The sequence below is a fragment of the Pseudomonas sp. D4-21 genome, from assembly GCF_051132125.1.
In the GTDB taxonomy this organism is placed as follows: domain Bacteria; phylum Pseudomonadota; class Gammaproteobacteria; order Pseudomonadales; family Pseudomonadaceae; genus Aquipseudomonas.
The window spans coordinates 170,042-285,384 of sequence record NZ_CP071664.1; the positions used below are offsets into that span (position 1 = coordinate 170,042).

The 115,343-nt window shown below is 58.8% G+C and carries 84 protein-coding genes, 3 tRNA genes, 4 rRNA genes and 2 pseudogenes (1 of these 93 cut by a window edge); 61 read left to right on the plus strand and 32 right to left on the minus strand.

Annotated elements, in window-relative coordinates:
• Nucleotides 1–153 precede the first annotated feature (153 nt).
• From J3Q04_RS00820 to pgaD, 14 genes are all read left to right on the plus strand, one after another.
• Nucleotides 154–1,335 carry an acyl-CoA dehydrogenase gene (locus J3Q04_RS00820; RefSeq protein ID WP_039593369.1) on the plus strand — a complete coding sequence of 394 codons (1,182 nt, stop codon included), beginning with the start codon at nt 154–156 and terminating at the stop codon, nt 1,333–1,335.
• A gap of 13 nt (nt 1,336–1,348) precedes the next feature.
• A complete protein-coding gene (locus tag J3Q04_RS00825; RefSeq protein ID WP_434608523.1) occupies nt 1,349–2,569 on the plus strand; it encodes a CaiB/BaiF CoA transferase family protein in 1,221 nt (406 codons plus the stop codon).
• 615 nt (nt 2,570–3,184) lie between these two features.
• Nucleotides 3,185–4,723: ribosomal RNA gene (locus J3Q04_RS00830) — 16S ribosomal RNA — on the plus strand.
• 123 nt (nt 4,724–4,846) lie between these two features.
• A tRNA-Ile gene (locus J3Q04_RS00835) sits at nt 4,847–4,923 on the plus strand.
• Between the two features lie 10 nt (nt 4,924–4,933).
• A tRNA-Ala gene (locus J3Q04_RS00840) sits at nt 4,934–5,009 on the plus strand.
• A 241-nt stretch (nt 5,010–5,250) separates the two neighbouring features.
• A 23S ribosomal RNA gene (locus J3Q04_RS00845) occupies nt 5,251–8,142 on the plus strand.
• 154 nt (nt 8,143–8,296) lie between these two features.
• A 5S ribosomal RNA gene (gene rrf / locus J3Q04_RS00850) occupies nt 8,297–8,412 on the plus strand.
• Between the two features lie 107 nt (nt 8,413–8,519).
• Nucleotides 8,520–8,635, plus strand: a 5S ribosomal RNA gene (gene rrf / locus J3Q04_RS00855).
• Together the 16S, 23S and 5S rRNA genes with 2 tRNA genes alongside form the textbook arrangement of a ribosomal RNA operon.
• Nucleotides 8,636–8,816: 181 nt before the next feature.
• Complete coding sequence (locus tag J3Q04_RS00860; protein ID WP_420767737.1) at nt 8,817–9,452, plus strand: NADH:ubiquinone oxidoreductase subunit N; 636 nt, start codon at nt 8,817–8,819, stop codon at nt 9,450–9,452.
• A 159-nt stretch (nt 9,453–9,611) separates the two neighbouring features.
• The gene (locus J3Q04_RS00865) at nt 9,612–11,117 is read left to right on the plus strand and encodes a YdgA family protein (protein WP_434611688.1); all 1,506 of its coding nucleotides are present in this window, start codon (nt 9,612–9,614) and stop codon (nt 11,115–11,117) included.
• Between the two features lie 248 nt (nt 11,118–11,365).
• Nucleotides 11,366–13,849, plus strand: coding sequence for a poly-beta-1,6 N-acetyl-D-glucosamine export porin PgaA (gene pgaA / locus J3Q04_RS00870; protein ID WP_434608521.1), 2,484 nt, complete (start codon nt 11,366–11,368; stop codon nt 13,847–13,849).
• A 12-nt stretch (nt 13,850–13,861) separates the two neighbouring features.
• Nucleotides 13,862–15,859 carry a poly-beta-1,6-N-acetyl-D-glucosamine N-deacetylase PgaB gene (gene pgaB / locus J3Q04_RS00875; RefSeq protein ID WP_434561350.1) on the plus strand — a complete coding sequence of 666 codons (1,998 nt, stop codon included), beginning with the start codon at nt 13,862–13,864 and terminating at the stop codon, nt 15,857–15,859.
• A gap of 1 nt (nt 15,860) precedes the next feature.
• Nucleotides 15,861–17,216 carry a poly-beta-1,6-N-acetyl-D-glucosamine synthase gene (gene pgaC / locus J3Q04_RS00880; protein ID WP_420767740.1) on the plus strand — a complete coding sequence of 452 codons (1,356 nt, stop codon included), beginning with the start codon at nt 15,861–15,863 and terminating at the stop codon, nt 17,214–17,216.
• Nucleotides 17,213–17,716 carry a poly-beta-1,6-N-acetyl-D-glucosamine biosynthesis protein PgaD gene (gene pgaD, locus J3Q04_RS00885; RefSeq protein ID WP_420767741.1) on the plus strand — a complete coding sequence of 168 codons (504 nt, stop codon included), beginning with the start codon at nt 17,213–17,215 and terminating at the stop codon, nt 17,714–17,716. The genes pgaC and pgaD overlap by 4 nt, the downstream gene beginning before the upstream one ends.
• Nucleotides 17,717–17,786: 70 nt before the next feature.
• Here the strand turns inward: pgaD and J3Q04_RS00890 are convergent, their stop codons facing one another.
• Nucleotides 17,787–19,319, minus strand: a complete 1,533-nt coding sequence (locus J3Q04_RS00890) for an FAD-dependent oxidoreductase (protein ID WP_434608518.1) — start codon at nt 19,317–19,319, stop codon at nt 17,787–17,789.
• A gap of 140 nt (nt 19,320–19,459) precedes the next feature.
• On the opposite strand from J3Q04_RS00890, the gene J3Q04_RS00895 reads away from it, so the two are divergent.
• The 6 genes from J3Q04_RS00895 to J3Q04_RS00920 all read left to right on the plus strand — a co-directional run bounded on the left by J3Q04_RS00895 (nt 19,460) and on the right by J3Q04_RS00920 (nt 24,902).
• Nucleotides 19,460–20,017 carry a YbhB/YbcL family Raf kinase inhibitor-like protein gene (locus J3Q04_RS00895; protein WP_420767743.1) on the plus strand — a complete coding sequence of 186 codons (558 nt, stop codon included), beginning with the start codon at nt 19,460–19,462 and terminating at the stop codon, nt 20,015–20,017.
• Nucleotides 20,018–20,150: 133 nt separating this feature from the next.
• Entirely contained in the window at nt 20,151–20,324 is a 174-nt protein-coding gene (locus J3Q04_RS00900) for a hypothetical protein (protein ID WP_420767744.1), read from the plus strand.
• 37 nt (nt 20,325–20,361) lie between these two features.
• Entirely contained in the window at nt 20,362–21,675 is a 1,314-nt protein-coding gene (locus tag J3Q04_RS00905) for an MFS transporter (protein ID WP_434561346.1), read from the plus strand.
• 251 nt (nt 21,676–21,926) lie between these two features.
• Nucleotides 21,927–23,603: a vWA domain-containing protein gene (locus tag J3Q04_RS00910; protein ID WP_434608514.1), complete on the plus strand. Its 1,677-nt coding sequence runs from the start codon at nt 21,927–21,929 to the stop codon at nt 23,601–23,603.
• Between the two features lie 112 nt (nt 23,604–23,715).
• On the plus strand, nt 23,716–24,288 hold the full coding sequence (locus J3Q04_RS00915) for an RNA polymerase sigma factor (RefSeq protein ID WP_434611686.1): 573 nt from the start codon (nt 23,716–23,718) through the stop codon (nt 24,286–24,288).
• Complete coding sequence (locus J3Q04_RS00920) at nt 24,285–24,902, plus strand: hypothetical protein (RefSeq protein ID WP_434608512.1); 618 nt, start codon at nt 24,285–24,287, stop codon at nt 24,900–24,902. The genes J3Q04_RS00915 and J3Q04_RS00920 overlap by 4 nt, the downstream gene beginning before the upstream one ends.
• A gap of 543 nt (nt 24,903–25,445) precedes the next feature.
• Here J3Q04_RS00920 and J3Q04_RS00925 read toward each other — a convergent pair.
• The 7 genes from J3Q04_RS00925 to J3Q04_RS00955 form a co-directional block, all read right to left on the minus strand.
• Complete coding sequence (locus J3Q04_RS00925) at nt 25,446–26,501, minus strand: HNH endonuclease (RefSeq protein WP_434608510.1); 1,056 nt, start codon at nt 26,499–26,501, stop codon at nt 25,446–25,448.
• 41 nt (nt 26,502–26,542) lie between these two features.
• Nucleotides 26,543–28,321, minus strand: coding sequence for a restriction system-associated AAA family ATPase (locus tag J3Q04_RS00930; protein WP_434608508.1), 1,779 nt, complete (start codon nt 28,319–28,321; stop codon nt 26,543–26,545).
• Complete coding sequence (locus J3Q04_RS00935) at nt 28,318–29,883, minus strand: restriction endonuclease subunit S (protein WP_434608506.1); 1,566 nt, start codon at nt 29,881–29,883, stop codon at nt 28,318–28,320. Before J3Q04_RS00935 ends, J3Q04_RS00930 begins: the two co-directional genes overlap by 4 nt.
• Complete coding sequence (locus J3Q04_RS00940) at nt 29,880–31,544, minus strand: type I restriction-modification system subunit M (protein ID WP_434608503.1); 1,665 nt, start codon at nt 31,542–31,544, stop codon at nt 29,880–29,882. Before J3Q04_RS00940 ends, J3Q04_RS00935 begins: the two co-directional genes overlap by 4 nt.
• A 15-nt stretch (nt 31,545–31,559) precedes the next feature.
• Nucleotides 31,560–34,358 carry a DEAD/DEAH box helicase family protein gene (locus tag J3Q04_RS00945; protein ID WP_434608501.1) on the minus strand — a complete coding sequence of 933 codons (2,799 nt, stop codon included), beginning with the start codon at nt 34,356–34,358 and terminating at the stop codon, nt 31,560–31,562.
• Between the two features lie 211 nt (nt 34,359–34,569).
• Nucleotides 34,570–34,887: a MarR family transcriptional regulator gene (locus J3Q04_RS00950; RefSeq protein ID WP_434608499.1), complete on the minus strand. Its 318-nt coding sequence runs from the start codon at nt 34,885–34,887 to the stop codon at nt 34,570–34,572.
• Between the two features lie 102 nt (nt 34,888–34,989).
• The gene (locus J3Q04_RS00955; RefSeq protein WP_434608498.1) at nt 34,990–35,238 is read right to left on the minus strand and encodes a helix-turn-helix domain-containing protein; all 249 of its coding nucleotides are present in this window, start codon (nt 35,236–35,238) and stop codon (nt 34,990–34,992) included.
• A 96-nt stretch (nt 35,239–35,334) separates the two neighbouring features.
• Between J3Q04_RS00955 and J3Q04_RS00960 the strand changes: the two genes are divergently transcribed.
• Genes J3Q04_RS00960 through J3Q04_RS00970 form a run of 3 tightly spaced genes read left to right on the plus strand, consistent with a single transcriptional unit; the run spans nt 35,335 to nt 36,479 of the window.
• Entirely contained in the window at nt 35,335–35,877 is a 543-nt protein-coding gene (locus tag J3Q04_RS00960; RefSeq protein ID WP_434608496.1) for a hypothetical protein, read from the plus strand.
• A 55-nt stretch (nt 35,878–35,932) separates the two neighbouring features.
• A complete protein-coding gene (locus J3Q04_RS00965) occupies nt 35,933–36,181 on the plus strand; it encodes a hypothetical protein (protein WP_434608494.1) in 249 nt (82 codons plus the stop codon).
• A complete protein-coding gene (locus J3Q04_RS00970) occupies nt 36,171–36,479 on the plus strand; it encodes a hypothetical protein (protein ID WP_434608492.1) in 309 nt (102 codons plus the stop codon). The genes J3Q04_RS00965 and J3Q04_RS00970 overlap by 11 nt, the downstream gene beginning before the upstream one ends.
• A gap of 24 nt (nt 36,480–36,503) precedes the next feature.
• Here J3Q04_RS00970 and mobA read toward each other — a convergent pair whose 3' ends face one another.
• Nucleotides 36,504–36,806 (minus strand): plasmid mobilization protein MobA, encoded by a 303-nt coding sequence (gene mobA / locus J3Q04_RS00975; protein ID WP_434608490.1) that lies wholly within the window; start codon nt 36,804–36,806, stop codon nt 36,504–36,506.
• A 557-nt stretch (nt 36,807–37,363) separates the two neighbouring features.
• Between mobA and J3Q04_RS00980 the strand changes: the two genes are divergently transcribed.
• Together J3Q04_RS00980 and J3Q04_RS00985 are read left to right on the plus strand one after the other, a co-directional pair.
• Complete coding sequence (locus J3Q04_RS00980; protein WP_434608488.1) at nt 37,364–37,576, plus strand: hypothetical protein; 213 nt, start codon at nt 37,364–37,366, stop codon at nt 37,574–37,576.
• A 282-nt stretch (nt 37,577–37,858) separates the two neighbouring features.
• The gene (locus tag J3Q04_RS00985; RefSeq protein ID WP_434608486.1) at nt 37,859–38,779 is read left to right on the plus strand and encodes a restriction endonuclease; all 921 of its coding nucleotides are present in this window, start codon (nt 37,859–37,861) and stop codon (nt 38,777–38,779) included.
• A 90-nt stretch (nt 38,780–38,869) separates the two neighbouring features.
• On the opposite strand, the gene J3Q04_RS00990 is transcribed toward J3Q04_RS00985, so the two are convergent.
• The 3 genes from J3Q04_RS00990 to J3Q04_RS01000 form a co-directional block, all read right to left on the minus strand.
• The gene (locus J3Q04_RS00990) at nt 38,870–39,244 is read right to left on the minus strand and encodes a hypothetical protein (RefSeq protein WP_434608484.1); all 375 of its coding nucleotides are present in this window, start codon (nt 39,242–39,244) and stop codon (nt 38,870–38,872) included.
• Nucleotides 39,245–39,529: 285 nt separating this feature from the next.
• Complete coding sequence (gene trfA / locus J3Q04_RS00995; RefSeq protein ID WP_434608482.1) at nt 39,530–40,489, minus strand: plasmid replication initiator TrfA; 960 nt, start codon at nt 40,487–40,489, stop codon at nt 39,530–39,532.
• A gap of 65 nt (nt 40,490–40,554) precedes the next feature.
• Nucleotides 40,555–40,860 (minus strand): helix-turn-helix transcriptional regulator, encoded by a 306-nt coding sequence (locus J3Q04_RS01000; protein ID WP_434608479.1) that lies wholly within the window; start codon nt 40,858–40,860, stop codon nt 40,555–40,557.
• 109 nt (nt 40,861–40,969) lie between these two features.
• Between J3Q04_RS01000 and J3Q04_RS01005 the strand changes: the two genes are divergently transcribed.
• A complete protein-coding gene (locus tag J3Q04_RS01005; protein WP_434608477.1) occupies nt 40,970–41,554 on the plus strand; it encodes a hypothetical protein in 585 nt (194 codons plus the stop codon).
• Nucleotides 41,555–41,557: 3 nt separating this feature from the next.
• Here J3Q04_RS01005 and J3Q04_RS01010 read toward each other — a convergent pair whose 3' ends face one another.
• Both J3Q04_RS01010 and J3Q04_RS01015 read right to left on the minus strand, forming a co-directional pair.
• Complete coding sequence (locus J3Q04_RS01010) at nt 41,558–42,640, minus strand: site-specific integrase (RefSeq protein ID WP_434608475.1); 1,083 nt, start codon at nt 42,638–42,640, stop codon at nt 41,558–41,560.
• Nucleotides 42,641–42,745: 105 nt separating this feature from the next.
• Nucleotides 42,746–42,822 (minus strand) — tRNA-Arg (locus tag J3Q04_RS01015).
• Nucleotides 42,823–43,172: 350 nt separating this feature from the next.
• Here J3Q04_RS01015 and gabD point away from each other — a divergent pair.
• From gabD to J3Q04_RS01030, 3 genes are all read left to right on the plus strand, one after another.
• On the plus strand, nt 43,173–44,615 hold the full coding sequence (gene gabD, locus J3Q04_RS01020; protein WP_420767748.1) for an NADP-dependent succinate-semialdehyde dehydrogenase: 1,443 nt from the start codon (nt 43,173–43,175) through the stop codon (nt 44,613–44,615).
• Nucleotides 44,616–44,785: 170 nt separating this feature from the next.
• Nucleotides 44,786–46,063, plus strand: coding sequence for a 4-aminobutyrate--2-oxoglutarate transaminase (gene gabT / locus J3Q04_RS01025; protein WP_434608473.1), 1,278 nt, complete (start codon nt 44,786–44,788; stop codon nt 46,061–46,063).
• A 149-nt stretch (nt 46,064–46,212) separates the two neighbouring features.
• Entirely contained in the window at nt 46,213–47,427 is a 1,215-nt protein-coding gene (locus tag J3Q04_RS01030) for an HDOD domain-containing protein (protein WP_434608471.1), read from the plus strand.
• A gap of 41 nt (nt 47,428–47,468) precedes the next feature.
• On the opposite strand, the gene J3Q04_RS01035 is transcribed toward J3Q04_RS01030, so the two are convergent.
• Nucleotides 47,469–48,458: a GGDEF domain-containing protein gene (locus tag J3Q04_RS01035; protein ID WP_420767751.1), complete on the minus strand. Its 990-nt coding sequence runs from the start codon at nt 48,456–48,458 to the stop codon at nt 47,469–47,471.
• A gap of 309 nt (nt 48,459–48,767) precedes the next feature.
• A complete protein-coding gene (gene desA, locus J3Q04_RS01040) occupies nt 48,768–49,952 on the minus strand; it encodes a delta-9 fatty acid desaturase DesA (RefSeq protein WP_434608469.1) in 1,185 nt (394 codons plus the stop codon).
• A 145-nt stretch (nt 49,953–50,097) separates the two neighbouring features.
• Here desA and dibA point away from each other — a divergent pair, with 145 nt between their 5' ends.
• The 9 genes from dibA to J3Q04_RS01085 all read left to right on the plus strand — a co-directional run bounded on the left by dibA (nt 50,098) and on the right by J3Q04_RS01085 (nt 60,903).
• Complete coding sequence (gene dibA / locus J3Q04_RS01045) at nt 50,098–52,005, plus strand: phosphodiesterase DibA (RefSeq protein WP_434608467.1); 1,908 nt, start codon at nt 50,098–50,100, stop codon at nt 52,003–52,005.
• A gap of 405 nt (nt 52,006–52,410) precedes the next feature.
• Nucleotides 52,411–52,593, plus strand: a complete 183-nt coding sequence (gene oscA / locus J3Q04_RS01050; RefSeq protein ID WP_030138496.1) for a sulfur starvation response protein OscA — start codon at nt 52,411–52,413, stop codon at nt 52,591–52,593.
• 127 nt (nt 52,594–52,720) lie between these two features.
• On the plus strand, nt 52,721–53,734 hold the full coding sequence (locus tag J3Q04_RS01055; RefSeq protein WP_434608465.1) for a sulfate ABC transporter substrate-binding protein: 1,014 nt from the start codon (nt 52,721–52,723) through the stop codon (nt 53,732–53,734).
• A gap of 147 nt (nt 53,735–53,881) precedes the next feature.
• Nucleotides 53,882–54,700 (plus strand): sulfate ABC transporter permease subunit CysT, encoded by an 819-nt coding sequence (cysT, locus tag J3Q04_RS01060; RefSeq protein WP_434608463.1) that lies wholly within the window; start codon nt 53,882–53,884, stop codon nt 54,698–54,700.
• Between the two features lie 13 nt (nt 54,701–54,713).
• Nucleotides 54,714–55,583 carry a sulfate ABC transporter permease subunit CysW gene (gene cysW / locus J3Q04_RS01065; RefSeq protein ID WP_420767760.1) on the plus strand — a complete coding sequence of 290 codons (870 nt, stop codon included), beginning with the start codon at nt 54,714–54,716 and terminating at the stop codon, nt 55,581–55,583.
• Between the two features lie 3 nt (nt 55,584–55,586).
• Nucleotides 55,587–56,576, plus strand: a complete 990-nt coding sequence (locus J3Q04_RS01070) for a sulfate/molybdate ABC transporter ATP-binding protein (RefSeq protein ID WP_181290574.1) — start codon at nt 55,587–55,589, stop codon at nt 56,574–56,576.
• A 258-nt stretch (nt 56,577–56,834) separates the two neighbouring features.
• A complete protein-coding gene (locus J3Q04_RS01075) occupies nt 56,835–58,196 on the plus strand; it encodes a cytochrome C (RefSeq protein ID WP_434561326.1) in 1,362 nt (453 codons plus the stop codon).
• Nucleotides 58,193–58,705 carry a sorbitol dehydrogenase gene (locus J3Q04_RS01080; RefSeq protein WP_434608459.1) on the plus strand — a complete coding sequence of 171 codons (513 nt, stop codon included), beginning with the start codon at nt 58,193–58,195 and terminating at the stop codon, nt 58,703–58,705. The genes J3Q04_RS01075 and J3Q04_RS01080 overlap by 4 nt, the downstream gene beginning before the upstream one ends.
• On the plus strand, nt 58,702–60,903 hold the full coding sequence (locus tag J3Q04_RS01085; RefSeq protein WP_434608457.1) for a GMC family oxidoreductase: 2,202 nt from the start codon (nt 58,702–58,704) through the stop codon (nt 60,901–60,903). Before J3Q04_RS01080 ends, J3Q04_RS01085 begins: the two co-directional genes overlap by 4 nt.
• 146 nt (nt 60,904–61,049) lie before the next feature.
• Here J3Q04_RS01085 and J3Q04_RS01090 read toward each other — a convergent pair whose 3' ends face one another.
• Nucleotides 61,050–61,574 (minus strand): DUF962 domain-containing protein, encoded by a 525-nt coding sequence (locus J3Q04_RS01090; RefSeq protein WP_434608455.1) that lies wholly within the window; start codon nt 61,572–61,574, stop codon nt 61,050–61,052.
• An 87-nt stretch (nt 61,575–61,661) separates the two neighbouring features.
• On the opposite strand from J3Q04_RS01090, the gene J3Q04_RS01095 reads away from it, so the two are divergent.
• Nucleotides 61,662–62,348, plus strand: a complete 687-nt coding sequence (locus J3Q04_RS01095; protein ID WP_434561318.1) for a Crp/Fnr family transcriptional regulator — start codon at nt 61,662–61,664, stop codon at nt 62,346–62,348.
• Nucleotides 62,349–62,547: 199 nt separating this feature from the next.
• Here J3Q04_RS01095 and J3Q04_RS01100 read toward each other — a convergent pair whose 3' ends face one another.
• Entirely contained in the window at nt 62,548–63,552 is a 1,005-nt protein-coding gene (locus J3Q04_RS01100; protein WP_434608453.1) for an AraC family transcriptional regulator, read from the minus strand.
• A gap of 100 nt (nt 63,553–63,652) precedes the next feature.
• On the opposite strand from J3Q04_RS01100, the gene J3Q04_RS01105 reads away from it, so the two are divergent.
• The gene (locus tag J3Q04_RS01105) at nt 63,653–64,726 is read left to right on the plus strand and encodes a fatty acid desaturase (protein ID WP_420767766.1); all 1,074 of its coding nucleotides are present in this window, start codon (nt 63,653–63,655) and stop codon (nt 64,724–64,726) included.
• Nucleotides 64,727–64,820: 94 nt separating this feature from the next.
• Here J3Q04_RS01105 and J3Q04_RS01110 read toward each other — a convergent pair whose 3' ends face one another.
• The 3 genes from J3Q04_RS01110 to J3Q04_RS01120 all read right to left on the minus strand — a co-directional run bounded on the left by J3Q04_RS01110 (nt 64,821) and on the right by J3Q04_RS01120 (nt 68,900).
• Nucleotides 64,821–67,325, minus strand: coding sequence for a TonB-dependent siderophore receptor (locus J3Q04_RS01110; RefSeq protein WP_434608451.1), 2,505 nt, complete (start codon nt 67,323–67,325; stop codon nt 64,821–64,823).
• A gap of 86 nt (nt 67,326–67,411) precedes the next feature.
• Nucleotides 67,412–68,410, minus strand: coding sequence for a FecR domain-containing protein (locus tag J3Q04_RS01115; protein ID WP_434608449.1), 999 nt, complete (start codon nt 68,408–68,410; stop codon nt 67,412–67,414).
• Nucleotides 68,400–68,900: a sigma-70 family RNA polymerase sigma factor gene (locus J3Q04_RS01120; protein ID WP_420767769.1), complete on the minus strand. Its 501-nt coding sequence runs from the start codon at nt 68,898–68,900 to the stop codon at nt 68,400–68,402. Before J3Q04_RS01120 ends, J3Q04_RS01115 begins: the two co-directional genes overlap by 11 nt.
• Before the next feature lie 265 nt (nt 68,901–69,165).
• Here J3Q04_RS01120 and J3Q04_RS01125 point away from each other — a divergent pair, with 265 nt between their 5' ends.
• Complete coding sequence (locus J3Q04_RS01125; RefSeq protein WP_434608447.1) at nt 69,166–71,046, plus strand: methyl-accepting chemotaxis protein; 1,881 nt, start codon at nt 69,166–69,168, stop codon at nt 71,044–71,046.
• Between the two features lie 196 nt (nt 71,047–71,242).
• Here the strand turns inward: J3Q04_RS01125 and J3Q04_RS01130 are convergent, their stop codons facing one another.
• The 5 genes from J3Q04_RS01130 to J3Q04_RS01150 form a co-directional block, all read right to left on the minus strand.
• Nucleotides 71,243–71,707 carry an SRPBCC family protein gene (locus J3Q04_RS01130; RefSeq protein ID WP_434608445.1) on the minus strand — a complete coding sequence of 155 codons (465 nt, stop codon included), beginning with the start codon at nt 71,705–71,707 and terminating at the stop codon, nt 71,243–71,245.
• A 31-nt stretch (nt 71,708–71,738) separates the two neighbouring features.
• The gene (locus J3Q04_RS01135; RefSeq protein ID WP_434608443.1) at nt 71,739–75,164 is read right to left on the minus strand and encodes an amino acid adenylation domain-containing protein; all 3,426 of its coding nucleotides are present in this window, start codon (nt 75,162–75,164) and stop codon (nt 71,739–71,741) included.
• A gap of 10 nt (nt 75,165–75,174) precedes the next feature.
• Nucleotides 75,175–76,107: a diiron oxygenase gene (locus tag J3Q04_RS01140; protein ID WP_434608441.1), complete on the minus strand. Its 933-nt coding sequence runs from the start codon at nt 76,105–76,107 to the stop codon at nt 75,175–75,177.
• A complete protein-coding gene (locus J3Q04_RS01145; RefSeq protein ID WP_434608439.1) occupies nt 76,104–76,880 on the minus strand; it encodes a DUF3050 domain-containing protein in 777 nt (258 codons plus the stop codon). The genes J3Q04_RS01140 and J3Q04_RS01145 overlap by 4 nt, the downstream gene beginning before the upstream one ends.
• 691 nt (nt 76,881–77,571) lie before the next feature.
• Nucleotides 77,572–78,252, minus strand: coding sequence for a GntR family transcriptional regulator (locus tag J3Q04_RS01150; RefSeq protein ID WP_434561302.1), 681 nt, complete (start codon nt 78,250–78,252; stop codon nt 77,572–77,574).
• Between the two features lie 271 nt (nt 78,253–78,523).
• On the opposite strand from J3Q04_RS01150, the gene lapG reads away from it, so the two are divergent.
• Together lapG and lapD are read left to right on the plus strand one after the other, a co-directional pair.
• Complete coding sequence (gene lapG / locus J3Q04_RS01155) at nt 78,524–79,144, plus strand: cysteine protease LapG (protein WP_434611685.1); 621 nt, start codon at nt 78,524–78,526, stop codon at nt 79,142–79,144.
• 14 nt (nt 79,145–79,158) lie between these two features.
• On the plus strand, nt 79,159–81,105 hold the full coding sequence (gene lapD, locus J3Q04_RS01160; protein ID WP_420767776.1) for a cyclic di-GMP receptor LapD: 1,947 nt from the start codon (nt 79,159–79,161) through the stop codon (nt 81,103–81,105).
• A 687-nt stretch (nt 81,106–81,792) separates the two neighbouring features.
• Here the strand turns inward: lapD and J3Q04_RS01165 are convergent.
• The 5 genes and pseudogenes from J3Q04_RS01165 to J3Q04_RS01185 all read right to left on the minus strand — a co-directional run.
• Nucleotides 81,793–81,891 (minus strand): annotated as a pseudogene (locus J3Q04_RS01165) (nucleoid-structuring protein H-NS); the annotation flags it as partial.
• Between the two features lie 538 nt (nt 81,892–82,429).
• Nucleotides 82,430–83,266: an IS3 family transposase gene (locus tag J3Q04_RS01170; protein ID WP_434611567.1), complete on the minus strand. Its 837-nt coding sequence runs from the start codon at nt 83,264–83,266 to the stop codon at nt 82,430–82,432.
• Nucleotides 83,263–83,565, minus strand: a complete 303-nt coding sequence (locus J3Q04_RS01175; protein WP_014717988.1) for a transposase — start codon at nt 83,563–83,565, stop codon at nt 83,263–83,265. The genes J3Q04_RS01170 and J3Q04_RS01175 overlap by 4 nt, the downstream gene beginning before the upstream one ends.
• 276 nt (nt 83,566–83,841) lie before the next feature.
• The gene (locus J3Q04_RS01180; RefSeq protein ID WP_014335964.1) at nt 83,842–84,180 is read right to left on the minus strand and encodes a hypothetical protein; all 339 of its coding nucleotides are present in this window, start codon (nt 84,178–84,180) and stop codon (nt 83,842–83,844) included.
• Nucleotides 84,181–84,300: 120 nt separating this feature from the next.
• Complete coding sequence (locus tag J3Q04_RS01185; protein WP_434608437.1) at nt 84,301–95,172, minus strand: retention module-containing protein; 10,872 nt, start codon at nt 95,170–95,172, stop codon at nt 84,301–84,303.
• 362 nt (nt 95,173–95,534) lie between these two features.
• Between J3Q04_RS01185 and J3Q04_RS01190 the strand changes: the two genes are divergently transcribed.
• The 16 genes and pseudogenes from J3Q04_RS01190 to J3Q04_RS01265 all read left to right on the plus strand — a co-directional run bounded on the left by J3Q04_RS01190 (nt 95,535) and on the right by J3Q04_RS01265 (nt 112,237).
• On the plus strand, nt 95,535–96,884 hold the full coding sequence (locus tag J3Q04_RS01190; protein ID WP_420766500.1) for a TolC family outer membrane protein: 1,350 nt from the start codon (nt 95,535–95,537) through the stop codon (nt 96,882–96,884).
• A gap of 37 nt (nt 96,885–96,921) precedes the next feature.
• Nucleotides 96,922–99,078 carry a type I secretion system permease/ATPase gene (locus tag J3Q04_RS01195; RefSeq protein WP_434608434.1) on the plus strand — a complete coding sequence of 719 codons (2,157 nt, stop codon included), beginning with the start codon at nt 96,922–96,924 and terminating at the stop codon, nt 99,076–99,078.
• Entirely contained in the window at nt 99,068–100,435 is a 1,368-nt protein-coding gene (locus J3Q04_RS01200; RefSeq protein ID WP_434561294.1) for an HlyD family type I secretion periplasmic adaptor subunit, read from the plus strand. The genes J3Q04_RS01195 and J3Q04_RS01200 overlap by 11 nt, the downstream gene beginning before the upstream one ends.
• Before the next feature lie 322 nt (nt 100,436–100,757).
• A pseudogene (locus J3Q04_RS01205) lies at nt 100,758–101,662 on the plus strand (TauD/TfdA dioxygenase family protein).
• Nucleotides 101,663–101,699: 37 nt separating this feature from the next.
• A complete protein-coding gene (locus tag J3Q04_RS01210) occupies nt 101,700–102,725 on the plus strand; it encodes an ABC transporter substrate-binding protein (RefSeq protein WP_434608432.1) in 1,026 nt (341 codons plus the stop codon).
• A 5-nt stretch (nt 102,726–102,730) separates the two neighbouring features.
• Nucleotides 102,731–103,591: an ABC transporter ATP-binding protein gene (locus tag J3Q04_RS01215; protein ID WP_434608430.1), complete on the plus strand. Its 861-nt coding sequence runs from the start codon at nt 102,731–102,733 to the stop codon at nt 103,589–103,591.
• 12 nt (nt 103,592–103,603) lie between these two features.
• Nucleotides 103,604–104,470, plus strand: coding sequence for an ABC transporter permease (locus J3Q04_RS01220; protein WP_434608428.1), 867 nt, complete (start codon nt 103,604–103,606; stop codon nt 104,468–104,470).
• 222 nt (nt 104,471–104,692) lie between these two features.
• The gene (locus J3Q04_RS01225; RefSeq protein ID WP_434608426.1) at nt 104,693–105,586 is read left to right on the plus strand and encodes a sulfotransferase family protein; all 894 of its coding nucleotides are present in this window, start codon (nt 104,693–104,695) and stop codon (nt 105,584–105,586) included.
• A gap of 116 nt (nt 105,587–105,702) precedes the next feature.
• Nucleotides 105,703–105,948 carry a DUF2789 domain-containing protein gene (locus J3Q04_RS01230; protein ID WP_420766483.1) on the plus strand — a complete coding sequence of 82 codons (246 nt, stop codon included), beginning with the start codon at nt 105,703–105,705 and terminating at the stop codon, nt 105,946–105,948.
• Nucleotides 105,949–106,143: 195 nt separating this feature from the next.
• Nucleotides 106,144–106,725, plus strand: a complete 582-nt coding sequence (locus tag J3Q04_RS01235) for an alpha/beta hydrolase (RefSeq protein WP_434608424.1) — start codon at nt 106,144–106,146, stop codon at nt 106,723–106,725.
• A 46-nt stretch (nt 106,726–106,771) separates the two neighbouring features.
• Nucleotides 106,772–107,707, plus strand: a complete 936-nt coding sequence (locus J3Q04_RS01240; protein WP_434608422.1) for a sigma 54-interacting transcriptional regulator — start codon at nt 106,772–106,774, stop codon at nt 107,705–107,707.
• A 217-nt stretch (nt 107,708–107,924) separates the two neighbouring features.
• Nucleotides 107,925–108,707, plus strand: a complete 783-nt coding sequence (locus tag J3Q04_RS01245; protein ID WP_434608420.1) for a MetQ/NlpA family ABC transporter substrate-binding protein — start codon at nt 107,925–107,927, stop codon at nt 108,705–108,707.
• Nucleotides 108,708–109,274: 567 nt separating this feature from the next.
• The gene (locus tag J3Q04_RS01250) at nt 109,275–109,940 is read left to right on the plus strand and encodes an amino acid ABC transporter permease (protein ID WP_434608418.1); all 666 of its coding nucleotides are present in this window, start codon (nt 109,275–109,277) and stop codon (nt 109,938–109,940) included.
• Nucleotides 109,921–110,580, plus strand: coding sequence for an amino acid ABC transporter permease (locus J3Q04_RS01255; RefSeq protein WP_434608416.1), 660 nt, complete (start codon nt 109,921–109,923; stop codon nt 110,578–110,580). The genes J3Q04_RS01250 and J3Q04_RS01255 overlap by 20 nt, the downstream gene beginning before the upstream one ends.
• Nucleotides 110,577–111,359, plus strand: coding sequence for an amino acid ABC transporter ATP-binding protein (locus tag J3Q04_RS01260; RefSeq protein WP_420766477.1), 783 nt, complete (start codon nt 110,577–110,579; stop codon nt 111,357–111,359). Before J3Q04_RS01255 ends, J3Q04_RS01260 begins: the two co-directional genes overlap by 4 nt.
• Complete coding sequence (locus J3Q04_RS01265) at nt 111,356–112,237, plus strand: transporter substrate-binding domain-containing protein (protein ID WP_420766476.1); 882 nt, start codon at nt 111,356–111,358, stop codon at nt 112,235–112,237. Before J3Q04_RS01260 ends, J3Q04_RS01265 begins: the two co-directional genes overlap by 4 nt.
• Nucleotides 112,238–112,383: 146 nt before the next feature.
• Here the strand turns inward: J3Q04_RS01265 and J3Q04_RS01270 are convergent, their stop codons facing one another.
• Nucleotides 112,384–113,544, minus strand: a complete 1,161-nt coding sequence (locus tag J3Q04_RS01270; RefSeq protein WP_434608413.1) for an AAA family ATPase — start codon at nt 113,542–113,544, stop codon at nt 112,384–112,386.
• 120 nt (nt 113,545–113,664) lie between these two features.
• Here J3Q04_RS01270 and J3Q04_RS01275 point away from each other — a divergent pair, with 120 nt between their 5' ends.
• Nucleotides 113,665–114,768 carry an efflux RND transporter periplasmic adaptor subunit gene (locus J3Q04_RS01275; RefSeq protein ID WP_434608411.1) on the plus strand — a complete coding sequence of 368 codons (1,104 nt, stop codon included), beginning with the start codon at nt 113,665–113,667 and terminating at the stop codon, nt 114,766–114,768.
• Nucleotides 114,765–115,343, plus strand: partial view of an efflux RND transporter periplasmic adaptor subunit gene (locus J3Q04_RS01280; protein WP_434608409.1) — the 5' portion only. The gene runs 486 nt beyond the window's last position; the window shows 579 of its 1,065 coding nt (coding positions 1–579); the start codon lies at nt 114,765–114,767; the stop codon falls past the right edge of the window. The genes J3Q04_RS01275 and J3Q04_RS01280 overlap by 4 nt, the downstream gene beginning before the upstream one ends.

The following is a 115,343-nucleotide window of genomic DNA, read 5'->3' on the forward strand; positions in this document are numbered from 1 at the left end:
ACGGAGATCTCACTCGTGAAGGGCGTAAACGGCCTTTTCGCCTTTTACGGAGTGAGAAATTAGCACAACAGCATGCGGAATCCTCGTTTGCTCTCGTAGGAAACCGCGCCTAGGATCAATCCACAAATTTTCATCTCATTGGCGAGGTTTCTCATGGCCGGTAAAGCGAGCTTCAACTGGATCGACCCACTGTTGTTGGATCAGCAGCTCACAGAAGAAGAGCGAATGATTCGTGACACCGCCGAACAATTTGCCCAGCAGAAGCTCGCGCCTCGAGTGCTGGAAGCGTTCCGTCATGAAAAGACCGACCCGGCGATTTTTCGTGAAATGGGCGAAGTGGGCCTGCTGGGGGCGACCATTCCCGAGCAATACGGTGGCAGCGGATTGAACTATGTCAGCTATGGCCTTATTGCCAGGGAAGTGGAGCGCGTCGATTCCGGCTATCGCTCGATGATGAGCGTGCAATCCTCGCTGGTCATGGTGCCCATCAATGAATTCGGGACCGAGGCGCAAAAACAGAAATATTTACCGAAGCTAGCTTCGGGCGAATGGATCGGCTGTTTCGGCCTGACTGAGCCAAACCACGGTTCCGACCCGGGCGCGATGATTACTCGCGCGCGGAAAGTGGAAGGCGGCTACAGCTTGACGGGTAGCAAGATGTGGATCACCAACAGCCCGATCGCTGACGTGTTTGTCGTCTGGGGCAAAGACGACGCTGGCGATATCCGCGGCTTCGTCCTGGAAAAAGGCTGGAAAGGCCTGAGTGCGCCGGCTATTCACGGCAAGGTCGGGCTGCGCGCGTCGATTACTGGCGAAATCGTCATGGACAATGTATTCGTTCCGGAGGAGAACATCTTTCCAGACGTCCGAGGCCTGAAGGGGCCGTTTACTTGCCTGAACTCGGCACGCTATGGCATCTCCTGGGGGGCGTTGGGGGCCGCTGAGTTTTGCTGGCACACCGCCCGCCAGTACACGCTTGATCGGCAACAGTTCGGACGCCCGTTGGCGGCAAATCAGTTGATCCAGAAGAAGCTGGCCGACATGCAGACGGAAATCACCCTCGCGCTGCAAGGCTGCTTGCGTTTGGGGCGCATGAAAGACGAGGGCTCGGCTGCGGTGGAGATTACCTCGATCATGAAGCGTAATTCTTGCGGTAAATCTCTGGATATCGCGCGCATGGCCCGTGACATGTTGGGCGGCAACGGTATATCCGACGAATTCGGCATTGCTCGTCACCTAGTGAACCTGGAAGTGGTGAATACCTACGAAGGCACCCATGATGTCCATGCGCTGATCCTGGGGCGCGCGCAAACCGGTATTCAGGCGTTCTATTAATAGGAGACCGGCGATGGGCGCGCTTTCGCATCTGAGGGTATTGGATTTATCAAGGGTCCTGGCCGGGCCTTGGGCTGGGCAGATCCTGGCGGACCTGGGCGCGGATGTCATCAAGGTCGAGCGCCCTGGCAATGGCGATGATACGCGTGCGTGGGGCCCGCCCTTCCTTAAGGACGCTTACGGCGAGAACACGACCGAGGCGGCTTATTACCTAGCGGCCAATCGCAACAAGCAATCGGTCACGATCGATTTTACTCGCCCCGAGGGCCAGAAGCTGATCCTAGAGCTAGCGGCGAAGTCCGACATTCTGATCGAAAACTTCAAGGTGGGTGGACTCGCTGCCTATGGCCTGGATTACGACTCGATAAAGGCTATCAATCCGCAGTTGATCTATTGTTCGATCACCGGTTTTGGCCAGACGGGGCCATATGCCAAGCGCGCCGGGTATGACTTCATGATCCAAGGGCTGGGAGGCTTGATGAGCCTTACCGGTCGACCGGAAGGGGAAGAGGGAGCTGGGCCGGTGAAAGTCGGTGTTGCATTGACGGATATTCTGACCGGCTTGTATTCGACCGCTGCCATCCTGGCGGCGTTGGCTCATCGCGACCATGCCGGCGGTGGGCAGCATATCGATATGGCTTTGCTGGATGTTCAGGTGGCATGCCTGGCCAACCAGGCAATGAATTACCTGACCACAGGCAGTGCGCCGAAGCGGTTGGGAAATGCGCATCCCAATATCGTGCCTTACCAAGATTTTCCCACAGCTGATGGTGACTTCATCCTTACGGTGGGTAACGACGGTCAATTTCGAAAATTCGCCGAGGTCGCCGGCCAACCGCAGTGGGCCGATGATCCCCGGTTCGCGACGAACAAGATGCGAGTGGCGAACCGGGCGGCACTGATCCCGTTGATTCGCCAGGCGACGGTATTCAAGACGACTTCCGAGTGGGTGGTTCAGTTGGAGCAAGCCGGAGTGCCGTGTGGCCCTATCAACGATTTGGCCCAGGTGTTTGCCGATCCTCAGGTGCAGGCTCGCGGGTTGGCGATCGAGTTGCCCCACCTGTTGGCCGGTACAGTGCCGCAAGTAGCCAGTCCTATTCGCTTGTCCGATACGCCGATTGAATATAGAAACGCGCCTCCCTTATTAGGCGAACATACGATGGAGGTGTTGCAGCGGGTACTGGGGCTGGATATTGCAGCGATAGCGACCTTGCGGGACTCCGGCGTCCTGTAGCCTCCCTTCTATATAGAAGGGCGCTTGCGGTCATTTGGGTATCTGATTGATAGAAAACAAAATAAAGGGTTGACGGCAAATTCTGGATGTCTATAATTCGCCCCACTTCCGGCGCAGTCGAAACGGAAAACTCCTTGAGTTTCAATGAGTTAACCAAGTTTCGGTAAGTGCTTCGCTTCAGTTCATCGAAGCACGGAAGGAGTGGGTAGGCCGGTTTGTTGGGCGCTATCGACGGTTCGATCTTCTCGGTCGAAAGCGGTAAAAAAGAGGTGTTGACAGCAGCGAGTAACGCTGTAGAATTCGCCTCCCGCTAACGAGAGATCGAAAGCGCAAGTGGTTGAAGTTGTTAAGGATTTCCAAGCGAAACTTTGAAAACTTCTTAAAATAACCGCTTGACAGATACACGGGGCGCTGTAGAATGCGCGCCTCGGTTGAGACGAAAGGCTCAACCCACCGCTCTTTAACAACTGAATCAAGCAATTCGTGTGGGTGCTTGTGGAGTCAGACTGCTAGTCAACAGATTATCAGCATCACAAGTTACTCCGCGAGAAATCAAAGATGTAACCAACGATTGCTGAGCCAAGTTTAGGGTTTTCTCAAAACCCAAAGATGTTTGAACTGAAGAGTTTGATCATGGCTCAGATTGAACGCTGGCGGCAGGCCTAACACATGCAAGTCGAGCGGCAGCACGGGTACTTGTACCTGGTGGCGAGCGGCGGACGGGTGAGTAATGCCTAGGAATCTGCCTGGTAGTGGGGGATAACGCTCGGAAACGGACGCTAATACCGCATACGTCCTACGGGAGAAAGCAGGGGACCTTCGGGCCTTGCGCTATCAGATGAGCCTAGGTCGGATTAGCTAGTTGGTGAGGTAATGGCTCACCAAGGCGACGATCCGTAACTGGTCTGAGAGGATGATCAGTCACACTGGAACTGAGACACGGTCCAGACTCCTACGGGAGGCAGCAGTGGGGAATATTGGACAATGGGCGAAAGCCTGATCCAGCCATGCCGCGTGTGTGAAGAAGGTCTTCGGATTGTAAAGCACTTTAAGTTGGGAGGAAGGGCATTAACCTAATACGTTAGTGTTTTGACGTTACCGACAGAATAAGCACCGGCTAACTCTGTGCCAGCAGCCGCGGTAATACAGAGGGTGCAAGCGTTAATCGGAATTACTGGGCGTAAAGCGCGCGTAGGTGGTTCGTTAAGTTGGATGTGAAATCCCCGGGCTCAACCTGGGAACTGCATTCAAAACTGTCGAGCTAGAGTATGGTAGAGGGTGGTGGAATTTCCTGTGTAGCGGTGAAATGCGTAGATATAGGAAGGAACACCAGTGGCGAAGGCGACCACCTGGACTGATACTGACACTGAGGTGCGAAAGCGTGGGGAGCAAACAGGATTAGATACCCTGGTAGTCCACGCCGTAAACGATGTCAACTAGCCGTTGGGAGCCTTGAGCTCTTAGTGGCGCAGCTAACGCATTAAGTTGACCGCCTGGGGAGTACGGCCGCAAGGTTAAAACTCAAATGAATTGACGGGGGCCCGCACAAGCGGTGGAGCATGTGGTTTAATTCGAAGCAACGCGAAGAACCTTACCAGGCCTTGACATCCAATGAACTTTCCAGAGATGGATTGGTGCCTTCGGGAGCATTGAGACAGGTGCTGCATGGCTGTCGTCAGCTCGTGTCGTGAGATGTTGGGTTAAGTCCCGTAACGAGCGCAACCCTTGTCCTTAGTTACCAGCACGTTATGGTGGGCACTCTAAGGAGACTGCCGGTGACAAACCGGAGGAAGGTGGGGATGACGTCAAGTCATCATGGCCCTTACGGCCTGGGCTACACACGTGCTACAATGGTCGGTACAGAGGGTTGCCAAGCCGCGAGGTGGAGCTAATCCCACAAAACCGATCGTAGTCCGGATCGCAGTCTGCAACTCGACTGCGTGAAGTCGGAATCGCTAGTAATCGCGAATCAGAATGTCGCGGTGAATACGTTCCCGGGCCTTGTACACACCGCCCGTCACACCATGGGAGTGGGTTGCACCAGAAGTAGCTAGTCTAACCTTCGGGGGGACGGTTACCACGGTGTGATTCATGACTGGGGTGAAGTCGTAACAAGGTAGCCGTAGGGGAACCTGCGGCTGGATCACCTCCTTAATCGACGACAGCAGCGGCTCCATGAGCTCCCACACGAATTGCTTGATTCATTGAAGAAGACGATAGAAGCAGCTTTAAGCTCCAAGCTGATAGCTCACAGCTAACAGTTACAAGCTCGAAATTGGGTCTGTAGCTCAGTTGGTTAGAGCGCACCCCTGATAAGGGTGAGGTCGGCAGTTCGAATCTGCCCAGACCCACCAATTTTGTTATGGGGCCATAGCTCAGCTGGGAGAGCGCCTGCCTTGCACGCAGGAGGTCAGCGGTTCGATCCCGCTTGGCTCCACCATAAACTGCTTCTGAAAGCTTAGAAATGAGCATTCCATCCGCGGGATGATGAATGTTGATTTCTAGTCTTTTGATTAGATCGTTCTTTAAAAATTTGGGTATGTGATAGAAAGATAGACTGAACGTTACTTTCACTGGTAACGGATCAGGCTAAGGTAAAATTTGTGAGTGGCTCTTAGAGCCAGATCGAATTTTCGGCGAATGTCGTCTTCACAGTATAACCAGATTGCTTGGGGTTATATGGTCAAGTGAAGAAGCGCATACGGTGGATGCCTTGGCAGTCAGAGGCGATGAAAGACGTGGTAGCCTGCGAAAAGCTTCGGGGAGTCGGCAAACAGACTGTGATCCGGAGATGTCTGAATGGGGGAACCCAGCCATCATAAGATGGTTATCTTGTACTGAATACATAGGTGCAAGAAGCGAACCAGGGGAACTGAAACATCTAAGTACCCTGAGGAAAAGAAATCAACCGAGATTCCCTTAGTAGTGGCGAGCGAACGGGGACTAGCCCTTAAGCTTCTTTGATTTTAGCGGAACGCTCTGGAAAGTGCGGCCATAGTGGGTGATAGCCCTGTACGCGAAAGGATCTTAGAAGTGAAATCGAGTAGGACGGAGCACGAGAAACTTTGTCTGAATATGGGGGGACCATCCTCCAAGGCTAAATACTACTGACTGACCGATAGTGAACTAGTACCGTGAGGGAAAGGCGAAAAGAACCCCGGAGAGGGGAGTGAAATAGATCCTGAAACCGTATGCGTACAAGCAGTGGGAGCCCACTTTGTTGGGTGACTGCGTACCTTTTGTATAATGGGTCAGCGACTTATTTTCAGTGGCGAGCTTAACCGAATAGGGGAGGCGTAGCGAAAGCGAGTCTTAATAGGGCGTCTAGTCGCTGGGAATAGACCCGAAACCGGGCGATCTATCCATGGGCAGGTTGAAGGTTAGGTAACACTGACTGGAGGACCGAACCGACTACCGTTGAAAAGTTAGCGGATGACCTGTGGATCGGAGTGAAAGGCTAATCAAGCTCGGAGATAGCTGGTTCTCCTCGAAAGCTATTTAGGTAGCGCCTCATGTATCACTGTAGGGGGTAGAGCACTGTTTCGGCTAGGGGGTCATCCCGACTTACCAAACCGATGCAAACTCCGAATACCTACAAGTGCCGAGCATGGGAGACACACGGCGGGTGCTAACGTCCGTCGTGAAAAGGGAAACAACCCAGACCGTCAGCTAAGGTCCCAAAGTTATGGTTAAGTGGGAAACGATGTGGGAAGGCTTAGACAGCTAGGAGGTTGGCTTAGAAGCAGCCACCCTTTAAAGAAAGCGTAATAGCTCACTAGTCGAGTCGGCCTGCGCGGAAGATGTAACGGGGCTCAAACCATACACCGAAGCTACGGGTATCACGTAAGTGATGCGGTAGAGGAGCGTTCTGTAAGCCTGTGAAGGTGAGTTGAGAAGCTTGCTGGAGGTATCAGAAGTGCGAATGCTGACATGAGTAACGACAATGGGTGTGAAAAACACCCACGCCGAAAGACCAAGGTTTCCTGCGCAACGTTAATCGACGCAGGGTTAGTCGGTCCCTAAGGCGAGGCTGAAAAGCGTAGTCGATGGAAAACAGGTTAATATTCCTGTACTTCTGGTTATTGCGATGGAGGGACGGAGAAGGCTAGGCCAGCTTGGCGTTGGTTGTCCAAGTTTAAGGTGGTAGGCTGAGATCTTAGGTAAATCCGGGATCTCAAGGCCGAGAGCTGATGACGAGTTACCCTTTGGGTGACGAAGTGGTTGATGCCATGCTTCCAAGAAAAGCTTCTAAGCTTCAGGTAACCAGGAACCGTACCCCAAACCGACACAGGTGGTTGGGTAGAGAATACCAAGGCGCTTGAGAGAACTCGGGTGAAGGAACTAGGCAAAATGGCACCGTAACTTCGGGAGAAGGTGCGCCGGTGAGGGTGAAGCACTTGCTGCGTAAGCCCACGCCGGTCGAAGATACCAGGCCGCTGCGACTGTTTATTAAAAACACAGCACTCTGCAAACACGAAAGTGGACGTATAGGGTGTGACGCCTGCCCGGTGCCGGAAGGTTAATTGATGGGGTTAGCTAACGCGAAGCTCTTGATCGAAGCCCCGGTAAACGGCGGCCGTAACTATAACGGTCCTAAGGTAGCGAAATTCCTTGTCGGGTAAGTTCCGACCTGCACGAATGGCGTAACGATGGCGGCGCTGTCTCCACCCGAGACTCAGTGAAATTGAAATCGCTGTGAAGATGCAGTGTATCCGCGGCTAGACGGAAAGACCCCGTGAACCTTTACTATAGCTTTGCACTGGACTTTGAATTTGCTTGTGTAGGATAGGTGGGAGGCTTTGAAGCGTGGACGCCAGTCTGCGTGGAGCCATCCTTGAAATACCACCCTGGCAACTTTGAGGTTCTAACTCAGGTCCGTTATCCGGATCGAGGACAGTGTATGGTGGGTAGTTTGACTGGGGCGGTCTCCTCCTAAAGAGTAACGGAGGAGTACGAAGGTGCGCTCAGACCGGTCGGAAATCGGTCGTAGAGTATAAAGGCAAAAGCGCGCTTGACTGCGAGACAGACACGTCGAGCAGGTACGAAAGTAGGTCTTAGTGATCCGGTGGTTCTGTATGGAAGGGCCATCGCTCAACGGATAAAAGGTACTCCGGGGATAACAGGCTGATACCGCCCAAGAGTTCATATCGACGGCGGTGTTTGGCACCTCGATGTCGGCTCATCACATCCTGGGGCTGAAGCCGGTCCCAAGGGTATGGCTGTTCGCCATTTAAAGTGGTACGCGAGCTGGGTTTAGAACGTCGTGAGACAGTTCGGTCCCTATCTGCCGTGGACGTTTGAGATTTGAGAGGGGCTGCTCCTAGTACGAGAGGACCGGAGTGGACGAACCTCTGGTGTTCCGGTTGTCACGCCAGTGGCATTGCCGGGTAGCTATGTTCGGAAAAGATAACCGCTGAAAGCATCTAAGCGGGAAACTTGCCTCAAGATGAGATCTCACTGGAGCCTTGAGCTCCCTGAAGGGCCGTCGAAGACTACGACGTTGATAGGCAGGGTGTGTAAGCGCTGTGAGGCGTTGAGCTAACCTGTACTAATTGCCCGTGAGGCTTGACCATATAACACCCAAGCAATTTGTAGACTCGAAAGAGGCCAGATTGCGGTGTTGTGAAGACGAAACGAACCGAAAGTTCGAGATACTCACAAGCAACACGCTATCACATACCCATTTGCTGGAACGTGACCGTAAGGCACGCGCTGGCTACCGAATTTCTTGACGACCATAGAGCATTGGAACCACCTGATCCCATCCCGAACTCAGAAGTGAAACGATGCATCGCCGATGGTAGTGTGGGGTTTCCCCATGTGAGAGTAGGTCATCGTCAAGATTAAATTCCGAAACCCCTATCTGCTGATGCAGGTAGGGGTTTTGTTTTAGTAGAAGTCTTCGATTTTAACCGACACGTTGTTCCTGAACGGGTTGGTCACAGAATTTCTTGACGACCATAGAGCATTGGAACCACCTGATCCCATCCCGAACTCAGCAGTGAAACGATGCATCGCCGATGGTAGTGTGGGGTTTCCCCATGTGAGAGTAGGTCATCGTCAAGATTGAATTCCCAAAACCCCTGTCTGCACCGCAGACGGGGGTTTTGTCGTTTCAGAGCCGGTAATCGGATCATCTCCCTAATTGCTGTCGCGCCCCGGCAAACCCCCAGTCCATTGCTATGCTTGGGTTGTTGGGCGTTTGCAACGAGAGCCCGCGATGTGACTGGTCATGGGGATTCGAATAATGAAAAACCCTTATGCTCCCGGCTTCTGGTGCGCTATTGCGGCGTTGGTACTGCTTTCGGCCACCTATTTCTATGGCGTCATGCTGACTCATCAGCTCGATAAAGCGCTGATTTTCCTTGATAGCGCGTCCGCGCTGATCGGTGTCATATCCATCGCAGTTGTCGCCTGGGCCTCGATGCAAGGCCAGCGCATCAAGAAAAAACAGCTCGAGCAAGGCAAGACCCTGGTGTTGATATGGGACACCAAGGTCGCGCTGCGTCGGGTCGAGACGGTGTTTGATCGCTATTTCTGGGGCAGCTATTGGCAGCCAGGTCGCACGTTCCAAGAGGTCATGGGAGAGCTCACGGGTACACCGTTGGAAAAAAGTCTCGAAGCCTTGAAAATCCAATGCGCGGCCTTGGACGAGCAGGTCGCGCAAGATGATTGGCACTGGCTCAACAACGCTCGTGAACTGTGCGATGTCGCCAATGCCATGGCTAGGGAACGTTACCAGTTGGATTTCTGTGATGGGCGTGCCGACTCGTCGAGTACGGCGGTGATCAATCGTGATTTCGAGGTACTGGTATACACCTGGACGGCACGGCTCAAGACATTTGATCACCAACTGGACGAGATCGAAGTCCAATATTCGTAGACCATTTCTCAAGAACACGCTTTTTCCCCTTTAAACATTGGGCTTGCTGGCGTGCCTGGTGCTAATCTCCTCCACCACTTTTGCCGCGTCGAGCCACAGCCCTTTGCGGGTCAAGGAAGACGGCGACTTTTTCAACCATGGAATACGATCGGGTCTCTCATGAATAAATCAGCAAGCGTACTTCTCGGAATCGTTGTGGTTATCGGCGCTATCAGTGCGGGCGGCGCCTGGTATACCGGGACGAAGCTTGAAGGAGTTTTGAATACAGCCATTGCCGACAGCAACAAGCAATTGCAAACGGCTTTGGCCGGGTCCAACGGTACCGCTTCGATCGAGCTGGTTTCCTTGGATCGTGGAACATTCAGCAGCACTGCGCATTACCGCCTCAAAGGTGAAGGCGAAATGTTTGGTGGCGAATCCGTTGAATTGCTGTTCGTTGATAACATCGAACACGGCCCGCTACCGGTTTCCCGGCTGATGACGCTCAAATGGTTGCCGGTCATGGCTACCAGCCACACCGAACTTGAGCGGACTCCGCTGACCGAAAAATGGTTTGTTGCCGCCAAGGATAAATCGCCGCTCAAAGGCGTTTTCAACCTCGGCTACGATCAGTCCACAAACGGTACATTCGAACTGCTCCCGCTGGATACCAAGCTGGACGAACAATCCCAGCTCATCTTTTCCGGCCTGAAAATCGACGTGGCAGCCAGCGCCCAAGCAGAGAAGATCAAGGCCGACGGTTATATGGACAGTTTCAAACTGAGCACCGTCGCCGAAGATCAAACACCGGTGCAAATCGAGCTTAGCGGTCTGACATTGGCCAGCAACCTGACCAAGAGCACCTACGGCTACTACATGGGTGATAACACCCTGCTGCTGAGTAACAGCAAGACCAGTTTCGGCGAACAGAAATCAGTGCTGGGCCTGAAGAATTTCGAAATGAAGAACAACAGCTCCGAAAAGGGTACCAGCGCTTCGGGGCGTGCCGACTACAAGATCGGTGAGTTGTCTTTCAACGATAAGGTCATTGGTTCGGCGCAGATGGCGGTAAGCCTGAAGAACCTGGATATTCCCGCAACCATGTCGCTGATGCAGGTCTACCAAGCCAAACTGCAGCCATACGAAAAAGCTGCTGCCGAGGCCGCTGAAGCGGGCGAGCCAGCGCCAGAGCTGAATTTGACCGAGGCCGAAGAGGCGCAGGTCAAGGCCGATCTGGAGAAACTCCTGGCGGGCGCCCCACAAGTGGCCCTGGAGAACCTCTCGTTTAATACGGCTAACGGTGAAAGCCGCGCGAGCCTGGTCGTAGACCTGGCCAAGCCACAATCGATGGATCTGCCGCCGGATGAACTAGGCCGTCAATTGCTCGCCCTGCTGGATTTCAAAGTGAAGGTGTCCAAGCCGATGCTTGTGGACCTGCTGACCGTGCAGGCGCAGATGGAAGGCCAGACAGACGCCAAACTGATCGCCGACCAGGCCACTGCCACCAGCGATATGTTCAGCGCCATGGCTGTGGGTACGGAGCTGGCGAAGCTGGAAGGCAACGACGTGGTCACCAACTTGCACTACGCCAACAATCAAGTGGATTTCAACGGACAGAAAATGACCGTTGAACAATTCTCGGCATTTGTGATGAGTAAGTTGGGCGGCGGCGTCGCCGTTCAGTAATACCCCTAAAAGCTCCCCTCCAAAAAACCGGCCCGTGCCCTGCGCACGAGCCGGTTTTTTTTTCTCTTTGAAAACTTCGGCGCTGAAATCTGCATGGATTCTGAAGAATTATGGCGTTCCGAAAAATCACCCTTCGCGCGATGCCAGACTTAGCCCGTTAGAGCTTGGCTGGGTTCCTTTGACCCGGCCTCCTGTTTGATGGGCAAGGGGGCACTGCGACCCGGCTGGCCATGTAAGGATGCTGACGAATGCCGCGTACTGTGGGTCCCTTTATTCGATTCGGTTTGCGCCCGTTGTTTCGCGTCGCGCTGTGCAGCCAGTTGTGCTTGCCGCTGGCGGCGTTTGCCGATGCCGCCTATGACCAAATGGTGCTTGATGCCCGTTCGGGCGATTACACGCCCGCACTGGCCGTGTTGCGCCAAGTTCCGGCGGGGCAGGCCAGTACCGCGCAAATCAGCGATCACTTGCAGATCGCCAGCTGGGCTGGTCTCGATGCCGAGGTGGTGAAGGTCTACGAAACCCAAGGCCGTTACCGCGAGTTACCGGTCCAGGCGCTGACCGCAGCGGCCCGCTCCTATCGCAACCTCCAGCGTTGGGATCCGGCGATTGAGCTGTATCGTCGAGCCCTGGCCATCGAACCACGAAATGCGGACCTGCAACTGGGCCTGGCCCTGACCCAGGCCGACGCCGGCAAACCCGACGAAGCCGTCAGCCGTGCCAAGGTCCTGGTTGCCGCCAAGCCCGAAGATCCGATGCGCCGGTTGGCGTTGGGCTATGCACTGACGCGCGCTGACAATCCCCACGAAGCCCTGTTCCAATACGATCAAGCCTTCATCCGTGCCGGTAGCAACAAGCCTGAAGTCGCGCGCGAATACATTCATGCGCTGCAGCGTGCCAGGTTGCCTGAACCGGCGTTGCGCCTGGCCCGTCTTCAGCCTGGGCTGATCGACCGCGGCGTGCAGCGCCGGCTTGAAGGCGATGTGGCGGCTGAACGGGTGCGTCTGGCGGATATGGCCAGCCGCAGCGAAAAGGAGCGCTTTGTCATCGCTGACCGCGCGTTGGCCGATTACGACAAACTGCTCGCCACCTGGACGCCAGTGGCCGAGGCCCATGAGGACGTGCTGCGGTGGCGAATCGACCGCATGGGAGCCCTCAACGCCCGCGCTCGCCGGGCAGAGGTGATCGCCGAATACCAGAAGCTGGTCGCTGAAGGTATCAGCATTCCGACTTATGCCTTGCGCTGGGTGGCCTCTTCTTATCTTGAGCAACGTGAGCCGGAAATAGCCGTCGAGCTGTACCGCCGTGTACTGACCGCGCCGGATGCCGACCCTGCGGACCGTTTCGAAGACAGCACCGCGCTCTACTACGCCTTGCTGGAAAGCGAAAAGTCCGAAGAGGCCCGCGCGCTGGCCGAAGATCTGGCTAAATCACAGCCGTCTCGGGTGGAGCTCAAGGGATTGCCAATCGGTAACCCCAACGACGAGTGGATGGATGCGCAGATGCTTGCCGCTCAAGCAGGCACTTATGGCGCTGACCTGCCCTCCGCCGAAACGCGTCTGGAAAGTCTCATCTACCAAGCCCCTGGCCACATCGGCCTGCGCCTGGCCCAGGCCGACCTGTATCAAGCCCGTGACTGGCCGCGGCGTTCAGAAAGCCTGCTCAAGGAAATCGAGACCACGACACCGCGCAATCGCGACCTGGAAGTCGCCCAGGCTCGCGCGGCGATGGACCTGCAGGAATGGCGGCAGATGGACGCGCTTACCGACGACGTGGTCGCCCGTTATCCGGAGAATGCCCACGTCAAACGCCTGCAACGTCAGCGTGAAGTTCATGACATGGCTGAATTGCGCATCGAAGCCTACACCGGCAAAAGCTACGGCGGTGGCAACGGCGATGCCGGCGCGGTGACCGGTAGCCGGGACTTTGGTATCGAAACGTTGCTCTACAGCCCGCCCATTGACGAAGACTGGCGGCTATTCGGCGGTGCCGGCTACGCCACTGGCGACTTTGAGGAAGGCACCGGCCATCATCGCTGGCAGCGCTTGGGCGTGGAGCGGCGTACCCGCGACATGACTCTGGAAGCGGAAGTCTCCAACCACTCGTACGGCTCCGGCGACAAGCAAGGCGCGCGCGTGGCCGTGGCCCGGGACATCAACGATCACTGGCAGTACGGCGGCAGCCTGGATTACCTCTCGGCCGAGACACCGTTGCGAGCTCTCAACAGCGGTATTCGCGCCAATGGCGGGAGCGGTTTCGTCCGCTGGCGCGCCAATGAAAGCCGCGAATGGCGGCTGGCTGTGAGCCCGTCCCATTTCAGCGACGGCAACAATCGCCTGGAGACCCTGCTGACCGGCCGCGAGGGCATCTACAGCGCTCCACGCCTGCAGGTGGAGCTGGGACTGGAAGTGGGTGCCAGCCGCAACAGCGGTTCCGAAGAAGTGCCGTACTTCAATCCGAAGTCGGACTTCAGCGTCATGCCGACCGTGAGCGCCAATCACGTGCTGTACCGCCGTTACGAAACCACTTGGAGCCAGCAATTCCAAGTCGGCGCCGGCACCTACAGCCAGCGCGACTACAACACCGGTGCCATGGGGTTGCTCGGCTACGGCCAACGCTTGCTCTGGAACGATGTGCTCGAAGCCGGGGCCGCGCTGAGCTGGCTCAACCGCCCTTACGACGGCGATCGTGAAAGCGATCTGCGCCTGCTTGTCGATCTCACCTACCGCTTCTAGAAGAGTTTGAAAATGCCCGTCATTTCGCGATTCATCCTTCTGCTGGGAGTCTTGCTGATCAGCGCTTGTGCCCAGCAAGCCCCGGCGTTCGCGCCACCTTCGCAACGGCCGGTCGCGGCGAACGATGCCCCGTGGCCGAAAAACCATGTGCTGGGTATTGCCTACCATGATGTCGAAGACCGCGACCCCGACCAGGGCCTGGTAGCCGTGCGCACTGAGCGCCTGATTGAACAGCTGGCCTGGCTGCGTGAAAACAATTACCAGGCGGTCACGGTCGACCAGATCATCGCTGCCCGCAACGGCGGACCGCAACTGCCGCCGCGTGCGGTGTTGCTGAGTTTCGACGATGGCTACTCAAGCTTCTATACGCGCGTCATGCCGATCTTGCGAGCCTACAACTGGCCGGCAATCCTGGCCCCGGTCGGCAGTTGGGTCGACACGCCGATGAACCAGAATGTGGATTTCGCCGGTGTGCCGCGCAAGCGTTCCGAGTTCCTCACGTGGGAGCAGATTCGCGAGATTTCGAAATCGGGCCTGGTGGAAATCGCGGCCCACACCGACGCCAACCACAAAGGCGTGCTCGCCAATCCCCAAGGAAACCAACAGCCGGCGGCAACTACCCGGCTCTATGATGCCGTGACCGGTCGCTATGAGAGCGAGGCCGATTTCCAGGCGCGTATGCGCAAAGACGTGGCGGCTATTTCAGACAAGATCCGCAAGGTGGTCGGCTACAGCCCGCGTGTCTGGGTGTGGCCTTACGGCGAGGCCGACGGCACCGCATTGCAAGTGATCGGCAGCCAGGGTTACCAGATGGCCCTGACCCTGGAAGATGGCCTCGACAGCCTCGATAACCTGATGAGTGGACCGCGCTTCCTGGTCGCATCCGATCCGGATGGTGCTCACTTCGCCGAAAGTATCGCGTCAGTGCAGACGATCGACCCGATGCGGGTGGTCCACGTCGACCTGGATTACGTCTACGATTCTGACCCCGTGCAGCAGGAGGCCAACGTCGGCAAACTGGTCCAGCGCATCTATGACCTGGGCGCCAACACGGTGTTCTTGCAAGCGTTCGCCGATCCAAAAGGCGATGGTCTGGTCCACTCGCTGTACTTTCCTAACCGCCACCTGCCGGTGCGCGCCGATCTGTTCGACCGCGTTGCATGGCAATTGCGCACCCGGGCCAACGTCAAGGTCTATGCGTGGATGCCGGTACTCAGTTTTGCCCTGGATTCGAAGTTGCCGCGCGTGCAGCGCTGGGATCCGGAGACCGGCAAGACGGGCGTCGCCCCAGACCAATATGTACGCCTGTCGCCGTTCGACCCGAACGTGCGAAAGATCATCGGCGAGATCTACGAGGACATGGCGCGGATGAGCTCGGTGGACGGCGTTCTTTATCATGACGATGCCGTGTTCTCCGACTTCGAGGACGCCGGCCCCGCCGCGATGAAAGTGTACGCCGCCCATGGCTTGCCGCAATCGATCGCTGCCCTGCGCGATGACCCTGCCGCCATGCAGCGTTGGACTCGCTTCAAGAGCCGCTACCTGATCGACTTCACCGCCGAGCTCACCGCCAAGGTCCGGGCGATACGTGGCCCGCAGGTGCGCACGGCGCGCAACATCTTTGCCGAACCGATGCTCAACCCGGAAAGCGAAGCCTGGTTCGCCCAGAACCTTGACGATTTCCTCGCCGCCTACGACTGGACGGCGCCGATGGCCATGCCCCTGATGGAAAAACAGACCCGCGAACAGTCGGGGCCCTGGCTGGAGCGATTGGTGGAAACCATCAAGGCTCGCCCCGGTGCACTCAAGCGCACGGTGTTCGAACTGCAAGCCCGTGATTGGCACAGCAAGCCAGTGGCAGACATCGAGGGCGAACAACTGGCCGACTGGATGGGGCGCCTCAAGCGCCAGGGCGTGACCAGTTTCGGCTACTACCCGGACAATTTCATCGAAGACCAGCCCGCCGTGAAAGCCGTGCGGCCGGCGCTCTCCAACAAGTGGAATCCTTGACATGCTTGACAGACTGCTCGCCGTCCTGGTGCTGGCGATCGTCCTTGGGGTGCCCCTGGGCCTGATCTTCCTGGTTACCGGGCAATTCCTGATGGACTTCGTGTTCTTCTACCCGCTGTTCATGTCCGGCCTATGGATCGCTGGAGGCCTGTATTTCTGGCTGCACTGGGAGCGTCACTGGCCGTGGAAGGACGACACGTTGCCGCCGCCCCTGGCCGGCGAGCCGCTGATCAGCATCCTGGTCCCGTGCTTCAACGAAGGCGACAACGTTGCCGACACGATTCACGCAGCGCTGGGCCAGCATTATCCGAACATTGAAGTCATCGCCATCAACGACGGCTCCAAGGACAACACCGCCGAGGTGCTCGATCGACTGGCCGTCGAAGACCCGCGCTTGCGCGTGCTGCACCTGGCGGAAAACCAGGGCAAGGCCGTGGCCCTGCGTATGGGCGCCATCGCCGCACGCAGTGAATACCTGGTGTGTATCGACGGCGACGCGCTGTTGGCGCCCAACACCTGCGCCTACTTGGTAGCGCCGATGCTTGACAACGCCCGCCTTGGCGCGGTGACCGGCAACCCGCGCATCCGCACCCGTTCGACGTTGGTGGGCCGGGTCCAGGTCGGCGAGTTTTCCTCGATCATCGGTTTGATCAAGCGCACCCAGCGGGTTTTCGGGCGGATCTTTACCGTGTCCGGCGTAATCGTCGCGTTCCGTCGCACGGCCCTGCACCGGGTCGGCTACTGGAGCCCGGACATGATCACCGAGGACATCGACATCAGCTGGAAGCTGCAACTGGACCACTGGAGCATTTTCTACGAGCCACGCGCCCTGTGCTGGATCCTCATGCCCGAAACCTTGCGGGGCCTGTGGCGGCAGCGGCTGCGTTGGGCCCAGGGTGGCGCCGAGGTGCTGTTCAAGAACATCCGCGGCATCTGGCAATACCGTCACCGCTACCTGTGGCCGCTGCTGTTCGAATACTGCCTGTCCACCGGTTGGGCGTTCACCTTCCTGCTGTCAGTGATCTTCTGGGGAGCCGGTAAATTCGTCGAGATGCCAGCCGCCATCGCCGTGGACCACTTGATGCCGCCGGCTTTCACCGGCCTGTTGCTGGCGGTGGTGTGCCTGATGCAATTCGCGGTGAGCATTCTGATCGACCGTCGCTACGAAAAGGGCCTGTGGCACATCATGTTCTGGGTGGTCTGGTACCCCCTGGTGTTCTGGCTGATCAGTTTGTTCACCACGCTGGTGAGTTTCCCCAAGGTGCTGTTCGGACAGCATCAGAAACGCGCGCGCTGGATCAGCCCGGATCGCGGGATCAAACCGTTCGATGACGAAGAAGAGGAAGTGATCCGATGAAAATTATCAGGACCCGCCAGCGGCCTTTTCTGGTGATCATCGACGTGCTCTTTACGGTACTGGCGTGGGTTGGACTGTTGTACCTGCTGGTGAACGGTCTGTGGCCGCTGTTTGACAGCCACGCGGGCCCGCGTCTGGGCGGTTCATTGTTCGACACCCTGGGGACGTTGCAGATCTACGGCTGGATCGCGTTGGTCAACGCAATCATCCTGATCAGCTGGGCGCGCTATCAACAGCGCAAGAGCCGTAGCTTCGCCCAGCGTAGGCTGCCAAGGCCCGCAGTGGACGACCAGGGGCTGAGTGCCAGTTTCAAATTGACTGGCGAACGTCTGGAAACGCTGCGCCAGCCAGGTTCGAAGATCATCCATAACAATCAGGACGGCGATATCAGCCACGTCGTGCCGCATTTCCACTTGTTGGGCCCGGACTTGCAACCGCCGCCCCTGGCGCCGCTGGAGCGACCGCAGATCATTCATCTGCCGGCGGATCATTCGGCGTAAGCGCAGCGGTGCTGCTTCATTGTGGGAGCAAGCTCGCTCCCACAGGCTTTGTGGCGTCTGCAAAGACAAGCTACATCGAAAAATCCCGGACCAGCCGCCAAGCTTCATCCACAGGCAGCGGTTGTTTCATGCGCTGGGCCAGTGCCGCCATCGCCCGGCCTTCATCGCAGGCCACGACCGCCACGACCAGGCCGTCCTTGCCGAGCAGCGCGATAAAGGGCGGATGCTCGGGCGTGCCCTTGAATTGCACTTCGTCCCATTCCTCGGCATGGCCCAGATAGTCGTAGCGTTTGCCGAAGTGATAGGTCCAGAAGAACGGCACGTCCAGGTAATGTTCTTCACCACCGAGCATGTTCGTCGCGGCGATGCGGGCCTGTTGCTGGGCCAGCCGCCAATGTTCGATGCGCTGGGGCTGGCCGTTGAGGGGGAAGGTCGCGATATCACCCACGGCCCAGACGCCGTCGGCCACGCGCATGCCGTCGTCGACAATCAACGATTGGTCTTTCTCCCGTGGCAGGTTGGCGAACGGCTCCGTGGCCGGGCGCACGCCGACGCCGACGATGACCAGGTCCGCCTCAAAGCGTTGGCCGTTATCCAGCACCACGGTGTGTACTTTGCCCGTACCCTCGATCCGCGCTGCTTCGCCGTCGGTGTGATACACCACGCCATTGGCCCGGTGCCGAGCCAGGATCGCCTTGCCGATACTGTCGCCGAACTGCGCCGCGAACGGCACTGGGTGACGAGCCAGGACGGTGACGCTGAGTTCGCGTTTGCGCAGGGAGGAGGCGACCTCCATGGCAATGAAACTGTCGCCGATGATCACGGCTCGTTGCCCCGGCTGCGCATGTTCGAGAATCCGCCGTGTATCGGCCAAGGAGCGCAGCATCAGGACTTGCGGCAAGTCGATACCGGGCAGATCCAGCGTCTTGGGTTCGCCGCCAGTGGCAATCAACAGGGCGTCGTAAGCCAGTGATTGACCGTCGGCGAGGCGGATCCGACGCGCATTGACATCAAGGCCGGTCACTTGGCCATGGCGCCGTTCGATGCGTTGTTGGCTGAAATAAGTTTCATCGCGCAGAGGCGGAGTTTCGTCCGCAGCCATGTCGCCAGCCAATACATATTTGCTCAACACCGTCCGGTCGTAGCCGACCTCGGCCTCGCGGTCGATCAGCTGGATCTGGCCGCCGAAACCCTTCTCGCGCAACGCCGCCGCGCATGCCGTGCCCGCCGCGCCGGCGCCGACGATGACAAACGTGCGCGGGTCATCGGCGGGGGGGACTTTTTCGGCCGGCAGTGGTTGGTCATCGACCCAGACTTCCTCGCCTCGCACCTCGACGTGATAACGCTCCAGGCTGTCGAGGGCCGGCGGCTCGCACAGGGCGCCGTCTTCAGCGCGAAACGCGGCTTTGTGCCAGGGGCAGATCAGCCTTCCGTGGCATACGGCGCCCTTGGCCAAAGGCGCCCCGGCGTGCGGGCACTTGCCTTGGAACGCCCGCACTTGCCCTCCAGCCCGTAACAGCAGGATGGGCGCGTCGTTGAGGGTGACTTCGAGGCCGCGGTCTTCTCGCACATCAGCGAGGCGGGCGACTTGATGCATGGGCATGGTCGTTCTCCGGCAGGCGTTTCCCGTTGGAGTCGAGGGATTGGAACGAGGTTCAGCGTAATTGTCACTGCAACCGGGGCGGCGCTGCGGCTATAGTTCGCAGGCCGTCGTTGGCCTGAACCGCATTCAAGGTGCCCGGTATGACCCGATTGACTTCCTTTTCCTCCTGGCTCGCGGCCGTCACCCTCGTGCTGTGCGCACAGGGAGTCCAGGCTGAAGAGCGTTTTACCCTGAGCATTCCCGGCGTGTCGGACGACCGCCTCTTCACCGCAGCGGCCGCCAGCGACGCCAACCAATGTGGCGGCAAGAATATTTCCCCGGCCCTGAGCTGGAATGCCGGCCCGCCTGGCACCCTCAGCTATGCCATCGTCATGCTCGACCCCGACGGCCAGCGTGGACAAGGCGTAGATCATTGGGTCCATTATGGAATCAAGGCCAGCACCCGACAGATTCCGACAGGCGCGGGCACCAAATCCACGCTTGAGGGCATGAGCGGCATCAACAGCAAAAACACCCACGGCTACATCGGACCGTGCCCGCCCGTGGGTGACAGCGCACACCATTACCTGATCCAGATTTTCGCCCTGGACCTGCCGCCCGACGCCCTGCCTGCCGGCCTCACACGGGCCCAATTGATGGAAAAACTCAAGGGTCACGTCCTGCGCAACAGCAGCGTGGTGCGCCGCTATCACCGTTGACCGGGCCTCGGCTCCGGGCGAGCAACCATGCACCCGCGGGGTTGCCCGGCAGCCCCAATCGTCACGTAAGTTGGCATCGTGCGCTAAAAACGAGCACTATCGAGCCCCTGTTCATTCATGCCGGAGGATGGCGATGACGCAGAAAACCGACGGCATCGCCCGCCTCAAGAATTGCCCCACCAAGGGCGACGAAATACGCCGGGCCATCGCCCAGAGCCGCAAGGATTTCTTGCCAGCTGACGAGGCCGCGGACGCCGAGCCAGGCCAATCGTCGGTGCAGCCCGCGGACAAGGGGCCCGCTGCCTGAACCGTCGCCTTCTTCCAATTCTTTTTCAAACTTGCCTATGACTGCCACCACTCATTTGCCAGACGCCCGGTTCAACCGATCCGACTACAGGACCCTGGGCCTCGCCGCCCTTGGCGGTGCGCTGGAAATCTACGATTTCATCATTTTTGTCTTCTTCGCCCTGACCCTCAGCCAGCTGTTTTTCCCACCGGAAATGCCCGAGTGGCTGCGCTTGCTGCAAAGCTTCGGAATTTTCGCCACCGGCTACCTGGCACGGCCGTTGGGCGGGATTCTCATGGCGCACTTTGCCGATCGCCTGGGGCGCAAGCGGGTGTTCAGCCTGAGCATTCTCATGATGGCGTTGCCCTGCCTGCTCATCGGCGTGATGCCGACGTACGCGCAAATCGGTTATTTCGCCCCGTTGCTGTTGCTGGCGTTGCGTATCCTGCAAGGCGCGGCGGTCGGCGGGGAAGTACCCAGCGCCTGGGTCTTCGTCGCTGAACATGCGCCACTGAAACATCGAGGTTATGCCTTGGGCTTTCTCCAGGCGGGCCTGACCTTCGGCTATCTGCTTGGCGCCCTGACCGCCACGGCGCTGGCGCGGATTTATACCCCGGCGGAAATCCTTGACTACGCGTGGCGCCTGCCATTCCTGCTGGGCGGGGTATTCGGTGTGATTGGCGTCTGGCTGCGCCGCTGGCTGAGCGAAACGCCGATCTTCATGGCGCTGCAAGCCAATCGCGAAGGCGCGGCGGAATTGCCGTTGCGCACGGTCCTGCGCGACCATCGCCACGCCTTGCTGCCCGCCGCGATTCTCACCTGCGTGCTGACCTCTGCTGTGGTGGTATTTGTGGTCATCACCCCGACCGTGATGCAGAAGAGCTTCGGCCTGACCCCTGGCCACACTTTCGCCCTGAGCAGCCTCGGCATCGTTTTCCTGAACATCGGCTGCGTCCTGGCCGGCCTCATCGTCGACCGCATCGGCGCCTGGCGCACGGTGATGCTGTATAGCCTGCTGCTGCCCGTGGGCATCGGCGTGCTCTTCGCCAGCCTGATCAGCGGCAGCGCGTGGCTGGGCCTGGCCTACGCTATCGCCGGCTTGGGTTGCGGTGTAGTCGGCGCGGTGCCTTCGGTGATGGTGAGCCTGTTTCCGGCAAAAATCCGTGTATCTGGCATCTCGTTTACCTACAACATCGCCTACGCGCTGTGGGCGAGCATCACGCCGTTGGTGCTGATTGCTTTGGTGCCGTGGAGTCCTTGGGTGTGCGTGGGGTACTGCGTAGTGATGGGCGCGCTGGGCGTCGGCGCGGCGGCTTATTTTCCGAAACGGCACACGAAGTCTGTCCAGCCCTCGCTGGTGTGCGAATCGTGAGTTAGCGGACAGTGTGCCGACTCAACGGTGCTCGCTTAAACCATTGCGATGGCACGGATCTGCGCCGAGTAACGTCGGTGGTGGACTGAAGGAAACCGTCGTGGCGGTAACCTGAGGGAAAATCGCAAAGGCATCAGGGGCTAAGGAGGGGCTGCGAGCAGTCAGGAAATTATTTCCAAGCGATTAACCCGAACCACGCAGGCCTTACGTCTGACCTTGTGAACGAATCATCCATCCACGAGGTTCAGCCCATGTCCCGCCCACTGTCTTTTATGCGTCCTGCCGCCCAGGGTTTTGCTGTCACCATGCTGGTGACGTTGGCCGGTTGTGGGTTGTCTTCGTCTCACGAAGCGGCCAAGTCAGCCGAGCCGGTGGCCGTGGCGCCCAGTGTTGTACCGCAAGGCGAGATCGCCGAAGTGCGCCAGTCGACGGCCAAGCGCATGCTCATGAAACCGGCACCAATGCCTGCCCCAAGCGTGGCGAACGATGCCGTCGCCGCGGGTTACCGCGCCGAGTCGCGCGAGCAGTACGAAAAGCTGCCGGACAATCCCATCCATAGCGTTGCCGAAACGCCGGTCTCGACCTTCAGCGTGGATGTCGATACCGGCAGCTATGCCAATGTGCGACGTCTGCTCAACCAAGGCAGCCTGCCGCCCGAGGGCGCCGTGCGCTTGGAGGAGATGGTCAACTACTTCTCTTACCATTACGCCTTGCCCACCGATGGTTCGCCGTTTGGCGTGACTACCGAAGTCGCGCCGTCGCCATGGAATCCTCATACCCGTCTGTTGCGCATCGGCATCAAGGCGTCCGACCGCGCCGTGGCGGAGCTGGCCCCGGCCAATCTGGTGTTCCTGGTGGACGTGTCCGGTTCCATGGACCGTCGTGAAGGGCTGCCGCTGGTCAAAAGCACGTTGAAACTGCTGGTGGATCAATTGCGCGATCAGGACCGCGTATCGCTGGTGGTTTATGCCGGCGAATCCCGCGTGGTGCTCAAGCCCACTCCGGGCAGCGACAAAGTGAAGATCCGCAACGCCATCGATCAGCTGAACGCTGGCGGTTCAACCGCGGGGGCCTCGGGCATCGAACTGGCCTATCAAATGGCCCGGGAAAGCTTCATCGACAAGGGCATCAACCGCATCCTGCTGGCCACCGACGGTGACTTCAACGTCGGCATCAGTGATTTCGACAGCCTCAAGCAGATGGCGGTGGATCAGCGTAAAAGTGGCGTATCCCTGACAACGCTAGGCTTTGGTGTGGATAACTACAACGAACACCTGATGGAGCAATTGGCTGACGCCGGCGATGGTAACTACGCCTATATCGACAACTTGCTCGAAGCCCGCAAGGTCCTGGTGGATCAGCTCAGTTCGACGCTTGCGGTAGTGGCGCGGGACGTGAAGTTGCAGGTGGAGTTCAACCCGGCCCAGGTCAGCGAATATCGCTTGCTGGGTTATGAAAACCGCGCATTGAAACGTGAGGATTTCAACAATGACAAAGTCGACGCGGGCGAGATTGGCGCAGGGCACACGGTGACGGCGTTGTACGAAATTGTTCCGAAGGGGGAGAAGGGCTGGCTGGAGCCGCTGCGTTATGGCAACGCATCGAAGTCGGATGGCAAGGCCGGCGAACTGGCCATGTTACGTGTACGCTACAAACCGGCCGAGGGCGGCAACAGTCGCTTGATCGAGCATCCAATCGCCAGCGCGCAAAGCGAAAAACAACCCAGCGATGACCTGCGCTTCGCGGCGTCCGTGGCGGCCTTCGCCCAGCAACTCAAGGGCGATGGACGCTACACAGGCGCGATGAGCCTGAAGGACACCGCACAACTGGCGCGGTCGGCCCGTGGCGATGACCCGTTCGGGTTGCGCGCCGAGTTTGTGCAGTTGGTGGAGCTTGCGCAGAGCCTTGAACCTGCGGCCAGGCGCTGATCCCGAGCGCAACGGGGATCAAAAATGTGTGGGAGCGAGCTTGCTCCCACAGGGTTCCCTTGTTGTCTGCCAGGACTGTGTTGCAATGACCAGAAAGGAGTTCGTCACCGACATGCCCGCTGCGCTTGATTCACCCAGCGACGAATCGCTGCTGGCCCGCTACCGAGATGGCGACGGGGCTTGTTTCGAAGCCCTGTATGCCCGCCATCGCCAAGGGCTTTATCGGTTCCTCGTGTCCTTGAGCAACAAGGCCGAACTGGCCGAGGAAATCTTCCAGGACACCTGGCTCAGCCTGATTCGCAGCACGACCCAGCCACAAGGACGGGCGAGTTTTCGTACATGGCTGTTCCAGATTGCCCGCAACCGCTTGATTGACCACTGGCGCAAGCATGGCGTCCACAACCCGTTGCACGACAGTTATGACGAGCAACTGCATGTCCAGCCCGACGACACCGGCGGCCCCGAGCAACAACTGAGCCTGAGTCGCGACCAGGCGCGTCTCGACGCCGCGTTGCAGGCCTTGCCCGAGGATCAGCGGGAAATCTTCCTGCTGCGTCTGCATGGCGACCTGGAACTGCCGCAGATCGCCGCACTGACCGGCGCGCCACTGGAAACGGTGAAAAGCCGCCTGCGTTACGCCCAACAGAAATTGCACCGCCTGTTGGCCGAGGAGGTACCCGCATGATCGACCCCAAACACGCTCCGGATGCAGACGACAAAATATTGATCGAGCATTTGCGTCAGCACGCCAGCGGCGAACCGCCGGCCTCGCTAGACGCCTTTATCCTGGCCACCGCCCGACGCGAAGCCCCGGCGCCCGTGCCAAGCCTGTGGCAGCGCTGGTTGCAAGCTTGTCAGCAGCCACGTTGGCAGATGGCATTCGCCACGGTCGCCGGTGTGGCGCTGATGATCGGCCTGGCGCTGCGCTCACCCCTGCCTCACGACGAGTTGGCCGCACCCGCGTCGATCGAGTTTTCTGCCGACCAGCAAAAGTCAGCCGTCGCCGCCGCAGCACCGCCGGCCATGCCCGCCCCGGCCCCGATCGCCCGCATGGCGCCCCAGGGCGAGCTGGCCCGAGCCCCGGCCAGCCCTGTGCAATTGTTGGCGGAAAAGCCAGCGACGAAAATGAGCAAATCCGCACCCGCGGCACTGCCATCGCTGGAGCAGGGCTTGATGGAAATCCTGCAATTGCGGCAGGCAGGAGATAGCAAGGCCGCTGATGAAAAACTGCTGGCGCTGCACAAACGTTTTCCCAAGGAGGACTTGCCGGCGCGGTTGGAGGCTTTGCGTGAGCGTTGAGGAGATGCCAGCCCCCTCGCCACAGGCAGCAAAAACAAAAAACCCGCACGGGGCGGGTTTTTTGAAGCTCGTAGACTGTCCGGGACAGGTCTAGCTTTTGGTATGGCGCACCAGGCGGGATTCGAACCCACGACCCCTGCCTTCGGAGTCCTAAAAGTCGACGTTTAGAATCAATACGTTAGCGCGGATTAGCTGAAAAATCAAAGGGTTGTGTTAGCTGGGGTTAGCGGGTTTTCGCCTCGTTTAGCGGGGCGAGTGTGGCAATTTTGTGGCATTTCAATCTTTCAGAGGATTGTCATACCTGATCGGGGGGCTCCACGGACATTTGCTGATGATGCGTACGTTCGCTCGGATCAGTTGAGCTGTCGGCGTGTGCGGCAACCAAAAGTTCTCATCTACTCAACGAGCTTCGATTCGCTCATCACCAGTGTGGCCGGTGACGGTCAGGACTTTGGCGGAGACGATGCTGATCGGTCATTCTGCTTAATGCGAGACGTCGAGTTTTTCCGCGGTTCCGCGCTTCATCAGACTTTACCTTGGTTGCTACGTAAAAAATCCTACAGCCTTGCAGGCTTGTAGAAAGCCATGCTTCAAAAAATTTTCGTTGGCGTAGGGGGCATTGCTGGCATAGCAGGCGACTTCCTCTAAATAGGCCTCCGGCTTTTTGCCTATTAATCCGTCTGTTTCATCATGTAGGCGATTTGCCGTAAGAACTTGTTCAATCCAATCCTGCGCGTCTTCGCTACATAACTCTGCACGATATCGTTCCTCAATTTCATATACATCTTTCCAAGTATCGATTTTTTCGGAAAGCTCGGGCGGTCCAAAGTACAGATCTATATCTTGAGGGATAAGGTTTCTAACGTCGCCATGCCGCAGTAATATTTGCAACTCAATCCGGTAAGCCTGAGTCGAAAATGGATAAAACACCTTGCGACGAGCTGGATTTCGAGCAGGATCCTTGGGTGTATAGGCGGGGTCCTGGCTACCCTTGTAACTACTATTGCATTCGTGGCAAGCGGGCACTAAGTTTCTGAAACTGATAGAGTTGAAAGGGTAAAATGCTTTAGGCAAATAGTGGTCGTAAGCTTCGCGCTTAGAGTGATACTTGCCCTTCAATTTATTGATGCCGCAGAATGGACATCTGCCAGTTGCATTGGTGCTCATAAAACTTTTGTAATGATCATCGATGTCACCAATTTTTTTCCTGAGTTCAGAGAGATCCAGAAGTGACTGAGAATAAAGTCCCTTAAAGAATACGGCTAACAATTTGCTCAGCTCCGGATGGGCCGGAGCAATTTCTTCGTATCTGGCTAATCGTGTTGCAGGGTTGTTGGCGCAAACATTTTCTAGATCGTTATTACCACGATACCAACATCTGAACTGCTTGATGTCTTTAGGCGACAATTGTGAAAACAAACCGTAGATGCGCTCTACGTGTCCGTTAAAAAACTCCGCACCGATTGTGTCGTCGTAGTGAAATGATTTCACCACTTCGTATAGCTTTGTATTGGCTGCGAACAAATGTAGGCCAAATGGTCCGAGCTTCGGCGCTTTGCACCATACTGCGAAAAAGATGAAGCCAATGAAGTCTTGCATCTTCTCCATCTGGTGAGGCACATATGTGTAGGGGAACAACATTAGCTTTGCCCCCCTTCTTTACCACGCTGGCTACGATCTAGCATGGCATTGACCAGCAGCACCTTTTCCAGCGAGTCACCTAGCTCACGATCTAACTCTGCTATCAAAGTTGAAATATCCTCACCTTCTTCAAAACGAGCCCGTAACCCGTCAAGCAATACTTGGGCATGCCCCCCAATGGTTTCGCGCTTGCCGAAGGTGGACATGGTGATCTTGTTGATGGATGCACCCAGAGTATTGTATTCAGGGTGACTAATACTCACAGTTCTAGTATTTTTGTTCTTTTCAAATACCAGAACTTTTTCCGGCTTGCTGTCGGAGATTAGGAACGGTGAGTGTGTGGTGATTAGCATCTCTTGACTGGTACCAGTCTGTTCTTGCAGGCAGCTGCGCAAGCGGCTGATGAAACTTGCCCGCCATTCTGGGTTGAAGTGAGTCTCTGGCTCATCTAGTAGAAACAAGCTGTTAGTGTTACGGAAAAGCAGGCACAGACCAAGGCTGTGCAGTAATTGGTGTTCGCCGTCCGATAACTCCTTGAGCAACATGGGCTTGACCACATCCTGTTTCGTAAAGTAAAAATTCTTAAAGCGCATAACTCGTTCGTCAGACGGAAGTGTAGGAACCGTTTCACTTACATAATGGCTTTTGGAGCGATAGATGTCGCTCTTGAGACTGTCACTTACTGAATACAGGTTCAGCACTAGCAGCACTTGAAATGCCTGAAACAAGCCTAGTGGCGAGTTGTCGAAATTATTACGGAACGCCTTCTTAGTCGCTTCGTTTACCCAATAATCGAGAATCAGTGTGTCGGTATCCTCATCTTGATAGCTCGAAGTAGCGCAACGTTTAAGCTTTTCTATGATTGACGACCTTTCATCTCCCTCTAGAAGATGAAGTAAGTTGACGGTATAAGAACCAGTCTCTGCATTTAACGAAATGGCAGGATTGTCTATGAAGTACCCATCCTGCGTATGTCCAGACAAGACGTAGTCGTCTGAGGTCAATTGTGATGCCTGCTTCGCAGACACATCAATGCTTTGCTTGAGGATGATGCGGAATTCCTGCAGTGCCTCAATACCTACATCCTGACGAAATGGTTGCAGTGTTGCATCGTCCTGAAAGAGCAAGTTGCACAGCAAAATTGCCTGGCTGAATCCGCTGTCTAGGAAGGCCAAGCGCGTTTCAGGGTGCCCTGGATAACTTAACTGTCGCGTCAGCGCATTCCAATACTCGTCGTACTGCACGAAGCGTAGTTTGAAAAAAGGTAGGCTAAGAATTTCATTCTCACCCGATGAATAACCTAAAACGTATTGCGGCAACAGAATGTCAGCGTGACTTTCGTTAAAAGTTTCGTAAGCATCCGTATCGAAGTCGCTCTGGTTTTCCCAATGAAAGCGTACCGACTCGCCTGGAGTTTTCCAGACGCTCACCTTGGCCCAAACCGGACCATCAGGTTGGATATATTCCGCTGGCACAAGAATCAGATAGTCCAATTCAAACGCCACGGGAGAGGAGTTTTCATCCGAGTTCTGCAATACCTCAGGAAGAAAGCTGCGGCGCACACGCAGGATTTCAAGCTGAAAAAAGATCGCCGACAATGCCTCAAGCAGATTGGACTTACCGCTACCATTTGGCCCAGCGCAAACGAAAGGGGCAAACTCTTCAGGTTTAGCCAACTCATCCTGCAAGGTCCACTCGCTGCGAAAGTGGTGCTCGAAACCAAATGGAAGGCTGCGAAAGCCAGTCGGGTCGGTAATCTTTAGGCGCAACAGTTTCATACCTGTATAGCCTTAAGTTGAACGCGGTTGCCAGCCTCATCAAATGCCTGTATCAGTTTGCCCGACGCGATCCCCTCAAAAATCCAACTCTTAATGTACTCGTAGTCGTTGGCCCCCAGCTCGTAATCATTGTCGGGGTGCAGTTCCGCAAGGCGCGTTTGTGCCATTTCCATGAAATGCTGTACCGATAAAGGCGTGGTACCTAATTGTTTGCGATAGGTTTCTAGCCATCGGGCGACTAATATCGTCCGAGTCTCCGCGTTCTCCAGAGCATCTATAAGAATATCTGTGTCAGGGAGGATGGGAGTGAGGATCTCTTCGGCATGGGGTTTCACTGGTTCTATTGGCATGTTTTTTTCTTCCGCAGGTTCCATATCTGGCAAAAGCACGCGCGACAAATCCAGATCGCCTTTCATTGCTTTTTGGCTTAGTGCACCGTAGAGGGCTGTCAAGTCTATGTGACTTTGCTGGTAGAATGATTTTATGCTCTCTATTTTTTCTACGAGCGCGGCGAACTGATTTTGGATGTCGAGCGGAGGCTTAATCATTTTGATCTGCTCAAAGTCTCCTTTCGTAAGAATCTTCTTCATTCCCTTCGTGGCATGACTCTGTATATAAGCCTTGGATATCTTAAATAAACCGTATAAGTACAAGGGGTTGATGTCTTCGCCCGGCTGGATAGCATTTATTTGCTGGTTGAAAGATACTTTCCTATTTGTAAGTGCGGAGCGACCAATCGACTCTAAACTCCCCGCGATACAGGCTACAAGTAAAGCTCCATTGGTAACAGTTCTCGATTTTTTTGCGCCAATCTCAGAAAGATATTCCGTAGATGAAGTAACGTAAACAGAACTACCAGTAATGTTGTCAGTTTTGATCCACTCGATGAAATCGTCATCGTAATTCGTAAGATCGTTTCGAGGTGGAGTATTACCTGTAGAAATTTTGCCAAAGGCTTTCAGCTCTGGCTTATCCCATCCCTTTTCATTTCGTACAGGATCTCCGAAAATCTTCAGAAATAAGCTTTTCAGCAGGTCGTCGAGCTGTTGTAGGTGTTTTTTGCGTAGGGCGATCAGCCCTTCCACTTTGCTAAGCACAATGGCAATGCGAATTTGATCATTGAGTGGGGGTAGCGGGATTTCGAAGTTTTCTACGGCTGGCTTAGCTAATTCCTTAAACGTCGCACCATTCCCTCTGGCTTGTAGGCTACTTACGTTAGCTTTCAATACATAGTAGAGATACTCAACATTTACTTCTTTACTTGGAATTAGGCTTTTGAAGCCTTGATTCGTGCAAACGGGTACTTTGTTGATGGCCAAAAGACCAATTGGCGCTCTTGAGCTAAGCAACAAAGAACCAACTGGCAACATCGTTGTAGAGCATGACTTAAACCCGGCTTCTGTAATTTTCTCAGCAGACCCCCACAAAAAAGGTGAATCCAGGCGGTTGATTTCCTTTGGCGTTACCCATTGAATGTCGCCACCCCAATATTCAGCTATCTCTCGTTTCGGTGTTGATCCAGAGATGATTTTGCAAACGTCACCAAGCCTAACGACTCTCACGCGATCATCCCCTTCAATTCTAGCAACTCGCGCACGATACCTGTCCGTACCTCAGCCAGATCCGCCTCGTCTACATCGCCCACCTCTGCCTGAATCAGCCGATCTAGTATTAGGCCCGGTGCGTCGAAGTTCATCTCCTCGAATACATCCGTTTTATAGCGGGACAGTGAGAGGTCGTAGTTATTTTTTTCATCGGCGATCTCGGCACGCGGCACCATGAAGCATTTTGCCGTGCGGTCGATATCAGTGGCCGCATTGCGGGCATGGTATTTGGCAATGATATCTTGCAAGTCTCCATTGCCTTCCTGCTTGCTGCGTCTGTCGTCCAGGCTGTAGCCATCGGTGAACATTTCATAAAACCAGACGTGTTCGGTGGCCGGTTGGGTGACTTTATCTTTCGGCCCCCATACCTTGGTAAACAACAAGATGGCAGTGCTGACCCCAGCATAGGGCTTGAATACGCCGCCGGGCAGAGTAACGACAGCTTTCAGGTCGCAACGCTCCACTAACAGTTGGCGTAGAGCCTTAAAGGCACCGCCGGAGCCAAAAAGTACACCCTGCGGCACAATCACGCAGGCAGTGCCGCCTTTTTTCAGCAGGCGATAGATGTTTTCGACAAACAGCAACTCAGTCTTGGTGGTAGCGAGCTGCAGGTTTTCGTTGATGTCACCCTTATCAATACTGCCGGTAAAAGGAGGGTTAGCCAGCACGATGTCGTATTCGGCTTCTTGGGTGTAGCTCTTGGAAAGCGTGTCCTTATAGTCGATGTTCGGCTCGTCGATGCCGTGCATCATCAGGTTCATCAGACCTAAGCGCACCATGGTGCTGTCGATGTCGTAACCCCATAGAGACTCCTGCAGAACGGTCTGCGCTTTTTCGGTGAGCGCGGCTGCGACCGAAGTGCGGGTAAAGCCGTCTTCATCTAACGTAAGATTTTTCGTCCCCGCTTTGATGGCGAGCTGGGTGACGATGTACTGGTAAGCGCCCAGCAGGAAGCCTCCAGAGCCGCAGGCCGGGTCGGCAATTTTGTGTCCAAGTTGTGGCTGCACGAGATCGGCCATTAGCTTGATGATATGGCGAGGAGTGCGGAACTGACCGTTCTTGCCTGCAGAGGCGATCTCCGAGAGCAGCATTTCATAGACATCGCCCTGGATATCTTGGAAGGCTTGGCCTTTCTCCCGCGAATCCTTCTCCATGAGCTCGAATATTTCGTCGATGGTTTTCACCGCTTCTACCAGCAAGGCCGGTTTGGGGATGATGAACACGGCATTTTTCATGTGGTGGGTGAAGTTGGACTCTGTGCCGTTCAGATCCTTCAGAAAGGGAAATACCTTGCCATGTACGTGTGGCAGCATCTCTTCGGCCTGTTTGCGCTTGAAATGGGTCCAACGCAGAGTTTGTTTGTCGATGGGCCGCTGTTCCGCCACTGGCCAGTTACGCTCCTCGGGTGGAATCCAGCTACCTTCGAACTTAGAGGTGTACTGCTCGCCTGTCCATTCGGCATCAGCCAGTTTTTTTTGATCCAGCTCATCCAGCCGCTTCATGAATAGCAGGTAGGTGATCTGCTCAATAGCAGTAAGCGGGTTGCTAATGCCGCCGCTCCAGAATTTGTTCCAGAGCTGGTCAATCTTGCTTTTGAGTTCCGGGTTATTTTGCAGCATGGGATTGCCTGTGCTTTAGGCGGCCAACCTTTCGGTTAACCGCAGGATTTCGTTGATTTCCGTCGGATTGAACACACCGCGGATACCTTGCGGGTGGATGACCGTAAAAGGAGCGCTGATGAGGTCCTTCTTTTCCACCTTTTCGCGTTCGACGATGAAGTTCTTCAGCAGAATGAGGAACTCCAATTGGCGGCTGTTGAGGTTGGTGTGGGCGCGAATGAACTGATCAAATGCGGCGCTGACTTCGTCCGGGAAGCTTTTCAGCACTTCTATGCCCAGAATGTGGCGGATGAACTGGATAAGTCTGGCCTTACGGTTCTTGTAGACTTGGCGCATCAGGTCTTCAGTGATATGCGGATGTTCTTCGTGGAGTAGCTCGGCCAGTTGGCTGGTCTCATCGGCGCTGACCGTCTCGCCGTTTTTGATTTTTTGCAGCACTAGGTTGTGTTCAGTCAGCTCGGCGATCAAGAGTTCGACCATCTCGCGGTAGCGAGTGATACTCACGGCCTCGTGCTGTGGGCCGAACTCTACCCGTTCCTTCTTGTGCAGCTCGTCGACGAGATCAAGATGCGTTTGCTCCTGACCGCTGCTTTGCTCGCGGAATTTCATAAGCGGGCCGAGCTTGGTAATCATGTCGTCATAGGCGTCTTCGTTTGCCTTAACCCAGTAGTGGTTGGTTTGTGCGGCGCGGATCAGAGCTTCTTCCTGATTGACGAAGCTGATCGAAAGTGGAAGTTCGCTGATCTGTTCGACAACGCCTTCCCGGATGGTTTCGGCTTGCTCCATATCTTCATTTAGCACTGCTAATGAGTATTCCAACACATCGCGCTCGAAACGCAGGAATTTGAAGTCGGCATCGGAGACAGTGCGGAACAGCGGTTTTATTTCGTCTCGCAGAAACTCCAGCCGTTTGTGGTTGAGGTTTATCCAGAAGCTTTCTTCTTCCAGCTGTGCGAGTGCGGCGGCAGCCTCTCTGATGACAACGGATGCCTGGGGTAGTGCGGCTATTTGCAGGCGGAGCTTGGCGATCTCTCGTGCGGAGGTATCGACATGTCCGATGTCGATGGTCTTCTCGATCTTGTCAAGCCGCAGACCGACTAGCCGTATGGGAATCGGTAGTTGGGGTTTAAGCTCTTTGCCCTTAGGGTTGAGCTTGAAGTATTCGAAGTTGTCCCAACAATCAAGAATCAGGAACACATCTTTCTCTATACACCATGGCTTGGGTTTACTGATTTCCAGTAAACGCGTACCTCGTCCCACCATTTGCCAGAACTTGGTGTAGGAATACACAGGTTTGGCGAAGACGAGATTGACGATCTCTCGTACGTCGATACCGGTATCGAGCATGTCTACGCTGATCGCAATGCGCGGCATGTCGTTGTTCGTGAACTGATCGAGAAGACCGCCTTTTCCATGCACCCGAGGGTCTTCCGACACCAGCACTTTGGCTAGTTCACCGTGGTACTGCGGGTAGAGTCTGTCGAAAATTTCCTCGATACGCCGGGCGTGCGCCTTGGTAGCACAGAAGAAGATAGTCTTGCCCGGCAGCACACCATTTGAATCCTTGATGGCTTCTTCCATAAACTCTCGGACGATCAGGGTATTGGTGCCCTTGTTGATCACCTGCTTTTCGAGCTGCGAGCCTTCAAAGTTAATTTCTTCAACCTCTTTGCCTTGTAAAATCAGCTTTTTTTGATCTTCAAGCGAAATGGTGCGCTTACTGATGCCCTCCATCTGGAACTTTGTCTGAATCTTCATGACTTGGAAGTTGCAGAGGTAAGGCGGCACGTTGTTGACGGCTTCCTCGAAGGTATAGGCAAAGGTCGGTAGGCCATCTTCGCAATGAAAAAGCTGGAAAGTGTTGTGATCGATGATGTCAGTTGGCGTGGCTGTTAACCCTAAGGTGATAGTTTTGAAGTAGCTGATTACCTCGCCAAAGGTGTTGTAGATAGAGCGGTGACTCTCATCGACGACGATTAAATCAAAGAAGTGTGGCGACAGGTATTGAGCATCGTCTCGAATTATATTGAGCATCGTCGGGTATGTAGCAACGTACACACGGCGGTCTTTGGCGAGTAACTTTTCTCCCACGTTGGGCCAGCGCGGTTCATTAGGCATGTGTTCTTTGAACGCCGATAGTGCTTGCTCACGTAGGGCGATACGATCGACGAGGAATAGCACCTTCTCGGCATGACCAGCGCGCATGAGCGCATCGACCAAGGCAATGCAGGTGCGGGTTTTGCCACTGCCGGTAGCCATAACCAGTAGGAAGTCGCGTTTTTTCTGTTCTATGCCATCGAGCACCGAGCGAATCGCACGGATTTGGTAATCACGGCCGGCAATCGAGGTGTTGATAAACTCTTGTGTCAGCGGTTTACGGTTGCGGCGGATATAGGCGAAGCGCTCAAGATCGTCTCGCGAGGGAAAACCAACGACTTTCCGAGGTGGCGCGTTCCCTAAATCCCAGAAGTAGGTATTGTGGCCGTTGGTATAGAAGCAGAACGGTAGCTCACCCCCCAACTGCTGCTGGATGTTGTAGCAATACTGCTTGGCCTGTTCGCGGCCTATAGCAGCATCCCGAATAGTTTTTTTTGCCTCGATCACAGCCAATGGTTTGCGGTCTTTACCAAGCAAGACGTAATCGCTGAACTGATGGCCTTCGTATGGGGTACGCGCTTCGGTTACGCCGTCGGGCAACGCGGTCAAAATGTCGAACTCTTCGATGACCTGCGTGGGGTCTTTGACGTTCCAGCCTGACAAGGCGAGCTGCTGGTCGATCAGGTCGGCACGAGTCTGTGCTTCGGATTTCGACATGCCTACCATCCCCATGAGAGGTAAAAGGACTTCTGGCCTGTAATGCTTGCGGCTAAATTTTGTTCATTTGCTTGGCGCAGGCTTTCGAGTGTTACGGAACTCTTGACCAGCCCTCCCCACTCGGCCGTTTTGCACAGTTCGGAGTGCTGCAGTTTCTTATTTTGCATTTGCCCATCCTGGCTCATAAGTAGACTTCCCTCATCCGCGACCTTCAATCCAGCACGACCAAAAACTCGGTCGCCAAGGCTGTCGGCTGGACATCCCGGACGTTGCGTTGCAACGAAACCAAACCGTAATCCGCCATTAAGCGAAGGGTGCGCGACAGATTCGGCACCTTTCGACCGCTGAGTTCAGCTAGTTCAGTGAGAGATTTGGGTTGCTTTTCATGGATCAGTCGCAGCAAGTGCCGGTTGTCGTCCGACAGTACGGCGGCCAAGGAGGCTAGAGAAGGGAACCAGATGCTCGGTGTCTCTTTTAGCTTTGGTAGCGAACCCTCGGGGCGTCTGATACCGACGATACAGCTCTCCATTGCCCGTAGTTCCTATTAACGACTAATCGTGAATTGTATCAGTGCCTGATAATGATCGTCGATCAGTGGCGCTCCTTTGCCGTACTCGTCCGAATGGGGACGTTACTCTTCTTTGAGGGCTTGTTCATAAGCCTTGGAAAAGCTTGTGAGATCTGTACCTAGGACAAGGCATAAGTCACGAAGCTGAACGGTATCGAGCCTCCTTACCCCCCGTTCCACATCACTCATGAATGACTGCGGCCTATCCAGAGCAGCAGAGCACTCAGCTTGAGTCAGTCCTGACTCGACACGTATGCGTTTCAGCACTTGAAGAAAAATGGCGTGCTCACGCCGATAAATAGCTTTGGTCATGACCGTATCCGAGAGGGTGCGGCTTGCAAAGCTATATCTGCTTTTGGGATATCTGATTTTCAGTTATTTTGTGCTGAACGGATGGTTCGGGGATGAATGATGAGAGTGCTGTGGGAGTTTTTTCGAGTGCTGTGGGCCCTGGGGTGTCTGCCTGTTGGCGCCTTGTTGCTGATTGTGTTGATTCTGTGCGGTTTCAGCCTGCCGTTTTTCTTGGGATTCTCCGGTGGCGCTGACCCCGCTGTTCGGTGCCTATTCTGGGCGCTAGTTTTCTATTTCGTGGGAGGGGCATGGTTATTCTGGTACGTGGATCAACGTTATGCGGAGAAGCTAAAGCGGCAGGTCGCGGTGTTCCTCGCTTTAGGTTTTCATCCGCACGTCGAAATATTCGCGAAGATGAGTGATGCCTATCTGGGTATTGATTCTTCAGCGCGCAGGCTGTTGGCCTATCCGGTTAAAGGCGCAGAGCATTTCTTTCGGATCGATGAAGTAAATTCCTGGCGAATCGTACCGGCCGGCAAGCGCAATCATCGGTTGGAGGTTCTGACCAGTAACCTTGATGTTCCTGTATTTAGCATGGTTCTTAGGTCAACAGAGGTGCTTAGCACGGAGGCTCGGCTCAGTAGCTTGCTTGGCAGCTAGATGCAGCATGAGACTAGATTACTGATCGTGGTCCATCATTCATTGGAAGAAATCCATGAGCAAACCAATCAGAAATGGTACCGAGATGACAGATATCACTCGACTGGAGCAAGCCAATGCAATGATGCGCTTGGTTAATCGGGCACTTGCCCGTAACGACGTTGCTGTCCTTATGGCGCTTGGATTTTGCCATCAGCACATTGGAGAGCTGAAGCAACAGGGCGGATTCCGGTCTTCCTCTATCGCACAAAATACAAGATTGATCACATGCCTCCGTAAAGTGGGAGATACATATGCTCAGTGACCGCGCGCCGCTAACAATTGCCGCCAACGTGTTGGCACGTTCCTCTATTCAATCTGTTCTCCGCTCTCCCTCTTATCACGCCCGTGGCTGGCAAATACTTGATCGTTGGGCGATTAGCTGTCCAGAGCAGCTTCGTAAGCTGGAGGCGGACGGAGAGGTCATCATGTTGGGTAGGTTGTTGGAGCAACAGGAAATCGAACATCAAGTGCTGAGCTCGACGGCAGAGTTGGAACAGCGCCGTCATGGCCTAGCAGAGCATGAAGTCCTGGCATTGCATGAGATAAGCACAGAGCTGTGATTCACAAAGGGCCACGGGTTTCCCTCAACACCCGATACGCTTGATGGCCTCGGTTATCTCAACCATGACATTTGCATATTCCTTGGAAAGCGCGCCGTTGCCCTCTGTGAAGAGGTGCTTCTGAAGGCCACCTAGGCGCCGCAGCTCATTGATTACGTGGGAGTCAATTTTGCTTCTGGTCTGTCGCTTCAATGCTGCGGCCAGTACGAACTGACCAACACTCATTCCGCTGTCGTGAGCTTTCTCGCGTACCAGTGCTTCCTCTTCCTCAAAACAACGAATGGCCGGGAGCCATCCTGTTCGTCGGCGTTGTTCGCTGCGGCTCATGAGCTTTCCTTTTCCAGGTGTTGGGGTCTCGGGGCTTGCCCTGAGCAGGGAAGGTAGGCAAAGCAGAGGGAGTGGAACGACTGGTGCGCGCCGGTTGTGAGGCGCCAGGGACTGGCGGTATAGCAAACCCTACCTTGTCCTAGTCTTTCTTCTCAAAACTCAGATAATTTTTGCACTACCCGGTTAAAGCAGGGATGCAAGAGGCGTTGGCATTTAGAGGACACTACAGGTACAAAAAAAAGACGAATTCAAAACGATTACATAAGCAAAGAATGCATCATCCATCAGTGGCTGAAGATACGATGATTGGATGGCGAGAAAGACGCTAGAGCGACAGCTAGGATTTACCGAATTGCCCCTGGCCTTGAGTGACTTTCTGATGCAGAGGGAGGGTATAAACAGCATGCGTGCACGCGTGACGTTGATAAGTGTGAGACGATTTTGGGACGGTTGTGGTGATGCGGAGGCACAAAGGCTAAAGTGACGAATATGAGGGAGCTATTTGACACTGGCGTGTAGATCTCAGGTAATACTCTCAGGATACCTTGGAGATAGTTATGGAACAGTCCAGTGACTCCGAAAGTAGCTTCGCCGAGATTATGGATCTGAAGCGCTCCAATCGTGAGCGGTTGATCCGTGCTATCCAGAACGCCTCCTCCGAAGAGCTCGAAATTTCTGCTCAGCGCGTCAAGGAAGTTCTGCTTGACTCTGTCAATCCAAGCCAGCGCCGACAGCGCATTGCCCCGCCAGCGTTCGCTAAGAGCAAATAGCTCCCTACGTATCGAAAGATTTTTGCGAGAGTGGCGGCATGCGGGTCGTCGTTTTCATTGCGGAGTTCGCACGTTTCACAGAGTAGTGCGAGGTCATTATCAATTAGTGATCAGGCTGGCTGCTACTGCCCAGGCTCTGCATGGGCGGTCGTAGGCAGCAGCTGTCTTTTGGATTCACTCCACGATCATCAGGCACAGACCACAAACATAATTTTTCAAACTCCGGATAACATGCGGCTTATCACATTTGGCCACGCTGGCAACCTTGCGAAGGGAATCCTGATGTCCGTTCCTACATACGACAAATTCATTGAGCCGATCTTGCGCTACTTGGCGGCGAATCCTGAAGGCGCGACAGCACGCGACGCGCATGAAGCTGCGGCCCAGGCTTTGAATTTATCTGAACCACAGCTTCAAGAGCTGATTGCGAGTGGGCAAGCGACCTATAAGAACCGCGCTGGATGGGCTCACGACCGTCTTAAGCGCGCAGGGTTATCCTCCAGCGCCAAACGAGGCTATTGGAGGCTCACCGAAGCTGGCACTGCTTATTCCACACAGCACCCGTCACCGCTCACGGCGGATAAGGTTGAACAACTCGCCATCGGCTTCATGGACGTGAAGCTTAGGAGCCCCACAGATGCCGTCCCACTAGATGGGCTAGAGCAGAGTGCAGATACATCGATATCAGCAACTGTGAGCCCAGATGATCGGCTGGAACAGGCTCTGCGTGAGCTACGCGATGCAACATCAGCGGACCTACTGGATAACCTGCTACAAGTCAGCCCCAACCGCTTCGAAGTTATTGTGCTCGACGTGTTGCACAGCCTGGGCTACGGGGCTAGCCGAAACGATTTGCAGCGTGTTGGTGGTAGCGGAGATGGCGGAATTGACGGGGTAATTTCGCTTGATAAGCTCGGGCTGGAAAAAGTCTATGTCCAAGCAAAACGCTGGCAAGGCACTGTAGGCCGTCCTGAGCTGCAAGCTTTCTATGGAGCACTTGCCGGGCAAAAGGCCAAGCGAGGGGTATTTATTACTACGTCAGGTTTCACTGCTCAAGGAATCGACTTTGCCCGTTCAGTGGAAGGCATCGTGCTGGTGGATGGCATCCGCCTGGTCAACCTGATGATGGACTACGAGGTTGGCGTAACGTCCCGGCTTCTCAAACTGCCAAAACTGGATAGCGATTACTTTGACGAGGAATGAGGATTTTGGACCTCGTCTTAGTTTCTCGGCACCGGGGGCAGGACTAGTAAACGAGCACTGGACACTAGCGCTCCCATGATCAAAAAACCATTACCAATCAGACTCCATCTCGGTGCTTAGGTGGATACCCATCACCTTTGCCTTGCGATATCTCAGCGGCTCCGCATTGATCTCCAGGGCAACAAGTCGACTTGCAGCGATAACTAAGCTGTTGAAGCGGTCATTGTGAACGGCGATATATGCGATGAGTTTTTTGCCAGTCGCTTGCATGGAGCCGATGCAGCGAGGAACCGACTTGTCGCTTAGGAGTAATGGATCAACGTATAGGTAGCATTCTAGGGCTGGGTATTTGAATGCTTCAGGGTATCGGACGGAGCCGTAAAGCTTGATCGCAGTGTGCTCTGAATAATGGTGTCCGATTCGCCTGGTATCGGTCGGCGTGGCCATGCTGAACGACCAGGACATATCCCATCCCCATATCCGGGCTTGGAGAATTATTCGCTCAATGGTGGTACGACTCCGGTTAGCCATAGCATTCATCTTCCGCGTTTGAGCTGGCTGCGGACAATCTCTCGACTGCTCGTTAGGGGCTGAACTTCCGTCCGAGATCCGATTAGTACTGATTAGGTTAAGATTAGTTTTTACAGGGGCACATGCTGCGGCCGTTGTGCTATCAGGCTGACAGGCACTATTGACTGTGGATAGCCTACCTTTTGGAACGGGCTACGCTACCTGCTGCAACGGCAAGCGTTACCTGCTGGAACGGTATTCTCTACCCGCTAGGACGGCATGCATCATTTTTGTTTTTTCCACCCTCGAGAGATGTCGGCACTGTGTCAGGCTTTCCTGTCTTTGGACGTGTACCAAATCACCTCGAATGGCGTACTCGAATGATTTACCGTGTTTGTTGTAGGCAGCGCTCAAAGCGTCAAATGCGCGACATAACGTTTGGGTGAACTTCCAGATTTCGCGGGCTTCGCTTCCACAGAGCTGGTGCAGTGTGCTTACTTTAAGTCCGTAAGCTTTTGCATGGCTCGAATAAAATCCATGAAGCCATTGGGCGAGTGGCTGGCCATCCAATGCAGACCGAATACTCCAATCGATGTAACTGAAGCCAGACTTGGAGAACAGTGCGTTTAGCCTTGCGTCAAGGATTACGACGTATTCCAAGCTATTCTCGTCCTTATAGAAGTCTTTGATCAGGCTACCGGTGTAGGAAATATCACCCAGCACTACCTCAACGGTGCACGCTGCCAATCGCAGCAAGCGATCGTGCAGCAGCTTCCTATTTTTACCCGTGTCGGTCTTTTTCATGAGTTTAAGCACGCCGTAAGCCTTGTAGCGGAGCTCGTGGCCTAGCATTTGCCGTCGAGAGAGGTGCAACACGCTTAGCCATACGGAAAGGTCGATCTGGTCGAGACGCGTTCCTGTATAAGAAATTTGCACGCCCCCGATTGAGTTAATCGCTACCATTTTTAGATCCGTCCGACTGCCCTTCCTTACTGCTCCGAAAAGCGCCGACCGCAAGAACGCATTCGGTACGCCGCGAACCTCATCCGGCCATGTTCTCAGCGTTGGGGTTGTAATCGCAGGCTTTGGCTTGAGCTGCGCCTTGTTCGCCGCTCTTGCTCGAGCTTCAAATTTGGCGAGTTGTGCAAGACGCCGGCTCCCTGAATTCGTGATGTCATTCGTATGGAGCTCTGGCGGCATTAACGGCTCGTTTATAAACGAAGTGACCACTGCTTAATTTTGAATGGAGGCAGGTGTGCGAGTGCTCATTTTCTAGCCTCTACTTGCTCTTTTTTTGTGGGGCGGCCAACTCGATTTTCTGGCGTGGTTTTCAACACTGGCTTGACTGGCGAAGCCGAAGTGCATTCGGGACCATGGCGCATCCACTGGCGAAGATCGCCGAGACGCCAACGTAGCCGCGATAGTCCTGGAAGGGGATCAAGCCCCGGCAGTTTGCGCTGACGCACGGTTAACACGCTGAATCCTGTTAGCGCCGCGACCTCGGCTACGCTTATCAGCACGTCATCTGAAAGCTTCTGGATTTTTTGAATGGTTTCGTAATCGACGCTCATCGCTAATGTCGCTCGGTTGCTATGGAGTACGTGCAGCTTTCGCCAATCGAGGACCGATCAACTAGGACACCTTTTTGACAGATGCGGCTGTTAGCCAAAGAATGGGTACATGCAGCCATCATCCTCTGAATCCGATATCAATCCCGAAGAAGTCTTTCAGCTCGTTTTCCGTGAGATAGAAAATCACCAGAAAACCGGTCGGAAAAACTTTGTTGTCCGTGTTCCGGTGGATCTGATGGAGTACCTGTTCTCCGGGATATTGCAGAAGTCTGGTATGTCGAAGGTCGCGCTTGAGCGATTGCTTACGGACCTTGGGATTTACGGTTTCAAGGACGCAGATGGGCGGATTCTGCGGCGGTATCTGAGTGGCCAAACGCGCATGGCTTGGGATACATACCAGCGGCTGTTGTTTTGGGCTTTATCGAAGGCGTGGGTCAGCGATTGGGTTTTTCGCGACTTGCTGTTGAGGACGTATCTGCGAGAGGCGGCTCAGCTCAGTGCGCGCAATATTCTGAACACCCTCAAGCGCCGGGTATCGATCTCGGACTTAACCCGTGAGCAGGTTATCGAGTGTTTCAACGAGGTTTATCTGCTCAAGCAGCGGGAACGCGAGGAGACGGCGCTAAACCGTGTGCGAACGGATTCAGAGACCAGAGAGCTGGCTCGCTCCCTGGGGCTTGAGATTATCGACTGACCATCAAGCTAGCTTCGCCGCGAGTTCTTCTGCGGTGATGTTGTAGTAACGCTTCAGCATGTTCACCTCGCGGTGTCCCGTAACGCTGGCCAGCTCAATCAGATTAGGAAGTTTGGTGGCCAGTCGGCAGGTGGCCTCATGGCGTAGGTCGTGGAAGCGCAGATCGAGCAGAAAGTCTTCCTGGGGCATTACCAGAGCGCGTTCGCAATCTCCTAAGTATTTCGTCCTTGCTCGCTCCAAACCGCGTGTGAAGGCCTTCTTGAGAGCGTCTGCGGTGGTGGGGAAGACTCGGCCGCAAAGTGAGCGTGGCAAGTCCTTGAGCAGCTGAATAGCTCGCGGGGAGAGTGGGACGGTTCTTGGTAGCCCGTTCTTGGTCGCTGGAAGATGAGCGGTTTTGCGATCCAGATTCACATGCTTCCAGCGCAACTCGAATAGCTCGCCACGGCGCATGGCGGTTTCAATTGCCAGTTGCACAATGGACCGTATCCAAGGGTTGTGCGAGGCGTCCGCATAGGTTCCATCGGCACGGCGCTCCCGAAGCTCCAAGGCGTTAAGGATGTATTGTTCTTCAATTGGGTCCAGGCGTCGCGAGCGTTCGTCGTTATAGCTAGGGCGGCTGACCATCCGCACCGGATTCTCGGCAAGATGGATTCCCCATTCGCGGCGAGCGACCTCAATCACGCATTGAAACAATGCCAGCTCACGCTTGACCGTATTGCCCTTGCGGATCTTCAGGCGCTCGTCACGGTAGCGGGCAAAGTCGGAGGAGGTGAGGGTGGCAACGATGCGCGTAGCCAGCGGATGACGCTTGAGCGCTTCCAGACGTTTGATTTCCGAATACGCGCCTTTGTGCTTCGGAGCGATCTCTGAGATGTAGCGATCAATGAGTTGATGAAAGGCGGTGCGTTCAGCCTCGACGCGAGAGACAAAGATGCCTCGGTCGATTTCGCTTTCGATCATGCGCGCCCAGGCTTGGGCATCTGCTTTGGTTTCGAAGGTTTTTCGTTGGGCTGGATAGCCCTTGCGGCGGATTTGCGCTTCCCACTGATACTCGCCGCGATTCCTGATTGTTGCCATTTCGACCATTCCCGCCACGTTCAAGTGTGGCAAATTTGTGGCAAAAACGACTTTCAGGACTAGGACAGGTTTCTGTCAGGAGCGCTATCCCCTTGTAATACAAGGGAAAGAAGATGGTGCACCAGGCGGGATTCGAACCCACGACCCCTGCCTTCGGAGGGCAGTACTCTATCCAGCTGAGCTACTGGTGCAACGCGGGCGCCATGATACTCATAAGCATGGCGGGCGTCCATGCTGCTGATTTGCCGTTTGTTTCTGCCTCGCTCGGCGGCTGTTGGCTACGCTGATCAGAAAAAACAGGCAAATGCGGCTTTTTCGTTCTTTTTTTCGAACAGCCTATTGTCCTGCAACCCCATCGGCCCTAGGATTCGTTTGAGATTTCAAACGCTCTTGTCTGGGTGCTGAACCGCACGTCTATGCTTATGTGCGTTATTTCTGTGCTTCAGCCCGGTGGATGATTTCCCTGACGGCAGCCCCTAAGGCGCCTTTCTACAACTCTAATTCGCTCCGCGCGCGCGCGGTGCTGTTAAGGAAAGCCGACATGCAGCTTAAAGACACCCAGTTGTTCCGCCAGCAAGCCTTTATCGATGGCGCTTGGGTCGATGCGGACAATGGTCAGACGATCAAGGTCACCAACCCGGCTACGGGCGAAGTGCTGGGCACTGTGCCAAAGATGGGCGCTGCCGAAACCCGTCGTGCGATCGAAGCCGCCGACAAGGCGCTGCCGGCCTGGCGTGCGTTGACCGCCAAGGAGCGCGCCAACAAGCTGCGTCGCTGGTACGAATTGCTGATTGAAAACCAGGACGATCTCGGTCGCCTGATGACCCTTGAACAGGGTAAGCCGCTGGCCGAAGCCAAGGGCGAAATCGCTTACGCCGCCTCCTTTATCGAATGGTTCGCCGAAGAAGCCAAGCGCATCTACGGTGACGTGATTCCCGGCCACCAGCCCGACAAACGCCTGATCGTGATCAAGCAACCGATCGGCGTGACCGCTGCCATTACTCCGTGGAACTTCCCGGCTGCGATGATCACCCGCAAGGCCGGCCCGGCCCTGGCCGCCGGTTGTACCATGGTCATCAAGCCCGCTTCGCAAACCCCTTTCTCGGCCCTGGCCCTGGTTGAACTGGCGCACCGTGCCGGCATTCCGCAAGGCGTGCTGAGCGTGGTCACCGGCAGCGCAGGCGATATCGGCGGCGAGCTGACCAGCAACCCAATCGTGCGCAAGCTGTCTTTCACTGGCTCGACCGAGATCGGCCGCCAGTTGATGGCCGAATGTGCCAAGGACATCAAGAAGGTTTCCCTGGAACTGGGCGGCAACGCGCCATTCATCGTGTTTGACGACGCGGACCTGGATAAGGCTGTCGAGGGCGCGATCATTTCCAAATACCGTAACAACGGCCAGACCTGCGTCTGCGCCAACCGCCTGTACATCCAGGATTCGGTGTACGACGCGTTTGCCGAGAAACTCAAGGCAGCGGTTGCCAAGCTCAAGATCGGCAATGGCCTGGAAGACGGCACCACCACCGGCCCGTTGATCGACGAGAAAGCGGTCGCCAAGGTTCAGGAGCACATCGCCGATGCCGTTGGCAAAGGCGCGACCGTGCTGGCGGGCGGCAAGCAGATGGAAGGCAACTTCTTCGAGCCGACCATCCTGACCAACGTGCCGAAAACCGCCGCCGTGGCGAAGGAAGAAACCTTCGGCCCGCTGGCGCCGCTGTTCCGCTTCAAAGACGAAGCCGAAGTGATCGCGATGTCCAACGACACCGAGTTCGGCCTGGCCTCGTACTTCTATGCCCGCGATCTGGGCCGTGTATTCCGTGTGGCCGAAGCCCTGGAATACGGAATGGTCGGCGTCAACACCGGGTTGATCTCCAATGAAGTCGCGCCGTTCGGCGGCATCAAAGCTTCGGGCCTGGGCCGTGAAGGCTCCAAGTACGGCATCGAGGACTACCTGGAAATCAAATACCTCTGCCTGGGTATCTGATCCCGCTTCAAGCGCGAAGGGCACGAGAGCGCTGCCCCTTTGCGCGTTTCACCCGTTCTGTTTCTTGTGGCCGGAACGCTGCGGCAGTCGATCATCGCATGCTGCCGCAGTTGTCTCCCCGCCATGTATTCCTTGAGACACGCCGCCCTGAGCTGCGAATGAGGACTGTAATGAGCAAGACTAACGCTGACTTGATGGCCCGCCGTACCGCCGCTGTTCCCCGTGGCGTCGGCCAGATCCACCCGATCTTCGCCGAATCGGCAAAGAACGCTACCGTAACGGACGTTGAAGGTCGCGAATTCATCGACTTCGCCGGCGGCATCGCCGTGCTGAACACCGGCCACGTGCATCCGAAAATCATCGCCGCCGTGACCGAGCAGCTGAACAAGCTGACCCACACCTGTTTCCAGGTCCTGGCCTACGAGCCGTACGTGGAACTGTGCGAAAAAATCAACGCCAAGGTTCCTGGTGACTTCGCAAAGAAAACCTTGCTGGTCACCACTGGTTCCGAAGCGGTGGAAAATGCCGTGAAAATCGCCCGCGCCGCCACTGGCCGTGCCGGTGTGATCGCGTTCACCGGCGCTTACCACGGTCGTACCATGATGACCCTGGGCCTGACCGGTAAAGTCGTACCGTACTCGGCCGGCATGGGCCTGATGCCCGGCGGTATCTTCCGCGCGCTTTACCCGAACGAATTGCATGGTGTGAGCATCGACGACTCCATCGCCAGCATCGAGCGCATCTTCAAGAACGATGCCGAGCCACGCGACATTGCCGCCATCATCATCGAGCCGGTTCAGGGCGAGGGTGGTTTCTATGTGGCGCCGAAAGAGTTCATGAAGCGCCTGCGCGCCTTGTGCGACCAACACGGCATCCTGCTGATCGCTGACGAAGTGCAGACCGGTGCCGGCCGTACCGGAACTTTCTTCGCCATAGAGCAGATGGGCGTTGCCGCCGACCTGACTACCTTCGCCAAGTCCATCGCCGGCGGCTTCCCGTTGGCCGGTGTCTGTGGCAAGGCCGAATACATGGATGCCATTGCACCGGGCGGCCTGGGCGGCACCTACGCGGGTAGCCCGATTGCCTGTGCCGCCGCGCTGGCGGTGATGGAGGTGTTCGAAGAAGAACATCTGCTGGATCGCTGCAAGGCCGTTGGCGAGCGCTTGGTGACCGGCCTCAAGGCCATCCAGAAGAAATACCCGGTCATTGGCGAAGTGCGTGCCCTGGGCGCGATGATTGCCGTGGAGCTGTTCGAAAATGGCGACACCCACAAGCCGAACGCCGCGGCAGTGGCCCAGGTTGTGGCCAAGGCCCGGGACAAGGGCCTGATTCTGCTGTCCTGCGGCACCTACGGCAACGTCCTGCGGGTGCTGGTGCCGCTGACCTCGCCGGACGAGCAATTGGACAAAGGCCTGGCGATCATCGAAGAGTGCTTCTCCGAGCTCTGATTTTTCCGAGCGCTGAGCTGTGCGCTGATCCACAAAAAACCCGCTTCGGCGGGTTTTTTCATACCCCGAGGAAGGGGGCTGGTGTTGTTGAGCTGTCTGGAACGGCCGCGATTGTCTAAGGTGCATGTATTGCAAGGGAGTGATACGGCATGACGGCTGTGGATTTACCCGCTGGACCGCGCGTATTGATTGCCGAGGCCGATCCAGCGTCTAGAGAATTGCTGGAGCAAGCGGTGTCAGAGGTGCGTTGCGACGCCCGGGTGCAGACCTGTGGCGAAGGAAAGCAGGCGCTGGAGCTGCTGGCCCATCACCCATACGACTTGGTCATCGCCGACTGGGAACTGCCGGGCGTCGATGGCTTGAGCATCTTGCGCGGTTTGCGTCAGCAGCGCCGCTCCCCCGTGTTGCCATTCATCCTGGTGAGCCAGCGCAACGACAGCGCCAGCGTGCGGGAGGTATTGCCGCTGGCGCCGGCGGCGTACCTGACCAAACCCTTGAATCGGGAAAGCCTGACCCAGCGCCTGCAAGGGCTGCTCTTGAGTGGTGAAGACACCTCCAATGCCGCGCCCATCCCAGGACCAGCGCTGACATTGGCGACTTTCCTGGAGCGTCGACGGGATCTGGCCGAAGGCGCGCCGTTGATGACCGATGTGCAAGTGGCAATCAAGCGTAGCCTTAATCCCGGTGGGCTGGATCTGAAACTGCTGGAAGATAAGATCCGCACCGACCCGCAGATCACCGCAGTGCTGATCGCCGCGGCCAACAGTGCTGCCCAGCACCAGGGCGGCGGCCCCGTACAGACCGTAGCCCAGGCGTTGCACCAGCTCGGTACCGGGCAAAGCATGAATCTGATTCTCGGCCTGACGCTCAAGCGCTGTGCCCGGCTGAGTGTCCCTTGCCTGGCGGACTATGCCGAACGGTATTGGGAATTGTCGCTGCACACCGCCGAGTACGCCCGGACAATGGCCCGCCTGCTCGACTTGGATCAGGAGCGCTGCTATTGCGCCGGCCTGTTGCATCGCTTGGGCGACTTGGCGCTGTTGCGCTGTCTGGAAGAGTGGAAGCAAGCCGGTGGTGAGCTGGATGAGCCCGAGGAGGTCGGGGATTCGCTCGAAGCGTTCGGCGCTGGCTTCGGCTCGGCACTGCGCGCCCGCTGGCGGCTGCCGCTGGAGCTGCGGGAATTGATCGCAGCGGTCTATGGCTTGGGTGGGGGGGTCTATTCCCGCGAGGCGCTGGTGATGAACTTGGCCGCGCAGCTGGCCCATCTGCCATCCCAGCAAGGCCTGGAAGAACTGGCTCGGGGCCGCACGGCGCGATTGTTGAAGATCGGGCTGCCGGAATTGATGCGGCTGCGCCGTCAGTAAAACCAGTGCTTAACCCTGTGGGAGCGAGGGGTGAAGTCTGATCAAACTGCGATGATGCGGTTCTTCCCCTGACGCTTGGCCTCGTACATGGCCGCGTCGGCGCGGGAGAACAGGCTGTCGAGGGTCTGGTCTTCGGCGGTGATACCGGTCAGGCCCTGGCTGACGGTGATGCCGAAGTTTTGCTCGCCACAGCGGAACGCCAGGCGTTGAATTTCCCGTTGCAGACGTTCAGCGACCTGCAGCGCCATGTCCGGTGGGCAGCCTGGAAACACAGCGGCGAACTCTTCACCGCCGATCCGCCCGAACAAGTCACCGCGCCTGAGCACGCTACGTCCGCTCTCGGCGATCTTCTGCAATACCGTATCGCCTTCTTGATGGCCGTAGGTATCGTTGATCAACTTGAAATCATCGATGTCGAGCAGCAGGAACGCCATGGGGGTGCCTTGCAACCGTGCCTGCTCAAATTCACGATGGGCGCATTCGAAGAAGTGGCGGCGGTTGCTGCTCTGGGTCAGTACGTCGGTGGTCGCCAGGCGCTGAAGTTCGCTTTCGAGCAGCTTTTTCTCGGTGATGTCTTCGGCAATGCCGACGACGATCACCGGTTGGCCCGGATCAGCCTGACGGTTGATGAAGCATTTGTCGCTGAGCCAACGAATCTGGCCATCGGCGGCGATGATCCGGTACTCGCGATCTTCGACGGCGCCTTTGACCAGCACTTCCGCCAGGCTGCGCTCGGCGTAGTCCAGGTCGTCCGGGTAGATGGCGTCGCGCCATTCGTTGTAGTCGGCCAGCACCAGGCCCGCAGGCCGGCCGAAAATCCGCTCGTAAGCAGGGCTGACGTACAGTACTTGCCGGGTTTCCCAATTGAATGCCCACAGCACCGCGTTGACGCTGACCAACAGCGAACTGAACAGCTGCTCCCGCTCGCTCAGGCGCGCAACTTCGCCCTGGGCGTGCATCAGCGCCATGAGTGTCTGGGCCGCTTCGGGCCAATGCGGCTGGGATGAATCCTGTAGGTTCTTATCGACCATCGGCACAAATCTCAAGGAACGTGCATTGCTATGGATTTGCACGCGCTCACTCCAAAGCCCGCCAGGATGGCGAAGTGCTCTTGAGATATGGGATTGCTGGCGAAGTTCCTTTTCAGGCGACGAAGGGCGGGGGGATGACGGCTCCCAACCTGTGGCGAGGGGATTTATCCCCGTTGGGCTGCGCAGCAGCCCTGAAACCAGTTGCCTCGGTGTGTCAGAAATAACTACATCGCTGTCTTGGGGCTGCTACGCAACCCAACGGGGATAGATCCCCTCGCCACAACAACCTCCCCGCCGCGCACATCGGTGTCAGGCCGTGGCAGGGCGCAGCGAATAGGTCTTGAGCTGGTCGGCGAAGTCGCGCAGGGACTGGATGCCACTGGCTTCGGCTTCGTGGACCCATTCCTTGATGGCGGCGAGCATGTCGTGGCCGTTGCTGCTGGTCTTGACCCAAATCTGCTGCAAGGCCAGGCGTTTTTCGTAGATCACCTTCAGCGCCTGGCTATGCTCCAGCATGTTCTGGATACGCACATGGTGGCGGTCATCCAACAGGCTGGTTTCCCGGGACAGCAGGCGTTTGGCCCGATGGAACTGATGGCGGACCGAGTGATCGACCTTTTCCAGTTCCTGCTTGACCAGCGGCGCGATGACCAGCCGGCGATACTGGGCCATGATCTGGAAACGGTTGTTGAGGATCGCCATGGCGGTGTCCATGTCCAGATGGCCCTTGCCTTCGACCCGGTGGGCAATCGGCGCGACCCGCTGAACCTTCGCCAGGCGCAGGAAGCTGAAGACCTTGATCCAGGCCCAGCCCAGGTCGAATTCCCATTTGCGCACCGACAGCTTGGCCGAGTTGGGGTAGGTGTGGTGGTTGTTGTGCAGTTCTTCGCCGCCGATGAGGATGCCCCATGGCACCAGGTTGGTCGCCGCGTCGCGGCACTCGAAGTTGCGATAGCCCACGGCATGGCCCAGGCCATTGACCACGCCAGCGGCCCAGACAGGAATCCACATCATCTGGATGGCCCAGATGGTGATGCCGATGGTGCCGAAAAGCAGCAGGTCGATGACGCCCATGATCGCTACGCCCAACAACGGGAAACGGCTATAGAGGTTGCGTTCGATCCAGTCGTCGGGGCAATTCTTGCCGTAGATGCGCAGGGTTTCCAGGTTTTGCGCCTCGGCGCGGTACAGCTCGGCGCCTTTGCGCAGCACCGTGGACAAGCCTTTGACGACCGGGCTGTGAGGGTCATCCTCGGTTTCGCATTTGGCGTGGTGCTTGCGGTGGATGGCCGTCCACTCGCGGGTGTTCTGCGCCGTGGTCAGCCACAGCCAGAAGCGGAAGAAATGTTTGAGACCGGCGTTCAGTTCCAGGGAACGGTGAGCCGAATAACGGTGCAGGTAGACCGTGACGCTGATGATCGTCACGTGGGTCATCAGCAGGGTGACTGCCACCAGCGACCAGGGCGACAAGCCAAGAAAACCTTCGTACCACATAGGCTGTAGGGCCCTCGATAAAAATAGAAACTGCCGTTGCATTATCACCAGCCCGAGGGAGAAAACCAGTCGGCCTTTCAGATAAGAGTGGCAGGATGTTTCTTACTTTATAATCCCCGCAAATTACAGGGACATGGACGGCCGCATGACCAACTCTCAACGCACCGCCATGCACGGGGCATTGATTTACCTTCTGCTATCCGTTGCCTGGCTGCAGCTGGTTGGTTATTTACTGAGCAGTTTCTTCGATGATTCCGCCGACCGGCTTCGCTGGCAACTGGTCAACGGTTATGCCTGGGCGCTGGTCAGCGCCGTGCTGATTTTCATGGCTCGGGTGCGCATCGCGCGTGGTTTGCGCAGGGGCGAGGGCACTGTCGATCGTGAGCGATTGCGCCAGGCCGCCGCCGTCTTCGATTGCACCCGCGAAGGGGTCCTGGTCACGGACCGTCAAGGCCTGATCGTGCATGTCAACCCAGCGTTCATGGCGATCACCGGTTACGCCCGCGACGAGGTGCTGGGCCGTCAACCCAACCTGTTCAAGTCCGGCCGGCATGGCCCGGCGTTCTACCGGGAAATGTTCGCTTCGCTGTCCAGCCGTGGCGAATGGAGCGGCGAAATCTGGAACCGCCGCAAAAGCGGAGAGATTTATCCGCAATGGCAGACCATCCGTGCCGTTGTCGATGACGAGGGCGAAGTCAGTCAATACGTGGCGGTGTTTTCCGACATCAGTGCAATCAAGGATTCGGAGCATGAGCTGGCGCACCTGGCCCATCACGACCCGCTGACCGGCCTGCCCAATCGCCTGCTTTTTTGCGACCGCACCGAGCAAACCGTGGCTTCGGCGCAGCTTCACAAGCGTGGGTGCGCGCTGCTGCTGTTGGATCTCGACCACTTCAAGAACATTAACGATAGCCTCGGCCATGCCGTGGGAGATGAATTGCTCAAAAGCGTGGCCCAGCGCTTTCTCGGGTTGTTCGCGCCGGGCATCACCCTGGCCCGGCTAGGCGGCGATGAGTTCGCGGTGGTGGTGGAAAATTGTTCTCAGCCAGGGCAGGCGGCGGCCTTGGCCAGGCGCATCCTCGATGTATTGAAAGAGCCTTTGCAGCTCGGCGGACAGTCGCTGTTTATCAACGCCAGCATCGGTATCAGCCTGTTTCCCGGCGACGCTCTCAGTGCCGAGCAATTGCTGCGCAACGCCGATTCGGCACTGTTCAAGGCCAAGAGCAGTGGGCGCGATGGGTATGCCTTGTATACCGAAGAACTCACCACCCATGCCCAACAGCGGGTGGAGATCGGGTTCGAGCTGCGACGCGCGCTGCAGCAAGACGAACTGCGCGTGCATTACCAACCGGTACACGACCTGGCGACCAGCCGTCTGGTCGGGGTCGAGGCCCTGGTACGCTGGGAGCATCCCACGCGTGGGCTGGTGTCGCCGGCCGAGTTCATTCCCATCGCCGAGCGTACGGGGCTGATCGCCCAGATCGATGCCTGGGTCATGAAGCAGGCCTGTCGCCAGATGGGAGAGTGGCAGCAGGCCGGGGTGGTGCTGTCGTTCGTGGCGGTCAATGTCTCCAGCCGCTTGTTCGCACGTCGCGAATTGTATGAGCAAGTCGCCCGCGTGCTGCACGAGACCGGCCTTGACCCGGCCCTGCTCGAATTGGAAGTCACCGAAAGCGCAGTCATGGAAGACCCGGAAGTCGCGCTGGAACAAATGCACCGTTTGCGCGAATTAGGCGTGCGCCTGGCCATCGATGACTTCGGCACGGGTTATTCATCGCTGCTGCGGCTCAAGCGTTTGCCGGTGCAGAAACTGAAGATCGACCAGGGGTTTGTCGCCGGGTTGCCCTGGGATGAAGATGACGCGGCGATCGTTCGCGTGATCATCGCCCTGGCTCACAGCATGGGCATGCAGGTGCATGCCGAGGGCATTGAACAACAGGAGCAAGCGGCGTTTCTGCTGGGCCAGGCGTGTGAGCTGGGGCAGGGATATTGGTTTGGCCGGCCGGTGGCTGCGTCGCAGTTGGATTGGGATCGGGCGCCGGTGATTGCCTGATCACCAGTGGCATTGATGTTGACTGATACGCCGCCATCGCGAGCAGGCTCGCTCCCACATTGGATTGGCTTTGACCTTGAGATTCGTTTCGACACAGCACTCCAGTGGGAGCGAGCTTGCTCCGGGCGGCGATCCGACGATGGCGTCGGCTCAGCTTGCCTCGATGTCGGTCTATCCCTCAGCGCGCCGCCACCCCCTTCGTCTCCAAATGATAAATCTCCGAGGGTTTGGCAGGGAAAAGGACCCACGATCAGATCCATCGTAGGACGCCAAATTAGAGTTGGTATTTTGGTTATATAAAGATTCTTAAATAGTCTTTTTAAGAATATCCCGCTTTATCTAGTATTGCTCCCACGCCGCAAGCAGTGCCGCCCACTGCCAGGCATTCATACAAGGAGCAGCAGCATGAGCGCATCCCTACGTAGCGTTGACGGCCAGGACGAAGCAACCATCTTGCGCGAGATCCAGAGCGCATTGCGTGACCTGCGCTTTGGCGCGGTGGAAATCACGGTGCACAACGCGCAGGTGGTCCAGATCGAGCGCAAGGAAAAATTCCGCCTGCAGCAACCGAGTCAGAAACCGAGTTAAAGGATCGCCGCCTACGGCAGCTCCGACCGGGGGGCTGTGGCGTGGGCGCTGTCGCAGGCGGCTGATCCTTGCTGCAAGCCATCCGATTCCAGAAGCCATAAAAACCAGAATTCCAGGAGCTTTCACCATGTCGTCGATTCGCCGTTATGCCTTGGCCGCCCTGGCCAGCGCTGTTTTTGCAGGTTCCGCGGTTGCCAAGGATTACGAGCTGCTCAATGTGTCCTACGACCCGACCCGTGAGCTGTATCAAGAATACAACGCCGAATTCGCCAGTTTCTGGAAGAAGGCGCATCCGGATGACACGGTGAAGATCCAACAGTCCCACGGCGGCTCGGGCAAGCAAGGCCGGGCGGTGATCGATGGTCTGCGCGCCGACGTGGTGACCCTGGCCTTGGCCGGCGACATCGACGAAATCGCCAAGCTGGGCAAATCCCTGCCAGCGGACTGGCAAACACGCCTGCCAGATGCCAGCACGCCTTACACCTCGACCATCGTGTTCCTGGTGCGCAAGGGCAACCCCAAGGGCATCAAGGATTGGGGCGACCTGATCAAGGATGACGTGTCGGTCATCACACCGAACCCGAAAACCTCCGGCGGCGCTCGCTGGAACTTCCTCGCCGCTTGGGCCTATGGCTTGAAAGCCAACGGTGGCGACGAGGCCAAGGCCAAGGAATATGTGCAAGCGCTGTTCAAGCACGTGCCGATCCTGGACACCGGCGCCCGCGGTTCGACTATCACGTTCGTCAACAACGGCCAGGGCGATGTGTTGCTGGCTTGGGAAAACGAAGCCTTCCTGGCGCTGAAAGAAGACGGTGGCGCCGACAAGTTCGATATCGTCGTGCCGTCGCTGTCGATCCTCGCCGAACCGCCGGTGGCGATTGTGGACAAGAATGCCGAGAAAAAAGGTAATGCCGAGATCGCCCAGGCGTACCTCAAGCACCTGTACAGCCCGGCCGGCCAGGAAATTGCCGCGAAGAACTACTATCGCCCGCGTGACAAGGACGTGGCCGCCAAGTATTCCCGCCAGTTCCCGAAGGTGGAGCTGGTGACCATCGATAAGGACTTCGGCGGCTGGAAAACTGCCCAGCCGAAATTCTTCAACGATGGCGGTGTGTTCGACCAGATCTATCAGGCGCAGTAAGCTGCAATAGAGCGCATTTCATGTGGGAGCGAGCTTGCTCGCGAAGGCGGTCGTACAGTCAATATCAATGTTGCCTGATACACCGCTTTCGCGAGCAAGCTCGCTCCCACAGGCTCCGCACCCTGTGAGTCTCAACCAAGGACCTTTATGTCGCGTCGCATATCCCCCGTCATACCCGGCTTCGGGCTGACGCTGGGCTACACCCTGGTGTACCTCAGTCTGATTGTGCTCATACCCCTGGCGGCGATGTTCGTGCATGCCGCCCAACTCACCTGGGATCAGTTCTGGGCGATTATCTCGGCGCCGCGGGTGCTGGCTGCCTTGAAGCTCAGCTTCGGCACCGCGCTGTGTGCCGCGATCATCAACGGCGTCATCGGCACGCTGCTGGCTTGGGTGCTGGTGCGCTACACCTTCCCCGGCCGCAAGGTCATCGATGCGATGATCGACCTGCCCTTCGCCCTGCCCACCGCCGTGGCCGGTATCGCGCTGACGGCGTTGTATGCGCCGACCGGCCTGGTTGGCCAGTTCGCCACCGACCTGGGTTTCAAGATCGCCTACACCCCGCTGGGCATTACCCTGGCGCTGACCTTCGTGACGCTGCCGTTCGTAGTGCGCACGGTGCAACCGGTGCTGGCCGACATTCCCCGGGAAGTTGAAGAAGCCGCCGCGTGCCTCGGTGCGAAGCCGTGGCAGGTGTTCCGCCACATCCTGATGCCGGCGCTGTTGCCGGCCTGGTTGACCGGGTTCGCCCTGGCTTTCGCCCGTGGCGTGGGCGAGTACGGCTCGGTGATTTTCATCGCCGGCAACATGCCGATGAAAACCGAGATCCTGCCGCTGCTGATCATGGTCAAGCTCGACCAATACGACTACACCGGCGCCACTTCCATCGGCGTGCTGATGCTGGTGGTTTCCTTCGTCCTGTTGCTGCTGATCAACCTGCTGCAGCGGCGCATCGAAACCCCATAAGGAGGCGCGAATCATGTCCCAATCGTCTATTTCCGCCGCTTCCACCAACGCCGCCCGTCGCGGCAGCGCGACGTCGCGGCGCGTGCTGATTGGCCTCGGCTGGCTGATCTTTGCGCTGTTTCTGCTGCTGCCGTTGTTCATCGTCGTGTCCCAGGGCTTGAAGTCCGGCCTTGGGACGTTCTTCGCGGCAATCTTTGAGCCTGACGCCTTATCGGCGCTCAAACTTACGGTGTTCGCGGTGTTGATTTCGGTGCCGCTGAACCTGGTGTTCGGCGTGAGCGCCGCGTGGTGCGTGAGTAAATATTCATTCCGTGGCAAGAGCATGCTGGTGACGCTGATCGACCTGCCGTTCTCGGTGTCGCCAGTGATCGCGGGCCTGGTCTACGTGCTCATGTTCGGCGCCCAGGGGCTTTTCGGGCCGTGGCTGTCGGATCACGACATCCAGATCGTGTTTGCGCTGCCGGGCATCGTCCTGGCGACGATTTTCGTCACGGTGCCGTTCGTGGCCCGTGAGCTGATTCCGCTGATGCAGGAACAAGGCACCCAGGAAGAAGAGGCCGCGCGCCTGCTCGGCGCCAATGGCTGGCAGATGTTCTGGCATGTCACCGTGCCGAACATCAAGTGGGGCCTGATCTATGGCGTGGTGCTGTGTACCGCCCGGGCCATGGGCGAGTTCGGCGCGGTGTCGGTGGTGTCCGGGCACATTCGGGGGGTGACCAACACCCTGCCGCTGCACGTCGAGATCCTCTACAACGAATACAACCACGTGGCCGCGTTCGCCGTGGCGAGCCTGTTGCTGATCCTGGCGCTCTTCATCCTGCTGCTCAAGCAGTGGAGCGAAAACCGAATCAACCGCCTGCGCGCCAGCGCCGCGGAGGAATAAGTCATGTCGATCGAAGTCCGTAACGTCAGCAAGAATTTCAACGCCTTCCGGGCCCTGGACGACATCAGCCTGGACATCCAGAGCGGTGAGCTGGTGGCGCTGCTCGGGCCATCGGGTTGCGGCAAGACCACCTTGCTGCGGATCATTGCCGGCCTCGAGACGCCGGACCAGGGCAACATTGTTTTCCACGGCGAGGACGTGTCCGGCCACGATGTGCGCGATCGTAACGTCGGGTTCGTGTTCCAGCACTACGCCTTGTTCCGCCACATGACCGTGTTCGATAACGTCGCGTTCGGCCTGCGCATGAAGCCCAAGGGCCAGCGCCCGAGCGAAAGCCAGATCGCGACCAAGGTCCACGAATTGCTGAACATGGTGCAACTGGACTGGCTCGCCGACCGCTACCCCGAGCAGCTGTCCGGCGGCCAGCGCCAGCGTATCGCGTTGGCCCGCGCCCTGGCGGTGGAGCCCAAGGTATTACTGCTGGACGAACCATTTGGCGCCCTCGACGCCAAGGTCCGCAAGGAACTGCGCCGCTGGCTGGCGCGGCTGCACGAGGACATCAACCTGACGTCGGTGTTCGTCACCCACGACCAGGAAGAAGCCATGGAAGTCGCCGATCGGATCGTGGTGATGAACAAGGGCGTGATCGAGCAGATCGGCTCGCCGGGCGACGTTTACGAAAACCCGGCCAGCGACTTCGTGTATCACTTCCTCGGGGATTCGAACCGCCTGCACTTGGGTGAGGACCGGCATGTGCTGTTCCGTCCTCACGAAGTCTCGCTGTCGCGCTCGGAACTGGAAGACCACCACGCCGCCGAGGTGCGCGACATTCGTCCACTGGGCGCCACCACGCGGGTGACCCTGAAAGTGGAAGGCCAGAGCGAGCTGATCGAGGCCGAAGTGGTGAAGGACCACGACAGCCTGGTGGGGTTGGCGAAGGGCGAAACGTTGTTCTTCAAGCCGAAGGTCTGGCAGAAAGTCTCCAACCTTTAATATCAAAAACATCGCGAGCAAGCTCGCTCCCACAGGGATTTGTGTATGGCGCAGATCCAGTGTGGGAGCGAGCCTGCTCGCAAAAGCGCCCCGATCCGAATCTGAATAACCCCGCTAGGCCTTGCTTCGATTGGTTCTACTTTTAACCTTCCCCTGACCCAAACCCTACCTAGACTCTGACATGCCAGGAGGCAAGTGAGAGTCCATGACGGACCGGTGTTGTTGTCTCCTGGCGCCCTGATGCCAAGGAGAAAAAGCATGAGAATGGAAGTCAGTCGGCACGGCCCTTTCGGTTGTGCCTTGTTAAGCGTTCTGTTGAGTCCTTCTGCCAGCGCCGCCCCCACGTTGTCTCCCCAGATACCTTTCGATGTCACGGTCACCGAACCGGTTTCACTCTCCAGCCTGCAAGCCAATTTCGATGATTTGTCATGGCAGACCTTCATCGCTCTGAATTGGCCGGCCCTGGACAATGGCAACCCCAATACCGGCGTCACCATCGGAAAACAAGACGGGGCAACGGTTTGGGAAAGTTGGAAAGAGAGCTACCAGATTTTTCGTGCGAAAGGGCAGGCACCACTGCCTTGGAATGCGCCGGCGACCCTGCCTGAAGCGTGTAAGTCACTCAAGTCCGGCCGCCTGTTACAACAAATGGGTAAGGTGCCCGACGTGCTGGATGAATTTATCCAGCCCTTCGAGAGCGGTCCGCTGGTGGATCAGAACGGCGTGTATACGCGCAATGAAATCGTGGTCAACCAATCGATGTTCGACGGGATCGTAAACAACGGCCTGTACAGCATCGAAGGCCAGCAGCAGTTCTTCGCCGCGAACCCGAACAACACCGTGGCATTCAGCTGTGGTTCTACCAAGAGCCAGGAAGTCGGCGCGGTGATGGTGAAGGCGTCGTGGAAAGTGCTCGGTCCCAGCGACAAACGACAGGATTTCCATACGGTCGATGCCCTGGTCTACACGCCGGGCAACAGCGACCCGGGTAAAGGGCCGATCGTGGAGGAATCGTGCGTGTCCGAGCCGGTCGGGTTGGTGGGGTTGCACATGGTCCACAAAACCGCCAATGCGGCCCAATGGGTCTGGTCGACTTTCGAGCACGTAAAAAACGTTCCTGAAAAAACCACGCCCGTCGGACAGCGCACGGGCCCTTATCTGTTCTATAACGCCGATAGCCAGAGCGCCATCAATCAGCCTCCGCCACGGCCGTGGAACCCGGCGGTCAAGGCGACGCCTTCGCAAATCGTGCGGGAAGTGCCACTGACCGAGGCGACGAAGACGCTCAACGCCTCCTATCAAGCGCTGTTGCGTACGGCCAATCCACAAAGTGTCTGGGCGAACTATCAGCTGATCAGCACCCAGTGGCCTTCAGACCCGCCGAAGGATTGCCAGGTATCGGCCGCCAACCCGCTGGGTAGCCCAGCGCCGTCGTTCCTGGCCAACGCCACGCTGGAAACCTATATCCAGGGCACCGTTCCCCAGGCGTCCTCCAGCTGCATGGCGTGTCACGGCAATGCGGCGACCCATGTCACCGAATCGCCGCGCACCAGTTTTGCGGACTTCACCTATTTGCTCGAACGCGCACAGTCCACCAGTGGGCAAGGAGCCAAGCAATGAGTACCAATCTGGACAATTTCGTAGGCCTGTCGTCGGCCCTGATCGGCATTTCGGCCGATCGTCTGGCGCCGCAGATCGACCCGGTCGGTCTGCCGCCGATCTTTCTCGATTACGTGACTGCGCGCATTTCTTCTGACGTGCTCAACGCGTTGCTGACTCAGTACGCCACCCTGGCGGCCGACCATGTACCGCCCGACCAGATTGCCGAGCAAATACTGAAATTCAATATGCAGCCGACGATACCTGACACCGTGCTGGCGGCGCGCTCGATCATGAAGCTGTGGTTGCTAGGCGTCTGGTATCAGCCGTTCGATAGGCTGCCTTTCAAGAAGGACGATTCGGCGGTGGTATCCGACCAGGCCTACATCCACAGCTGGGCCTGGAAGATTGCCCAGGCCCACCCGATGGGCTACAGCGAATCGTTTTTTGGCTACTGGAACAGCACGCCCCCAAGCCTTGAGGATTTGACCGGCGTGCCCGCCAACGGACAGCAAGGAGCGTCGTCATGAGTACTGAACAAGCAGAAGTGGTGATCGTTGGCGCAGGTCTGGCCGGCAGCATTATTGCCTATCAGTTGGGCATGGCGGGTATTGAGGTATTGGTACTTGAATCGGGGCCAGAGATACCGGTCAATCGCGCTCAGTATCTGGAGCGTTTCTATACCGCGACGCTGAAGACCCCAGAGTCACCCTACCCCCCGAGCACAACGCTGGACCCACACCTCACCGGGCCGGCCAAGCTGAACGCTCCGCGAGCAACCATTGCCGACCTGCTCAATGACAACTGGAACAAACCGGCGGTCAGCTACCTGGTACAAAAAGGCCCGCTGCCCTTCACAAGTACTTATGAACGGGTAGGTGGCGGCACGACATGGCATTGGGTGGGCACCTGTCTGCGCATGGTGCCGAACGATTTTCGTCTGAGGTCGAAATATGGCGTCGGGGTGGACTGGCCGATTGGCTATGACGATCTGCAAAGCGCCTACTGCCGGGCGGAAGCGGAAATCGGGGTGTCTGCCAACGTTGCCGACCAAGCCTATCTGGGCATGACCTTTCCTGAAGGTTATGCGTTCCCGATGCACAGCATTCCGTTATCCCTGGTCGATGGCAGCTTTGTCGCCGCCGTCACGGGGCAGACGTTCGATAATTTGCCGCTGGTGGTCAGCCCGACGCCGGCCGGGCGCAACTCTCAGCCTTATGCCGGGCGCCGGGTATGCGCCGGTAACACCAACTGCACGCCGATCTGTCCGATCCAGGCCAAGTACGACGCCACCGTGACCATGAACAAGGCCTTGGCCACTGGCAAGGTCCGAGTGCTTTATCGGACCGTGGCCAGCAAGGTAACCGTTGGTGATGATCACAACGTAAGCGGCGTCGAGTTCATGCAGTATCAGTTGGAAGACGGTCCCAAGACCGGAACCGGCGTGGCCGTTGCAAAGCGCTATGTGATCGCCGCCCATGCGATCGAAACACCGAAACTGTTGCTCAACTCCAAGACTGACGTTTGGTCCAAGGGTGTCGCCAACAGCAGCGGGCAAGTAGGTCGCAGCCTGGCTGACCACCCCATTTATCTGGCCTGGGGGCTCATGCCCGAGGGCAAGGCGATCTTTCCTTATCGGGGACCGTTGTCGACGGCAGGCATCGAAAGCCTGCGCGACGGCGCCTTTCGCAGCGACCGCGCGGCGTGGCGCATCGAAATTGGTAACGAAGGGTGGAACTGGCCGGCCGGTGATCCCTACACAACGGTCGCCGACTTTATCGACGGGACGAATGTAGGGAAGACCAACCCGAGCAACAAACTGCTATCGGGAACGGCGCTGGTGCGCAAGCTCAACGACGTCTTCACCCGCCAGTTCCGGGTTGGCTTTTTGGTGGAGCAGGTGGAGAAAGATCCCGATCACTCCGAGAGTTATATCCAGCCCTCGACGGATAACCTCACGGATGGGCTCGGCATTGTTCGGCCGGAAATCCATTACGACCTCTCCGACTACACCAGGAAAGGTTTCCAGCAGGCGAAAATATTGGCGACGCACATCATTGAGGACCTGCTCGGTGGTACGGAACTGACGGACATCATCGGGCCTGGATGTTTCACTTACGATGGCGTGCCCTACAGCTTCCAGGGCGCCGGTCATTTGATGGGCACCTATCGCATGGGCGATGACCCCGCCAAGTCGGTCGTCGATAAACACCAGCGCAGTTGGGACCACAAGAACCTGTTCCTGGTGGGCGATGGCGTCTTCCCAAGTACCGGTACCTCGAACCCGAGTCTGACAATCGCCGCGCTGTCGTTCCAGGCCGGGGATACGTTGGCCAATGACCTGCGGGCGGTGACGATGCAGGTTCAATCCAACAAGGCCTGGCAGGGCACCGGTGTGCAGCTCAACGCCCAGGTTCCGCGTGTGGTCCGCTATGTCAGCGGCCAGTGGTGCGCCAGCAAAGAGGGTGGGATGGTGGATGGAAACGGTGGCTCGCGGCACATCACCTATTCCAGCTATACGTTGCCCGGCGCGGCTGAAGGTGCGTTGATCGGCCGGGTGGGCGACGGCGGGACGCCGTTTCTGATTGGTGATCGGGCGCAGCTACCCGTGAATCAACAGGGGGAGCTGCAACTGTGCATCAACGATGACTTGACGAGACAGCATGGCGCCGGCCTGACCGACAATGTTGGCGCGCTGACGATTCGGGTCGAGTTTGGAGCCCTGTAGCTTGATCGGTAAAACCTAGCTCTTGTGGGAGCGAGCCTGCTCGCGAATACGGTGCATCAGCTAACTCAAGGTTGACTGACAAACCGCTTCGCGAGCAGGCTCGCTCCCACAGAGTCGCCTTACCACCTGACAACATTGCGGTGTTTTCACGCCGTCGAACGTTGGTTGCGCAGGGCCACCGGACCTGCGCGCTCCTCAATGGCCTGCTTCAGATCGTTTCTGAGTCCCAGCAAAAAACCCGCCTCGACCACCACAAACAACGGCCCGACGATCAACCCGGTCAGGTCATCGACGAACGCCGGTTTGCGCCCTTCGTAGTAATGACCGACGAACTGAATCACCCAGCCCACCACGAACATGCCCAGGCCGCTGCCTAGCCACACCGTTGTGCTTTGTGCGGCGAGTACCTGGCCCAGCCAGACTGCTAGACCCAGCAGCACCGTCATCAACACACCCAGGCGCAACTCCAGGCGCAGATAGAACCAGGCACTCGCCATCGCCACCAGCAGCGCCGGGGAAACCAGGACCGCGCCAACCGGCCATCCGGGCCGGGACAACAGCACCGCGACGGCGATGAAGATCAGCGGAATCCCGATGAAATGACTGACGATGTTACGCGGGTCGCGGTGGTAGGCCGCGTATTGACTGAGGTGATCGACGAGGCTTTTCATTGTTGTTCCTCCTGAGGTGATGCCTGCATGATGAACAGGTTTCACCAGGCGCTCTGTCAGCTAGCCGACACTTGTCCCGGAGTTTGCATGAATACCCATCCCTGGCACTCGCATTTGATGGTCGGTCACTGGTACAGCCATCTGCCTGCTGAGTTACAGCATAGCCTGCTGGACATGTCGCGAGTGCGTCGCCTGCCGCCCGGCCAGCGGCTGTTCCAGCGCGGCGATGCACCGTGCGGCCTGTACGCGGTGCTCGAAGGCGCGGTGCGTATCGGCGCGGTCAGCGAGCAGGGCAAGGAAGCGCTGCTGAGCGTGGTGGAGGCGCCGCATTGGTTCGGTGAAATCTGCCTGTTCGATGGACAACCGCGGACCCATGATGCGGTGGGCGTCGGCCAATGTACATTGCTGCATCTGCCACAGGCTGCGCTGTTGGCTTTTCTTGAAGCACAACCCGTTTATTGGCGTCATCTTGCCTTGTTGATGAGCCACAAACTGCGCCTGACCTTCATCAACCTTGAACACCTGAGCCTGATGCCCGCCCCGGCCCGCGTGGCCCACCGCTTGCTGATGATCGCCGAAGGCTACGGCGAAATCGAACCGGCGCGCCGGGTCTTGCCACTGCCCCAGGAGCAACTGGCGATGATGCTTTCCCTGTCGCGCCAGACCACCAACCAGATCCTCAAGGATTTGCAGGGGCAGGGCATTGTTCACCTCAGTTATGGTGAGATCGAAATCCTCGACATCGAACGGTTGCGAGCCCTGACCACAATCTGAAACCGACCTGGACCCTGTGGGAGCGAGCTTGCTCGCGCAGACGTCAGGTCAGTCGACATCGATAGTGACTGATACACCGCCATCGCGAGCAAGCTCGCTCCCACAGGGGCTTGGTGTTGTCGCAGCTATTGCGGTCACACCGCTTCCCATGTGTGAGCGAGCTTGCTCGCGATAGGGCTCGCCCCGGCGCTGAAAATGTTCAGCGCAACCCATCCCGAAACTGGCCCGGCGTCATGCCTGTCCAGCGCTTGAACGCGCGGCTGAAGCTGCTGGTGTCGGCGAAACCCAGCAGATAGCTGACCTCGCTCAGCGAGCACTGCGGATCGCGCAGATGCAGCAGCGCCAGATTCTCCCGGCATTCATTGAGCAGCGCATCGAAGCGGCAGCCTTCGTCGGCCAGGTGTCGCTGCAGGCTGCGCAGGCTCAGATGCATGGTTTGGGCGATGCGTTCGGCGCTGGGTTCGCCTTCGGGCAACTGGGCTTCGATGGCGGCGCGGACCTTGCGTTCCCAAGTCAGCGGCTGAAGCTGGGCGAGGGTGCGCTTGAGCACGGTTTCGTTGTGTTCGGCCAGCTCCGGGTTCGCGTCGTCCAGGTGGCTGTCGAAATCCAGGAGGTTGAATTCCAGGCAATCCTGGCCGGCGTCGAAATGCACCGGTGCGCGAAAAACCTTGTGCCATGGGCTCGGGTCCAGCGGTTCCGGGCGGCGCAGGTAGACGGCCAGCGGTGCGTAGTCGCGACCCAGCCGGTTGCGGCAGGTGCGCACGTAGATCGCGGCAAACGCGTCGATGGCCTCGAAGGCGGGAGCGGGGCGTCCCGCCGGTACATCGAGGCTGAAGCGATAACGGTCATCGCCGCGGCTCAGCTGCAAGGTCAGCGCATCGCTGACCACCGGGTGATACCGCACGATCCGCTCGAACACTTCACGCAAGCTGCCGCTGGCTACCAGGGCGTAGCCCAGTGCATGGAACGTGGTGGGGCTGACGAAGCGCGACACCCGCAAGCCGATCGCCGGATCGCCGCTGGCCTGCACCGCCAGCGTCCACAGGCGCGTGGTGGCCGAGAGCGGGTAGCGGGCGTTCGGGTCGTCCATCAACACCGGGTCCAGGCCCGCCTTCACGCACAGGGCTTGGCTGTCCAGGCCCAGTGCATCGAGCTGTTTGCGCAGGGCGCGGGTCCAGCTGGCGAGGGAAGTGGGTTCGGTCATGACAATTGGCGCTTGCGGTCAACAGGTTGGCGTTTACGGCTACCACCCGATGGGACAACGCCCGGCAGGATGAGCACATCGTTAACAGAGGATGTAAGCCATGCACGGCACTTGCGCAAGCCCCGAGCGATTGAATGCACAACAGCGAGCCGCCCACATTCGCCAGGTTGTCCTGGCCCGAGGTGAGGAATTGCGTCGGCGCTACCCGATCCTGCAGCACCAGGACGCGTTGGGCGCAGGCATCCTGGCGTTCGCCCTGGCCGGGATGATCGGCTCGGCGCTGCTCTACATCAACGGTCACCTGGCCGGTTGGGCTTGCCTGCTGCTCAACGCGTTTTTCGCCTCGCTGACCCACGAGTTGGAACATGACCTGATCCACAGCATGTACTTTCGCAAGCAGCGCGTGCCCCATAACGTGATGATGGGCCTGGTGTGGCTGGCGCGGCCCAGCACCATCAACCCGTGGATCCGCCGTCATCTGCACCTCAACCATCACAAGGTGTCCGGCAGCGAAGCGGACCTGGAAGAGCGGGCGATTACCAACGGTGAGCCGTGGGGATTGGCGCGTTTGCTGATGGTGGGTGACAACGTGATGTCGGCGTTCATCCGCCTCCTGCGAGCCAAGACCTGGGCGCACAAGCGCAGCATCCTCAAGCGTACGCTGAAGGTGTACTTCCCACTGGCACTGCTGCATTGGGGCGCCTGGTACGTGTTCCTTGGTTTTCATGGGGCCAACGCTGTGGCCGGGCTACTGGGCGCTTCCATCGACTGGTCGGCCAATACCCTGGCGACGATGCACATCATCGACATCGCCGCCGTGGTGATCATCGGCCCGAATGTGCTGCGCACCTTTTGCCTGCATTTCATCAGTTCGAACATGCATTACTACGGCGACATCGAGCCGGGCAATGTCATCCAGCAGACCCAAGTGTTGAACCCCTGGTGGCTGTGGCCGTTACAGGCGTTCTGCTTCAACTTCGGCAGCAGCCATGGCATTCATCATTTCGTGGTGAAGGAGCCGTTCTACATCCGGCAGATGACGGTGCCGGTGGCTCATGAAGTGATGCGGGAGATGGGCGTGCGGTTCAACGATTTCGGCACGTTCGGGCGGGCGAATCGGTTTGCCGGTGAGGAAGGCGTTGTGAGGGAAGAGGCGAAGGCCGTTCAGGCCTAAGAGCAAAGAGATAACTGTTGTGGCGAGGGGATTTATCCCCTCGCCACAGGGGCATCTTTCAGGCCAGACAGATGCGTCTGGCTTGGAGGGTGGGTCAGAACTGATAACTCACAGTAGCCGCCACATTGCGCTCTTCGCCCATGTAGCAGAAGTTCAGGCTGGCGCACGAGGCGACGTAGGTTTCGTTGGTCAGGTTGTTCGCGTTCAGGCGCACGTCCACGCCCTTCAAGCCGACCTTGCCCAGGTCATACCCCACCGACGCATCGAACAACGTGTAGGACGGCACCTTCATGGTGTTCTCCGCATCGACCCAACTGTAGCCGACATAACGCACGCCGCCGCCCAGTCGCAAGCCATCGAGCGTGCCGCTGTCGAACTTGTAGTCCGCCCACACCGAGGCCATGTGGCGCGGGGCCTGGGTCGGTGAGTTGCCTTTGTTTTCGATGATGTTGGTCGGGGTGCTCAGAGTGCTGACCATCGACTTCGAATATTCGATGTCGGTGAAGGTGTAGCTGCCCAGCACTTTGAACTGCTCGGTCAACTGTACGTGCGCTTCCAGTTCCAGCCCTTGGGAACGAACGGCGCCGACGGCGCGATAGAAATTTTCCTGGGGCAGCTTGGTCGCGAGGTTTTCTTGATCGATGCGGAACAGCGAGGCGGTGTACAGATCATCGGTGCCTGGCGGTTGGTACTTCAAGCCCAATTCCCACTGCTTGCCGTCGGTGGGCGCCAGTGGATTGCCAGCGCTGTCGGCGTAGGAGTTGGGGTTGAACGACTCCGAGTAGCTGATGTACGGGGCCAGGCCGTTGTCGAACAGGTACAGCGCTCCGACGCGGCCGGTGAGCTTGGTGCGCTTGTCATTGATCTCGGTGCCTTCAGGGCGACCAGCTTCGGCGATGCGGTTTTCATCCGAAGTTTCGACCCAGTCCTGGCGCAGGCCCAGGGAGAAGCGCCACTTGTCCATTTCGATCAGGTCTTGCAGATAGACACCGGTTTGCTCCAGGCGTCGCACGTAGCTGGTCGCGCTGACGTTGGTGATCGCCGAGTTTCCGTAGACCGGGTCGAAGGCGTTGATCGGGGCGAGGCTGCCGCTGGTCCAGTCGACCACGGTCTTGCGCCGCTGGTAGTCCGCGCCCATCAGCACGGTGTGCTTGGTCGCGCCGGTGAAAAATTCGGCCTGCAGCATGTTGTCGACGATGAACGAATGCAGCTTTTCATCGGCGCCGGTGTAGTAACGGTTCAACTCGTTGCTGGTGGGGCTGGTCCAGCCGAAGGCATAGATCTGATTGTTGGTGACGTCGGAGTCCAGGTAGCGGAAGTTTTGCCGGGCGGTGAAGACATCGTTGAAACGGTGTTCGAATTGATAACCGAACGACTGCTGATCACGTTCGTAAACGTCGACGCCGGGCTCGCCTTCGAAGAAATTTTCCGAGATCCGCCGACCGTTGCGCGGGTGCAGTGCGCCGTCGGCCGGTACGCCGCCATGGTAGCCGCCGTCGGGTTCGTGCTGCAGGTAGGCTTGCAGGGTCAGCGAGGTGTTCTCGGTGAAGTCGATGCTGATGGTGGGCGCCAGGGTGAAGCGCTTTTCTTTGTTGTGATCGAACTGGGTATCGGAGGTGTCCGCCAGGCCGATCAGGCGATAGGCGATGCGTTTTTCATCGTCCACCGGCCCGCTGAAGTCGAAGCCCACGCCGCGCTGGCCCTGGGTGCCGACAGTGGCCTGGACCTGATGGTAGGCCTCATAAAGCGGCTTTTTGCTGGTAAGCGCCACCAGGCCGCCCGGAGAACTGCGGCCATACAGCACCGACGACGGGCCCTTGAGGATGTCGACGCGCTCGAGAAAGTACGGGTCGACCTGCATGGAACTGTAGGTGCCGCTGTCGCCCATGGACTTGAGGCCGTCGAGGTAGATGTTATCCACCGAGCCGTCGTTGAAGCCGCGCATGGCCACGTAATCGTAGCGATGGGTCGCACCGTAGGGGTTGGTCAGCACGCCGGGGGTGTAGCGCATCGCCTGGGATACGGTCTGCGCGCCCTGGTCGTCCATTTGCTCGCGCGTCACCACCGATACGCTTTGTGAAGTCTCTCGCAGGGCGGTACTGGTCTTGGTCGCGACTTGGCTGTGGGTGGCGTTGTAGCCCGCCATGCTGCCCAAGGCGTTACCCAGGGCGAAGGCCTTGACGTCAGTGGTCGGCAGCGCCAGTGCACTGTCCCCGGCCTGGGCCTGCAACACGTAGCCGCTGCCTTCCTGGCCGACCGCAATCAGCCCCGAACCGCTGAGCAACTGGTCCAAGGCCTGGTCCGCCGAGTAGTCACCTTTGAGCCCAGGCGACTGGCGGCCAGCGGTTTGCTCGGGGGTGCTCGCCAGGGTAATCCCGGCCTGGCGCGCGAACTGATTCAGCACCTCGTTCAACGGGCCTGCCGCGATGTTGTAGCTCTGACGGCTGGCCGTGACGCCGTCCTGCGCGGCGACAGCGAGCATCGGCACGGCGCTGACGCCCAGCGCGGTGCTCAGCAGTGCGGCGTGGACGGCTTGGCGCAAAGGGCTGGTTTGCGAGGAACAGCCGAAGGAGGTCTTGAGGGTTACGCGCTCAGTCATTTTGGGTTTCCGTTGGAGTCGCTGAAGGCAGATAAGCGTTGCTTACTGTCCTAGCCGGACGCCCTCGCAAAACCCGCCAAAAAAAATCAGGCCGCACGTTCCACCGTGACCCACCAGCGGGTTCGATAATGCAGCTGCACGGGCAGCGTGCGGGGGAGCACGGCCAGCATCTTGTCGATGTCATCCAGGCGGAAGACTCCGGACAAGCGCAGGTCCGCGGCCGAGGCGGCGCATCTCAGACAGCCCCGGCGGTAGCGGCCGACCTCGCTGAGGAAGTCTTCCAGGCGCATGTTGCGCGTCACGATCAAGCCGTCCGCCCAGGCGCCGGCGTCCATGTCCAGGGGCGGCGCCAGGGTCGCTGTCGATGAACTGACGAGGTAGCTTTGCCCTGCCTCCACGTGGATCGGCGCGCCCTCGCTGTTGCGATGTGAGCGAATGGCGACCCGGCCGCTGGTGACGCTCAGGCGCGTGCAGCCGCTGTCCTGGCGCACGACGAAGCGCCCTTCCAGTCCTTCGAACAGACCCTCTCGGCTTTTCACCAGCAGCGGGCGTCCTGGGTCTCGGCCACAGGTGACCATGATTTCGCCGCGGGTCAACGTGATCAGACGCTGGCTGGCGGTATAGTCGAGGTCGGCGGCGCTGCGGGTGTTGAGTTCAAGTCGTGTACCGTCCGGCAATTGGAAACCGCGTCGTTCGCCCGTGGCAGTGGCGAAGTCGGCACGCCACGGCTGCCAGCCTAGGTCCTTGCCCAGCCATGCGGCGGCGCCCACCACGGCGACGCCGGACAACAATTTCAGGGCCTGGCGTCGACCGAGGCGCTGGGCGCTGGCCTCCAGGGTGTCGAGGGCAATATGAGCACTGGGCACGGCGCGCAGGTTGGAGGTGAGTTCGCTGTGCAGCGATTGCACCCGTTGCCAAGCCAATTCGTGATCGTGATGGGCGATGCGCCAGGCGTCGCACTGTTGGCGAAGGATCGGATTGGCGGCATGGTTGCGCAGGCGCAGCAGCCAATGGATCGCTTGCTTGACCACCAGTTGCGAAGGACCTCGACCGCGCGATGGCGGGTCGATCGGCTCAATCTTCATAGCGCAGCACGTAGCAGTGGTACAGCGCATCGGCGACGTACCGCTCCACCGACCGTAGCGAGATGCCCATTTGCTCGGCGATCTGCTTGTGGGTCATGCCGTCACACTGTGCAAGCAGGAACGCCCTGCGTACTTTCGGCTTGAGGCCGTCGAGCATGCGGGAAATGCCCTCCAACAGTTCGAGGATCAGGGCTTGGGCTTCGGCACTTGGGATCTGGGCCTGCGGCAGATGCGCGATGGTTTCGAGGTAGGCGCGTTCGATTTCTTCCCGGCGCCAGTGATCGATCACCAAGCCCTGCGCGATGGTGCGCAGGAAGGCGCGCGGTGCCGTGAGTTCCAGGCGTTCGGTGCGTTGCAGCAGGCGCACGAAGGTGTCCTGGGCCAGGTCAGCCGCATCGGCGGCGTTGCCCAGTCGGTGGCGCAGCCATGTATGGAGCCAGCCGTGATGGCTGCAATAAAGCGCCTGTACTGCTAACTGGGGGGAGGACATGAGCGCAATAGCCTGATATCACAAATGATAATAGGTCGCATTGTCATAAGCGTTCATCAAATTTGCAACCACCGTTCGACGCAGGCTGTGTGATGTTGGCAATCATCTCGTCGGACAATTGAACAAGGGCCTAATCTTTTCCACGGGTTGGCCGACAGAAGGGTATGCGTGCACCAAAATGGAGCGGATCCAATCTCCAGCTCTTGCGGCTACATGGAACTGCCAACCGGAATGCACCCCCATCCCCTGCATAAGAAGTCCCTCCATGAATCTTAAGTTCAGCCACAAAATCCTCTTGGCCGCCTCAGGTGTGGTGGTGTTGGCTTTTGCCCTGTTCACGCTCTACAACGATTACCTGCAACGCAATACCATCGGTCGCAGCCTGGAATCCTCCATCGAGCAATCCGGTGACCTGACGGCCAGCAGCATCCAGAACTGGATGAGCGGGCGGGTGCTGGTGTTGGAAAACCTGGCTCAGAACATCGCACACCAAGGGGCGAGCGCCGATTTGCCTGGGCTCGTGGACCAGCCGGCGTTGACCTCGAACTTCCAGTTCACCTACGTGGGCCAGAACACCGGCGTGTTCACTCAACGACCTGACGCGAAGATGCCCGACGGTTACGACCCGCGTCAGCGCCCTTGGTACAAACAGGCCGTGGCCGCCGATAAAACCATGCTGACCCCACCCTACGCGGCGGCAGTGGGCGGCCTGGTGGTGACCATTGCCCTGCCGGTCAAGCACAACGGTGAATTGTTGGGCGTGGTGGGTGGTGACCTGAGCCTGGAAACCCTCGTGAAAATCATCAACTCCGTGGACTTTGGCGGGATCGGTCATGCGTTTTTGGTCAGTGGCGACGGCCAGGTCATCGTCAGCCCGGACAAAGACCATGTAATGAAAAACCTCAAGGACATCTACCCCGGCACCCCTGTGCGTATCGGCAAGGGCATCCAGGAAGTCGAGCTGAACGGGGAGGACCGCATCCTTTCGTTCACCCCGGTGGCAGGTTTGCCGGGCGCCGAGTGGTATATCGGCCTGTCGATCGACAAGGCCAAGGCCTACGCACCGCTGAGCCATTTCCGTACGTCTGCGTTGATTGCGATGTTCATTGCAGTGGCTGCGATTGCGTTGCTGCTGAGTCTGCTCATCCAGGTGTTGATGCGCCCGCTCACCACTATGGGCCGCGCCATGCAGGACATCGCCCAGGGTGAAGGCGACCTGACCCGGCGTCTCGTGGTGCAGGGCAAGGACGAATTCGCGGTATTGGGAGGGTCGTTCAACCAGTTCGTGGAACGTATCCACGCGTCGATCGCCGAAGTGTCTTCCGCCACGCGTCAGGTGCATGACCTGTCGCAACGGGTGATGACATCTTCCAACGCCTCCCTGGTTGGATCGGATGAGCAGAGCGCGCGCACCAATAGCGTGGCCGCCGCGATCAATCAGTTGGGCGCCGCGACCCAGGAAATCGCCCGTAACGCCGCCGATGCCTCGCAACACGCCAGTGGCGCCAGCGAGCAAGCGGACGATGGTCGTCAGGTGGTGGAAAAAACCATCCAGGCCATGACCGAGCTGTCACAGAAAATCAGCCTGTCGTGCACCCAGATCGAAACCCTGAACGCCAGCACCGACAACATCGGGCACATCCTGGACGTGATCAAGGGCATCTCCCAGCAAACCAACTTGCTAGCCTTGAACGCCGCCATCGAAGCGGCCCGTGCCGGTGAAGCCGGACGTGGTTTTGCGGTGGTGGCCGATGAAGTGCGCAACCTGGCGCACCGCACCCAGGAGTCGGCTGAAGAGATTCACAAGATGATCACCTCGCTGCAAGTCGGCTCCCGTGAAGCGGTGACCACGATGAACGCGAGCCAGGCTTCCAGCGAGGAGAGCGTGGAAGTGGCGAACCAGGCCGGCTTGCGCTTGGTCAGCGTGACCCAGCGCATCGGCGAAATCGACGGCATGAACCAATCCGTGGCCGCCGCGACCGAGCAACAGACAGCCGTGGTGGAGACCCTCAACATGGACGTCACGCACATCAATACGTTGAACCAGCAAAGCGTCGCCAACCTCAACGAAACCCTGAAGGATTGCGATGCCTTGTCGCAGCAGGCCAATCGATTGAAGCAACTGGTGGACAGCTTCAAGATCTGACGGACCCGATCCCCCGTGGCGAGGGAGCTTGCTCCCGCTGGCCTGCGCAGCAGGCCCCTGCAAGCCTGCAGGCGGACCGCGTTGGCTGGCTTTACGCCTGCTGCGCAGCCGAGCGGGAGCAAGCTCCCTCGCCACGGGTGTGGGTTGTCTGGGCTGATGCCATCGCGAGCAGGCTCGCTCCCACAGGGTTTTTTGGTCAGGCGAACATCTTCACCACATTTCCCATCGCCTCATCGGCGAACCCTTGCAGGAAATCCCTGAACCCTTCCCGTGTGTGCACCTCGGTGTGGTCGGCGATGATGGTCCAGGTGGCGCGGCAGCGGCTGTCTCCCAGGGGCTCGACGCGCATCGCCGCCCAGAGGTTGTCGATGCCGAGGGTGTTGTAGATCAGCGTCCAGGTCATGTGCATGGCCTGGTCATCGCGGCTGTTGAGTTGCTCCACCACCAGGTTTTGTCCGTCGCGGAAGAATTTCTTGCGCAGCGAACGCACGCCGTCGCCAGTCATTTCGATGTATTCAAGGGCTGGAATAAAGCGGTTGAACCCGCCGAAGTCGCCCACCACTTCCCAGACGCGCGCGGCGTCGGCGGGCACTTGCACCGAGGTTTCGACATGGCAGGCTTGAGGGTTCTTGATCAGGGTGTCGGGTTGAAAAGCACTCATGGTCTTGCTCCTTGCGTGGTGTTGGGTTGCTTCAGATGAAATCGATGGCCTTGAGGTAATCAGCACCGCGGCGCAGCAGGGCCGGGGACTTTTCCGGGTAACGGGTGCCCATCTGCCTCACGCCGGACCGGGCGTTGTCATGGCGGATCAGGGAGATGTCGCCGATGTCCTCTTCGAAGCCGTTGAGGTAGAAACCCAGCACGCCGAACAGCGCGTTGTCGGTATCGACCCGCGCCAGCTGCTGTTGCCAGTCCGCGACACTGACCAGCGCGAATTCCCGGCCACTGTCGCGGAACGACGCCACATAGGCGTCCCAGCTCAAGGGTTCGGGGTTGTGCAGGTTGAACACGGCCTGGTTGGGTTGGTAACGGCTGGCGTGGAAGGCGATGAAACGGGCCAGGAAGTCCACCGGCATCAGGTCGAAATTGAGCGACAGATCCGGCACCTGGCCGAGCTGGATCGATCCCTTGAGCATCAGCATCAAGCGGTTCTTGTGGGGCTGGCAGACCCCGGTCTGGCTGTTGAAGCTGATGTTGCCGGGACGGAACAGATTGACCCGGACGCCAAGGTCCCGGGCCCGTTGCAGAATCCGCTCGCCGACCCATTTGGACAGGTTGTAGCCATTCTTGATGTAGATCGGCGGTGTCCTTGCTGCTGGCTGCTCCAGCACCTGCCCATTAGCGTCCAGGGTGCTGGAGGCCGACAGCGTCGAGACGAAGTTGAAGATTTTCTTGCTGCGCCCTTCGCACAGCCGCAGGCATTCGAAGATGGGCTCGACGTTGTCCCGCGCCAGGGACTCGTAGTCGAGCACGTGATTGACATGGGCGGCGTTGTGCACCAACGCGCCGAACGTGCTGTCGATCCGCTGGTAGGTGTCGTCCGGCAAGCCCAGTTGTGGCTGGGTGATGTCGGCGGCGTAGACGCTGACACGGCTCAGGTCCAGATGCTCCAGGCGATTTTCCCGCAGGGCCTGGGCGAACCGCTGGGCCGCGCTTTGCCCGCCGGATTCACGCACCAGGCACGCCACTTCCGTGGCCCCCCACGCCAGCAACGCTTCGACGATATGCACGCCGAGAAAACTGTTGGCGCCGGTCACGACCACTTTATGCACATCACCGCTCTGGCTGATGGGCAGTGGAGCGAGGTTGAGTTCGGCTTCGGCGTCGATGAAAGCCTGGGGGCTCAGCGAGGGTGCATCGCTCTGGTCGGGGGCATCGAGCAACTTCGCCAAGGTGATCAGCGTCGGTGCTTCAATGAAGCGGTTGATCGACAGGCTGCGACCGAACGTCTGCCTGAGACTCAACAGCAGCTGCGAAAGCAGGATCGAATGCCCGCCAAGGTTGAAAAAACTCTCGTCGGTGGCGATGTCCTCGGCTGGCAACTGCAGCAGCTCGGCCCATAGCTGTCGGAGCTGGGTTTGCAATGCATTTTGTGGCTGGCGCCCTTGAGCTCCTGCCTGGACCGATCCCGCCGACGCCAGCAATGCCCGGCGATCGACCTTGCCGTTGCTGGTGTAAGGCAGGCTGGGCAGCTCTACATAGGCCGCCGGGTGCATGTAGCTCGGCAGCGAATCCTGCACATGCTGGCGCAAGGCGTTGAGGGCCGCGCCGGGTCGATCGTCCACGGGGTTCGCCAGGAACGCCAGGATCCGCCGGCGCTCGTCGACCCCCACCGCCACCTGGCGAAACACTTGGCTGTCGCGCAGGCAATGCTCGATCTCCTCGGGCTCGACCCGAAAGCCGCGGATCTTGACCTGGTTGTCGCGGCGGCCGCACAGCTCGATCCCGTCGTCGGTCCACTGGCCGATATCCCCCGTGCGATAGACCCGCAGCGCTTGCTCGTTGGGCAGCGTCAGGTCGAGATAACGGCTGCTGGTCAGCACTGGATCGTTCAGGTACCCCAGGCCGACTCCAGGCCCTGCGATGTACAGCTCGCCGGGTGTGCCCTGGGGCACCGGTTGCAAATGTTCGTCGAGGATGAGCACGCGGGCATTGCCGATGGGTATACCGAGGTTGCGGTTGTTATCGCCCACGGCGAATTGCCGCGTGGTGGCCAATACCGTGGTTTCCGTCGGGCCGTAGATATTGTGAAACCGGCACTGCGGCGCCAGTCGCTCGATCACGTACGGCTCGCAGACGTCCCCGCCAGTGATCAGGTGCACCAGCCCCAATGACGCCTCCAGCGGCATGACGCTCAACAGCGCGGGCGGCAGGAAGGCATGGCTGACGCGCTGTTCACGCATCAACGACTCCAGTCGCTGCGGGTCGCGGCGCTGATCCTCGCTGGGCACCACCAGCACTCCGCCTTGGATGAAGGTCGGCAAGATGTCCAGCAACGATGCGTCGAAGTTGATGGTGGAAAACTGCAACGCTCGGCTGTCGCGCCGCAGCTCGACATGATCTGCGTACCAGGCGCAGAAATGGCTGAGGTTGCGGTGGCTGAGCAGGACCCCCTTGGGCTGGCCGGTGGTGCCGGAGGTGTAGATCGCCACGGCTGGTTCGTCGGCATTCACCACGCGGCGAATCGTCGAGGCCGGGAAGCCAGGCTTGGACGAAGATAGCCGATGGACATTCAGCATCGGCGTCGGGCTATCGCCCAGGTCGCTGTCGCCATCGTGCAACAAGAGATCGGCCTTGGCGTTGTCGAGGATGAACCGCCGGCGTTGCGCCGGGTGTTGCGGGTCCAGCGGCAGGTACACCGCCCCGCACCCCAGCACCGCAAGAATTGCAGCATACAGCTGCGCGGATTTGGGCAGGCACACGGCGATCACCCGTGGATGATCGGTTGCTCTTCCCAGGCTTGCCGTTATGGCCTCCTGCAACCGCAACACCCAATTGCGCAAGGTCCTGTAGTCGATGAGCTGACCCTCGACCCACAGGGCAGGCTGCGATGCGTCGTCGAGCATGCGCTGCTCGATGCTGTGCATGACAGGCATTTTTGCAGCCGCCAGCAGCCAAGGTACGGCGGGCCGGTTAAGGCAGTGTTTGAAGGCCAGCGGCTCCAACGCATCGAGCCCGTGCTCGGGTTGGTCGATGGGCTCGTGCGGGGCCGTCGGCCACTGATCGAAACCGTGCTCATCGCGTGACAGATGACTGACCAGCCGTGCGCCGTGCTCGACGATTGCCGTTATTGCCTGCTGGCGCAGCGACTGGCCGTTGCCGTCGCTCGGCGTGGTGATCACTTCGTGGACCAGCAGTCGCTGCGCTGCGTCACGGAAAAACACCACCGGCCGCGGCAATGCCTGGCCGGGCGCTTCCTGGAATGCCACGCGCAGCCGGAGCTCAACACCAGCCTCGATGGTCCCTGGCGCCGTACCATCGTCGATCAACAGGTCGATCGCGCGGTCGCCGGCCGGTGATTGTGGACCCACGACGGCGTGGCCGTGTCGTTCAAGTTCCCGGGCCAGTTCGGCCAGGGCCTGGCTGTGGCCAGACATTGCGATTTCGAGGCGTCTCATCGGAAGGTCCTCATGGGGTCAGGTAGTCGGCCAGGGCATCGCGCACGCAGGCTGACGCCAGCATCGAGCTGCCGCGGAAGAACCGCGTGATGTTGCCCACCAACGGGTGAAAACGGTTGATGGGATAAGCCAGCGCCCGGGCGTCTTCGCGCAGCGACTGGCGTGCCGATTCGTCGATCGGCAAGTGGTTGATCAGCTCGAAATCGAACGCCTGCTGCAGGTCGCTCGCCAGGTAATCGGCGATGAAACCGGGCATCAGCCGCGCAATCATCTCGCGGTCCTCTTCGGGCGCGGCGCGCCAGTAAATCTGTACCAGCCGCGTCCAGAAACCGGAGTGGCGTCCCTCATCCTGCAGGTGATCGGCCATGAGCCCCTTGATCGAGGCCTTGACCGAGTCGTCCCGGGCAAAGGCTGCCACTTCGTTGGTCACGGTGTTTTCGGCGATGGCGATGCAGACCAACTCCACGGCGCTGAGCAGATGCTCCGGTGTTCGCGCCAGCGTGGCCGGAATGGCACGGCTGAGCTCGATCTGCTGGGGCAACGGGATCGGTGCGATGCCGGTCATGTCGATGGTTTGCTGCATGAAGTCCATCGCCACCAGCGCGTGGTAGTCCTCGTCCACCACCACGGTCATCGCGTCATAGCGACAGGCGAACGGAAACTCGATGCCAAAGCGGTTCTTGGCGATGCGCCGGGCGGTGTGATCCACCAGCTCGGTCTCGAAAATCACCACGTCGTTGATGAACTTGTAGAGACTCTGCACCAGGACAAAATCACGCAATTGCGGGCAATGGGTCAGGAAGGTCTGGCTGTGCACCATGGGTTGGCGGCTCATGGGAAAGATCAGCTTGTCGTCATCCTCGACCCGGCGCCGTGGCCGGGTACGGATCGTCGCCCGGCTTTCCCAGGCGTCGGCGAATGATTGGTATTGAATGGCGTTCATGGCGTCACCTGCGCAACCGGCTGGGTCATGCTCAGGCGCAGGCCATCCCACAAGGCTGTGCGGCTGTGGACGGCAGCGAGGGCAGCGGCGAGGACCTCGCGCTCGCGCTGCGGGTCGCCATCGATCAGCCGCGCCAGCAATTTTTCCGCCGCCGGGCCGTGGTCTTCGGAGTCCACCTCGATATGGCGTTGCAGGTAATAACGAAACGTCGGTGCCTGATCCAGGCCGATACCCCAGGCGTCCAGCATCCGCTGGAACATCTGCGGGATGACGCTTTCGCGCCCATGCACGAACGCGGCGGCCACGCTGTGGGCCGGGGCGTGCAGGGCGGTGTGCAGGGTCTGGCGCACGAAGCGCGCGGCGGCCGGTTCTACCTCGACGCTGTCCAGCGCGGTTTCGGGGCTGACGCCTTCTTGCTGCAGGGCGATGAATTGTTCAATCGCCTGGGTGTCCGCGCCTACCTCGCGCATGGCGTCCAGATACAGTTCGAAATGGCTGCAATAACCGGCACCGGGACGGTCGTCGGATTCTTCTCCCAGGACGATTTCGTTGATCAGACGCGCGGCATGGGGGTCGGCGGGTGGCAGCCACGGCAGTTGGATGCAGGTCAGTTCCCTTTGCAGCCGCTTGGTCAGGGACATGAAGTCCCACACGGCGAAAACGTGGCTTTCCATAAAACGGCGCAACAGGTCGATTGATGTTATTTCGGAAAAAACCGGGTGTTCACCAAGTTCGTGTTTTTTCAGAGATAGTTGTTCTTTGGTTGGCTGCATTGGAACGTCCTCATCAATATTGTTTGTCCGGAAAGTTGCTCGCCTGTTTTTGTCGGGGCGAGCGAGTGCGCGAACCGGAATCCATGTTCATTTGGAACTTTTAACTGATGCCTGCTTGTGGCTGTGCGGCTTGCTACAGGCGCATGCCATGGTGTCTGTGGGCGTCGATAGCAACTCGACGAGTAAAAAATTAGTACAAGTTTCAAACGCTTCGCAAGTTATTTTTTTTATATTTAAAGCGGCGTTTTTATTGGGCGCGAAGAGGGTGGTTAAAACTTTGTTTATAAGTTTTATTGGCGCGAAGTTGCTCCTTCCGATTTATAGCGATCAGAATCGGATGGTTCGAGTGAATGCCTCACTCGGAGCACTTCAGGGATCAAGGTAAGTAAGAAGTTGATGTTTTATGGGCGGGAACCCGGTCGGACCTCCAGGTCATCCCCGCCAGTTGGGCGGCGCTCCTTGCGTGATGGCTTCGATTCGCCTGGCTATTGCCGGACGCTGACTCTTCAGGTCTTTTTTCGAACCGATAAACGCAAGAGTGAGCCCAAATCGACGGCAGTTCCATTGAACTGATGCAGCGACGCATCGCGGCCACGGTCAAGCCGTGCCCTGCTGGCAATCTCGGGTGTAGGAAGGATGTGTAAGAAAGTGCTACGCCGGCCAGGCGGCCGGCGCTGGGGCTGCGGTTCGGCTATTGCTTCAAGTACAGGCGCATGGTGGCCGAGGCTTTCTCGAGGTGCTCTTCAAGCAGATGAACCGCTTGGTCGATGTCTTTGGCTACCGCCGCGGCAAGTATCGCGCGATGGTCACACTGGGTGAGCTCACCCAAACCCATGGTCGAAAGGTGAAAGCGCAGGAAACGTTCTTCTTCATTGAGCTCATGTTCGATCAGGTCCAACAGCTTGGCGTTGGGCGCCTTATGGTAAAGCGACATGTGGAATAGACGGTTGAGCTTGGCGATCTGTGCATAATCAACTTGGCCTTCCAATTGCTCGATGTATTCGGCCGCCATGGCCAGGTCATTGTCGTCTAGCAGGGGAATGGACAAGCGCAGGGCGAAGGCTTCGAGGACCGACCGCAAAGCGTAGGTTTCGACTGCATTGCTGGTAATCAGCGGGGCTACCACCGCGCCCTTGTGCTGGACCACGTTGAGCAATGACTGCGCTTCGAGCTGGCGCAACGCTTCGCGTACCGGCATGCGGCTGACACCGAACAGGTCTGCCAATTCCTGCTGGCGCAACGCTGTGCCGCTTGGCAGTCGCCCGTCGAGAATGGCTTCGCGCAAAGCGCTTTCAATGATTGCGCGGGCCTGGGCAGCGGGGATGGGCCCGTTGACCTGAATAGTGCTGAGTGGTTTGGGCTTCTGTGTCACGACAACACCTGACTGTAGTCACAATGATTGGATCCAAGGCAACATTAGTTACAGAATGCCAAGCCGTCAAAATCTCGCGGCCTCGGTTCCTGAACTAAAGTTTAGACTGCTTGCGGTGATTGCAACCTGCCATTGTTTTTTGCCGGTCCAGGCTGCACCATCCAACGAATTTTTCCAACGGCCCTTTTCGGACGTATTTCCCTTGGCTGCACCTTCCCCGGTCCTCAGGTCCTTGCGCTGGCTGTGTTCGGCATTTTTGCTGGCAGGCCTGATGCTGGGCGGCCTGCGAGCCGACTGGGACTTTGCGCAGATAAGCCGGCGGGCGCAAGCGTTATATGGACCGCTGGGCGACGGGCAGCAGCGGATCGACGCGTGGCAGCAGTTGCTGGCAACCCAGAAGCAGATTCCTGAGCTTGCACAGCTCAAGGTGGTGAACCTGTTCTTCAACAAACAGGTGCGCTACGTGGAAGACCTCGATTTGTGGCATGAGACCGATTATTGGGAAACCCCGATCCAGGCCCTGTGGAAGGGCGCGGGCGATTGCGAGGACTACGCCATCGCCAAGTATTTCAGCCTGCGCCATCTAGGGGTTTCCAGTGACAAGCTGCGCATCACCTACGTCAAGGCGTTGCGGCAGAACCGCGCGCACATGGTGCTGACGTATTACGCCACCCCCGATGCCATGCCGCTGGTACTCGATAGCCTGATCGACGGCATCCAGCCGGCCAGCCAGCGAACCGACTTGCTGCCGGTCTACTCTTTCAATGCCGAAGGGCTGTGGCTGTCAGGCAAGGGCAACAAGAAAGTGGGCGACACCAAGCGCCTGTCCCGGTGGCAGGATGTGTTGAAGAAAATGCAGGCCGAAGGTTTCCCGGTCGAGACGACTAACTAGGAGCACGCGCTCAGATGTCTTTGTTCAAACAGCTGTTGATCGCTATCTGTCTGTTCCTGGTGGTTGCCTTCAGCGGCAGCTTCATGGTCAGCCTGGAGAGTTCGCGGACCCAGTACGTCAATCAGCTGCGTTCCCATGCCCAGGACGCGGCCACGGCGCTGGCGCTGTCGTTGACGCCGAACATCGACGACCCGGCGATGGTCGAGCTGATGGTCAGTTCGATCTTCGACAGCGGCTACTACGCCAGCATCCGCGTGGTCGACGTGACAAACGACAAGACCCTGGCCGAGCGCACCGGCACCCCGGATGCCGGCAATGTACCGCAGTGGTTTATCAAGCTCATCGGCCTTGAGCCGGCCGGCGGCGATGCGATTGTCAGCCGCGGTTGGGAACAGGCGGCGCGGGTCGAAGTGGTCAGCCACCCGATGTTCGCCCTCGCCAAGCTGTGGCAGAGCGCGCTGGGCAGTCTGGGCTGGTTGTTGCTGTGCGGCGCCGTGAGCGCGGTGCTGGGAGCCTTGCTGCTGCGTCGCCAGCTCAAGCCGCTGGACTACATGGTTCACCAGTCCCACGCCATCGCCCGACGTGAGTTTTTGAGCCTGCCGGAGCTGCCGCGCACACCTGAATTGCGGCGTGTGGTCCAGGCGATGAACCAGATGGTCGAGAAGCTCAAGGCGCTGTTCCAGGAACAGGCCGAGCGCAGTGAAAAACTGCGGGTGGAGTCCTATCAGGACAACCTCACGGGGCTGGCCAATCGACGGTATTTCGAGATGCAGTTGCATGCGCGGGTGAGCAACCCGGAACAGGCCAGCTCCGGTTATCTGTTGTTGTTGCGGGTCAAGGACCTCGCCGGTCTGAACCAGCGGCTGGGCGGGCAGCGCACCGATCAGTTGCTCAAAGCCGTGGGCGAGCAGTTGTCGCGTGAGTGCGCTCGCTACCCGGAAACCCATAACCTGGTGACGCGGATTCGCGGTGGGGAGTTCGCGGTGCTGGCACCCGGGCTGGTGCGCGAGGAGGCGCTGCAGCTGGCGCAGAATCTGGAAGGCGCGTTGGCGAGTTTGCACGCCACCGGCGCGACCGACGTGGCATCGGTGGCGTCCATCGGGCTCGCTCCGTTCGTTCATGGCGACTCGCCGCAGGCAGTGCTCCAGCTTGGCGACCAGGCACTGGCCCAGGCCGAAAGCCAGGGCGAACCCGGCTGGGCCTGCCTGGAGCATAGCGCGTCCGCCAGCGTGGGCGATGATCACCACGCCTGGCACCAACTGCTCGATCAGGCCCTGGGCAATCAACGCTTCGAACTGTACTTCCAGCCGGTGGTGGCGGCCCAGGACACCCAGGTCGTGCTGCACTACAAAGTGCTGTCGCGGCTGCTTGACGACCAAGGCCAGACCATCCCCGCCGGACGCTTCCTGCCTTGGCTGGAGCGCTTCGGCTGGACCGCGCGCCTGGACCGCTTGATGCTCGAACAGGTGCTCAAGCAGATGGCCGGGCACGAACAATCCCTGGCGCTCAACCTGTCCTCCGCGACCCTGGCCGATCCTCAGGCGTTGAACAAGGTCTTTGAAATCCTGCGGGCTCACTCCAACCTCGGGCCGCGCCTGACCTTGGAGATTGGTGAAGAGCAACTGCCCGAGCAAGCGGTGTTGGAGCAGTTGACCCGGCAGTTGCGCGAGCTTGGTTTTTCCTTGAGCCTGCAGCGCTTTGGTGGGCGGTTCAGCATGATTGGCAACCTGTCGCGGCTGGGGTTGGCCTATCTGAAGATTGACGGTAGCTACATTCGTGCGATCGACCAGGAAAGTGACAAGCGTTTGTTCATCGAGGCCATCCAGCGTGCTGCTCACAGTATCGACCTGCCGTTGATTGCTGAGCGGGTGGAGACGGAAGGGGAGTTGGCGGTGATTCGTGAGATGGGGTTGTTTGGGGTGCAGGGGCAGTTGGTGGGTGAGCCTAAGCGTTGGGGGTGAGGATTGCTTGGTGAGGCGGGATATGCCCTTGTGAATGCGTACATATCCATTTCTTCGGTAACGGCTACTTAGGGTTCCGCCCTTACGGCGGCTTACTTTTTTTCAGACGCCAAAAAAAGTAAGCAAAAAAGGCTTGGCCCCACCACTCGGTGCCTCGCCTAGGCTCGGCATGCCCTCACTCCGGCATTGCTCCGTGGGCCCGCCGCGAAGGGCCATCCATGGCCCAACGCGGCTATCCCGGCATCCATGCCGGGATACCCACTACGCAATGCCTGCGTTCGGCCATCGTGGTTAACGGGGCCTGGCAGATCAAAAGCAAAAGCAAAGCAAAGCAAAGCAAAGCAAAGCAAAGCAAAGCGAAAGCGAGGCGGCGGTATGGCCGACCTGGGTCTCCTGGTCGTACTCCAATTGTGGGAGCGAGCCTGCTCGCGAAGGCGGAGGGTCAGTTTCCGCTGATGTTGAATGTGCTGGCGTCATCGCGAGCAAGCTCGCTCCCGCAGGTTTTTGGGTTGTGTGCAAGGTTGTGAACACCTGCAAACCCATGTGGGAACGAGCCTGATCGCGATAGCGGTGGTTCATCTAAATAAGTGCCGAGATGCTCCTGCTCCTGCTCCTGCTCCTGCTCCTGCTCCTGCTCCTGCTCCTGCTCCTGCTTTGGATCTTGATCTTGATCTTGATCTTGATCTTGATCTTGATCTGGAAGGCCCCGTTAACCACGATGGCCGAACGCAGGCCTTGCGCAGTGGGTACCTCGGCATGGATGCCGAGGTAGCCGCGCTGGGCCATGGATGGCCCTTCGCGGCGGCCCACGGAGCAATGCCGGAGTGAGGGCACACCGAGCCTAGGCGAGGTGCCGAGTGGTGGGGCGGAGCGTTTTTGGTTACTTTTTTGGCGTCTGAAAAAAGTAACCCGCTGTAAGAGCGGAACCGCCAGCAGCCGTTACCGCAGCAACGGATATGCCCCCTCAATTAACGTCCTAGGAGATTTCCTTCGAGTTGAAGCGAACTCGGTGAATTTGTCCGGCGGCTGTCTCGTGGCTAGTCTGAGTTTGTCATCGAAAAAACGGTGACACTGGCGGCAAGCCGGTTAAAAGACGACGCGCAAGCGCTTTATGGCGGTTGTGGGTCGCGCCGGAGGAGCGGGCGATGGATCGGCTGAAGTGCAAGAGCCAGCCTGACAGCCTCGTAATAAACCGAAGACCGCTATCGCGAGCAGGCTCGCTCCCACACTGGATCTGTGTCGAGCCGGAATATAAAGGGTCAACACTGATCTACCGTGGGAGCGAGCCTGAACTGGTCAAGTAATCTTGGACACCGATTAAGGTTCACGCCGCCAACCTTTCCTTCGCGACCGGCGACCGGTAGTCGTTGTAGCTGTGAGGCCTGCTGATGTTGTAGCGCGAGACATAGCGCTGCACGTCTGCCCGGGCCTCATGTTCCAGTTTGTAGCCCGTTTCAGGAACCCACTCTGATTTCAAACTACCAAAGAAACGCTCCATGGGGGCGTTGTCCCAGCACTCGCCTTTACGGCTCATACTTTGCCTAAACCCGTGTTTCACAAGCTCGTTTCGGAATTTATGACTGGTGTACTGACAACCTTGGTCTGAATGAAACAACACATCCTGGGGGTGGCCGCGTAGCTCAACCGCCATGCGTAGCGCTTCGCAGGTCAGGTTGGCATCAGAAATCATCGAGAACGACCAACCCACGATCCTCCGAGCGTACAGATCCAGAACGGCGGCGAAGTACATCCACCGCTTGCCGACCTTGATGTAAGTCACGTCGCCACACCACACCTGGTTAACCGCCGTTACATCAAATTTTCGCTTGAGCACGTGCGGCGCCACCAATGCCTCAACGCCCGGCGACTTGTACTTATGGCGCCTGCGCTGACGACTAGCGATGCCAGCTTCGCGCATCAAACTGCGAGCCATATAACGTCCGATACGATGCCCTTTGGCTTTTAGCTCCTTGGACAAAGTACGTGCGCCGGCCGACTCTCTGGACGCCCTGTGGTGCCTGACCAGCGCGGCTTTGAGCTTGTCCCGTTCAGGATTTGCTCTGCCTTGGCGCTGGCGCCAGGCGTAGAAACTACTGCGGTTGATCCCAAACGCCCGGCAACACCTTTTAACGCCGTATTGCTCGTCCAGCTCATCGATCAGCGTGAATGATCTTTGGCGTCCAAAAGCAGGAGAGCACTGGCCTTTTTTAGGATTTCAATGTCCAGGTCTTTCTCCCTGAGTAGGGCTTTGAGCCTCTGGATTTCTCGCTGATCAGCAGTAATCGCCTTGGCCCCTACCGGGGTCGAACCCAGGCGTTCTTTTTGCACTTGATCGACCCAGCGGCGCAGAGCAGTGGGGCCGATATCTAGGCTGGCACAGACCTCGGTAACCGGCTGGCCTTCATCCAGCACCATGCTGGCAGCCTTGAGCTTGAACTCACTCGAATAAGATTTACGCATATCCAAACACCTCAGATTTGGGCGCTATCATAGCGCCCGATTGAAGTGTCCAAAATCATTAGGCCAGTTCAGCCTGCTCGCGATAGCGTCAGCCCAGACACCAAAAAATTCGTGGCGAGGGAGCTTGCTCCCGCTCGGCTGCGCAGCAGTCGTAAAACCTGCCAACACGGTTTCGCATATAGACGGGCTGGGGCATGCTTCGCAGGCCAGCGGGAGCAAGCGCCCTCGCCACAGGTTCGGTGTGCTGCAGGCAATGGCGCCAGCCTTGGCGGCAGGCTAGATCAACCCCTTCTCATCGTCATCGATCAACCGACTCAACCCACCCAGCGCTTCACGGGCCTGGTTGCGGTCCATCAGCTTGGCCTGGGCAGCTGGTGGCAGGTCGGTGACGCGGATGACGCCTTTGCTGGTCAGCACCTGGATCAAGTCATCGAGTACCCGGATCATCTCCAGGTCGCTCTGTTTGAGTTGCTTGAGGCTGTTTTCTACCGCCTGGTTGGCGAACCAGTCCTGGATCTCATGGTTGTCGGCCGGCAAGGTCTCGGTGGCCTCGGCGTAAGCGGTGGCTTCCACGCGCACCAGCAGGCCTTGTGCATCGCGTTGCACATAAAACATCGGGCATCCCTCATGTATGAAGCGGCGTCATGCTGGGCAGCATAGGCCAACTGGGGGGAGTATGAACACTTATCCCATGGCGAGGGAGCCAGCTCCCTCTCCACAGGATGTGTGTCAGCCTCAGCTGTTGTTGTGATCGATCTTGATGGTCGGATCACTGCCGGCGATCAGCGAGTTCAGGTTGATGTTCGACCAGTTGTTGCCTTCCAGCTTGATCGTCACGTCTGGCGTCGCCGCCGCACCGTTGGCCGCGTTGAACTGGCCGGTGGTGCTGACTTGCAAGGAGGACACGCCATCGACCGTGCTGATTTTCAGGAAGTGGTCGATGGTGCTGCCGGTTTCGCCCTGCAACAGGTCCCGCAGGTCGATCCGGTCACCGTCGCCGGCCTTGAAGTCCTTGATCACGTCATTGCCGGTGTCGCCGGCTTTCCAGACAAACGTGTCGCCGCCCAGACCACCGATCAGGGTGTCGTTGCCCGTGCCGCCAATCAGGGTATCGGCACCGCTGCCGCCGAGCAGGATGTCATTGCCCTTACCTCCGTCCAGCAAGTCCTTGCCGCCCTGACCGAAGATGATGTCGTTGCCGGCACCGCCCAGCAGGGTGTCGTTGCCGTCATGTGCGCCGGACACATCGAACGCGGTGTAGTGTTCGGTGATGTACTGGTGCACGTTGCTGGTGGTGACCTTGCTGACGTCCAAGCCGCTTTGTTGGGCGACAAACGACTGGATGGCCTGGTAACCCTCGCCGGCGATGCCGTTGAAGCTCACCAGGTCGCCGAACAGGATGTCGTTGCCGTCCGCGCCGTTGACCGTATCGGCTCCCGGCATCGTCGCTTCGGTGTGGCCGATGATCGAGTTGGCCAGGTCCTTGGGGTCGATGTTGGTTTGCGGCTTGCCGTCCGAGTCGTAGGGCTTGAGGTCGTTCAGCGTCACGCTGTTGTTCAGGCCGATGGCTTCAACGTTGCTCAAGCCTTTGAGCAGGGTGAAGCTGGCCGTTGAGCTGACTGCTGCCGAGGCGTCGCCCCACCAGCCGCCGTCCAGTTTGGAGAACTCGAACGTGCCGTTGCCCTCGGCATGCACCGTGCCGACGTAGTCTTCATTCCAATTCTTGCCGTTCTTGATCGACAGGAACATGTCCCCATTTTCGTCGATGATGAATTTGTGTGTGCTGTCGATCGTCTGGGTGTAGTACTTGCCAACGGTGTAGTTGGCCGCGCTCAGGACGTCGTCGAGCTTGACGGTGCCGTACAACACTGGGTTCGTCTCTTCGCCGGACTGGTAGCGCGTTGGCTCACCGTCGGTGATGAAGTACGTCAGGTTCTTCGCACCGGTATTACTCAGGGCTTGGGTGCTGTTGAAGAAGTTTGCGGTGGTCTTGAACACATCTTCATAGTTGGTATTGCCGCCGGACACCATCGAGTCGAGTACGCTCTTGAGCAGTGTCAGCGCGTTCGGGTCGTTGAGGTTGACCGCAACGTTTTTGTTGACCTGATTATCGAAGTCCGCCAGGAAAATATTCACCGTCCCGGAGTTGCTGCCCATGCTCTGCTTGAGCGTGTTGAACACCTGGGTCAGCGAGTTCTTCGCGGCGGTAACGGAAGACGAGCTCATGCTGCCGGAGCTGTCGACCATGAACGCGATGTTGTAGTTGACGCCCGGCACCACGGTCAGGCCGCCGATGTCGGCGACCACGATGTCGTTGCCGTCGGTGCCGGTGACGTTGTCACTGCCGGAAGTGGCTGTCGCAGCGTTGTAGACCGCCGGATGCACCGTTACCGGGATCTGTGCCGTGGTCGTCGCCGACCCGCCGAGGGTTTCGGTGGAGGTCGACGTCACTGTCAGGTTGATCTGGCCGTTGAAATAGGTCGGCGGCGTCAGGTTGAGGCTGCCCAGGTTCCAGCCGGTAACCGAGGCTTCGCCGTTGGCTCCCACGGTTGCGGTGTGACCCGCGCCGTCACTCAGGACGCTGCCTTCAGGCATGCCGCCGATCTTCACGCTCAAGCTTTCGGAACCGTCGGTGTCGGTCAGGGCGGTGGTGATCTTCGACAGGTTCACGCTGCCGCCTTCGGCGCCTTCGTTGAGCTTGAAGCCGTCGTAGTAGCCTTCGCCATTGGTGCCGTGCAGGTCGGAAACGGACACGCCAGCGTTCGTCAGGTCGGCGACGCCGGTATAGAGCGGTATGCCGGCGCTGCTCAGGTCCACGGGCGTGCTGCCGTTGACCGACAGGTTCACGTCATAGCTGCCCGGGCCGGTCTGGTTGTGGTGGTAGATGTCCAGGGTGTAGTAGCCGCTGGTGGTCGGGGTGAACGAACCATTGAGCTTGCCACCGGCGCCCCAGGTAATGCCCGCCACGTCCTTGCCACCAATGGTCACCAGCAGGCTGTCATCGCCGGTGCCGCTGAAGGTATAAATCTTGCCGGCTTCCAGGAAAATCAGCCCCGAGGTCTTCGACGCGGTGCCCGGATTGACGTTGCCGTCGTTCTGCACGTTGCTCACGTTGGTGCTGCTGTTCGGCGTGCCGGCGGCATCGATCACTGACTTGAGCGTGCCCGACGGCGCGCCGTTGCCATCGGTGCCCAGGCCCGACAGCCCGGTCCAGACTTCCTTGATCAGGCCGGTGGAGGTCACGTTGTTGCCGGCTACGTTGAGGGTCGGCGCGTCGGCGGTTGGCGTGATGTCGATCTTCACGGTGCCGGTGTTGCCCAGGGCCTGGCCGTCGGTTGGCTGGAATTTGATCTGCGCGTAGTCAGCCTGCTTGTTGCCCACGCCGCTGCCGCCATAACCATTGGCACCGGATTCGTTGGCATCCGGGGTGAAGCGCAACTTGCCGGCGTCGATGTCGGCCTTGGTGAAGGTCTGGTTGTTGGCAACGTTCTTCCAGGTCGCGCCATCCAGGTACTGCAACTTGCCATCGCCTGGCAACCCGGTGATTTTCACGCCCTGGCTGGCGGCGGAGCTGTCCACGTCGCTGACGCCGAAGGTCGACCAGCCGAGGACCAGCGAAGTGTCCTCGGTACCGGTCACGGAGCCACCGGCGGCCACCGGTGCATCGTTGACGCCGACCACGTTTACCGTGGTAGTGGCGGTGTTGGAGTAGCTTGCGCCGTCGGTCACCGTCACGGTGATGACGCGCGGTACGCTGCTCGGGTCTTCGCTGTTGTTGATGAAGCTGATGTTCTTGATCTGCTGCATATAATCGGCCAGCGTCGCATTGCCCGTCAGCGTCAGGACGACCTTGCCGTCGGTGCTGTTGGCGTTGATGCTGATGCCGTTGACGCTATTGCCCAGGTTCAGATGATCGCCAGGCTGACGGTTGGTCAGCACAATGGTGGCGCCGCTCAGCATGGTGCTGTCCGGGTCGGTGATCTTCAGGTCGGTATCGCCAATCGACACGCCTGGGCCGGTGGTGCCTTCGGTGAAGGTCACCTGGTAATCGGCACCGGTCTTGCCACTGGAGTTGTTGGCATCCAGGTCGAGCACCGGCGCCGCATCGTTGTCGATGATCGAGGTGCTGACACTGCCGTTGGTCCCGCTGACCGCCAGATGCTCGAAGTTACCGCCGGTGGCGGAGTCGATCTTGACCACGAAGTTTTCTGTGCCTTCGGTGATCTTGTCGTCCAGGGTTGCCACGTTGAAGTTGGCGCTGGTGGCATTGGCCGGGATCTTCACGGTGTAAACGCCCGTGAAGTCCGAGCCGTCGGCGGCAGTGCCGCTGTAGACGATCTTCACCGTCACCTCGGTTTGCGCCGGGTTCGTCAGGCTGACGGTATAGGTAGCCGCCTGGCCTTCGGTGACCGATGAGCTGCCGGTGATGCTGACAGTGGTGTTGTCGACGGTGTCGCCTACAGCAGTCGATGCGCCAGTCTTATCAACGACGATGGCTTCCAGATTGCCACCGGATGCAGATTTGATCGACTCGGTAATGGACGGCGCACCGGTATAGACATCGTTACCGACCGCGACATTGAGCACGCCAGAGCTTGCGCCGGCTGCGATGGTGATTGTCTTACCGCTTTCGAGCGTGACCGTTACAGGACCATTTTGCGCGGTAACGGGCTTGCCATCGGCACCGGTCAGGGTAGCGGTGTAAGTGATCGTGCCGTTTTCGTTCACGGTTGGGTTAGCGGTCAGCGTCACGGTGGTCGTGTCGTTGACGTCGCTGACCACTGTGCTGACTGGCGTGGTGTTCGGCGCGATGGCTTCGAGGTTGCCGCCGGTTGCATCTATGATCGACTCGGTGACGGTGGTTGGGCCTTGGTAGACGTCGTTGCCGACCGCTACATCCAACACACCCGAGCTTGCTCCCGCTACGATGGTGATCGTCTTACCGCTTTCGAGCGTGACCGTTACAGGACCATTTTGCGCAGTGACCGGCTTGCCATCGGCGCCGGTCAGGGTGGCGGTGTAGGTGATCGTGCCGTTTTCATTCACGGTCGGGTTGGCGGTCAAGGTCACGGTAGTGGTGTCGTTGACGTCGCTGACCACGGTGCTGACTGGCGTGTTGTTCGGCGCGATGGCTTCCAGGTTGCCGCCGGATGCGTCTTTGATCGACTCGGTGACGGTGGTTGGGCCTTGGTAGACGTCGTTGCCTACCGCCACATCCAACACGCCCGAGCTTGCACCGACTGCGATGGTGATTGTCTTGCCGCTTTCGAGCGTCACGGTGACCGGACCGTTCTGGGCAGTGACGGGTTTGCCATCGGCACCCGTCAGCGTGGCGGTGTAGGTGATCGTGCCGTTTTCATTCACGGTTGGGTTGGCGGTCAGCGTCACAGCGGTCGTGTCGTTGACGTCGCTGACGATAGTGCTGACCGGAGCGGTGTTCGGTGCGATGGCTTCGAAGTTGCCACCGGTTGCATCTTTTATCGACTCGGTGACCGTGGTTGGACCTTGGTAGACGTCGTTGCCAACCGCTACATCCAACACACCCGAGCTTGCGCCCGCTGCGATGGTGATCGTCTTACCGCTTTCGAGCGTGACCGTTACAGGACCGTTCTGCGCAGTGACTGGCTTGCCATCGGCACCCGTCAGCGTGGCGGTATAAGTGATCGTGCCGTTTTCGTTCACGGTCGGATTCGCGGTCAGCGTCACGGTGGTGGTGTCGTTGACATCGCTGACCACAGTGCTGACTGGCGTGGTGTTCGGTGCGATAGCTTCGAGGTTGCCACCGGATGCGTCTTTGATCGACTCGGTGACGGTGGTTGGACCTTGGTACACGTCGTTGCCGACCGCTACATCCAACACACCCGAGCTTGCGCCCGCTGCGATGGTGATGGTCTTACCGCTGTCCAAGGTCACGGTGACCGGACCGTTCTGCGCAGTGACTGGCTTGCCATCGGCGCCCGTCAGCGTGGCGGTATAAGTGATCGTGCCGTTTTCATTCACGGTTGGGTTAGCCGTCAACGTCACGGTAGTGGTGTCGTTGACATCGCTGACCACGGTGCTGACCGGAGCGGTGTTCGGCGCGATGGCTTCGAGGTTGCCGCCGGATGCCGAGGCAATCGATTCGGTAACCGTCGTTGGACCTTGGTAGACGTCGTTGCCAACCGCTACATCCAACACACCCGAGCTTGCACCGGCTGCGATGGTGATGGTTTTACCACTGTCCAAGGTCACGGTGACCGGACCGTTCTGCGCAGTGACGGGCTTGCCATCGGCGCCCGTCAAGGTCGCGGTATAAGTGATCGTGCCGTTTTCGTTCACGGTCGGGTTAGCCGTCAGCGTCACGGTGGTGGTGTCGTTGACGTCGCTGACCACAGTGCTAACTGGCGTGGTGTTAGGTGCGATAGCTTCGAGGTTGCCACCGGTTGCATCTTTGATCGACTCGGTGACGGTAGTTGGGCCTTGGTAGACGTCGTTGCCTACCGCCACATCCAACACACCCGAGCTTGCGCCCGCTGCGATGGTGATCGTCTTACCGCTTTCGAGCGTGACCGTTACAGGACCGTTCTGCGCAGTGACTGGCTTGCCATCGGCGCCCGTCAAGGTCGCGGTATAAGTGATCGTGCCGTTTTCATTCACGGTCGGGTTGGCGGTCAAGGTCACGGTGGTCGTGTCGTTAACATCGCTGACCACAGTGCTGACTGGCGTGGTGTTCGGTGCGATGGCTTCGAGGTTGCCGCCGGATGCCGAGGCAATCGATTCAGTAACCGTCGTTGGACCTTGGTAGACGTCGTTGCCGACCGCCACATCCAACACACCCGAGCTTGCACCGGCTGCGATGGTGATCGTCTTACCGCTTTCGAGCGTGACCGTTACAGGACCATTTTGCGCAGTGACCGGCTTGCCATCGGCACCCGTCAGCGTGGCGGTATAAGTGATCGTGCCGTTTTCGTTCACGGTCGGATTCGCGGTCAGCGTCACAGCGGTCGTGTCGTTGACGTCGCTGACGATAGTGCTGACCGGAGCGGTGTTAGGTGCGATGGCTTCGAGGTTGCCGCCGGATGCCGAGGCAATCGATTCGGTGACGGTAGTCGGGCCTTGGTAGACGTCGTTGACCACTGCCACATCCAACACGCCCGAGCTTGCGCCCGCTGCGATGGTGATGGTCTTACCGCTGTCCAGGGTCACGGTAACCGGACCATTTTGCGCAGTGACCGGTTTGCCATCGGCACCCGTCAGCGTGGCGGTATAAGTGATCGTGCCGTTTTCGTTCACGGTCGGGTTCGCGGTCAACGTCACGGTGGTGGTGTCGTTGACATCACTGACCACAGTACTGACTGGCGTGGTGTTCGGCGCGATGGCTTCCAGGTTGCCGCCGGATGCGTCTTTGATCGACTCGGTGACGGTGGTTGGGCCTTGGTAGACGTCGTTGCCCACTGCCACATCCAACACACCCGAGCTTGCACCGGCTGCGATGGTAATCGTCTTGCCGCTTTCGAGCGTGACCGTTACGGGACCATTTTGCGCGGTGACGGGTTTGCCATCGGCACCCGTCAGCGTGGCGGTGTAAGTGATCGTGCCGTTTTCGTTCACGGTTGGGTTAGCGGTCAGCGTCACAGTGGTCGTGTCATTGACGTCGCTGACCACAGTGCTGACTGGCGTGGTGTTCGGTGCGATGGCTTCGAGGTTGCCACCGGATGCCGAGGCAATCGATTCGGTAACCGTCGTTGGACCTTGGTAGACGTCGTTGCCAACCGCTACATCCAACACACCCGAGCTTGCGCCCGCTGCGATGGTGATCGTCTTACCGTTTTCGAGCGTGACCGTTACAGGACCATTCTGGGCAGTGACCGGCTTGCCATCGGCACCCGTCAGCGTGGCGGTATAAGTAATCGTGCCGTTTTCGTTCACGGTCGGGTTAGCCGTCAGCGTCACGGTGGTCGTGTCGTTGACGTCGCTGACGATAGTGCTGACCGGAGCGGTGTTCGGTGCGATGGCTTCGAGGTTGCCGCCGGATGCCGAGGCAATCGATTCAGTAACCGTCGTTGGACCTTGGTAGACGTCGTTGCCGACCGCCACATCCAACACACCCGAGCTTGCACCGGCTGCGATGGTGATCGTCTTACCGCTTTCGAGCGTGACCGTTACAGGACCATTTTGCGCAGTGACCGGCTTGCCATCGGCACCCGTCAGCGTGGCGGTATAAGTGATCGTGCCGTTTTCGTTCACGGTTGGGTTAGCAGTCAAGGTCACGGTGGTGGTGTCGTTGACATCGCTGACCACAGTGCTGACTGGCGTCGTGTTAGGTGCGATAGCTTCCAGGTTGCCGCCGGATGCGTCTTTGATCGACTCGGTGACGGTGGTTGGACCTTGGTAGACGTCGTTGCCGACCGCTACATCCAACACACCCGAGCTTGCGCCCGCTGCGATGGTGATCGTCTTACCGCTTTCGAGCGTGACCGTTACAGGACCATTCTGGGCAGTGACGGGCTTGCCATCGGCGCCGGTCAGGGTCGCGGTATAAGTGATCGTGCCGTTTTCATTCACGGTCGGGTTCGCGGTCAACGTCACGGTGGTGGTGTCGTTGACATCGCTGACCACAGTACTGACTGGCGTGGTGTTCGGTGCGATGGCTTCGAGGTTGCCGCCGGATGCGTCTTTGATCGACTCGGTGACGGTGGTTGGACCTTGGTACACGTCGTTGCCGACCGCTACATCCAACACACCCGAGCTTGCGCCCGCTGCGATGGTGATGGTCTTACCGCTGTCCAAGGTCACGGTGACCGGACCGTTCTGCGCAGTGACCGGTTTGCCATCGGCACCGGTCAGGGTGGCGGTGTAGGTGATCGTGCCGTTTTCGTTCACGGTCGGGTTAGCCGTCAGCGTCACAGTGGTTGTGTCGTTGACATCGCTGACCACGGTGCTCACTGGCGTCGTGTTAGGCGCGATGGCTTCGAGGTTGCCGCCGGATGCGTCTTTGATCGACTCGGTGACGGTGGTTGGGCCTTGGTAGACGTCGTTGCCGACCGCCACGTCCAACACGCCCGAACTTGCACCGGCTGCGATGGTAATCGTCTTGCCGCTTTCGAGCGTGACCGTTACAGGACCATTCTGGGCAGTGACGGGCTTGCCATCGGCACCGGTTAGGGTGGCGGTGTAAGTGATCGTGCCGTTTTCGTTCACGGTTGGGTTCGCGGTCAACGTCACGGTCGTCGTGTCGTTAACATCGCTGACCACAGTACTGACTGGCGTGGTGTTCGGTGCGATGGCTTCGAGGTTGCCGCCGGATGCCGAGGCAATCGATTCAGTAACCGTCGTAGGGCCTTGATAAACGTCGTTGCCGACCGCCACATCCAACACACCCGAGCTTGCACCGGCTGCGATGGTGATGGTCTTGCCGCTTTCGAGCGTGACCGTTACAGGACCATTTTGCGCGGTAACGGGCTTGCCATCGGCACCGGTCAGGGTAGCGGTGTAAGTGATCGTGCCGTTTTCATTCACGGTTGGGTTAGCGGTCAGCGTCACGGTAGTGGTGTCGTTGACATCGCTGACCACAGTGCTGACTGGCGTCGTGTTAGGTGCGATAGCTTCCAGGTTGCCGCCGGATGCGTCTTTGATCGACTCGGTGACAGTGGTTGGACCTTGGTAGACGTCGTTGCCGACCGCCACATCCAACACACCCGAGCTTGCTCCCGCTGCGATGGTGATCGTCTTACCGCTTTCGAGCGTGACCGTTACAGGACCATTTTGCGCAGTGACCGGCTTGCCATCGGCGCCGGTCAGGGTGGCGGTGTAGGTGATCGTGCCGTTTTCATTCACGGTCGGGTTGGCGGTCAAGGTCACGGTAGTGGTGTCGTTGACATCGCTGACCACGGTGCTCACTGGAGTCGTGTTTGGCGCGATGGCTTCCAGGTTGCCACCGGTTGCATCTTTGATCGACTCGGTGACGGTAGTTGGGCCTTGGTAGACGTCGTTGCCCACTGCCACATCCAACACGCCCGAGCTTGCGCCGGCTGCGATGGTGATGGTCTTACCGCTGTCCAAGGTCACGGTGACCGGACCATTTTGCGCAGTGACCGGCTTGCCATCGGCACCCGTCAGCGTGGCGGTGTAGGTGATCGTGCCGTTTTCATTCACGGTTGGGTTGGCGGTCAGCGTCACGGTGGTCGTGTCGTTGACGTCGCTGACGATAGTGCTGACCGGAGCGGTGTTCGGTGCGATGGCTTCGAGGTTGCCGCCGGTTGCCGAGGCAATCGATTCGGTAACCGTCGTTGGACCTTGGTAGACGTCGTTGCCAACCGCTACATCCAACACACCCGAGCTTGCACCGGCTGCGATGGTGATGGTTTTACCACTGTCCAAGGTCACGGTAACCGGACCATTCTGGGCAGTGACCGGCTTGCCATCGGCACCGGTCAGCGTGGCGGTATAAGTGATCGTGCCGTTTTCATTCACGGTCGGGTTGGCGGTCAGCGTCACGGTGGTGGTGTCAAGCGAATCAGTGATCGTCGTGACCGCAGGCGCCGTATTCGGAACCAGGTTCTCGAAGTTACCCCCAGTTGCGCCAGTAATGGTGGCGCTGACAGTACTGCCATTGTTGTAGACATCGTTCGGCGGGGTATCGACAGCGACGGTGCCGGTGGTCTGGCCGGCGGCAATGGTAATGACCGAGCCGTTGCTCAAGGTCACGGTCACTGGCGTCTGGGCCGGATTGGTCAGCGTGGCGGTGTAAGTGATCTGACCGCCTTCGGTAACGGTGTCGCCTGCGCTCAGGGTGACGGTGGTGGTGTCGACGGTGTCGGTGATCTGGGTAACGGCGGGCGTGGTGGGTACGGTCACGGCGATGCCGCTGCCGCCGGTGGTGCCGGTGACAGTCACGCTGATCTGGCTTGGGTCGTTATAGACCGTGTCGTTCGGCGCGAGCGGCACATTGACGCTGCCGGTCAGTTGTCCGGCTGGAATGACGATGACTGCACCGTTGGACAAGGTCACGGTCAGGTTGGTCAGCGGCGCCTGGGTGACGGTCGCGGTGTAGACCAGCACGCCGCCGGCCTCGGTCAGGGTCGGCGTGGCGCTCAGCGTCATGGTCGCATTGAGCACGGCGTTGGCGGTCGTATCGGCGGAGGTGTCGCCACCCAGGATGTTGTCATCGGTGGCGGCAGCCGCGGCGAGTCCTTCCGTGGGAAAACCGATTGTCGGATCGACGCTGCCAGCCGTGGCATCCAGTACGACGAAGCTGTGGCCACCACCGGCCGCACCGCCCGTGCCAGCAGCGGTTGGGCCGGCAGCGGTGGCTTCCAGGGCGGTCGTCGGGTCGACGCCCGCGGCGATGGCTTGTTGCAGTTCGTCTACCGAGGGCGCGGCTTGGGCGGCGGCCTGTTCCAGATCAGTGGAGGAGTCCGCAGCATTGGCGCTCCATTGGGTGTCCCGGCCCAGGTCCAGCGAGCGGCCATCGGCCAGCTCCAATGTGACGGCACCGGCAGGGCCGGTGTCCAACTGGTCGCCCACGTTAAGGCGGTCGCCTTCAATGAGTACGCGCCGAATACCCTCGGGGGATACGGCGAAAACCTGACCAACAATGCTTTTGACGACGGCAATAACACTGCTCATTGAAGACTCTCCGGGTACCACGTTCAGTAGACTTCCATGGACCCGACAGCCTCGTTGGCCGTAGCGGTCTGGACGTACATGCTCACTAAGGGAAAATGTTTTGACGCTTTAAATTTGACGATTTATTGGCGGCAACTGCGGAAGGTTTTTGTTGCTGCCAAACTATTGACCTTCTGCCGGTCATCCTAAACAATCGCTTCTGTAATGTCACATTGATATTTAAGCGGCGACCTGTTCTTTCAGTGCGTGTTCCAACCCCTGTTTTGAACTTTCCGACATACGGTCATTCCGGTTGCCATCATCCGATGCAGCGCCACGTTTCGCTGTGATTCAAGACAAGCGTTTTCGGGATTTAACCAACCATGCGTTCGCATCTGCTCAAGGCTTTACCTTTCGCCCTCGCCGCCAGTTTCGTACAAGCACAAACCTTGCCGCAGGCCATGCAACAAGCATTGGATGTTCATCCGGAAATCCAGGCGGGCGTGAACAGTCGCCTGGCGGCGGATTATCAGCTCAAGGCTGCCAAGGGCGGCTACCTGCCTAGAGTGGACCTCGCAGCCGGGTACGGCCGTGAAGGCACCGACAGCGTGACCACCCGTTCGGGCACCAATAATCATTGGGAAACCTTGAACCGCAGTGAGTCGAGCCTGCGCCTGTCGCAAATGGTTTTTGACGGTTTTGCGACGTCCAGCGAAGTGGGGCGTCAACAAGCCAACGTCAATGCCCGTGCCTATTCCTTGCTCGACGCCTCTGAGCGCACTGGCTTGACCGTGGCCCAGGTGTACCTGGACGTGCTGACCCGTCGCGAATTCGTGCGCCTGGCCGAGGAAAACCTCAAAAGCCACGAACGCATCTTCGATCAGATCAAGCTGCGCACCTCCCGTGGCGTAGGCAGCGGCGCCGACCTGGACCAGGCCGAAGCGCGCATGGCCCAGGCCCGCAATAACCTCATCACCGAACAGACCAATCTGGCCGACGCCGAGACCAATTACCTCAGCGCCGTCGGCCAACTGCCGGATCAATTGGAGCGTCCCGCCGACTTTATGGCGCTGCTGCCGGCCAACCTCACCGAAGCCCGCGCCCAGATGCTAGACAACAGCCCGGTGCTGCGTTCGGCCGAAGCGGATATCGCCGCTGCCGAGCAGCAGTACGCGGCCGCCAAGTCGAGCTTCTATCCGCGCTTCGACGCAGAGCTGGGTCGCACCGCCGACAATGACCTGGACGGCCAGAACGGCCACAACAATGAATGGCAAGCCATGCTGCGCATGCGCTTCAACCTGTACGCCGGTGGCAGTAACAAGGCCGACCTGGAATCCAAGTCCTACCTGTCCAACCAGGCGCTGGATATCCGCAACAACGCGCTGCGCCAGTTGAACGAAGAATTGGGCCTGGCCTGGAACGCGTTGAACAACGCCAACGCCCAAGTGCCGATCGCCCAGCAATACGTCGACCGCAGCGCCAACGTGCGCACGGCCTATCAGAAGCAGTTCAGCCTCGGCGAGCGTACCTTGCTCGACTTGCTCGACAGCGAAAACGAGTTGTTTAGCGCTTCCCGTCGCCTGGCGGAAATCAAGAACGTGCAGCTGTTCACCCAGTACCGGATCAAGGCAACCATGGGCCAGTTGCTGAAAAGCCAGGGTGTGGTCGCGCCGTTGGCATCGGTTGTGCAGAACGACGTGAAACCCAAGGTCCAGTTACCTGGGATGAATTGAGTCCTCCCACCCGTTTTTATCAGTCAGAGTGCCGAGCGTGGAATCAGAAGTCAGTCCAGTCGAACTAGTTCATGACCCGCGCACGCTGCACGACGACCCATTGTTGGATGGTTTGCTGGCGCTTTGCATGCTGCATCAGAAGCCTGCCAGCGCGGCGATGCTCACCACCGGCCTGCCGTTGCCCAAGCAACGGCTGAGCGTCGAATTATTGTCGCGTGCGGCGGCCCGTGCCGGTCTGCAAGGCCGGGTGCTGCAGCGCAAGCTTGAACAAATCCCCGCCATTGCAATGCCCGCCCTGTTGCTGCTTAAGGAAGGCCGCAGCGCCGTGCTGCTGGGCTGGGCCGGGGACGGCCAGGCGCGCTTGCTGCTCAGCGAAAGCGAAGGCGGCGAAGTCACGGTGAGCCATGAGCTGCTTGCCGACGACTACAGCGGCAAAGTTTTTTTCGCCCAACCGCAGCATAAATTTGACGTCAACCACGGCACGCTCATTCCCCGCGCGCGATCCTGGTTTCGCGACACGCTCAAGCGTTCCCGCTGGCTGTACGCCGACGCCATCGCCGCCAGCCTGTTGATCAACATCATCGCCATGGCCGCTCCGCTGTTCGTGATGAACGTCTACGATCGCGTGGTGCCGAACCAGGCCGAGTCGACGCTGTGGGTACTCGCCGTCGGGATCACCGGCGCCTATGTGTTCGACCTGATCCTGAAAATGCTGCGCAGCTTGTGCCTGGATTTGGCGGGCAAGAAAACCGACTTGATCATTTCGGCGACGCTGTTCGAGCGCATCGTCGGCATGGCCATGAAATACCGCCCTGCGCGGGTGGGCAGCTTTGCCCAGAATATTCATGAGTTCCAGAGCCTGCGGGATTTCCTTGCCTCGCTGACCCTCACCAGCCTGATCGACCTGCCGTTCACCCTGCTGATCTTCATGGTCATCGCGATCCTCGGTGGGCATCTGGTGTGGATTCCGGTGCTGGCGTTCCCGATTGCCTTGCTGATCGGTTATGCGTTGCAAAAGCCTCTGGTCGCGACCATGGAGCGCACCATGGCCTTGGGCGCCGAGCGTCAATCCAGCCTGATCGAAACCCTCGCCGGCCTGGATGCGGTGAAGGTCAACAACGCCGAGAGTGAGCGGCAATATCAGTGGGAACAAACCATCGGCACCCTGGGCCGTCTCGAACTGCGGGTGAAAATGCTGTCCGGCCTGGCGATGAACATCACCTTGCTGATCCAGCAACTGGCCGGGGTGATCATGATCGTCTTCGGTGTCTACCAGATCATCGCCGGCAACCTGAGCATGGGCGGGTTGATAGCTTGCTACATGCTCAGCGGTCGTGCCCTGAGCCCATTGGCGTCGCTGTCGGGCTTGTTGACCCGTTACCAGCAGGCGCGGGTGACCATGACGTCTGTCGATCAAATGATGGAGCTGCCCCAGGAACGCAATTTCGAAGAGCGTCCGCTTAGCCGCAAGGTCTTGCAGGGTGCAGTTGAATGCCGGCAGTTGAATTTCACCTACCCGAACCAGCAGAACCCCGCGTTGAAGAACATCAACCTGGTGATCAAACCGGGCGAAAAGATCGGCATCATCGGCCGCAGTGGCTCGGGCAAAAGCTCGCTCGCCAAGTTGCTGGTGGGTCTGTACCAGCCTGACGACGGCGCGTTGCTGGTGGACGGCGTGGACATTCGCCAGATCGACGTCAGCGAGCTGCGTTACAACATTGGCTATGTGCCCCAGGACATCCAGTTGTTGGCCGGCACCCTGCGCGACAACCTGACCTCCGGCGCCCGTTACGTCGAAGACGAATTGGTGCTCCAGGCTGCGGAACTGGCAGGCGTACACGAGTTCGCACGCCTGCATCCGCAAGGCTACGAGCTGCAAGTGGGCGAGCGGGGGCAGAACCTGTCCGGCGGCCAGCGCCAGAACGTCGCCCTGGCTCGCGCGTTGCTACTCAATCCGCCCATCCTGTTGCTGGACGAACCTACCAGCGCCATGGACAACACCGGCGAAGAACGCTTGAAGCAGCGCTTGGCCGCCGTGGTGGAAAACAAGACGGTGCTGTTGGTGACGCACCGGGCGTCGTTGCTGTCGCTGGTGGATCGCCTGTTGGTGGTCGACCGAGGGCAGATCCTCGCCGACGGTCCCAAGGCCGCCGTGATGGAAGCGTTGAAAAAGGGGCAGATCAGTGTTGCTTAAATCAGGTTTGAAGGGCGCTGTGGGCCGCTATTTCAAGGGTTCCGACTCGCTGCATGGCCAACCGCTGCCCGAGGTCAACAAGGCACTGATCGAGGACGCCCCGCGAGTGGTGCGCCTGACGATCTGGGGCATCATCGGCTTCTTTGTGTTCTTGGTGCTGTGGGCCAACTTCGCTGAGATCGACGAAGTGACCAAGGGCGACGGCAAGGCAATCCCATCGTCCAAGATCCAGAAGATCCAGAACCTGGAAGGTGGCATCGTCGCTGAGCTGTTCATCAAGGAAGGGCAGATCGTCGAGGCTGGCGCGCCGCTGATTCGCCTGGACGACACGCGGTTTGTCTCCAATGTCGGGGAAACCGAGGCCGATCGCCTGTCGATGCTGCTGCGGGTCGAGCGCCTGAGCGCCGAGGTTGAAGATAGACCGCTGAATTTTCCGGCCGATGTGCTCGAGGCCGTACCGGGCCAGGCCGCCAGCGAAGAGTCGTTGTACATCAGCCGTCGCCAGCAACTGCACGATGAGATCGGTGGCTTGCAGGAGCAGTTGATCCAGCGCCAGCAGGAGCTGCGCGAGTTCGTGTCCAAGCAGGCGCAGTACCGCTCCGGCCTGGCGCTGCAACGCCAGGAAATCAACATGTCCGAGCCGCTGGTGGCCCAAGGCGCGGTGTCGCCGGTGGAGGTGCTGCGGCTCAAGCGCGCCGAAGTCGAGACCCGCGGGCAACTGGACGCCACGACGCTGGCGATTCCTCGCGCCGAGTCGGCCATCAAGGAAGTGCAGCGCAAGATCGACGAGACCCGCGGTAAATTCCGCAGCGAAGCCTTGACCCAACTCAACGAAGCGCGCACCGACCTGAACAAGGCCCAGGCCACCGGCAAGGCCCTGGAAGACCGCGTGAGCCGGACTCTGGTGACGTCGCCGGTGCGCGGCATCGTCAACAAAATGCTGGTGAACACCATCGGTGGCGTGATCCAGCCGGGTAGCGACCTGGTGGAGATCGTGCCGCTGGACGACACCATCCTGGTGGAGGCGAAAATCCGTCCCCAGGACATCGCCTTCCTGCACCCCGGCCAGGACGCCACGGTGAAATTCACGGCTTACGACTACACCATCTATGGCGGGCTGAAAGCCAAGCTGGAACAGATCGGCGCCGACACCATCACCGATGAAGACAAGAAAAGCACTTACTACATCATCAAGCTGCGCACCGAGCGTAGCCACCTGGGCACGCCTGAAAAGCCGTTGCTGATCATCCCGGGGATGGTGGCGTCAGTGGACATCATCACCGGCAAGAAAACCGTGCTCAGCTACCTGCTCAAGCCGATCGTCAAAGCCCGGGCCGAGGCTTTGCACGAGCGGTAAATTAATCGAGCTGTGACTCGGTGCTTTTGTGGCGAGGGAGCTTGCTCCCGCTGGGTCGCGCAGCGGCCCCATGAAAAGCGACGAGCGCCGCGCACTCAAGCGGGAGCAAGCTCCCTCGCCAAGGGCGTCGTTTCCAGACCGTCGGTTCGGCCATATGATTATGCGTTTTTAATATTTAAACTAACGCTCTTATATCTTTAGAGTCATCCCCCTGCGTACCTGCCGACCAATCGGCGCGCCGCACGACACAAACCAACACGGTAACGCCGTGAGTTTTGATCGATTGCGCGCCATTGAAGCGCGCCGTGCGTGGGAGTGATGTATGTCAGCCGTCTCTTTTTCTCCAGATTCAAATGCCGCGAACATCGCGCCGCAGTCGTTCGAGATCCGCCCATTCCCCGATGCCGTAGGCGCCGAGATTATCGGCCTGGACCTGTCCCGGCCCATCGACGACCAGGATTTCTCTCGCATCCACCGCGCCCACCTCGACTATCACGTGGTGGTGTTCCGCGACCAACGCATCACCCCCCCGAACAGCACATCGCCTTCAGCCGTCGTTTTGGCGTGCTGCAGATCCATGTGCTCAAGCAGTTCCTGCTGGCCGGGCATCCGGAAATCCTCATCGTTTCCAACATCATCGAAAACGGCCAATCCGTCGGCCTTGGGGACGCCGGCAAGTTCTGGCATTCGGACCTTTCCTATAAGCAATTGCCCAGCCTCGGCTCGATGCTCCATGCCCAGGAGCTGCCGAGCGAAGGCGGCGATACGCTATTCGCTGACATGCACAAGGCCTGGGACGGTTTGCCCGAAACGCTGCGGAAGGCGGTCGAGGGCCGTTCGGCGGCGCATTCCTACACGGCGCGCTACAGCGAGACCAAATTCGAAGGCAACTGGCGCCCGACGTTGACGCCAGAGCAACTGGCCCAGGTGGCCGAAGTGGTGCATCCAATCGTCCGCACCCACCCGGAAACCGGGCGTAAAGCGTTGTTCGTCAGCGAGGGCTTCACCACCCGCATCGTTGGTTTGCCAGAGGATGAAAGCACCGCAATCCTGACGCAGCTGTATGCCCACAGCGTGCTGCCCCAGAACATCTATCGCCATCAATGGCAGCCCCACGACCTGGTGTTCTGGGACAACCGCTCGCTGATCCACTTGGCAGCCGGTTGCCCGAGCCATCTGCGTCGCAAGCTGTACCGCACCACCATCCAGGGCGACGCCCCTTTCTGATCGGCTGCGCAGCGCGCAAATTGCCCGGAGAATCACCATGTCCAAACGCCTTGTTTTTGCACCGTTGGCCGCAGCTATCGGCCTGGGGCTCAGCCTGCTCGCCGGCAGCCTGATCGCGCCGGCCAGCGCCCACGCCGAAGGCGAGATTCGCATCGCCGAGCAGTTCGGCATCGTTTACTTGTTGTTGAACGTGGTTCGCGACCAGCAACTGATCGAGAAACACGGTAAGGAGGAGGGCATCGATATCAAGGTCGACTGGACCCAACTATCGGGCGGTGCGGCGGTCAACGATGCGTTGTTGTCGGGCTCCATCGACATTGCCGGGGCCGGTGTCGGGCCGTTGTTGACGGTCTGGGACCGCACCCGTGGCAAGCAGAACGTCAAGGCCGTGGCATCCTTGGGCAATTTCCCCTATTACCTGCTGAGCAACAACCCGACCGTCAAGACCATCGCTGACTTCACCGAGAAGGACCGCATCGCGGTGCCGGCGGTGGGCGTGTCGGTGCAATCGCGGTTCTTGCAACTGGCCGCCGCCAAGCAGTGGGGCGACAAGGATTTCAATCGTCTCGACAAGTACACCCTGGCCGTCCCGCACCCGGACGCCACGGCCGCGCTGATTGCCGGCGGCACCGAGTTGACCGGGCACTTTTCCAACCCGCCGTTCCAGGATCAGGCCCTGCAAAACCCCAACGTCCACGTCGTACTCAATTCCTATGACGTGCTCGGGCCGAACTCGCCCACCGTACTGTTCGCCACCGAAAAATTCCGTGATGAAAACCCGAAGACGTACAAGGCGTTCATCGAGGCCCTGACCGAGGCCGCCGAGTTTGCCCAGAATGACAAAGGCGCGGCGGCGGACACTTACCTGCGGGTGACAAAGGCCAAGATTGACCGCGCGACCTTGCTCAAGATCATCGAAAACCCCCAGATCGAATTCACCGTCACGCCGAAGAACACTTACCCATTGGCTGAGTTCCTCTACCACGTCGGTGCGATCAAGAACAAACCGGCCTCCTGGGAAGATTATTTCTTCCAGGACGCAAAACCGTTACAGGGGAGCTGATCGTCATGAACGCGCCATTGCAAGGCCACGCGGCCAGCAACGCCACCCGCACCGACACCGCGTTGCTGGCGGTGGACAACGTCAGCCTGGAATACCGCACCCCGCAGCGTGTGGTGCGGGCTACCCATCAAGTCAGTTTCGAAGTCGATCCGGCGGACCGTTTTGTACTGCTCGGCCCGTCCGGGTGCGGCAAGTCCACGCTGCTCAAGGCCATCGGCGGTTTCATCGCGCCGAGTGAAGGCGAGATCCGATTGCAAGGCCAAACCGTCAACGCGCCGGGTCCGGACCGGATCGTCGTGTTCCAGGAGTTCGACCAACTGCCGCCCTGGAAAAGTGTCAAGCAGAACGTGATGTTCGCGCTGCTGGCTTCGGGCACGCTCAAGCGTCGCGAAGCCGAAGAGCGGGCGCTGCACTATCTCGACAAAGTGGGGCTGGCGGCGTTTGCCGATGCCTACCCCCACACCTTGTCGGGGGGCATGAAGGCCCGTGTCGCGATTGCCCGGGCGCTGGCGATGCAGCCGAAAATCCTGTTGATGGACGAGCCCTTCGCCGCACTCGATGCCCTGACCCGGCGCAAAATGCAGGAAGAATTGTTGCTGCTCTGGGAGGAGGTGCGTTTCACCCTGCTGTTCGTCACTCACTCCATCGAGGAGGCGCTGGTGGTGGGCAATCGTATTCTGCTGTTGTCGCCGCACCCGGGACGGGTCCGGGCGGAAATCCACAGCCATCAATACGATCTGCACAGCCTTGGCGGCGTGGGTTTCCAGCACACGGCACGGCGGATTCATTCGTTGCTGTTCGAGCAAGGCCAGTCGCCGGACGTCGAGCGTGAGCTGGGGTTTGCCGATATCCGTATCGCGTATTGAGGAAAGGGTTTGATGAGCCAGTTATTGCCAGTGCGCGAAGAATACGAAGTCGATCTGCAACCGCTGACCCACGTGCCGCTGGAGCGGGAGTTGCCCTTGGGCCAGCGCCTGTGGCAACAGGGTTGGCTGCGCAAAAGCCTGATCCTGATAGCGCTGGCGGTGCTGTGGGAGGGCGTGGCGCGTTACCAGAACAACGATTTGCTGCTGCCGAGCTTCCTGCAAACCGCCAACGCGTTGTACGACGGTTTGCTCAGCGGCGAGCTGCTGGGCAAGGTGTGGATTTCCCTGGTGGTGCTGCTCAAGGGGTATTTGCTGGGCATCGTCCTGGCGTTTGGCCTGACCACCCTGGCGGTGTCGACGCAGTTGGGCCGCGACCTGCTTAGCACGTTGACGTCGATGTTCAATCCACTGCCAGCTATCGCCCTGTTGCCGCTGGCGCTGTTGTGGTTCGGCCTGGGACAGAACAGCCTGATTTTCGTGCTGGTGCATTCAGTGCTGTGGGCGCTGGCGTTGAATATGTATGCGGGGTTTCTGGGCGTGTCCGAAACGCTGCGCATGGCCGGGCGCAACTATGGGCTCAAGGGCCTGCGCTTTGTGCTGTTCATCCTCATCCCGGCCGCGTTGCCGTCGATCCTCGCCGGACTGAAGATCGGCTGGGCCTTCGCCTGGCGCACCCTTATCGCTGCCGAACTGGTGTTCGGCGCCACTAGCGGCAAGGGCGGTTTGGGCTGGTACATCTTCCAGAACCGCAACGAGCTGTACACCGACAAGGTGTTTGCCGGTTTGGCGGTGGTGATCCTGATCGGGCTGCTCGTCGAGAACCTGGTGTTCGACAGTCTGGAGCGGGTGACGGTGAAGCGTTGGGGGATGCAGCGTTGAACCGTTCTGAAGTCATACTCCGAACCCGTGGCGACGGAGCTCGCTCCCGCTCGGCTGCGCAGCAGTCGCAAAACCGGGCCATGCGGTTTGCCTGAAGGAATGTTGGGGGCCTGCTTCGCAGGCCAGCGGGAGCAAGCTCCCTCGCCAGGGGTTTGGGGTTGTCTGGGCTGACGTCATCGCGAGCAGGCTCGCTCCCACAGTTGATCGGGTGTTGTTCTCGATATGGGGTTCGCCACAAAACCCCTGTGGAAAGGGTGCTGGTTCGGTGACCGACGACTGTCGCAGCCGTTCTTCGGCGATGCCGTGGAAGAAGCCCTGCGCTTGCCCTTCAACCTGGTGTTCCGCCGCCAGACACCCTTGGACGTCCTGGGCCAATGGCAGCGACAGAGCCCCGGCCTGGCGCCCAGCGCATTCATCTTCCATGCCTCCCGATGCGGCTCGACACTGATCAGCCAGATGCTCGCCCAACTGGATGACCACATCGTCATCTCGGAGCCGCCGCCCCTGGATGCGCTGCTGCGCAGTGATTTGCCGCCTGCCGGACGGCGCGTGGCGCTCAAGGGCTTGGTGTCGGCCTATGGGCAGCGCCGTCGAGGTGGGGAGCAACGGCTGGTGATCAAGCTCGACGCCTGGAACATCGGCGAATTGGCGCTGTTGCGCGAATGTTTTCCCGATACGCCTCGGCTGTTCCTGTACCGCGATCCGCTGGAAATTGCCGTCTCCCATCTGCGCCGCCCTGGCATGCACATGGTGCCGGGGTTGATCGGGGCGAGCGTGCTCGACAATGAATTACCCTTCGTCAGCCAGGAAGATTTCATCTCGCGTCGGGTGGGCCGTTTGTTGGCGACAGGTCTGGAGCACTGCCAGGCGTTTGCCGCAATGGCGGTGGACTACACCGAACTGCCCGAGGCGATGACGGGAAGGCTGGCGGCGTTTTTCGGGCTTGATGATGAGCAACGCAGGCGAGTGTTCGCAAAAGTGGGGCAGCATGCCAAGCAGCCGGCGCAGGCGTTCACTGGCGACAGCGAGGACAAGCGCCGGGAGGCTTCGGCGCTGTTGCATGAGCGGGTCAGGTGTTACGCGCAGGCACCCTATGAAGCGTTGAGATCGTTGTAGTCCAGGCGATCCCGCTTCTGCGGTGAAGGTGCTTGCCACAAAGGGTTCAGCGTTCGCTTCAAAGGACTAGACTGCGAGAGTCCCCCAGCCGATCCTTTCATGCTCAGGAGTTTCGCATGGAAACCCCGATCCATAACCTTCCCGCGCTGTTCAAACAACTCGGCCTGCCCGACGACGCCGTCAGCATTGATCAATTCATCGCCAGCCACTCGCCGCTCAAGCCCGAATTGCATCTTGCCGACGCATTCTTCTGGAACGAGAGCCAGCGGCAATTGCTGCGTGATGAAATTCTCGAAGATGCCGATTGGGCGGTGGTGGTGGATCAGCTCGACGTGCTGCTGCGCAAGGGCCGAAGTGGTTGAGGCTTATGCTGCAATACTTGTGCTAGCGAGCTATCAATCAGTGCCGATGCCAGACACAACAGATCGCGAGCAAGCGCGCTTCCCCATGGGCTGATCACTTATTCTATTTAAGCCTTAATAAATAGCTTCTTATTCCTTAAGCAATGCAGCTCTCCTCCTTATACTCGTCCGCAAACAGATACGCGGGAGAGCCCCATGCGCAACGAATCGATTCGCTACCTGATCGTGCCGGGCTGGCAAGGATCGCCAGACAATCATTGGCAAACCCACTGGCAGGCCAGCCTGCCCAATAGCACCCGGGTCGAACAGGCTGACTGGTTGACGCCACGCCGAGAAGATTGGGTCGCCGCGCTGGCAGAAGCCATCGCCGCTGACAGCACGCCGGTGATTCTCATCGCGCACAGCCTGGGTTGCATCACGGTTGCCCATTGGGCTGCTACAGCTCCGGTGCAGCTGTTACGACAGGTGCGCGCCGCGTTGCTCGTGGCACCGGCGGATGTGGAGCGGCCGGCCTGCGCCCCGGCGTTGCGCAATTTCGCGCCGATCCCGACGAACCTGCTGCCATTCCCCAGCCAAGTGGTCAGTTCCGACAACGACGCGGCAGTCAGTGCCCCGCGCGCGCTGGAGCTTGCACGCAACTGGGGGGCCGAGGCCGGGATTCTGGCGGGGGCCGGGCATATCAACGTGAAGTCCGGACATCAGCGTTGGGAGCAGGGTTTCGCTTATCTCTACCGCCTGCAAACGCGCATGAAGCATCACGCCCTGCGTCGTGCCTGAATTTTTAGTGCCCTCCGTCTCCCGGCGGTTTGGGCGGGAGCCTGCCATGACCTTGCACGAAACCTTTGGCCAGCCATTGCTGACCTTTCCCGACTCGGAAAAAAGCCCGCTGAGCATCCGCGCCAAGGCGCTGGTTTTCGTCGACCCACGTTCGCGGCAGTTACGCCAGGAGCTGGAGCGATTGGCACCGCGCTCGGTCTCGGTGTTGATCCGCGGCGAAACCGGCACCGGCAAGGAGCTGTTGGCCAGGCACATCCATCGCGAAAGCAATCGGGGCGGGTTGTTTGTCTCAGTCAATTGCGGCGCCATCAGCCCTACTTACGCCGATGCCGAGTTGTTTGGCTACGCCGCTGGCAGCCATAGCGGTTCAGCCAGCAGCCGGGCGGGGTGGTTCGGCTCGGCCAACGGCGGCACGCTTTACCTGGACGAGATTGGCGACTTGCCGTTGCCGATCCAGATCAAATTGCTGGCGGCCCTGGAGAACCATGAGGTCACGCGCGTTGGCGCTCACCAGCCCAGTCCGGTGGACGTACGCCTGGTCGCGGCCACCAGTATCGATCTGGCGCAAGCGGTGTCGGCTGGAAAATTCCATGATCGGCTCTACCACTACCTTTGCGAGGGTCAGCTTGAGCTGCCGGCCTTGCGCGAAAGAGTGGGCGACATCCTGTCCCTGGCCGAATACTTCTTGGGCATCTACAGCCAGCGGCTTGGTTTGACGGTGCCGCTGATCAGTGAAGCGGCGCAGCATGCCCTTGAGGGGCACAGCTGGCCGGGTAATACCCGTGAGTTGGAAAACGTCATTCACTTTGCATTGCTGGTGAGCACGGGGGACGAGATTTTGCCGGAGCATTTGAACCTGCCGTCCCGGCCAACGGCCCTGGGACTGATCGACCGCCAGGCGGCGCAGGTTATCGCCCAGGGCTCGGAAACCGAACGCCTGGCCCTCAAAGCGTTGCTCGTTCAATTGAGCCAAACGCTCTAGACCGGACCCGTTCAACGGCGGCGAAGGTGCTCGCTCCCTCGTCACAAAAATCTGCGGTTTTCCTTTATGAGTAAAATGAATATGAACTTGAATAAAAGATATTGTTAAGGCATAAAAATTATCGGTATCTTGCGCATCACGCCAGCGATAGCACTTCGCTGGCACTTTACTTATGGCCGTCGTCCATGACGCCTGTGATTTTCGATAAGGACACCGCATGAAAAAGGTTCTGTTGTTCACCGCATTGGCGGCAGCCCTCACCTCGGGCCTGGTCCAGGCCGCAGAGAAGCTGGTCGTCGCAGCCACCCCGGTACCCCACGCCGAAATCCTTGAGCTGATCAAGCCAGCCCTCGCCAAAGAAGGCGTGGACCTGGTGATCAAGGTTTTTACCGACTACGTTCAACCCAACGTACAGGTTGACCAAAAGCGCCTGGACGCCAACTACTTCCAGACCCTGCCGTACCTCAAGAGCTTCAACGAAGGCAAAGGCACTGATCTGGTAACCGTAATCGGCGTGCACGTCGAACCGTTTGGCGGCTACTCGAAAAAGGTCAAGAGCCTGGCTGAGCTGAAGGACGGCGCAACCATCGCCATCCCTAACGAAGGCAGCAACAGCGGCCGGGCCCTGATCCTGCTGCAGAAGGCTGGCCTGATCAAACTCAAGGATCCGAAAAACGCCTTGGCGACGCCGAAAGACATCGCCGAGAACCCGAAGAACTTCAAGTTCAAGGAATTGGAATCGGCCATGTTGCCGCGCGTGCTGGATCAGGTTGACCTGGACATGATCAACACCAACTACGCCTTGGAAGCAGGCCTGAACCCGGCCAAGGACGCCTTGGTGATCGAAGGTTCGGATTCGCCTTACGTGAACTTCCTGGTCGCCCGTCCGGACAACAAGGACAGCGACGCCATCCAGAAACTGGCCAAGGCCCTGACCAGCCCGGAAGTGAAGGCGTTCATCGAGAAGAAGTACAGCGGCGCGGTACTGCCGGCGTTCTGATTCACGCGATAAAAAGTTTCAAGCGCCGATGGCTGGTACAGCGTCGGCGTTTTTTATGCTCGAAAGATTGCTTGGGGTCAGGGACAGGATTACCTGTGGCGAGGGAGCTTGCTCCCGCTCGGCTGCGCAGCAGTCGCAAAACCCGCTAATGCGATCTGCATGAAGGACGGCTGGGGGCCTGCTACGCCGGCCAGCGGGAGCAAGCTCCCTCGCCACAAGATCAAAGGCGAAAATCAGGCCACCCTGGTCTTCAACGCCCGGCGCAACGCCACCAATAATTTGACTATTTCCTGCGGTTCCAGTCGCTGCGGCACTTTCACGTCAGCCATTTTTTTTCTTCCTTGTAATGGTGAGGGGATGTCGAAAGGATCCTCCCTGCGGCGCAAGGAAAATAGTCGTCTTTGTCCTTTCCGGCAAATCCGAAGATAGTTTTTTGTGTGATATTAATATGCTTTAACGGTATTTAAATTCTACTTCTTATACCTATAAAGTCAGTGCCTGCGAGCAGTCATCCGCTGCCCATGGACCGCATCACCGCCGCTTACCCAGTGGCGTCCAGGATCTTCAATGAACTTCGATTACGCTTTTATCCTCAGCACCCTCCCGGCGTTTCTCAAGGCTGTGGGCGTGACGCTGCAGGTCGGTCTTATCGCCATCGTAACGTCGCTGCTGGTGGCGCTGGTCAACGCGACGATCCTGGTGCTGCGCACGCCTTATCTGCAACGCCTGGTGGGGTTGTATGTGGAACTGGCCCGCAACACACCGCTGCTTATCCAGCTCTTCTTCGTCTATTTCGCCTTGCCGGTGCTGGGCACCAAGATCTCGGGGTTTGCGGCGGCGATCATCACCATGACCTTCCTGGGCGGCGCCTACCTCACGGAAGTGCTGCGGGCCGGCGTGGATGCTGTGCCCCAGGCGCAACTGGAGTCCGGTCGCTCCATCGGGCTGTCCCACGGGCAATTGCTGCGCTACGTGATCCTGCCGCAGGCCGGAATCCTCAGCCTGCCGTCACTGTTCGCCAATTTCATTTTCCTGCTGAAGGAGACCACCGTGGTCTCGGCCGTGGCGGTGCCGGAGATTCTCTACACCACCAAAAGCTACATCGCGCTCTACTACAAGACCTACGAAATGCTCGCCGTGCTGACGCTGATCTGCGTGCTGCTGTTTTTGCCGCTGTCGCTGTTGCTCAGCCGTCTGGAAAGGAGGCTCCAGCATGGCCAGTTCGGGTCTTGAGTTGCTGTGGGTGTCGTTGCCGCAACTGGGCGAGGGCGCCGTCCAAACCTTGTCGATTTCCTTTCTGGGAATCGCCTTCAGCACTGTTGGCGGCGTGCTTTATGGCGTGTTGCGGACATTGGGCGTGAAGTGGCTGGACGCCGTCCTGCGGGTCTATCTGGAGCTGTTTCGGGCGATTCCGGTGCTGGTCTGGTTGTACCTGCTGTTTTTCGGTCTGCCGATTCTTTTCGGCCTGAGCATTCCAAGCTTCTGGTGTGCCGTCCTGGTGTTGTCGTCGTGGGGCGCCAGTGAGGTCGGCGAAGTGGTGCGCGGCGCCTTGCATTCGCTGCCGCGGGGCCAACGGGAGGCGGGCTTGTCGATTGGGCTGAACGGGCCGCAACTCTACGGCCATGTGCTGCTGCCACAAGCGCTCAGGCGCATGACGCCGCCGACCATCAACGTCTACACCCGCATCATCAAGACCAGCTCCCTGGCCGTGCTGATCGGCGTGGTGGACGTGATCAAGGTCGGCCAGCAGATCATCGAGCGTACCTACGAATCCGTGCTGATTTACGGCGCGCTGTTCCTGTTTTTCTTTTTCATCTGCTACCCGCTCTCGGCCGCCTCGCGCGTGTTGGAGCGGCGCTGGACGCAAGCATGAGCGCATTGATCGAGTTCAAGGGTTTCAACAAGTTTTTCGGCGAACAGCAGGTGCTCGACGGCATCGACCTGCACGTGAAGACTGGCGAAGTGATCGTCATCCTCGGCCCCAGCGGTTGCGGCAAAAGTACCTTGCTGCGTTGCCTTAACGGCCTGGAAGTGGCCCACGGTGGCAGCCTGGCATTTGCCGGACGCGAGCTGCTGGACAAAGGCACCGATTGGCGCGAAGTGCGGCAACAGATCGGCATGGTGTTCCAGAGCTACCACTTGTTCCCGCACATGAGCGTGCTCGACAACGTGCTGCTCGGCCCGGTCAAGGTGCAAAAACGCGACCGCCGCGAAGCGCGCGCCCAGGCCGAAGCCCTGCTGGCGCGGGTGGGCCTGCTGGACAAGCGCGATGCCTTCCCGCGCCAGCTCTCTGGCGGCCAGCAGCAACGCATCGCCATCGTGCGTTCGCTGTGCATGAACCCCAAGGTCATGTTGTTCGATGAAGTCACCGCCGCCCTCGATCCGGAAATGGTCAAGGAGGTGCTGGACGTCATCCAGGGCCTGGCTCGCGAAGGCATGACCCTACTGATCGTCACCCACGAAATGGCGTTCGCCCGTGCCGTGGCTGACCGCATTGTGTTCATGGATGCCGGGCGCATCCTTGAACAAAACCCTCCCGAGATTTTCTTTACGAACCCGCAAACCGCACGAGCGCAGCAGTTCCTGGAGAAGTTCTCCTACGTCGCCGCACTACCCAACACGACTCAAACAAAGGAACTGGAACTGTCATGAAAACTGCCAAGTCTTCTCTGCTGCTATTGCCATTGCTCGCTGTTGCGCTGCTGGCCGGCTGCAATAAAACCGAAGAACCGCCGAAGCCGAACACCGCCAGCCAGAGCAGCGCGCCAGCCGGCTACCTGGAAAAAATCAAGGCGCGGGACAAGCTGATCGTCGGCGTCTTTACGGACAAGCCGCCGTTTGGTTTTGTCGACGAGGCGGGGCGGTATGTAGGCTTCGATACCGACATCGGTCGTCGATTTGCCAAGGACCTGCTTGGCGATGAAAACAAGGTCGAGTTTGTGGCGGTCGAGCCGGCGAGCCGGATTCCGTTCCTGCAAAGTGACAAGGTCGACCTGATCCTGGCGAACATGACCGTGACCCCGGAGCGCAAGGAAGCGGTGGAGTTCACCAATCCGAATCTGAAGGTCGCGGTACAGGCGCTGGTGCCGCAGGCCAGCACGGTGAAAAGCCTTGATGACCTGGCGACCCGCACCACCATTGTCACGACCGGTACGACGGCGGATATCTGGCTGACCAAGAATCACCCGGATTGGAAACTGCTCAAGTTCGAGAAAAATTCCGAGTCCTTGCAAGCATTGGCCAACGGCCGTGGCGATGCCTATGCCCAGGACAATCTGGTGCTGTTCAGTTGGGCCAAGCAGAACCCCGGCTATCGGGTGCTTGAGCAGACACTGGGCGCCGAAGCGCCGATCGCACCGGCGGTGAAGAAGGGCAATGTCGAGCTGCGTGATTGGGTCAATGCCGAGTTGGCGAAGCTGGGGGAAGAGAAATACCTGCTCAAGCTGTACGACCAATATGTGCGCAAGGAACTGAGCGATGACACCAAGCCTGAGAGCGTGATTGTCGAGGGGGGTAAGTGGCAGGGGTGATTCTCTGATTGTTGAGGTGACCTTCCGATAGCCATCGCGAGCAAGCTCGCTCCCACAATGGATTTTCATATGCTCACAGTTCTGTGTTCACTGAAGGTTTACTGTGGGAGCGAGCCTGCTCGCGAAGGCGGTCTATCTGGCGCCGACTAGTCCGGCCAATGCCACGCCGGCTCATCCAGCGCGCGCTGCCCGGCAATCCCGGTCTGCCCAAAATCTTTATCCAGCACGATGCAATTGCAGTCCTCATCCTGTTCCAGCGCGGCAATCAGGCGCGAGGCGTGGGATACGACCCAGACCTGGCAACTGGCCGAAGCGCGGATGATCAAGCGCGCCAGGGCCGGCAACAGGTCGGGGTGCAGGCTGGTTTCCGGTTCGTTGAGCACCATCAGCGACGGCGGTCGCGGTGTGAGCAGCGCGGCCACGAGCAGCAGGTAGCGAAGGGTCCCGTCCGACAGTTCGGCGGCGGTCAGCGGCCGTAGCAGGCCGTGTTGCTGGAACGCAATGGCGAAACGTCCGCCTTGCAGCTTGTCGATGTGCAGATGGGCACCGGGGAACGCATCGCCGATGGCCCCATGCAACGCGTCGACGTCACCGATTTCAAAAATGGTCTGGAGGGCTGCGGCCAAATCGCGCCCATCGTGATGCAACACCGGTGTGCGTGTGCCCAGTTGCGGTTGGCGCACCGGGGCGTCGGCGTCGCTGCGAAAGTGATCATAGAAGCGCCAGCGGCGGATGAATTCACGCATTTGCAGCACTTCCGGCGAAGCATGCAGGCTGCCGACCTGGTCGAACAGGCTATCGAAGGTCGGGGTGTGCTGGGACAGGACATCCCACGAACGGCCTTCGCGGGCACGGACCATCGGCCCGTTGCGGTCCACCAGCAGGCTGGCCGGTCGGAACACGGGGCCGGCCCAGATGCACTCGCGCTTGATTTCCGGGTCCAGTGAAAACGCCGATTGACTGGGCGCTGGCAGGCCGAGCGCGATCGAATAGCTGAAGTCTTCACCGGCGAATCCCAGGCGCAGGCGCTTGGTGCCCTGACGCACGACCGCCTGCACTGGCACTTCGCCGTTGCGCATGCGCCGGCTGATTTCTTCGGGGCCGGCCCAGAAGGTCGAATCCAGCCCGCCTTCACGGGCCAAGGCATTTACCACTCCGCCCTGTGCCGTCTCCGCCAACAGTCGCCAGGCCCTGTACAGATTGGATTTGCCGCTGCCGTTAGGGCCGGTGATCAAGTTCAACCGACCCAACGGGATGACCAGTTTATTGATGGATCGGTAGTTGGCCACCGCCAATGTCTTGAGCATGCATATTTCCTTTGCGTGGTCGCAATCAAGTCTGCCCGATTGCCGTGCATTCGGTGAACCCTGTTCTAAGCTCAGAGTCGTATCGTCACTGGTACGTCGGTACAACGCAAAGGAGTCTGCATGACTGGTCCCGGAATCAAATTGATTGTTGGCTTGGGCGTGTGTGCGTTGTTGACGGGGTGCGGTGATAAGAAACCCGAGGAAAAAGCCTTGCCACGGGTGTTCATACAGCAAGCCACGCCCAGCGAATACGCGGCCTCCGTGACGCTGACCGGCGATGTCCAGGCCCGCGTTCAGGCCGACCTCTCGTTTCGCGTGAGCGGCAAGATCATCGAGCGCAAGGTTGACGTCGGTGACCGGGTCTCGGCCCGGCAAGTGTTGGCCCGGCTCGATCCTCGCGACTTGCAGACCAACGTCGACTCCGCCGAAGCCCAGGTGGCCGCCGAACAGGCGCGGGTCAAGCAGAGCGCCGCCGCCTTCGTGCGCCAGCAAAAGCTCTTGCCCAAAGGCTATACCAGCCAGAGTGAATACGACGCGGCCCAGGCTCAACTGCGCAGTAGCCAGAGCGCGATGACGGCGGCCCAGGCACAACTGGCCAATGCTCGCGAACAGCTGAGCTACACCGCGCTGATCGCCGAGGCGCCTGGCATCATCACGGCACGCCAGGCGGAAGTCGGCCAGGTGGTCCAGGCCACCGAGCCGATCTTCAGCCTGGCCAGGGACGGTGAACGTGACGCAGTGTTCAACATCTATGAATCTCTGCTGCGCGAACCGCCGTCGGACCCGGCTATCACCATTAGTCTGCTGGACAACCCTGCTATCAAGACCACCGGTACGGTGCGTGAGATCACCCCGGCGGTGTCCGCCGAGACCGGCACCGTGCAGGTCAAGGTCACGCTTCATGACTTGCCTGAAGGCATGCGCCTGGGATCCGTGGTCAGCGCCACGGCCAAGTCCGCCGGAAAGACGGCCGTGGAACTGCCCTGGTCGGCACTGACCAAGAACCTCAGCGAGCCCGCCGTGTGGCTGGTGGACGACGAAGGCAAGGCGCAATTGCATACGGTCACGGTCGGTCGTTACTTGACCGGCAAGGTCATCATCAGCGACGGGCTCAAGGGCGGCGAGAAGGTCATCATTGCTGGCGGGCAGCTGCTCCATCCTGGCGTGCGCGTTGAGGTCGCCGAAAACAATTACGCCAAAGCCCCGACAGGAGCCCAGCCATGAAGCGCTTATGGATGGTCTTGGCCGGCCTGCTGCTGGCCGCCTGTTCGAAGGAAGAGGCGCCGCCGGAGCCGGTGCGACCGGTGTTGTCAATCGAAGTCCGGGCTTTGGACCAACAGGCGCTGGGACGTTTCGCGGGGAATATCCAGGCGCGTTACGAGACCAACGTGGGGTTCCGGGTGCCGGGCCGCATTGCCAGCCGCAACGTCGATGTCGGCGCCGAGGTGAAGAAGGGCGACCTGCTCGCGACACTCGATCCCACTGATCAGCAGAACCAATTGCGCGCTGCCCAAGGCGATCTCGCGCGGATCCAGGCGCAGTACATCAATGCCCAGGCCAACGCTCGCCGGCAGCAACAATTATTCGACCGAGGGGTCGGTGCCCAGGCGCAACTGGACATCGCCCAGACGGACCTGAAAACCACCGCGGCGTCCCTGGAGCAGGCCCGGGCCTCGGTGGAGCAAGCCCGCGATCAGCTCAACTACAGCGAGCTGCATACCGACCATGACGCTGTTGTCACGGCCTGGAATGCCGAGGCGGGGCAAGTGGTGACCGCCGGCCAGCAAGTAGTGACCCTG

What these genes read in the sequence shown, in the direction of transcription:
- J3Q04_RS00820 (WP_039593369.1), top strand. Translation starts at nt 154, where the DNA reads ATGGCCGGTAAAGCGAGCTTCAACTGGATCGACCCACTGTTGTTGGAT.
- J3Q04_RS00825 (WP_434608523.1), top strand. Translation starts at nt 1,349, where the DNA reads ATGGGCGCGCTTTCGCATCTGAGGGTATTGGATTTATCAAGGGTCCTG.
- J3Q04_RS00860 (WP_420767737.1), top strand. Translation starts at nt 8,817, where the DNA reads ATGAAAAACCCTTATGCTCCCGGCTTCTGGTGCGCTATTGCGGCGTTG.
- J3Q04_RS00865 (WP_434611688.1), top strand. Translation starts at nt 9,612, where the DNA reads ATGAATAAATCAGCAAGCGTACTTCTCGGAATCGTTGTGGTTATCGGC.
- pgaA (WP_434608521.1), top strand. Translation starts at nt 11,366, where the DNA reads ATGCCGCGTACTGTGGGTCCCTTTATTCGATTCGGTTTGCGCCCGTTG.
- pgaB (WP_434561350.1), top strand. Translation starts at nt 13,862, where the DNA reads ATGCCCGTCATTTCGCGATTCATCCTTCTGCTGGGAGTCTTGCTGATC.
- pgaC (WP_420767740.1), top strand. Translation starts at nt 15,861, where the DNA reads ATGCTTGACAGACTGCTCGCCGTCCTGGTGCTGGCGATCGTCCTTGGG.
- pgaD (WP_420767741.1), top strand. Translation starts at nt 17,213, where the DNA reads ATGAAAATTATCAGGACCCGCCAGCGGCCTTTTCTGGTGATCATCGAC.
- J3Q04_RS00890 (WP_434608518.1), bottom strand. Translation starts at nt 19,319, where the DNA reads ATGCCCATGCATCAAGTCGCCCGCCTCGCTGATGTGCGAGAAGACCGC.
- J3Q04_RS00895 (WP_420767743.1), top strand. Translation starts at nt 19,460, where the DNA reads ATGACCCGATTGACTTCCTTTTCCTCCTGGCTCGCGGCCGTCACCCTC.
- J3Q04_RS00900 (WP_420767744.1), top strand. Translation starts at nt 20,151, where the DNA reads ATGACGCAGAAAACCGACGGCATCGCCCGCCTCAAGAATTGCCCCACC.
- J3Q04_RS00905 (WP_434561346.1), top strand. Translation starts at nt 20,362, where the DNA reads ATGACTGCCACCACTCATTTGCCAGACGCCCGGTTCAACCGATCCGAC.
- J3Q04_RS00910 (WP_434608514.1), top strand. Translation starts at nt 21,927, where the DNA reads ATGTCCCGCCCACTGTCTTTTATGCGTCCTGCCGCCCAGGGTTTTGCT.
- J3Q04_RS00915 (WP_434611686.1), top strand. Translation starts at nt 23,716, where the DNA reads ATGCCCGCTGCGCTTGATTCACCCAGCGACGAATCGCTGCTGGCCCGC.
- J3Q04_RS00920 (WP_434608512.1), top strand. Translation starts at nt 24,285, where the DNA reads ATGATCGACCCCAAACACGCTCCGGATGCAGACGACAAAATATTGATC.
- J3Q04_RS00925 (WP_434608510.1), bottom strand. Translation starts at nt 26,501, where the DNA reads ATGCAAGACTTCATTGGCTTCATCTTTTTCGCAGTATGGTGCAAAGCG.
- J3Q04_RS00930 (WP_434608508.1), bottom strand. Translation starts at nt 28,321, where the DNA reads ATGAAACTGTTGCGCCTAAAGATTACCGACCCGACTGGCTTTCGCAGC.
- J3Q04_RS00940 (WP_434608503.1), bottom strand. Translation starts at nt 31,544, where the DNA reads ATGCTGCAAAATAACCCGGAACTCAAAAGCAAGATTGACCAGCTCTGG.
- J3Q04_RS00945 (WP_434608501.1), bottom strand. Translation starts at nt 34,358, where the DNA reads ATGTCGAAATCCGAAGCACAGACTCGTGCCGACCTGATCGACCAGCAG.
- J3Q04_RS00950 (WP_434608499.1), bottom strand. Translation starts at nt 34,887, where the DNA reads ATGGAGAGCTGTATCGTCGGTATCAGACGCCCCGAGGGTTCGCTACCA.
- J3Q04_RS00955 (WP_434608498.1), bottom strand. Translation starts at nt 35,238, where the DNA reads ATGACCAAAGCTATTTATCGGCGTGAGCACGCCATTTTTCTTCAAGTG.
- J3Q04_RS00960 (WP_434608496.1), top strand. Translation starts at nt 35,335, where the DNA reads ATGATGAGAGTGCTGTGGGAGTTTTTTCGAGTGCTGTGGGCCCTGGGG.
- J3Q04_RS00965 (WP_434608494.1), top strand. Translation starts at nt 35,933, where the DNA reads ATGAGCAAACCAATCAGAAATGGTACCGAGATGACAGATATCACTCGA.
- J3Q04_RS00970 (WP_434608492.1), top strand. Translation starts at nt 36,171, where the DNA reads ATGCTCAGTGACCGCGCGCCGCTAACAATTGCCGCCAACGTGTTGGCA.
- mobA (WP_434608490.1), bottom strand. Translation starts at nt 36,806, where the DNA reads ATGAGCCGCAGCGAACAACGCCGACGAACAGGATGGCTCCCGGCCATT.
- J3Q04_RS00980 (WP_434608488.1), top strand. Translation starts at nt 37,364, where the DNA reads ATGGAACAGTCCAGTGACTCCGAAAGTAGCTTCGCCGAGATTATGGAT.
- J3Q04_RS00985 (WP_434608486.1), top strand. Translation starts at nt 37,859, where the DNA reads ATGTCCGTTCCTACATACGACAAATTCATTGAGCCGATCTTGCGCTAC.
- J3Q04_RS00990 (WP_434608484.1), bottom strand. Translation starts at nt 39,244, where the DNA reads ATGTCCTGGTCGTTCAGCATGGCCACGCCGACCGATACCAGGCGAATC.
- trfA (WP_434608482.1), bottom strand. Translation starts at nt 40,489, where the DNA reads ATGCCGCCAGAGCTCCATACGAATGACATCACGAATTCAGGGAGCCGG.
- J3Q04_RS01000 (WP_434608479.1), bottom strand. Translation starts at nt 40,860, where the DNA reads ATGAGCGTCGATTACGAAACCATTCAAAAAATCCAGAAGCTTTCAGAT.
- J3Q04_RS01005 (WP_434608477.1), top strand. Translation starts at nt 40,970, where the DNA reads ATGCAGCCATCATCCTCTGAATCCGATATCAATCCCGAAGAAGTCTTT.
- J3Q04_RS01010 (WP_434608475.1), bottom strand. Translation starts at nt 42,640, where the DNA reads ATGGTCGAAATGGCAACAATCAGGAATCGCGGCGAGTATCAGTGGGAA.
- gabD (WP_420767748.1), top strand. Translation starts at nt 43,173, where the DNA reads ATGCAGCTTAAAGACACCCAGTTGTTCCGCCAGCAAGCCTTTATCGAT.
- gabT (WP_434608473.1), top strand. Translation starts at nt 44,786, where the DNA reads ATGAGCAAGACTAACGCTGACTTGATGGCCCGCCGTACCGCCGCTGTT.
- J3Q04_RS01030 (WP_434608471.1), top strand. Translation starts at nt 46,213, where the DNA reads ATGACGGCTGTGGATTTACCCGCTGGACCGCGCGTATTGATTGCCGAG.
- J3Q04_RS01035 (WP_420767751.1), bottom strand. Translation starts at nt 48,458, where the DNA reads ATGGTCGATAAGAACCTACAGGATTCATCCCAGCCGCATTGGCCCGAA.
- desA (WP_434608469.1), bottom strand. Translation starts at nt 49,952, where the DNA reads ATGTGGTACGAAGGTTTTCTTGGCTTGTCGCCCTGGTCGCTGGTGGCA.
- dibA (WP_434608467.1), top strand. Translation starts at nt 50,098, where the DNA reads ATGACCAACTCTCAACGCACCGCCATGCACGGGGCATTGATTTACCTT.
- oscA (WP_030138496.1), top strand. Translation starts at nt 52,411, where the DNA reads ATGAGCGCATCCCTACGTAGCGTTGACGGCCAGGACGAAGCAACCATC.
- J3Q04_RS01055 (WP_434608465.1), top strand. Translation starts at nt 52,721, where the DNA reads ATGTCGTCGATTCGCCGTTATGCCTTGGCCGCCCTGGCCAGCGCTGTT.
- cysT (WP_434608463.1), top strand. Translation starts at nt 53,882, where the DNA reads ATGTCGCGTCGCATATCCCCCGTCATACCCGGCTTCGGGCTGACGCTG.
- cysW (WP_420767760.1), top strand. Translation starts at nt 54,714, where the DNA reads ATGTCCCAATCGTCTATTTCCGCCGCTTCCACCAACGCCGCCCGTCGC.
- J3Q04_RS01070 (WP_181290574.1), top strand. Translation starts at nt 55,587, where the DNA reads ATGTCGATCGAAGTCCGTAACGTCAGCAAGAATTTCAACGCCTTCCGG.
- J3Q04_RS01075 (WP_434561326.1), top strand. Translation starts at nt 56,835, where the DNA reads ATGAGAATGGAAGTCAGTCGGCACGGCCCTTTCGGTTGTGCCTTGTTA.
- J3Q04_RS01080 (WP_434608459.1), top strand. Translation starts at nt 58,193, where the DNA reads ATGAGTACCAATCTGGACAATTTCGTAGGCCTGTCGTCGGCCCTGATC.
- J3Q04_RS01085 (WP_434608457.1), top strand. Translation starts at nt 58,702, where the DNA reads ATGAGTACTGAACAAGCAGAAGTGGTGATCGTTGGCGCAGGTCTGGCC.
- J3Q04_RS01090 (WP_434608455.1), bottom strand. Translation starts at nt 61,574, where the DNA reads ATGAAAAGCCTCGTCGATCACCTCAGTCAATACGCGGCCTACCACCGC.
- J3Q04_RS01095 (WP_434561318.1), top strand. Translation starts at nt 61,662, where the DNA reads ATGAATACCCATCCCTGGCACTCGCATTTGATGGTCGGTCACTGGTAC.
- J3Q04_RS01100 (WP_434608453.1), bottom strand. Translation starts at nt 63,552, where the DNA reads ATGACCGAACCCACTTCCCTCGCCAGCTGGACCCGCGCCCTGCGCAAA.
- J3Q04_RS01105 (WP_420767766.1), top strand. Translation starts at nt 63,653, where the DNA reads ATGCACGGCACTTGCGCAAGCCCCGAGCGATTGAATGCACAACAGCGA.
- J3Q04_RS01110 (WP_434608451.1), bottom strand. Translation starts at nt 67,325, where the DNA reads ATGACTGAGCGCGTAACCCTCAAGACCTCCTTCGGCTGTTCCTCGCAA.
- J3Q04_RS01115 (WP_434608449.1), bottom strand. Translation starts at nt 68,410, where the DNA reads ATGAAGATTGAGCCGATCGACCCGCCATCGCGCGGTCGAGGTCCTTCG.
- J3Q04_RS01120 (WP_420767769.1), bottom strand. Translation starts at nt 68,900, where the DNA reads ATGTCCTCCCCCCAGTTAGCAGTACAGGCGCTTTATTGCAGCCATCAC.
- J3Q04_RS01125 (WP_434608447.1), top strand. Translation starts at nt 69,166, where the DNA reads ATGAATCTTAAGTTCAGCCACAAAATCCTCTTGGCCGCCTCAGGTGTG.
- J3Q04_RS01130 (WP_434608445.1), bottom strand. Translation starts at nt 71,707, where the DNA reads ATGAGTGCTTTTCAACCCGACACCCTGATCAAGAACCCTCAAGCCTGC.
- J3Q04_RS01135 (WP_434608443.1), bottom strand. Translation starts at nt 75,164, where the DNA reads ATGAGACGCCTCGAAATCGCAATGTCTGGCCACAGCCAGGCCCTGGCC.
- J3Q04_RS01140 (WP_434608441.1), bottom strand. Translation starts at nt 76,107, where the DNA reads ATGAACGCCATTCAATACCAATCATTCGCCGACGCCTGGGAAAGCCGG.
- J3Q04_RS01145 (WP_434608439.1), bottom strand. Translation starts at nt 76,880, where the DNA reads ATGCAGCCAACCAAAGAACAACTATCTCTGAAAAAACACGAACTTGGT.
- lapG (WP_434611685.1), top strand. Translation starts at nt 78,524, where the DNA reads ATGCTGGGCGGCCTGCGAGCCGACTGGGACTTTGCGCAGATAAGCCGG.
- lapD (WP_420767776.1), top strand. Translation starts at nt 79,159, where the DNA reads ATGTCTTTGTTCAAACAGCTGTTGATCGCTATCTGTCTGTTCCTGGTG.
- J3Q04_RS01175 (WP_014717988.1), bottom strand. Translation starts at nt 83,565, where the DNA reads ATGCGTAAATCTTATTCGAGTGAGTTCAAGCTCAAGGCTGCCAGCATG.
- J3Q04_RS01180 (WP_014335964.1), bottom strand. Translation starts at nt 84,180, where the DNA reads ATGTTTTATGTGCAACGCGATGCACAAGGCCTGCTGGTGCGCGTGGAA.
- J3Q04_RS01185 (WP_434608437.1), bottom strand. Translation starts at nt 95,172, where the DNA reads ATGAGCAGTGTTATTGCCGTCGTCAAAAGCATTGTTGGTCAGGTTTTC.
- J3Q04_RS01190 (WP_420766500.1), top strand. Translation starts at nt 95,535, where the DNA reads ATGCGTTCGCATCTGCTCAAGGCTTTACCTTTCGCCCTCGCCGCCAGT.
- J3Q04_RS01210 (WP_434608432.1), top strand. Translation starts at nt 101,700, where the DNA reads ATGTCCAAACGCCTTGTTTTTGCACCGTTGGCCGCAGCTATCGGCCTG.
- J3Q04_RS01215 (WP_434608430.1), top strand. Translation starts at nt 102,731, where the DNA reads ATGAACGCGCCATTGCAAGGCCACGCGGCCAGCAACGCCACCCGCACC.
- J3Q04_RS01220 (WP_434608428.1), top strand. Translation starts at nt 103,604, where the DNA reads ATGAGCCAGTTATTGCCAGTGCGCGAAGAATACGAAGTCGATCTGCAA.
- J3Q04_RS01225 (WP_434608426.1), top strand. Translation starts at nt 104,693, where the DNA reads ATGGGGTTCGCCACAAAACCCCTGTGGAAAGGGTGCTGGTTCGGTGAC.
- J3Q04_RS01230 (WP_420766483.1), top strand. Translation starts at nt 105,703, where the DNA reads ATGGAAACCCCGATCCATAACCTTCCCGCGCTGTTCAAACAACTCGGC.
- J3Q04_RS01235 (WP_434608424.1), top strand. Translation starts at nt 106,144, where the DNA reads ATGCGCAACGAATCGATTCGCTACCTGATCGTGCCGGGCTGGCAAGGA.
- J3Q04_RS01240 (WP_434608422.1), top strand. Translation starts at nt 106,772, where the DNA reads ATGACCTTGCACGAAACCTTTGGCCAGCCATTGCTGACCTTTCCCGAC.
- J3Q04_RS01245 (WP_434608420.1), top strand. Translation starts at nt 107,925, where the DNA reads ATGAAAAAGGTTCTGTTGTTCACCGCATTGGCGGCAGCCCTCACCTCG.
- J3Q04_RS01250 (WP_434608418.1), top strand. Translation starts at nt 109,275, where the DNA reads ATGAACTTCGATTACGCTTTTATCCTCAGCACCCTCCCGGCGTTTCTC.
- J3Q04_RS01255 (WP_434608416.1), top strand. Translation starts at nt 109,921, where the DNA reads ATGGCCAGTTCGGGTCTTGAGTTGCTGTGGGTGTCGTTGCCGCAACTG.
- J3Q04_RS01260 (WP_420766477.1), top strand. Translation starts at nt 110,577, where the DNA reads ATGAGCGCATTGATCGAGTTCAAGGGTTTCAACAAGTTTTTCGGCGAA.
- J3Q04_RS01265 (WP_420766476.1), top strand. Translation starts at nt 111,356, where the DNA reads ATGAAAACTGCCAAGTCTTCTCTGCTGCTATTGCCATTGCTCGCTGTT.
- J3Q04_RS01270 (WP_434608413.1), bottom strand. Translation starts at nt 113,544, where the DNA reads ATGCTCAAGACATTGGCGGTGGCCAACTACCGATCCATCAATAAACTG.
- J3Q04_RS01275 (WP_434608411.1), top strand. Translation starts at nt 113,665, where the DNA reads ATGACTGGTCCCGGAATCAAATTGATTGTTGGCTTGGGCGTGTGTGCG.